Annotated in this window: 101 protein-coding genes, 1 tRNA gene, 1 other RNA gene and 2 pseudogenes (1 of these 105 running past the window's edge); 52 read left to right on the forward strand and 53 right to left on the reverse strand. The window is 64.7% G+C overall.

Annotated features, from left to right (window positions below; translation table 11 throughout):
• Nucleotides 1-13 precede the first annotated feature (13 nt).
• Nucleotides 14-733, reverse strand: coding sequence for a CoA transferase subunit A (locus AC3IT0_RS02775; RefSeq protein WP_489322287.1), 720 nt, complete (start codon nt 731-733; stop codon nt 14-16).
• A gap of 198 nt (nt 734-931) precedes the next feature.
• Between AC3IT0_RS02775 and AC3IT0_RS02780 the strand changes: the two genes are divergently transcribed.
• Nucleotides 932-1,702, forward strand: coding sequence for an IclR family transcriptional regulator (locus tag AC3IT0_RS02780; protein ID WP_489322288.1), 771 nt, complete (start codon nt 932-934; stop codon nt 1,700-1,702).
• 164 nt (nt 1,703-1,866) lie between these two features.
• On the opposite strand, the gene nadE is transcribed toward AC3IT0_RS02780, so the two are convergent.
• Together nadE and AC3IT0_RS02790 are read right to left on the reverse strand one after the other, a co-directional pair.
• Nucleotides 1,867-2,688: an NAD(+) synthase gene (gene nadE, locus AC3IT0_RS02785; protein WP_489322289.1), complete on the reverse strand. Its 822-nt coding sequence runs from the start codon at nt 2,686-2,688 to the stop codon at nt 1,867-1,869.
• 140 nt (nt 2,689-2,828) lie between these two features.
• Nucleotides 2,829-3,845 carry a LacI family DNA-binding transcriptional regulator gene (locus AC3IT0_RS02790; RefSeq protein ID WP_489323894.1) on the reverse strand — a complete coding sequence of 339 codons (1,017 nt, stop codon included), beginning with the start codon at nt 3,843-3,845 and terminating at the stop codon, nt 2,829-2,831.
• A 222-nt stretch (nt 3,846-4,067) separates the two neighbouring features.
• On the opposite strand from AC3IT0_RS02790, the gene AC3IT0_RS02795 reads away from it, so the two are divergent.
• The 18 genes from AC3IT0_RS02795 to AC3IT0_RS02880 all read left to right on the forward strand — a co-directional run bounded on the left by AC3IT0_RS02795 (nt 4,068) and on the right by AC3IT0_RS02880 (nt 26,113).
• On the forward strand, nt 4,068-4,928 hold the full coding sequence (locus tag AC3IT0_RS02795) for a sugar phosphate isomerase/epimerase family protein (protein ID WP_489322290.1): 861 nt from the start codon (nt 4,068-4,070) through the stop codon (nt 4,926-4,928).
• Nucleotides 4,925-5,938, forward strand: coding sequence for a Gfo/Idh/MocA family protein (locus tag AC3IT0_RS02800; RefSeq protein WP_489322291.1), 1,014 nt, complete (start codon nt 4,925-4,927; stop codon nt 5,936-5,938). Before AC3IT0_RS02795 ends, AC3IT0_RS02800 begins: the two co-directional genes overlap by 4 nt.
• A gap of 193 nt (nt 5,939-6,131) precedes the next feature.
• Nucleotides 6,132-7,655, forward strand: coding sequence for an ABC transporter substrate-binding protein (locus tag AC3IT0_RS02805; RefSeq protein ID WP_489322292.1), 1,524 nt, complete (start codon nt 6,132-6,134; stop codon nt 7,653-7,655).
• 99 nt (nt 7,656-7,754) lie between these two features.
• Nucleotides 7,755-8,696 (forward strand): ABC transporter permease, encoded by a 942-nt coding sequence (locus AC3IT0_RS02810; protein WP_489322293.1) that lies wholly within the window; start codon nt 7,755-7,757, stop codon nt 8,694-8,696.
• The gene (locus AC3IT0_RS02815) at nt 8,693-9,193 is read left to right on the forward strand and encodes an ABC transporter permease (protein WP_489322294.1); all 501 of its coding nucleotides are present in this window, start codon (nt 8,693-8,695) and stop codon (nt 9,191-9,193) included. The genes AC3IT0_RS02810 and AC3IT0_RS02815 overlap by 4 nt, the downstream gene beginning before the upstream one ends.
• Nucleotides 9,190-10,548 carry a dipeptide/oligopeptide/nickel ABC transporter permease/ATP-binding protein gene (locus tag AC3IT0_RS02820; RefSeq protein WP_489322295.1) on the forward strand — a complete coding sequence of 453 codons (1,359 nt, stop codon included), beginning with the start codon at nt 9,190-9,192 and terminating at the stop codon, nt 10,546-10,548. The genes AC3IT0_RS02815 and AC3IT0_RS02820 overlap by 4 nt, the downstream gene beginning before the upstream one ends.
• Nucleotides 10,545-11,450, forward strand: a complete 906-nt coding sequence (locus AC3IT0_RS02825) for an ATP-binding cassette domain-containing protein (protein ID WP_489322296.1) — start codon at nt 10,545-10,547, stop codon at nt 11,448-11,450. The genes AC3IT0_RS02820 and AC3IT0_RS02825 overlap by 4 nt, the downstream gene beginning before the upstream one ends.
• Before the next feature lie 47 nt (nt 11,451-11,497).
• Complete coding sequence (locus tag AC3IT0_RS02830) at nt 11,498-12,358, forward strand: sugar phosphate isomerase/epimerase family protein (protein ID WP_489322297.1); 861 nt, start codon at nt 11,498-11,500, stop codon at nt 12,356-12,358.
• Between the two features lie 85 nt (nt 12,359-12,443).
• Entirely contained in the window at nt 12,444-13,610 is a 1,167-nt protein-coding gene (locus AC3IT0_RS02835; protein ID WP_489322298.1) for a Gfo/Idh/MocA family protein, read from the forward strand.
• A gap of 92 nt (nt 13,611-13,702) precedes the next feature.
• Complete coding sequence (locus AC3IT0_RS02840; protein WP_489322299.1) at nt 13,703-14,767, forward strand: LacI family DNA-binding transcriptional regulator; 1,065 nt, start codon at nt 13,703-13,705, stop codon at nt 14,765-14,767.
• Nucleotides 14,768-14,847: 80 nt separating this feature from the next.
• Nucleotides 14,848-16,254: a glucuronate isomerase gene (uxaC, locus tag AC3IT0_RS02845; RefSeq protein WP_489322300.1), complete on the forward strand. Its 1,407-nt coding sequence runs from the start codon at nt 14,848-14,850 to the stop codon at nt 16,252-16,254.
• Entirely contained in the window at nt 16,251-17,675 is a 1,425-nt protein-coding gene (locus AC3IT0_RS02850; RefSeq protein ID WP_489322301.1) for a mannitol dehydrogenase family protein, read from the forward strand. Before uxaC ends, AC3IT0_RS02850 begins: the two co-directional genes overlap by 4 nt.
• A gap of 263 nt (nt 17,676-17,938) precedes the next feature.
• A complete protein-coding gene (gene uidB / locus AC3IT0_RS02855) occupies nt 17,939-19,357 on the forward strand; it encodes a glucuronide transporter (protein ID WP_489322302.1) in 1,419 nt (472 codons plus the stop codon).
• Between the two features lie 46 nt (nt 19,358-19,403).
• Nucleotides 19,404-20,633, forward strand: coding sequence for a D-mannonate dehydratase ManD (gene manD / locus AC3IT0_RS02860; protein ID WP_108600586.1), 1,230 nt, complete (start codon nt 19,404-19,406; stop codon nt 20,631-20,633).
• 56 nt (nt 20,634-20,689) lie between these two features.
• Nucleotides 20,690-22,960: a gluconokinase, GntK/IdnK-type gene (locus AC3IT0_RS02865; protein WP_489323895.1), complete on the forward strand. Its 2,271-nt coding sequence runs from the start codon at nt 20,690-20,692 to the stop codon at nt 22,958-22,960.
• 132 nt (nt 22,961-23,092) lie between these two features.
• Nucleotides 23,093-24,421: an FAD-dependent oxidoreductase gene (locus tag AC3IT0_RS02870; RefSeq protein ID WP_489322303.1), complete on the forward strand. Its 1,329-nt coding sequence runs from the start codon at nt 23,093-23,095 to the stop codon at nt 24,419-24,421.
• Nucleotides 24,418-25,002, forward strand: a complete 585-nt coding sequence (gene pyrE, locus AC3IT0_RS02875) for an orotate phosphoribosyltransferase (protein WP_489322304.1) — start codon at nt 24,418-24,420, stop codon at nt 25,000-25,002. Before AC3IT0_RS02870 ends, pyrE begins: the two co-directional genes overlap by 4 nt.
• Nucleotides 25,003-25,072: 70 nt before the next feature.
• Nucleotides 25,073-26,113, forward strand: coding sequence for an alpha/beta fold hydrolase (locus tag AC3IT0_RS02880; RefSeq protein ID WP_489322305.1), 1,041 nt, complete (start codon nt 25,073-25,075; stop codon nt 26,111-26,113).
• On the opposite strand, the gene AC3IT0_RS02885 is transcribed toward AC3IT0_RS02880, so the two are convergent.
• Nucleotides 26,110-26,940 (reverse strand): HAD-IIA family hydrolase, encoded by an 831-nt coding sequence (locus AC3IT0_RS02885; RefSeq protein WP_489322306.1) that lies wholly within the window; start codon nt 26,938-26,940, stop codon nt 26,110-26,112. The two genes, AC3IT0_RS02880 and AC3IT0_RS02885, sit on opposite strands and share 4 nt — an antisense overlap.
• Nucleotides 26,941-26,992: 52 nt before the next feature.
• Here AC3IT0_RS02885 and AC3IT0_RS02890 point away from each other — a divergent pair, with 52 nt between their 5' ends.
• The 4 genes from AC3IT0_RS02890 to AC3IT0_RS02905 all read left to right on the forward strand — a co-directional run bounded on the left by AC3IT0_RS02890 (nt 26,993) and on the right by AC3IT0_RS02905 (nt 30,719).
• The gene (locus AC3IT0_RS02890) at nt 26,993-27,685 is read left to right on the forward strand and encodes a TrmH family RNA methyltransferase (protein ID WP_489322307.1); all 693 of its coding nucleotides are present in this window, start codon (nt 26,993-26,995) and stop codon (nt 27,683-27,685) included.
• 127 nt (nt 27,686-27,812) lie between these two features.
• Nucleotides 27,813-29,069: a lipase family protein gene (locus tag AC3IT0_RS02895; protein WP_489322308.1), complete on the forward strand. Its 1,257-nt coding sequence runs from the start codon at nt 27,813-27,815 to the stop codon at nt 29,067-29,069.
• A 208-nt stretch (nt 29,070-29,277) separates the two neighbouring features.
• Entirely contained in the window at nt 29,278-30,297 is a 1,020-nt protein-coding gene (gene fbaA, locus AC3IT0_RS02900; RefSeq protein WP_489322309.1) for a class II fructose-bisphosphate aldolase, read from the forward strand.
• A 2-nt stretch (nt 30,298-30,299) separates the two neighbouring features.
• Complete coding sequence (locus AC3IT0_RS02905; protein WP_489322310.1) at nt 30,300-30,719, forward strand: DUF3151 domain-containing protein; 420 nt, start codon at nt 30,300-30,302, stop codon at nt 30,717-30,719.
• 125 nt (nt 30,720-30,844) lie between these two features.
• Here the strand turns inward: AC3IT0_RS02905 and AC3IT0_RS02910 are convergent, their stop codons facing one another.
• The gene (locus AC3IT0_RS02910; RefSeq protein WP_489322311.1) at nt 30,845-31,474 is read right to left on the reverse strand and encodes a uracil-DNA glycosylase family protein; all 630 of its coding nucleotides are present in this window, start codon (nt 31,472-31,474) and stop codon (nt 30,845-30,847) included.
• A gap of 308 nt (nt 31,475-31,782) precedes the next feature.
• Here AC3IT0_RS02910 and AC3IT0_RS02915 point away from each other — a divergent pair, with 308 nt between their 5' ends.
• From AC3IT0_RS02915 to AC3IT0_RS02930, 4 genes are all read left to right on the forward strand, one after another.
• On the forward strand, nt 31,783-32,847 hold the full coding sequence (locus tag AC3IT0_RS02915; RefSeq protein ID WP_489322312.1) for a M14 family zinc carboxypeptidase: 1,065 nt from the start codon (nt 31,783-31,785) through the stop codon (nt 32,845-32,847).
• A gap of 243 nt (nt 32,848-33,090) precedes the next feature.
• A complete protein-coding gene (locus AC3IT0_RS02920) occupies nt 33,091-34,380 on the forward strand; it encodes an adenylosuccinate synthase (RefSeq protein WP_058932815.1) in 1,290 nt (429 codons plus the stop codon).
• Nucleotides 34,381-35,054: 674 nt separating this feature from the next.
• Nucleotides 35,055-35,606 carry an RNA polymerase sigma factor gene (locus tag AC3IT0_RS02925; protein WP_489322313.1) on the forward strand — a complete coding sequence of 184 codons (552 nt, stop codon included), beginning with the start codon at nt 35,055-35,057 and terminating at the stop codon, nt 35,604-35,606.
• The gene (locus AC3IT0_RS02930) at nt 35,603-36,433 is read left to right on the forward strand and encodes a hypothetical protein (protein WP_489322314.1); all 831 of its coding nucleotides are present in this window, start codon (nt 35,603-35,605) and stop codon (nt 36,431-36,433) included. The genes AC3IT0_RS02925 and AC3IT0_RS02930 overlap by 4 nt, the downstream gene beginning before the upstream one ends.
• A gap of 47 nt (nt 36,434-36,480) precedes the next feature.
• Here AC3IT0_RS02930 and AC3IT0_RS02935 read toward each other — a convergent pair whose 3' ends face one another.
• The 4 genes from AC3IT0_RS02935 to acs are packed head-to-tail and all read right to left on the reverse strand — an operon-like array spanning nt 36,481 to nt 41,772.
• On the reverse strand, nt 36,481-36,975 hold the full coding sequence (locus AC3IT0_RS02935; protein WP_489322315.1) for a CoA-binding protein: 495 nt from the start codon (nt 36,973-36,975) through the stop codon (nt 36,481-36,483).
• The gene (locus tag AC3IT0_RS02940) at nt 36,972-38,312 is read right to left on the reverse strand and encodes an O-acetylhomoserine aminocarboxypropyltransferase/cysteine synthase family protein (RefSeq protein WP_489322316.1); all 1,341 of its coding nucleotides are present in this window, start codon (nt 38,310-38,312) and stop codon (nt 36,972-36,974) included. The genes AC3IT0_RS02935 and AC3IT0_RS02940 overlap by 4 nt, the downstream gene beginning before the upstream one ends.
• Nucleotides 38,312-39,547 (reverse strand): dimethylsulfone monooxygenase SfnG, encoded by a 1,236-nt coding sequence (gene sfnG / locus AC3IT0_RS02945; protein WP_489322317.1) that lies wholly within the window; start codon nt 39,545-39,547, stop codon nt 38,312-38,314. The genes AC3IT0_RS02940 and sfnG overlap by 1 nt, the downstream gene beginning before the upstream one ends.
• Nucleotides 39,544-41,772 carry an acetate--CoA ligase gene (acs, locus tag AC3IT0_RS02950; RefSeq protein WP_489322318.1) on the reverse strand — a complete coding sequence of 743 codons (2,229 nt, stop codon included), beginning with the start codon at nt 41,770-41,772 and terminating at the stop codon, nt 39,544-39,546. The genes sfnG and acs overlap by 4 nt, the downstream gene beginning before the upstream one ends.
• Before the next feature lie 272 nt (nt 41,773-42,044).
• On the opposite strand from acs, the gene AC3IT0_RS02955 reads away from it, so the two are divergent.
• The gene (locus tag AC3IT0_RS02955; protein WP_489322319.1) at nt 42,045-42,470 is read left to right on the forward strand and encodes a CoA-binding protein; all 426 of its coding nucleotides are present in this window, start codon (nt 42,045-42,047) and stop codon (nt 42,468-42,470) included.
• 36 nt (nt 42,471-42,506) lie between these two features.
• Here the strand turns inward: AC3IT0_RS02955 and AC3IT0_RS02960 are convergent, their stop codons facing one another.
• A complete protein-coding gene (locus AC3IT0_RS02960; RefSeq protein ID WP_489322320.1) occupies nt 42,507-43,535 on the reverse strand; it encodes an isopenicillin N synthase family dioxygenase in 1,029 nt (342 codons plus the stop codon).
• 45 nt (nt 43,536-43,580) lie between these two features.
• Between AC3IT0_RS02960 and AC3IT0_RS02965 the strand changes: the two genes are divergently transcribed.
• The 4 genes from AC3IT0_RS02965 (at nt 43,581) to AC3IT0_RS02980 (ending at nt 46,018) form a co-directional block, all read left to right on the forward strand.
• Nucleotides 43,581-44,000 (forward strand): MmcQ/YjbR family DNA-binding protein, encoded by a 420-nt coding sequence (locus tag AC3IT0_RS02965; protein ID WP_489322321.1) that lies wholly within the window; start codon nt 43,581-43,583, stop codon nt 43,998-44,000.
• Nucleotides 43,993-44,535: a DUF1990 domain-containing protein gene (locus AC3IT0_RS02970; protein WP_489322322.1), complete on the forward strand. Its 543-nt coding sequence runs from the start codon at nt 43,993-43,995 to the stop codon at nt 44,533-44,535. Before AC3IT0_RS02965 ends, AC3IT0_RS02970 begins: the two co-directional genes overlap by 8 nt.
• 79 nt (nt 44,536-44,614) lie before the next feature.
• The gene (locus AC3IT0_RS02975) at nt 44,615-44,908 is read left to right on the forward strand and encodes a DUF503 domain-containing protein (protein WP_489322323.1); all 294 of its coding nucleotides are present in this window, start codon (nt 44,615-44,617) and stop codon (nt 44,906-44,908) included.
• Between the two features lie 168 nt (nt 44,909-45,076).
• Nucleotides 45,077-46,018 (forward strand): type IV toxin-antitoxin system AbiEi family antitoxin, encoded by a 942-nt coding sequence (locus tag AC3IT0_RS02980; RefSeq protein ID WP_489322324.1) that lies wholly within the window; start codon nt 45,077-45,079, stop codon nt 46,016-46,018.
• A 70-nt stretch (nt 46,019-46,088) separates the two neighbouring features.
• Here the strand turns inward: AC3IT0_RS02980 and purL are convergent, their stop codons facing one another.
• From purL to purS, 3 genes are read right to left on the reverse strand one after another with little or no spacing between them, the layout of a single operon-like run.
• Nucleotides 46,089-48,422 carry a phosphoribosylformylglycinamidine synthase subunit PurL gene (gene purL, locus AC3IT0_RS02985; RefSeq protein ID WP_489322325.1) on the reverse strand — a complete coding sequence of 778 codons (2,334 nt, stop codon included), beginning with the start codon at nt 48,420-48,422 and terminating at the stop codon, nt 46,089-46,091.
• Nucleotides 48,419-49,192 (reverse strand): phosphoribosylformylglycinamidine synthase subunit PurQ, encoded by a 774-nt coding sequence (gene purQ / locus AC3IT0_RS02990; RefSeq protein ID WP_058930174.1) that lies wholly within the window; start codon nt 49,190-49,192, stop codon nt 48,419-48,421. Before purQ ends, purL begins: the two co-directional genes overlap by 4 nt.
• Nucleotide 49,193: 1 nt before the next feature.
• Nucleotides 49,194-49,445, reverse strand: a complete 252-nt coding sequence (gene purS / locus AC3IT0_RS02995; RefSeq protein ID WP_056631212.1) for a phosphoribosylformylglycinamidine synthase subunit PurS — start codon at nt 49,443-49,445, stop codon at nt 49,194-49,196.
• 261 nt (nt 49,446-49,706) lie between these two features.
• Here purS and AC3IT0_RS03000 point away from each other — a divergent pair, with 261 nt between their 5' ends.
• The 3 genes from AC3IT0_RS03000 to AC3IT0_RS03010 all read left to right on the forward strand — a co-directional run bounded on the left by AC3IT0_RS03000 (nt 49,707) and on the right by AC3IT0_RS03010 (nt 56,597).
• Nucleotides 49,707-49,892: a hypothetical protein gene (locus tag AC3IT0_RS03000; protein ID WP_489322326.1), complete on the forward strand. Its 186-nt coding sequence runs from the start codon at nt 49,707-49,709 to the stop codon at nt 49,890-49,892.
• Nucleotides 49,893-50,166: 274 nt separating this feature from the next.
• Nucleotides 50,167-53,133: an exo-alpha-sialidase gene (locus AC3IT0_RS03005; RefSeq protein ID WP_489323896.1), complete on the forward strand. Its 2,967-nt coding sequence runs from the start codon at nt 50,167-50,169 to the stop codon at nt 53,131-53,133.
• A gap of 308 nt (nt 53,134-53,441) precedes the next feature.
• On the forward strand, nt 53,442-56,597 hold the full coding sequence (locus AC3IT0_RS03010; protein ID WP_489323897.1) for a S8 family serine peptidase: 3,156 nt from the start codon (nt 53,442-53,444) through the stop codon (nt 56,595-56,597).
• An 84-nt stretch (nt 56,598-56,681) separates the two neighbouring features.
• On the opposite strand, the gene AC3IT0_RS03015 is transcribed toward AC3IT0_RS03010, so the two are convergent.
• From AC3IT0_RS03015 to AC3IT0_RS03030, 4 genes are read right to left on the reverse strand one after another with little or no spacing between them, the layout of a single operon-like run.
• Nucleotides 56,682-57,035, reverse strand: a complete 354-nt coding sequence (locus AC3IT0_RS03015; protein ID WP_489322327.1) for a serine protease inhibitor — start codon at nt 57,033-57,035, stop codon at nt 56,682-56,684.
• Entirely contained in the window at nt 57,032-57,973 is a 942-nt protein-coding gene (locus AC3IT0_RS03020; protein ID WP_489322328.1) for a 3-methyladenine DNA glycosylase, read from the reverse strand. The genes AC3IT0_RS03015 and AC3IT0_RS03020 overlap by 4 nt, the downstream gene beginning before the upstream one ends.
• On the reverse strand, nt 57,951-58,523 hold the full coding sequence (locus AC3IT0_RS03025) for an SSI family serine proteinase inhibitor (protein ID WP_489322329.1): 573 nt from the start codon (nt 58,521-58,523) through the stop codon (nt 57,951-57,953). The genes AC3IT0_RS03020 and AC3IT0_RS03025 overlap by 23 nt, the downstream gene beginning before the upstream one ends.
• Nucleotides 58,524-58,578: 55 nt before the next feature.
• Nucleotides 58,579-59,061 carry a MarR family winged helix-turn-helix transcriptional regulator gene (locus AC3IT0_RS03030; protein ID WP_489322330.1) on the reverse strand — a complete coding sequence of 161 codons (483 nt, stop codon included), beginning with the start codon at nt 59,059-59,061 and terminating at the stop codon, nt 58,579-58,581.
• Between the two features lie 83 nt (nt 59,062-59,144).
• On the opposite strand from AC3IT0_RS03030, the gene AC3IT0_RS03035 reads away from it, so the two are divergent.
• Together AC3IT0_RS03035 and AC3IT0_RS03040 are read left to right on the forward strand one after the other, a co-directional pair.
• Nucleotides 59,145-59,387, forward strand: a complete 243-nt coding sequence (locus tag AC3IT0_RS03035) for a hypothetical protein (protein ID WP_489322331.1) — start codon at nt 59,145-59,147, stop codon at nt 59,385-59,387.
• 132 nt (nt 59,388-59,519) lie between these two features.
• Complete coding sequence (locus AC3IT0_RS03040) at nt 59,520-59,735, forward strand: hypothetical protein (RefSeq protein ID WP_489322332.1); 216 nt, start codon at nt 59,520-59,522, stop codon at nt 59,733-59,735.
• Between the two features lie 90 nt (nt 59,736-59,825).
• Here AC3IT0_RS03040 and AC3IT0_RS03045 read toward each other — a convergent pair whose 3' ends face one another.
• Nucleotides 59,826-61,184: an aspartate kinase gene (locus AC3IT0_RS03045; RefSeq protein ID WP_489322333.1), complete on the reverse strand. Its 1,359-nt coding sequence runs from the start codon at nt 61,182-61,184 to the stop codon at nt 59,826-59,828.
• 214 nt (nt 61,185-61,398) lie between these two features.
• Here AC3IT0_RS03045 and AC3IT0_RS03050 point away from each other — a divergent pair, with 214 nt between their 5' ends.
• The gene (locus AC3IT0_RS03050) at nt 61,399-62,370 is read left to right on the forward strand and encodes an ABC transporter ATP-binding protein (protein ID WP_489322334.1); all 972 of its coding nucleotides are present in this window, start codon (nt 61,399-61,401) and stop codon (nt 62,368-62,370) included.
• Entirely contained in the window at nt 62,367-63,518 is a 1,152-nt protein-coding gene (locus tag AC3IT0_RS03055; RefSeq protein ID WP_489322335.1) for an ABC transporter permease, read from the forward strand. Before AC3IT0_RS03050 ends, AC3IT0_RS03055 begins: the two co-directional genes overlap by 4 nt.
• Before the next feature lie 108 nt (nt 63,519-63,626).
• Here the strand turns inward: AC3IT0_RS03055 and recR are convergent, their stop codons facing one another.
• The 4 genes and pseudogenes from recR to AC3IT0_RS03075 all read right to left on the reverse strand — a co-directional run bounded on the left by recR (nt 63,627) and on the right by AC3IT0_RS03075 (nt 67,983).
• Entirely contained in the window at nt 63,627-64,226 is a 600-nt protein-coding gene (gene recR, locus AC3IT0_RS03060) for a recombination mediator RecR (protein WP_489322336.1), read from the reverse strand.
• A 63-nt stretch (nt 64,227-64,289) separates the two neighbouring features.
• Complete coding sequence (locus AC3IT0_RS03065) at nt 64,290-67,568, reverse strand: DNA polymerase III subunit gamma and tau (RefSeq protein WP_489322337.1); 3,279 nt, start codon at nt 67,566-67,568, stop codon at nt 64,290-64,292.
• 50 nt (nt 67,569-67,618) lie between these two features.
• Nucleotides 67,619-67,715, reverse strand: an RNA gene (ffs, locus tag AC3IT0_RS03070) — signal recognition particle sRNA small type.
• Nucleotides 67,716-67,779: 64 nt separating this feature from the next.
• A pseudogene (locus AC3IT0_RS03075) lies at nt 67,780-67,983 on the reverse strand (Txe/YoeB family addiction module toxin).
• 164 nt (nt 67,984-68,147) lie between these two features.
• Between AC3IT0_RS03075 and AC3IT0_RS03080 the strand changes: the two are divergent.
• Both AC3IT0_RS03080 and AC3IT0_RS03085 read left to right on the forward strand, forming a co-directional pair.
• Nucleotides 68,148-68,468: a type ISP restriction/modification enzyme gene (locus tag AC3IT0_RS03080; protein ID WP_489322338.1), complete on the forward strand. Its 321-nt coding sequence runs from the start codon at nt 68,148-68,150 to the stop codon at nt 68,466-68,468.
• Nucleotides 68,465-68,623: a type ISP restriction/modification enzyme gene (locus AC3IT0_RS03085; protein WP_489323704.1), complete on the forward strand. Its 159-nt coding sequence runs from the start codon at nt 68,465-68,467 to the stop codon at nt 68,621-68,623. The genes AC3IT0_RS03080 and AC3IT0_RS03085 overlap by 4 nt, the downstream gene beginning before the upstream one ends.
• Before the next feature lie 87 nt (nt 68,624-68,710).
• On the opposite strand, the gene AC3IT0_RS03090 is transcribed toward AC3IT0_RS03085, so the two are convergent.
• Both AC3IT0_RS03090 and AC3IT0_RS03095 read right to left on the reverse strand, forming a co-directional pair.
• Nucleotides 68,711-69,037 carry a hypothetical protein gene (locus AC3IT0_RS03090; protein WP_489322339.1) on the reverse strand — a complete coding sequence of 109 codons (327 nt, stop codon included), beginning with the start codon at nt 69,035-69,037 and terminating at the stop codon, nt 68,711-68,713.
• A gap of 86 nt (nt 69,038-69,123) precedes the next feature.
• A complete protein-coding gene (locus tag AC3IT0_RS03095; protein ID WP_489322340.1) occupies nt 69,124-70,662 on the reverse strand; it encodes a M28 family peptidase in 1,539 nt (512 codons plus the stop codon).
• A 459-nt stretch (nt 70,663-71,121) separates the two neighbouring features.
• On the opposite strand from AC3IT0_RS03095, the gene AC3IT0_RS03100 reads away from it, so the two are divergent.
• Nucleotides 71,122-71,209, forward strand: a tRNA-Ser gene (locus AC3IT0_RS03100).
• A 61-nt stretch (nt 71,210-71,270) separates the two neighbouring features.
• Here the strand turns inward: AC3IT0_RS03100 and AC3IT0_RS03105 are convergent.
• Nucleotides 71,271-72,191, reverse strand: a complete 921-nt coding sequence (locus tag AC3IT0_RS03105; RefSeq protein WP_489322341.1) for an oxygenase MpaB family protein — start codon at nt 72,189-72,191, stop codon at nt 71,271-71,273.
• A gap of 166 nt (nt 72,192-72,357) precedes the next feature.
• Here AC3IT0_RS03105 and AC3IT0_RS03110 point away from each other — a divergent pair, with 166 nt between their 5' ends.
• From AC3IT0_RS03110 to AC3IT0_RS03120, 3 genes are all read left to right on the forward strand, one after another.
• Nucleotides 72,358-73,728 (forward strand): M23 family metallopeptidase, encoded by a 1,371-nt coding sequence (locus AC3IT0_RS03110; RefSeq protein ID WP_489322342.1) that lies wholly within the window; start codon nt 72,358-72,360, stop codon nt 73,726-73,728.
• Nucleotides 73,729-73,809: 81 nt separating this feature from the next.
• Complete coding sequence (locus tag AC3IT0_RS03115; RefSeq protein WP_489322343.1) at nt 73,810-74,337, forward strand: glutathione peroxidase; 528 nt, start codon at nt 73,810-73,812, stop codon at nt 74,335-74,337.
• A gap of 123 nt (nt 74,338-74,460) precedes the next feature.
• Nucleotides 74,461-75,393: a phosphodiesterase gene (locus tag AC3IT0_RS03120; protein ID WP_489322344.1), complete on the forward strand. Its 933-nt coding sequence runs from the start codon at nt 74,461-74,463 to the stop codon at nt 75,391-75,393.
• 2 nt (nt 75,394-75,395) lie between these two features.
• On the opposite strand, the gene AC3IT0_RS03125 is transcribed toward AC3IT0_RS03120, so the two are convergent.
• Together AC3IT0_RS03125 and AC3IT0_RS03130 are read right to left on the reverse strand one after the other, a co-directional pair.
• Complete coding sequence (locus tag AC3IT0_RS03125; RefSeq protein WP_489323705.1) at nt 75,396-76,811, reverse strand: stealth family protein; 1,416 nt, start codon at nt 76,809-76,811, stop codon at nt 75,396-75,398.
• Between the two features lie 280 nt (nt 76,812-77,091).
• Nucleotides 77,092-78,021 (reverse strand): Cof-type HAD-IIB family hydrolase, encoded by a 930-nt coding sequence (locus AC3IT0_RS03130; RefSeq protein ID WP_489322345.1) that lies wholly within the window; start codon nt 78,019-78,021, stop codon nt 77,092-77,094.
• Nucleotides 78,022-78,161: 140 nt separating this feature from the next.
• On the opposite strand from AC3IT0_RS03130, the gene AC3IT0_RS03135 reads away from it, so the two are divergent.
• Both AC3IT0_RS03135 and AC3IT0_RS03140 read left to right on the forward strand, forming a co-directional pair.
• Nucleotides 78,162-78,461 carry a type II toxin-antitoxin system VapB family antitoxin gene (locus AC3IT0_RS03135; protein WP_058930154.1) on the forward strand — a complete coding sequence of 100 codons (300 nt, stop codon included), beginning with the start codon at nt 78,162-78,164 and terminating at the stop codon, nt 78,459-78,461.
• Nucleotides 78,454-79,125: a LytR C-terminal domain-containing protein gene (locus tag AC3IT0_RS03140; RefSeq protein ID WP_489322346.1), complete on the forward strand. Its 672-nt coding sequence runs from the start codon at nt 78,454-78,456 to the stop codon at nt 79,123-79,125. The genes AC3IT0_RS03135 and AC3IT0_RS03140 overlap by 8 nt, the downstream gene beginning before the upstream one ends.
• A gap of 11 nt (nt 79,126-79,136) precedes the next feature.
• Here the strand turns inward: AC3IT0_RS03140 and AC3IT0_RS03145 are convergent, their stop codons facing one another.
• From AC3IT0_RS03145 to AC3IT0_RS03195, 11 genes are all read right to left on the reverse strand, one after another.
• Nucleotides 79,137-79,766, reverse strand: a complete 630-nt coding sequence (locus tag AC3IT0_RS03145; RefSeq protein ID WP_489322347.1) for a TetR/AcrR family transcriptional regulator — start codon at nt 79,764-79,766, stop codon at nt 79,137-79,139.
• A 53-nt stretch (nt 79,767-79,819) separates the two neighbouring features.
• Nucleotides 79,820-80,527, reverse strand: a complete 708-nt coding sequence (locus AC3IT0_RS03150) for a DsbA family oxidoreductase (protein WP_489322348.1) — start codon at nt 80,525-80,527, stop codon at nt 79,820-79,822.
• Between the two features lie 156 nt (nt 80,528-80,683).
• Complete coding sequence (locus AC3IT0_RS03155) at nt 80,684-81,214, reverse strand: GNAT family N-acetyltransferase (protein WP_489322349.1); 531 nt, start codon at nt 81,212-81,214, stop codon at nt 80,684-80,686.
• 29 nt (nt 81,215-81,243) lie between these two features.
• Nucleotides 81,244-82,245, reverse strand: a complete 1,002-nt coding sequence (locus tag AC3IT0_RS03160; protein WP_489322350.1) for a sugar phosphate isomerase/epimerase family protein — start codon at nt 82,243-82,245, stop codon at nt 81,244-81,246.
• A gap of 45 nt (nt 82,246-82,290) precedes the next feature.
• The gene (locus tag AC3IT0_RS03165; protein ID WP_489322351.1) at nt 82,291-82,611 is read right to left on the reverse strand and encodes a putative quinol monooxygenase; all 321 of its coding nucleotides are present in this window, start codon (nt 82,609-82,611) and stop codon (nt 82,291-82,293) included.
• An 86-nt stretch (nt 82,612-82,697) separates the two neighbouring features.
• On the reverse strand, nt 82,698-83,870 hold the full coding sequence (locus AC3IT0_RS03170; RefSeq protein WP_489322352.1) for a levoglucosan dehydrogenase: 1,173 nt from the start codon (nt 83,868-83,870) through the stop codon (nt 82,698-82,700).
• 17 nt (nt 83,871-83,887) lie between these two features.
• On the reverse strand, nt 83,888-84,718 hold the full coding sequence (locus AC3IT0_RS03175) for a sugar phosphate isomerase/epimerase family protein (RefSeq protein WP_489322353.1): 831 nt from the start codon (nt 84,716-84,718) through the stop codon (nt 83,888-83,890).
• The gene (locus AC3IT0_RS03180; RefSeq protein ID WP_489322354.1) at nt 84,718-85,866 is read right to left on the reverse strand and encodes a Gfo/Idh/MocA family protein; all 1,149 of its coding nucleotides are present in this window, start codon (nt 85,864-85,866) and stop codon (nt 84,718-84,720) included. Before AC3IT0_RS03180 ends, AC3IT0_RS03175 begins: the two co-directional genes overlap by 1 nt.
• A gap of 7 nt (nt 85,867-85,873) precedes the next feature.
• Nucleotides 85,874-86,863 carry an ABC transporter permease gene (locus AC3IT0_RS03185; RefSeq protein ID WP_489322355.1) on the reverse strand — a complete coding sequence of 330 codons (990 nt, stop codon included), beginning with the start codon at nt 86,861-86,863 and terminating at the stop codon, nt 85,874-85,876.
• A gap of 2 nt (nt 86,864-86,865) precedes the next feature.
• Nucleotides 86,866-88,374 carry a sugar ABC transporter ATP-binding protein gene (locus AC3IT0_RS03190; protein WP_489322356.1) on the reverse strand — a complete coding sequence of 503 codons (1,509 nt, stop codon included), beginning with the start codon at nt 88,372-88,374 and terminating at the stop codon, nt 86,866-86,868.
• A 53-nt stretch (nt 88,375-88,427) separates the two neighbouring features.
• Nucleotides 88,428-89,582 (reverse strand): substrate-binding domain-containing protein, encoded by a 1,155-nt coding sequence (locus AC3IT0_RS03195; RefSeq protein WP_489322357.1) that lies wholly within the window; start codon nt 89,580-89,582, stop codon nt 88,428-88,430.
• A 139-nt stretch (nt 89,583-89,721) separates the two neighbouring features.
• Between AC3IT0_RS03195 and AC3IT0_RS03200 the strand changes: the two genes are divergently transcribed.
• On the forward strand, nt 89,722-91,017 hold the full coding sequence (locus tag AC3IT0_RS03200; RefSeq protein WP_489322358.1) for an ROK family protein: 1,296 nt from the start codon (nt 89,722-89,724) through the stop codon (nt 91,015-91,017).
• A 698-nt stretch (nt 91,018-91,715) separates the two neighbouring features.
• Nucleotides 91,716-92,714, forward strand: a complete 999-nt coding sequence (locus tag AC3IT0_RS03205) for a LacI family DNA-binding transcriptional regulator (protein WP_489323706.1) — start codon at nt 91,716-91,718, stop codon at nt 92,712-92,714.
• On the opposite strand, the gene AC3IT0_RS03210 is transcribed toward AC3IT0_RS03205, so the two are convergent.
• From AC3IT0_RS03210 to AC3IT0_RS03250, 9 genes are all read right to left on the reverse strand, one after another.
• Nucleotides 92,711-93,544, reverse strand: coding sequence for an aldo/keto reductase (locus AC3IT0_RS03210; protein ID WP_489322359.1), 834 nt, complete (start codon nt 93,542-93,544; stop codon nt 92,711-92,713). The two genes, AC3IT0_RS03205 and AC3IT0_RS03210, sit on opposite strands and share 4 nt — an antisense overlap.
• 23 nt (nt 93,545-93,567) lie before the next feature.
• Complete coding sequence (locus tag AC3IT0_RS03215) at nt 93,568-94,509, reverse strand: aldo/keto reductase (RefSeq protein ID WP_489322360.1); 942 nt, start codon at nt 94,507-94,509, stop codon at nt 93,568-93,570.
• 10 nt (nt 94,510-94,519) lie between these two features.
• On the reverse strand, nt 94,520-95,551 hold the full coding sequence (locus AC3IT0_RS03220) for a LacI family DNA-binding transcriptional regulator (RefSeq protein WP_489323707.1): 1,032 nt from the start codon (nt 95,549-95,551) through the stop codon (nt 94,520-94,522).
• A 59-nt stretch (nt 95,552-95,610) separates the two neighbouring features.
• Complete coding sequence (locus tag AC3IT0_RS03225) at nt 95,611-96,687, reverse strand: ABC transporter permease (RefSeq protein WP_489322361.1); 1,077 nt, start codon at nt 96,685-96,687, stop codon at nt 95,611-95,613.
• Nucleotides 96,688-96,754: 67 nt separating this feature from the next.
• Nucleotides 96,755-98,290, reverse strand: coding sequence for a sugar ABC transporter ATP-binding protein (locus AC3IT0_RS03230; RefSeq protein ID WP_489322362.1), 1,536 nt, complete (start codon nt 98,288-98,290; stop codon nt 96,755-96,757).
• The gene (locus AC3IT0_RS03235) at nt 98,277-100,046 is read right to left on the reverse strand and encodes a GMC family oxidoreductase (RefSeq protein WP_489322363.1); all 1,770 of its coding nucleotides are present in this window, start codon (nt 100,044-100,046) and stop codon (nt 98,277-98,279) included. The genes AC3IT0_RS03230 and AC3IT0_RS03235 overlap by 14 nt, the downstream gene beginning before the upstream one ends.
• 4 nt (nt 100,047-100,050) lie before the next feature.
• Entirely contained in the window at nt 100,051-100,743 is a 693-nt protein-coding gene (locus AC3IT0_RS03240; RefSeq protein ID WP_489322364.1) for a gluconate 2-dehydrogenase subunit 3 family protein, read from the reverse strand.
• 40 nt (nt 100,744-100,783) lie between these two features.
• The gene (locus AC3IT0_RS03245) at nt 100,784-101,866 is read right to left on the reverse strand and encodes a sugar ABC transporter substrate-binding protein (RefSeq protein WP_489322365.1); all 1,083 of its coding nucleotides are present in this window, start codon (nt 101,864-101,866) and stop codon (nt 100,784-100,786) included.
• 183 nt (nt 101,867-102,049) lie between these two features.
• Entirely contained in the window at nt 102,050-103,135 is a 1,086-nt protein-coding gene (locus tag AC3IT0_RS03250) for a nitrilase-related carbon-nitrogen hydrolase (protein WP_489322366.1), read from the reverse strand.
• 435 nt (nt 103,136-103,570) lie between these two features.
• Between AC3IT0_RS03250 and AC3IT0_RS03255 the strand changes: the two are divergent.
• Nucleotides 103,571-104,095: pseudogene (locus AC3IT0_RS03255) on the forward strand (ribulokinase); the annotation flags it as partial.
• 90 nt (nt 104,096-104,185) lie between these two features.
• On the opposite strand, the gene AC3IT0_RS03260 reads toward AC3IT0_RS03255, so the two are convergent.
• The 4 genes from AC3IT0_RS03260 to AC3IT0_RS03275 are packed head-to-tail and all read right to left on the reverse strand — an operon-like array spanning nt 104,186 to nt 108,237.
• On the reverse strand, nt 104,186-105,187 hold the full coding sequence (locus AC3IT0_RS03260) for a sugar phosphate isomerase/epimerase family protein (RefSeq protein WP_489322367.1): 1,002 nt from the start codon (nt 105,185-105,187) through the stop codon (nt 104,186-104,188).
• A gap of 1 nt (nt 105,188) precedes the next feature.
• Nucleotides 105,189-106,358, reverse strand: a complete 1,170-nt coding sequence (locus AC3IT0_RS03265; protein WP_489322368.1) for a Gfo/Idh/MocA family protein — start codon at nt 106,356-106,358, stop codon at nt 105,189-105,191.
• Between the two features lie 8 nt (nt 106,359-106,366).
• Nucleotides 106,367-107,488: a Gfo/Idh/MocA family protein gene (locus AC3IT0_RS03270; protein WP_489322369.1), complete on the reverse strand. Its 1,122-nt coding sequence runs from the start codon at nt 107,486-107,488 to the stop codon at nt 106,367-106,369.
• Complete coding sequence (locus tag AC3IT0_RS03275) at nt 107,485-108,237, reverse strand: sugar phosphate isomerase/epimerase family protein (RefSeq protein ID WP_489322370.1); 753 nt, start codon at nt 108,235-108,237, stop codon at nt 107,485-107,487. Before AC3IT0_RS03275 ends, AC3IT0_RS03270 begins: the two co-directional genes overlap by 4 nt.
• A 182-nt stretch (nt 108,238-108,419) precedes the next feature.
• Between AC3IT0_RS03275 and AC3IT0_RS03280 the strand changes: the two genes are divergently transcribed.
• A complete protein-coding gene (locus AC3IT0_RS03280) occupies nt 108,420-109,631 on the forward strand; it encodes an ROK family transcriptional regulator (RefSeq protein ID WP_489322371.1) in 1,212 nt (403 codons plus the stop codon).
• A gap of 32 nt (nt 109,632-109,663) precedes the next feature.
• On the opposite strand, the gene AC3IT0_RS03285 is transcribed toward AC3IT0_RS03280, so the two are convergent.
• On the reverse strand, nt 109,664-110,626 hold the full coding sequence (locus AC3IT0_RS03285) for a D-2-hydroxyacid dehydrogenase family protein (RefSeq protein WP_489322372.1): 963 nt from the start codon (nt 110,624-110,626) through the stop codon (nt 109,664-109,666).
• Nucleotides 110,627-110,797: 171 nt separating this feature from the next.
• Between AC3IT0_RS03285 and AC3IT0_RS03290 the strand changes: the two genes are divergently transcribed.
• Nucleotides 110,798-111,994, forward strand: coding sequence for an MFS transporter (locus AC3IT0_RS03290; protein WP_489322373.1), 1,197 nt, complete (start codon nt 110,798-110,800; stop codon nt 111,992-111,994).
• Between the two features lie 257 nt (nt 111,995-112,251).
• Here the strand turns inward: AC3IT0_RS03290 and aceB are convergent, their stop codons facing one another.
• Nucleotides 112,252-113,744: the 3' portion of a malate synthase A gene (gene aceB, locus AC3IT0_RS03295; RefSeq protein WP_489322374.1), read on the reverse strand. It continues 160 nt past the right edge of the window; the window shows 1,493 of its 1,653 coding nt (coding positions 161-1,653); its start codon lies off the right edge, out of view; its stop codon occupies nt 112,252-112,254.

The raw sequence follows: 113,744 nt of genomic DNA on the forward strand, positions 1-113,744 counted from the left end.
AGCCGGGGGATGTTCAGGCGGGGACTGTTGCCGCTTCCCGGGAGCGGACGGTGCGCTGTTCGATGTCCTTCACCCGGCCGCTCGCCTGGACCAGGTGCTGGACGTACACGCCCGGGGTGACGATGTGGTTCGGATCCAGTGTGCCCGGCGCCACGATGACTTCGGCTTCGGCAATGGTCACCACGCCGGCGGCGGCCACCACGGGGTTGAAGTTCCGGGCGGTGTAGCGGTAGATCAGGTTCCCGTCCGTGTCCGCGGTGTGCGCATGGACCAGTGCGACGTCGGCGCGGATGGCGCGCTCCTGGACGTACGTTTCGCCGTCGAACTCTGCCAGGGGCTTGCCTTCGGCGACCAGGGTTCCCACGCCGGTCTTGGTGTAGAAGGCGGGGATGCCGGCGCCGCCGGCGCGGAGGCGCTCGGCCAGGGTGCCCTGCGGCGTGAACTCCACCTCAAGCAGGCCGGCGAGGTACTGCTCGGCGAAGAGCTTGTTTTCGCCGACATAGGAGGCGACGACCTTGCGGACCTGGCCGGCTTCGATAAGCACGCCCAGGCCTTTCCCGTCCACGCCCATATTGTTGGACACCACGGTCAGGTCGCGCACACCGGAATCACGAACGGCCTCGATGAGGTCCGCCGGGATGCCGCTCAGCCCGAATCCGCCGACGGCGAGCGTCATGCCGTCCTGTAGCACTTCCGCCAGGGTAGCGGCGGCGTTGGATTTCAGTTTGGACATTCCATCTCCTCGTCATCGAGCGGGCAGAGCCATTCGGGGTATCCACTTTGTGGACATTGGGCCTGAAGAAGGAGCCTAAGGCGCTCGCGGAAGCTGGTCAACGGCGCAATCGTGCCAGCACCGCAGATATTTCACAGCATGGACGCTAGGCTTGCTTGTGTCCACATTGTGGAGGATTTCTTGAAAGTGGTGAGCCGAATGACAAATCCAGTCCAAGGGGCGCAGGTAGTGGGCCGTGTGGCGTCACTGCTCCGGCTGGTCGGCCGGAAGCCGGAGGGCAGCTCCATTACCGGGCTGGTCCGCGAGTCCGGGCTGACCCGGCCCACCGTCCACCGGCTGCTCACCTCCCTTGCCGCCGAGGGCCTCCTGGACCACGACTCACGCAGCGGAAACTGGATCCTGGGCCCGGAGATCTTCCTGCTGGGATCAGTGGCGGCGGCCCGCTTCCCGTTTGAGGACCTGGCTCGGCCGAGCCTCCGCCGGCTCGCGGAGGAGACCGGCGAGAGCGCCTTCTATTCCATCCGCAGGGGCAAGGAGACGGTCTGTGTGCTGCGGGAAGAAGGCAGCTTCCCGGTTCGCTCCTTCGTGCTGCACGAGGGAGTCCGCTTTCCGCTGGGCGTGGCCTCGGCCGGGACCGCCATCATGGCGTTCCTCCCGGAGGAGGAACAGGACGCCATGCTGTCCGGCTGGGACCAGCACGCGGGCAGATTTGCAGCAGGCCACGGCCTTGACGTGGTCCGCCGGAACCTGGAACGGACCCGGCTGCATGGCTTTGCCGTGAACCCCGGCCTGGTGCTCGAGGGCAGCTGGGGAATGGGGGCGGCCGTGTTCGACCAGCTGGGCCGGCCGGTGGGCGCGCTCTCACTCACCGGCATCGAACCCCGGTTCCGCCCGGAACGGCAGGAGTTCCTCGGCAAACTGCTGATGGAGGAAGCCCACCGGATCACCAACAAACTGGGCAGCCGCTGATTCCTTGGCTGGCGCCGCTGAGTTTCCCCTGTGCCTCGACTGGACGCGGCCGTCGTGGGGCACTTTGACGCGGACACGCCGGGATCTCGGGCCGGAATGGGCCAATTCGGTTTCAAAGTGCCCCGGTTCGGGCAATGGCTCGACCCGGCGTTCTTGGGTGCAGCTTATTTCCACCACGTGTCGAAGATGGTCACCGGCACCGTGCGCTTGTGCCGCGTGCGGAGGTACTTCTGCTCGATCAGCTCGGCGGCCGCTTCGGGGATCTCCCGGCCTTCAAGGTAGTCGTCGATCTGGTCGTACGTGACTCCCAGTTCGTCTTCGTCGGTGCGGCCGGGCTTGTCGTCCAGCAGATCGGCGGTGGGCACTTTTTCCCAGACCCGCGCAGGGGCGCCCAGTTCGGCGAGCAGTTCGCGGTTCTGGCGCTTGTTCAGGCCAAACAGCGGCAGGATGTCCGCGCCGCCGTCGCCGAATTTAGTGAAGAACCCGGTGACGGACTCTGCGCCGTGGTCGGTGCCGATCACCAGAAAGTTGTGCTCCCCGGCCAACGCGTACTGCGCGATCATCCGCGTGCGGGCCTTGGTGTTGCCCTTGTGGAAATCGGAGATCCCGTTGCCCACGGTCTTCTCGAATTCGTCCTCAAAGCCATCCACGGCGGCGGAGATGTTGAAAATCCATTCCGTCTTGGCCTGGATGAAGTCCAGGGCGGCCTGGGCGTCGTCTTCGTCGTGCTGGACGCCGTACGGAAGCCGGACCGCGACGAAGTTGGCCTCCACTCCTTCGGCCTCAAGTTCCTCCACGGCCAATTGGGCCAGCCGGCCGGCGAGGGAGGAATCCAGCCCGCCTGAGATGCCCAGTACAAAGCCCTTGGTGTGGGTTGCCCGGAGGTAAGCCTTCAGGAATTCCACCCGCTTGCGCACCTCCCCGGCGGGGTCGATCCGGGGCTGCACGCCCATTTCTTCGATGATGGTGGCCTGGAGTTCGCGCATGTGATCCAGCCTAGTCAGCGCAGTCGACAACGCTCAACTGTGTCCTCCCGGACCACTCACGATCTGCGCGAACGGACACTTGGGCACCCCAGCGCGAACGGACACTTCAGCACCCCAGCGCGATCGGACAGGCCCAGAAGCTACATCGTTCCCGGTGCCGCTCCCGTTGAACCGCGGACGGTGAGGTGCGTGGGCATCAGGGAACGGCTGCGGCTGCCACCGCCGGCCAGCGGGTTGAGCTGGGCCAGGAGCATGGACACGGCCACCCGGCCGGCCTGTTCGATCGGGGAGGCCATGGTGGTCAGCGGGGGATTGCAGAAGTCCGCGCCGAAGATGTCGTCGCAGCCCACCACGCTCATGTCCTCGGGGACCCGGATGCCGCGTTCGCGCAGCCGCTGGAGCATGCCGATGGCGATGAGGTCATTAAACGCAATGCACGCGGTGACGCCGGAGTGGACTGCCGCGTCTGCCGCGGCGGCACCTGATTGGGTTTTGGGGGCGAACGGGCCCAGCCTGCGGACCTCTACGCCACGGTCCTCGGCGGCGGCCGCCAGGGCTGTCCAGCGAAGAGTGCTGGACTGGGATGTGAGGGGGCCGGCCATGTAGGCGATGCGGGTGTGGCCAAGGGAAATCAGGTGGTCCAGTGCCTGGCTGGTGGCGGATGGTGTGTCAATGACGACGGCAGGTACGCCCGGTACGTCGCGGTTGATGGTGACCATGGGGATCTTGGCGGCCGCTGCCAGCAATGCCTCGTCGCTGAGCCTGGACGCGGTGACGATGATGCCGTCAGCGCTCTTGCGCAGCTGCTCCATGGTGGAGGCCTCCACCTCGTCGGACTCTTCCGTATCCACCAGCAGCTGGGTGTAGCCGGCCGCCTTGAGCTGCAGCTGGGTGCCCCGGATGAGGTCAAAATAGAACGGGTTGGTGATGTCAGGCACCAGAACACCAACCGCGCCGGTGCGGCCGGAGCTCAGGGCCTTCGCCTGGCTGTTCGGTGTGTAATTCAGCTCCGCCGCCGCCGCTTCGATCCGCGCACGGGTCCGGATGTTGACCCGGTCCGGAGTGGAAAGTGCGCGGGACACGGTGGACGCGGCCACGCCACAGATCGCGGCGATGTCGTGGATGGTGGCAGGACGGTCTGTTCCGGCTGCTTGCATCGCCATGGCGCGCTCCTCACTGAACGGGATGACAGGGGGCTTGTGACGGTTTTCACAGCCCTGTAGCTCCTAGATTGCCATAGCCTGCAATCATTTGGCAATCGGTTGTCATTGACGGGGGACGTGTCTAGACTAAAGCCAGCACTTTTTGTGAATTGAGTCACCCGCGCGCCGGAGCGGCACCTAGGCTGTCCCGTCGCGGGCACACCTAAGGAGATTCCCGTGACCGAAGCACCAACCCAATCAGCAAGCACCGTCTGGACGCTCTCAGGATTCGGCGACGAGGTGGATACGGACCCCGCCGTCCAGGCCGCTGTCCTGCTGGCACTGGGCGCGAGCTACATCGAAGTCCGAAGCGCCTGGGGCGTTAACGTCTCCGAACTGACGCCCAAGCAGGTAACCGAACTCAAGGAACTCCTGGACGCCAAGGGCCTGAAGGTCTCCGCCGTCGCGAGCCCCATCGGCAAGGTGGACATCAGCCTGCCGGTAGAGCACGAGGTGGAGCGCCTCCGCCAGATCATCTCCGTGGCCAAGGGCCTGGATACCAAGTACATCCGGATCTTCTCCTTCTTCCGGAGCGAAGACCAGACGCCGGAAGAAATCCGCGACGACGTCATCACCCGCATGCGGGCACTGGCCGCTGAAGCCGAAAGCGCCGGCGTCGTACTTTTGCACGAGAACGAAAAGGACATTTACGGCGATACGCCGCAGCGCGTCCTGGACATCATGGAGTCCGTCGACTCGCCGGCACTGCGGGTCGCCTGGGACAACGCCAACTTCGTCCAGGTGGGCGTCCGACCCTACACCGAGGGCTACGCCATGCTGCGCCCCTACCTCGAATACCTCCAGGTCAAGGACGCCATCATGGCCACCGGTGAAGTTGTGCCTTCCGGCCAGGGCGACGGCGAACTGGACGCCACCATTGCCGCCCTGAAGGCGGACGGTTATGCAGGTTTCGCTTCCCTTGAACCGCACCTGGCCAGCCACCACGAACTGGGCGGCTTCTCCGGGCCGGTTGCGTTCGGCACGGCCGCACGCGCGTTCGCCACGCTCGCTGCCAAGAACGGAGTCGAGCTTTCGTGACCGCCCTCAAGGCCGCGGTGATCGGCTGCGGTGACGTTTCCGCGGTCCACTTCGAGGCGATCGCAAAGCTCGACGGCGCCCGGCTGGCAGGGGTCTGTGACGCAGATCCCGGGCGCCTCGCGGCCGCCGTGGCCGCCTATGGCGTCCCGGGATTCCCTGATCATCTCAGCCTGATCGAGGCCGTGGGACCGGATGTTGTGCACGTTACGACCCCGCATGACATGCACGCCTCGATCGCGGCGGACTGCCTTGAGCGTGGCGTGAACGTCATTGTGGAAAAGCCTCTCGCGCACACGCTCGAGGAAGGCCGCCGGCTGGTGGAGGTTGCCAAGGCAAGCACCGCCAAGATCGCCGTCTGCTTCCAGAACCGCTACAACGCCACCTCTCAGGCCATGCACGCACTGCTCTCCTCCGGGGAACTGGGTGCGGTGGTAGGGGCTTCGGCCACGGTGCTGTGGCAACGCAATGCCGACTATTACCGCAGCAGGCCGTGGCGCGGCACGTGGGCGGGCGGCGGCGGCGGGCTCATGATGAACCAGGCCATCCACACCGTTGACCTGCTGCAGTGGCTGGTGGGCGACGTCGTTTCGTTGTCCGGCAACGCCGCCACTAGGTTCCTCGGCGACACCATTGAGGTGGAGGATACTGCCGAATTCGTGGCGGAGCACGCCAGTGGTGTCCGCAGCGCCTTTTATGCCACCCTGGCCAACGCCGTCAACGCTCCCGTCACCTTGGACATCGTCACGGAGAAAGCCACGCTCAGCCTTCGCGGGGACTTGACCGTCACCTACGCGGACGGCCACGTGGACGTGGTGCCCGAGCGTGTGGTGGGGTCCGGCGGACGAGCCTACTGGGGTGTCTCGCACGAGCTGCTCATCAGTGACTTCTATGCCCGGCTCGGCGACGAGGGTCCGTTCTGGATTGATCCTGAAGAGGCGGAAAAATCACTGAAGATCGTCAAGGAGATTTACCGCCAGAGCTATCCGAACGCGGTGGCACGAGTCTCCTAGCCAGCGTGTGGCAACCGGTTGAAAGCCCTTAGAACGTTTCATTCACGGCCATTTTCGCCAAGATTGCAACAATTTTGACAATCGGTTGCCAAAGCTGGCAATTATGCGTACTCTGAATCTCGAACGCCGGTGTGGCCCACGCCACACCAGTCGGATTCACCCCACTCACGTTCCACAGATTCAGGAGCCAACAATGAAGTTAGGTCCCAAGGCGGCAGCAGCCGCCATTACTGTCAGTGCAGCACTGGCACTGACAGCCTGCGGCGGCGGCGCCACCACGGGCCCGGCAGCAGCCAAAACAACGTCCCTGACGTTGGGCGCCGTTCAGGAAATCCGCTCCTGGGATCCGGCGCAGGCCCACGTTGGCCACGTCCTCCAGCCGTACCAGGTCGCGTACGACTCCCTGCTCCTGCGGGAACCGGACGGCAAGCTCAGCCCCATGCTGGCCACAGAGTGGAAGTACAACACGGAAAACACCAAGCTCACCGTTGACCTCCGCACCGATGTGACCTTCAGCGATGGCGCCAAGTTCGATGCTGAAGCGGCCAAAGCAAACCTGGACCACTTCAAGAAGGCCAACGGCCCGCAGATGGCCCAGCTGACCGCCGTGTCCGACGTCGCAGTTGTGGACGCCGACACCATCGAACTGAATCTGACCGCCGCGGATCCGTCCCTGGAGTTCTACCTCAGCCAGGCTGCCGGACTGATGGGCAGCCCCAAGGCGCTGGGCACCGAAGCCATCAAGACGGAGCCCGTAGGCAGTGGCCCGTATGTTATGGACAAGGCGGCCACCGTTAAGGATTCGCAGTCTGTGTTCACCGCCCGCAAGGACTACTGGAACAAGGATCTCCAGAAGTTCGAGAAGGTCACCTTCAAGACCCTTACTGACCTGACCGCACGCACTAACGCCCTCGTCTCGGGACAGGTTGACGCCACCCTGCTGGATCCAAAGACGGGCAAGCAGGCTGAAGGCGCCAAGATGCAGCTGGTCGCCACCGAGGTGGACTGGCAGGGCCTCCTGCTGCTGGACCGCGACGGCACCAAGAACCCCGCGCTGGGGAACGTCAAGGTCCGCCAGGCCATCAACTACGCCTTTGACCGCAAGACCATCGTGGACCAGGTCCTGATGGGCCAGGGCACCCCCACGTCCCAGCCGTTTGGCAAGGCCAGCGGGGCCTGGACCGAAGAGCTGGAGAACTACTACAGCTACGATCCGGCCAAGGCCAAGGCGCTGCTGAAGGAAGCCGGCTACGAAAGCGGCGTCACCCTCGAGGTCCCAGCCGTTCCGGGCTTCGAAACCCAGCTCGCGGTCATCAAGCAGCAGCTGGCGGACATCGGGATCACACTGAATGTCGGCTCGGCGCTCACCAATACCTACACCACGGATATCGCAGCGCAGAAGTTCAGCAGCATCTTCTTCTCCCTGTTCCAGGGTGAGCCGTGGGTTGCCACCAACCAGATCATCTCCACCAAGGCGCTGTACAACCCGTTCAAGAACACCTCACCTGAGTTGCAGGCCAAGATTGATGCAGTCCAGACGGCCGGCAAGGATGCAGGCAAAGCGGCCCAGGAAGTCAACAAGTATGTAGTGGAGCAGGCGTGGTTTGCACCGATGTACCGCGTGAACCAGATGTACTACCACAACGCCAAGATCACCGTGGAACCGCAGGTCCAGCAGGCCGTTCCGTCGATCTACAACTACTCGCCGGCTAAGTAGCCACAGCGACGTAGCCTCCCGGTTCCGGCATCCCACTCCCGCAAGGGGCGGGATGCCGGAACAAGGCAGCCAACCAATGCCAGTTCAACGGAGCCAGCAATGATCACTTTTATCCTCAAACGCCTCGGCAGCGGAGTCGTAGTCCTGTTCGCCGTCTCGATCCTCGTTTTTTCCCTGCTCTATGTGTCGAGCGGCAGCATTGCACGGAACATCCTGGGTGACCAGGCCACCCCCGAGCAGTTGGCCATGAAGGAAGCCGAGCTGGGGCTCGACCAGCCCATCATCACGCGCTACTTCAGCTGGCTCACGGGAGCCCTGCAGGGGGACCTGGGGTCATCCTGGTTCACGTCTGAACCCGTAGCGAACGCGCTCGCTACCCGCATCCCGGTCACCATGACCATGGTGGTGGTGGCCATGATCCTCATCTCCATCATCGCCACCCTCATCGGCGTCGCCGCAGCAGTGAAGCGCGGCTGGGTGGACCGTGTGGTCCAGGTCGGTGCCATCATCGGCGACTCAGTCCCCGGGTTTGTCATCGGCATCATCCTGGTGACCATCCTGGCCATCCAGATGGGCCTGTTCCCCGCCACCAGCACCATCTCACCCGGTGTCGGAGCAGACGCCTGGGTACTGTCCCTGGCCCTTCCGGTAGTCGCCCTGCTGATCAACGGCGTCACGGGCGGTGCGCAGCAGATCCGCAGCGCCGTGATCAAACAGCTCGAACGCGACTACGTCCGCACCCTCCGCAGCCGTGGCATCGGAGAGCGTGAAGTCCTGTTCAAGCACGTCCTGCGCAGCGCCGCTCCGGCCGGCCTGACAGTGCTCAGCCTCCAGCTGATCGGCATGCTCGGTGGCGTGGTCATCATCGAACAGATCTTTGCCCTTCCCGGTATGGGACCCCTGGCAGTCGCGGCGACAAGCCAGAGCGACCAGCCCGTGGTCATGGGCGTTGTTATGTACACCGTCGCCGTTGTTATTGTGGTCAACCTCATTGTTGACCTGCTCAACGGCTGGCTCAACCCGAAGGTGCGTGCCTCGTGACCGAGTCCGTCGAAACCTCAGCCCTGACACCGGCCCCCGGCACGTCAGGCCAGACCGGTACCGTCGTCCGGTCAACAGTCCTCAAGCGACTGTTCAAGAATCCGCTCGGCATCATTGCCATCGTCATCCTCCTGGGCATGGCCATCATGGCGCTCTTCGCCGATGCCCTGGCCCCGTTCGATGAGAACTTCGCCAACATTGCCAAGACCCTCGCCGCCCCGGACGCAGTCAACATCCTGGGCACGGACAGCTCGGGACGCGATGTCTGGAGCCGGCTGCTCTTTGGTGCCCAGCTGACCCTGACCTCGGCGCTCCTCTGTGCCGCCGTGGCCATCGCGATCGGCCTGCCCGCCGGCCTGGTGGCCGGTTACTACGCCGGTAGGTTCGAGGCGGTCTCCAACTGGGTCGTCAGCATCCTCATGAGCCTTCCCGGCTTGATTGTCCTGTTGACCATCCGCGCCGCGCTGCCTTTGGGCCGTCGGTCTGGATTGCCATGATCGCCTTCGGCGTCCTGATCAGCCCGTCCTACTTCCGCCTGACCCGGTCAGCCGTACAGTCGGTCCGCAACGAGCTCTACGTCGATGCCGCACGGGTCTCCGGGCTCTCCGACATGCGGATCATCACCCGCCATATTTTCTCCGTGGTGCGCGCCCCCATTATCATCCAGACGGCCGCGATCGCCGGCGTTGCCATCGCCATCCAGTCCGGGCTCGAGTTCCTGGGCCTGGGTGATCCCGCCAAGGCCACCTGGGGCGTAATGCTCAGCGAGGGGTTCAAGAACGTCTACCTCACGCCGAGCCTGCTGTTCTGGCCGGCGTTCGCGATGGCTCTGACCATCGGCGCGCTCGTCCTGCTCGGCAATGCCATCCGCGACGCCCTGGAAGACGGCGAGAAGATCAAGCACCGCCGGCAGAAAGCGCACCAGGCCGAAGATGCTGCCGCAGCCAGCGCCGCCAAGTCAGCGCGCAAGACCATCGCCGCCGTCGAGGCCGGAACCGAACACCACCTGGCGAAGGTGACCAATCTCGGCGTCGGGTACCCCCAGGCAGACGGATCCATCAAGAAGGTAGTGGACGACGTTTCCTTCCACGTTGACCGCGGCGAAATCCTAGGCATCGTGGGCGAATCCGGTTCGGGCAAGTCCCAGACTGCATTCTCGATCCTGGGACTGCTGCCGGATACTGCACGCATCGTGGGCGGTGCCATCCAGTTCGATGGCAACTACACGGTGGCTCCCGGCGAAGACAAGGTCAGCCAGGAACGGCTCTCCAAGCTGCGCGGCAAGCGGATTTCCTACATCCCGCAGGAACCCATGAGCAACCTGGATCCGGCCTTCACCATCGGCTACCAGCTGGTCACGCCCATGGTGCGGGTTTTGGGGATCTCCAAGGCGGAAGCCACCGCGCGGGCCATGAAGCTGCTTGCCGACGTCGGCATTGTCAGCCCGGAACGGACCTTCAAGGCCTACCCCCACGAGGTATCCGGTGGCATGGCCCAACGTGTGCTCATCGCCGGGGCCATCAGCTGCGAACCGGACCTCATCATTGCCGATGAGCCCACCACGGCACTGGACGTCACTGTGCAGGCCGATGTGCTGGACCTCATCCGCGACCTCCAGCGCCGGCTCGGGGTCGGCGTCATCCTGGTGACCCACAACTTCGGTGTTGTGGCTGACCTTTGCGACCGTGTGGTGGTCATGCAGAACGGCCGGCTCGTGGAGGAAGGCCCCGTGCGGGACATCCTGCGCGAACCGAAGGAACGCTACACCCAGACCCTGCTGGCTTCGATGCTGGAAGGCAAAGAACCGATGTCCATGCTGGTGCCATCGAGTGCTAAGGAGAACGTACTGTGACCCAAACTGCAGCCTCAGGCGCCGCGGTATCAGCCCCGGCACGCGAAGAACTACTTCGGGTAGACAACCTGGTGGTGGACTACGCCGGCAAGGGTTTCCGCGCCAAGAAATTCCGCGCACTGACGGACATCAACATCAGCATCGGCCAGGGCGAGACCCTGGGCCTGGTGGGCGAATCAGGGTCGGGCAAGACCACCCTGGGCAGGTCTGTGCTGGGTCTCGCGCCGGTCAGCGGCGGCAAGATCACCTTTGAAGGCCAGGACATCAGTCAGGCTACCCGCAAGGAGCGTCGCGTCCTCAGCCGAGACATGCAGGTGGTCTTCCAGGATCCGTACACTTCCCTGAACCCGGCGCTGGAGATCGGCGACATCCTGGCTGAACCGCTGGGCGTGCAGGGCATGGAATCCACCGCCGCGAAAAAGCGTGTGAAGGAGCTCCTGGACCAGGTTGGCCTCCCGTCGGACGCCATCCACCGCCTCCCGCGGGAGTTCAGTGGTGGCCAGCGCCAGCGCGTGGCCATTGCCCGTGCACTGGCACTCTCACCCAAGCTCATCGTCTGCGATGAGCCCGTCAGCGCATTGGACCTGTCCACCCAGGCCCGGGTCCTCGATCTCTTCCTGCAGATCCAGAAGGACACTGGCGTCTCCTACCTGTTTGTTTCCCACGACCTTGACGTGGTCCGTCACATCAGCCACCGTGTAGCCGTGATGTACCGTGGGGAAATCGTGGAGCAGGGGCCGGCAGAGATCGTCACGCGCAACCCCGAGCACCCCTACACGCAGCGGTTGCTGCTCGCTTCACCCGTGCCGGATCCGGACCGCCAGGAGAAGCGCCGTGCCGACCGTCACCGTCTGCTCGAAGAACAGCGACAGCAGAACGAGCAAGCCGCTGCCCTTGCCTAGGGCTCATGCCCGAACCAACTCAACAGCAACAACTATGGAGGAATAACGTGGCCAAAATTGGCGTACAGGCAATGATGCTGAAGGACAGCTTCACCGAAATCGGGGCGTTCGAAACGCTGCGTAAGGTCAGCGACATCGGCTACAACGCCGTCGAGATCTCCCAGATCCCGATGACGCCGGAAAACGTCGCCGAGCTGAACCGGTCCCGCAGCGAGCTGGGCATGGACATCGCGGCCCTTTCCGTGGCGATGGAGACCCCCAAGGGCCGGCCCGGCGATTCCCTGGCGGAGCACTTTGACAAGATCGTGGATGACGCAAAGAGCCTGGACTCGAAGTTGCTGCGGATCGGTATGCTGCCGTTCGGGGCAATGACGTCCATTGGCGCCGTCATCGACTTCGCCAAGCAGGCCAACGAATACGCCGAGCGGCTGCAGGAGCAGGGCCTGGGCCTGTACTACCACAACCACCACATCGAGTTCGCGAAGTTCGACGGCAAGTACATGCTGGACATCATCGCCGAGAACTCCCCGGCCATGGGCATGGAAATCGATGTGCACTGGGTACAGCGCGGCGGACTGGACCCGGTCCGCACGCTGGAAAAGTACGCCGGCCGCACCGCCATGGTGCACCTGAAGGACTACCGGATCGGCCAAATGCCGGAGTCGGCCATGGGGCTGCTGGATTCCGGGGACTTCATGGGCTTCATGCAGGAGTTCAAGAACGTCGTCCAGTTCGCCGAAGTGGGCGAAGGCAACCTGGACTTCGCCTCCATCATTCCGGCCGCGCAGGCTGCCGGCGCCGAGTACCTGCTGGTGGAGCAGGACGAACTCTACGGCCGTACGGTTTGGGAAGCGCTGCAGACCTCCTACGACAACCTGGTGGCGCTTGGCCAGTCCGAGCTCTTCTAACCGGACCGATTCTGGTTTCGACAAGCTCAACCACCGGTATAACACGGTTTCGACAAGCTCAACCAACGAAGAAGGATAAATAACTGTGAGCAAGAAAGTACGTCTCGGCATCATCGGCCTGGGCCAGCAGGGCGGCGCCTACGCCAAGTTCATCACGGAGGGCATGGTCCCCAACATGGTGATCGGCGCCATCTGCGACACCGATCCGGCCAAGAAGGAACTTGCCGCGGCCACGTACCCGGACGCTCCCTTCTATGACGACTACATCGCCATGCTGGAAAGCGGCGACGTTGACGCCGTCGTGACCTGCGTCCCGCACTTCCTGCACCCCGAAATGGGCATCGAGACGCTCAAGCGCAACATCCACGCCCTTGTGGAGAAGCCGGCTGGCGTCTACACCAAGCAGGTCAAGGAACTGAACGAGTTCGCTGCCAGCAAGCCGGAACTCTCCTTCGGCATTATGTTCAACCAGCGAAACAACCCGCTGTACAAGAAGCTCAAAGAGATCGTGGACAACGGCGAAATCGGTGCGATCCGCCGCAGCAACTGGATCATCACCAACTGGTGGCGTCCCCAGGGCTACTACAACTCCAGCGAATGGCGCGCGACGTGGGGCGGCGAAGGCGGTGGCGTCCTGGTCAACCAGGCGCCGCACCAGCTGGACCTGTGGCAGTGGATCTGTGGCGTGCCGAAGTCCGTCTACTCCAAGGTTTCCTTCGGGTTCCGCCGCGACATCGCCGTCGAAGATGAAGTGACTGCGGTGGTTGATTACGGCGACGGCGTGACCGGTGTTTTTGTCACCGCCACGCACGATCTGACCGGTACCGACCGTTTCGAGATCCTGGGCGACCAGGGCAAGATCGTCGTTGAAGGCAGCAAGACCGCCACGGTGACGCGCCTGCACAAGCCTGAGCGCGAACTCAGCGACGGCATGGGCATGGACGATGTCCGGAAGCTCTTTATGGGCGAGCTGAACCCGGAGGAGTACTACACCACCGAGGTCATCGAGTTCGAGTCGGCCTGGGGTGCGCAGCACGCCGGTGTCCTGGCGAACTTTGCTGCCAACATCCTGGACGGCACGCCTCTGCTGGCTCCGGGCTCGGACGGCATCAACGGCGTCCGCCTGGCCAACGCCATCCACCTCTCCGCCTGGACCGGCAAGGAAGTTGGCCTGGACTTCGACGAGAACGAGTTCCTCGCCGAACTCAACAAGCGCATCGCCGAAGAAGGCAAGTTCGCCCAGCGCGCCTGACGACCCAACTAGGTCGCATTTGATGTCGTTTAGGGCTCCCATAACGACATTAAATGCGACCTACTTGGTGGGTTCATCGTTAGGATGGGGCAGTGACTGAACCCCAAACGCCGGACAAGCCAGCCCCATCAGCTGGGTCGGTCAAAAAGCATGGCCGCGACGGCAAATCCAACGCAACCATCTATGACATCGCCAAGATGGCCGGCGTCAACGCGTCCACCGTTTCCCGGGCCCTCAGCAAGCCGGGCAGGGTCAGCCCCAAAACACAGAAGCTCATCGAGGATGCGGCCGACCAGCTGAACTACCAGGTCAATCCGTTCGCGCGCGCCCTTCCCACGGGCAAGACCAACACGTTCGGCCTCATCGTCGCGGACATCACCAACCCCACCTTCTTTGACATCATCCGCGGCGCAGAAACCACCGCAACCAGCCGGGACTACACCCTTGTGCTCGCCGAGTCGGCGGAGTCCGCGGCAACCGAACTGACTGCCGCCCGTCGGCTGATGGCCACGGTGGACGGCCTTATTCTCGCCAGCCCGCGCATGGACGATGACAACATCCGCGCCCTGGCCCAGGACAAACCCGTGGTGGTCATCAACCGCGAAGTCGAAGGCGTGCCGTGCGTCGTCCCGGACGTCAACAAGGGAATCAGCGAGGCGGTCCGGAGCATGGCAGCCAACGGACACCAGCGGATCGCCTACGTAGCGGGGCCGCCGCAGTCCTGGATGTCCGAACGCCGCTGGGAGGGTGTGCAGGCAGCTTGCGACTGGTCCCGGCTCGAGGCAGTGCGGCTTGAGTCCAGCAAACCAACGGTCGACGGCGGCCGCCAGACTGCGCGCGATGTCCGCGCCAGCGGTGCCACCGCGGTGATGACGTACAACGACCTGCTGGCCATCGGGCTGATGCAGGAGCTCCAGGCCGCCGGCATGGTGGTGCCGGACGACATCAGCATCGTCGGCTTTGACGACATCTTCGGCGCGGATTTCACGACGCCGCCGCTCACCACCGTGCGTTCGCCGCTGGGGGAGTGCGGCGAGGCGGCCGCCACACGCCTGCTGGACCTTCTTCACGGGAGCGGGGAACAGGCCGGTACTTTGAGCGTGGAGACCGAGCTGGTGCTGCGCGGTTCCAGCGGTAGGATCCTGCCCGCGAAGTGAGCCCTGACGGGCTGATTCCAGCATTTGGCAATTTATGGCAACCGGTTGACAAAACGAGCAGCCAGGCAGATTATTGATCTATGTCACAGTCGATTGCTGCCAACCCAGACAGGCTCCTGCCCGCCGACCCAGGAACGCGCAGCATTGCGCGGGACCTCCTTGCGCGTGTACAGGACCTCCCCATTATTTCCCCGCATGGCCACGTTGACGCCGCCGTCATCGAGCACAACACGCCGTTCCCTGACCCGGCTGCTCTGCTTGTCAGCCCGGACCACTACGTCACGCGCCTGATCCACGCCAACGGCGCCCCCTTGGACAAGCTGCGCGCCGGCGGTCCCACCATGCCCGAGTCACGCGAGATCTGGCGCACGTTCGTTGATGCCTGGCCGCTCTTCGAAGGCACCGCCTCCGGCTACTGGCTGCGCAACCAGTTCGAAAGCGTCTTCAAGCTGGGCGCCGATCTGGGTGAGATGTCAGCCGACGCCAGCTATGACGCCATCGCCGCGAAGCTCGTGGAGCCGGGCTTCCGTCCCCGCCAGCTTTTCAAGGACTTCAACATCGAGGTCCTGGCCACCACGGACGATCCTCTGGACAACCTCGCCAGTCACAAGGCCATTGCCGAGGACGCCACCTTCAACGGCCGCGTCCTGCCGACCTTCCGCCCGGACCAGTACCTGAACATCGCGCACCCCACCTGGAGCGCCAATGTTGACCGCCTGCTTGAAGCTGCCGCTGACGGCGCACCGGGCTACGCGGGTTACATCACCGCACTGGAAAACCGCCGCCGCTACTTCGTGGAGCATGGCGCAGTCTCCGCAGACCACGGTGTGGCCACCCCGGCGACACTGAAGCTGGACCGCGCCGAAGCCGAGCGGATCTTCGAGCTCGCCCGCGCCGGCAAGGCCACAGCCGAGGACCGCAACACCTTCGAAGCCCACATGATGTACCAGATGGGCCGTATGTCGGTAGAGGACGGACTGGTCATGACCATCCACCCGGGTTCGTTCCGGAACCACCACACCCCCACGTTCGAGGCCTACGGAGCCGACACCGGCCACGACATCCCGGTCGCCACCAACTACACGGAGGCCATCCGGCCCCTGCTGCAGGACTTCGGCACGGCCAAGGACTTCCACCTGGTGCTGTTCACCCTGGACGAGACCGTGTTCTCCCGCGAACTGGCGCCGCTGGCCGGCTTCTACCCCTCCGTGTACCTGGGTGCGCCGTGGTGGTTCCTGGACGCCCCGGACGCCATGCTGCGCTTCCGCGCCGCCGTTACCGAAACGGCCGGGTTCTCCCGGTCCTCCGGTTTCATCGACGACACCAGGGCCTTCTGCTCCATCCCCGCCCGCCACGATGCGTCCCGCCGGATCGAAGCCTCCTTCCTGGCCCGCCTCGTTGCCGAGCACCGTGTCAGCGAAGACCGCGCCCACGAAATCATCGTGGACACCGTCGATTCCTCCCCGCGAAGGGTTTTCAAACTGTGAGCATCGAACAGAACGAAGCAACCGCTCAGGCTGCCGGGTCCCTTCCCCAGCTGGACCGGACCCTGCAGGCTGCCGCCAAGCCGCCGGTGCGGATCGTCCACCTCGGACTCGGCGCCTTCCACCGCTCGCACCAGGCCTGGTACACCAGCCAGGCAAGCGACGCCGCGGACTGGGGCATCGCGGGCTTCACCGGCCGCCGCCCGGACGCTGCCCTGGCTCTTGCCGAGCAGGACGGCCTGTTCACGCTCGTGGAGCGCGCTGACAGCGGCGACACGTTCGCCGTCGTCGGCAGCATCGTTGAAGCCGTGGACGGCGCGGACGTGCAGCGGCTCGCAGAGCTCGTTTCGGCTCCTGCCACCGCCATGGTCACGCTGACGGTCACCGAAGCGGCATACCGGCTCGGCGCCGACGGACAGCTGGACACTACAGCGTCCGACGTCGCCAGCGACCTTGCGCTGCTGGCTTCCGGCAGCGGAAACCCGTCGACGCCGCTGGGCCGGCTGGTTTTCGGCCTCGCCGCCCGCCGGGCAGCCGGAGCCGGACCGCTCGCCGTCGTCTGCTGCGACAACCTCGCCAACAACGGCACGGTGGCCCGCAACGCCGTGGCGGGACTGGCGCAGGCCTGGGACGCCGGGCTCGCTGTCTGGGTCGAGGAAAACGTCAGCTTTGTCAGCACGTCCGTGGACCGCATCACGCCGCGCACCACGGAGGCGGACATCGCCGCCGTCGAGGCCGCCTGCGGCTACCGCGACAACTCGCCCGTAGTGGCCGAGCCCTTCACCAACTGGGTACTCAGCGGCGACTTCCCGGCCGGCCGTCCACGCTGGGAAGATGCCGGTGCCGTCTTCGTTGACCACATCGAGCCCTACGAGAACCGCAAGCTGTGGCTCCTGAACGGCGCCCACTCTCTGCTGGCCTACGCCGGCCAGCTTCGCGGGCACACCACGGTGGCGCAGGCCCTGGCGGACCCGCAGTGCCTGAACGCCGTCGAAAGCTTCTGGGACGAAGCCGAGGCAAACCTGTCCGGCGACGAGGACCTGCAGATCCCGGCGTACCGCGCTGCCCTGCTGGCCCGCTTCAGCAATGCGCGCATTGCCCACCACCTGGCCCAGATCGCCATGGACGGCAGCACCAAGCTGCGCATGCGCGCCGTGCCTGTCCTCTTGGCCGAACGGGCCCAGGGCAGGTCGGGTGCTGCTGCGGCACTGATGATCGCGGCCTGGATTGATTTCAGCGCAACAGCGGAGACGTTCCACGATCCGCTGGCGGCTGAGGTGGCCACGGCCAACAAGTTCGAAGGCGCGGAACGCGTGCGTGCAGTCCTGGCGCTGGTGGATCCTGCCATCGCAGCGGACGACGCCATCGTGGAGCTGGTTTCCGGCCTGCTTGGAACGTTCACGGCGGATGCCAGCAACGGCTAATTGCCTGTTTGCTGTACGAACTGCCCGGTCCAGGATCCTGGACCGGGCAGTTCTGTTTCATGAAGTCTCAACAGAAATGGTTGGCAACCGCTTGCCATTTTATTGCCAAGTGACTAGCATTACAGGTAACGAGCAACACAAGGCGGTACGCCCGCCGGATGCCGGATTCAGCTGAATCCGGCATCGCCACGGATTCACCGCTTCCTAGCATTTCAATAGATTTCGCTGGCCAACACGGCGGCAAGGGTAAAGGAGCCCAATTCATGAAAAAGCTAAACAAGCTCAGTATCGTCGGTTATGGGGCCGGTGACGCAGCTAACAATCTTGCATTCACCACCGCAACCATGTTCCTGCTGGTTTACTACACGGACGTTGCCGGCATCTCCGCCGCGGCTGCCGGAACCCTGCTGCTGGTCGTCAGGCTGTTTGACGCCTTCGCCGACGTTTTCGCCGGGCGCATGGTGGACCGCACGTACAGTAAGCGCTTCGGCAAGTTCCGTCCCTTCATCATGTTCGGCTCCATCCCGCTCCTGCTCCTGAGTGTGGCAACGTTCTCCGTGCCGCAACTGGGCGAGTCCGGAACCCTGCTTTACGCCTACGTCACCTACGCCGCCCTTGGGCTGGCCTACAGCCTGGTCAACATCCCCTATGGCTCGCTGGCCGGCGCCATGACGCAGGATCCGGGAGAGCGTGCCAAGCTGGGATCGGCCCGCATGATTGGCGGCCTGCTGGTGGGCTCGGCCCTCGGCATCTTCGTGGCACCGCTCATCAAGCCTGGCGCTGACCTGCAGTCAACCTTCACCACCATTACGCTGGTGTTCGTCGTGATTGGCGCGGGCCTCTACTTCTTCACCGTCCTCACCGCCAAGGAACGAGTCCACCGTGCCGTGCCGAACGTCTCGGTCAAGCAGAGCATCGAAACCCTCAAGGGCAACAAGCCGCTCCTGATGCTGTGCATCAGCTCCTTCTTCTTCCTCTCCGGCTACCTGGCACTGACCTCCGTGCAGCTCTACTACCTGCGCGACGTCCTCGGCCGGCTGGACCTCTACCCCGTGCTGTCGATCATTCAGCTCGTCCTGACCTTCGTCCTGGCTGCGATTATGCCCAAGCTGGTCCGCGGCATTGGCAAGAAGAACATCTACATCTACTCTTCCCTGATCACTGTCGTCGGCGGCGTGGTTATCTTTTTCACCCCGGCCAGCCAGGTCATGATCGGTTTTAGCGGCCTCGTGCTCAGCCTCGTCGGTGTCCTGGCGATGAGCATCGTCGTGTGGGCCCTCGAAGCAGACACCGTGGAATACGGCGAGTGGAAGACCGGTGTCCGCACCGAGGGCATTACCTACGCACTGTTCTCCTTCACCCGGAAGTCCGGCCAGGCTGTGGGTGGCGCCCTTGCCGCCTACGCCCTCGCCCTGGGCGGTTACAAGTCCGGCGGAGTCGCCCAGACCGCGGACGCAGTGTTCGGCATCCAGATTGCCGCCGGTGCACTCCCCGCCGTACTGACTATCCTTGCGGTATTGGTAATGACCAAGTACTCGCTGACCGATGCCAAGCACGCGGAAATCCTCAAGGAAATCCAGGAACGCCGGACCAAGACGGTGGGAGCCGTCGAGGACGCAGACGCCAGCACTACCGCTGACGCCGGCACCCCGGTTGGCGCCGGCAAAACTGCCGGCAACTAACTTCCAGCACCACCAACTGACCAGAAGTTCCCCGAAAGGATCTGCCGTGAAAATCATTGCCGCTGAAGTCTTCGTGACCAGCCCGTCACGTAACTTCGTGACCCTGCGCATCACTACGGACGACGGAGTCACCGGCATCGGTGACGCCACGCTGAACGGCCGCGAACTGGCCGTTGCCGCTTACCTCAAAGAGCACGTGGCCCAGCTGCTGATCGGCAAGGATCCGCACAAGATCGAGGACACCTGGCAGTTCCTGTACCGCAGCTCCTACTGGCGCCGCGGGCCGGTCACCATGGCCGCGATCGCCGCCGTCGACATGGCCCTGTGGGACATCAAGGGCAAGATGGCCAACATGCCGGTCTACCAGCTCCTGGGCGGTGCTTCACGCAACGGCCTGCGCGCCTACGGCCACGCTTCCGGCGCTGACATCGAGTCGCTGTTCGATTCCGTCCGTGAGCACCTGGAACTCGGCTACAAGTCAGTTCGCATCCAGACAGCCGTCCCCGGCATCAAGGCCGTCTACGGCGTCGCTGCCCAGGCCCAGGCCTCGGGCGAGCGCTACGACTACGAGCCCGCCGGCCGCGGCGCCTTCCCCGTGGAGGAAGACTGGGACACCCGCGCTTACCTGCGCCACCTGCCCACCGTCTTCGAAGCCGTGCGCAACGAATTCGGTCCCGAACTGCCGCTGCTGCACGACGGACACCACCGCATGACCCCTATCCAGGCCGCCAAGCTCGGCAAGGCCCTGGAACCGTACGACCTCTTCTGGCTCGAAGACTGCACCCCGGCCGAAAACCAGGAGGCCCTGCGCCTGGTCCGCCAGCACACCACCACCCCGCTGGCCATCGGTGAAATCTTCAACACCGTGTACGACTACCAGACCATCATCAAGGAACAGCTGATCGACTACGTGCGCGCAGCTTCCACCCACTTCGGCGGCATCTCCCCGCTGAAGAAGGTCATGGACTTCGCCGCCCAGTACCAGATCAAGTCCGGCTTCCACGGCCCCACGGACATCTCCCCGGTGGGCTTCGCCGCCCAGCTGCACGTGGGCCTGGCCATCCACAACTACGGCATCCAGGAGTACATGCAGCATTCCGACAAGACCAACGAGGTTTTCGAGCAGTCCATGACCTTCGTGGACGGCTACCTGCACCCGGGCGACAAGCCCGGCATCGGCGTCGAGTTCAACGAGGAAGCCGCAGCCGCGTACCCGTACCAGCAGGCTTACCTGCCGTACAACCGCCTGGTAGACGGAACGGTCCACGACTGGTGACCGCCACTACCTCACCCTCCACAGCAGGAGGCTCAACCGGACCCCGCATCATTGTCATGGGCGTCTCCGGCTGCGGCAAGACCACCATCGGTGACCTCGTAGCCCGCGAGCTGGATATTCCGTTCCTCGACGCTGACTCCCTCCACCCCGTGGCGAACGTCGCCAAGATGGCAGCCGGCATCCCCTTGACCGACGAGGACCGCTGGCCGTGGCTCGCCACGGTGGGCTCGAAACTGGCAGCAGCCGGAACGGGTGGCCTGGTCCTGGCCTGCTCGGCACTTCGCCGCCGCTACCGCGACGCCATCCGCGCTCAGGCGCCGGACACGGTGTTCCTGCACCTGCACGGCAGCAAGGAAGTCCTGGGGTCGCGTCTGGAAGGCCGCTCCGGGCACTTCATGCCGGCAACGCTGCTGGAATCGCAGCTCGCCACCCTCGAACCGCTCGACGCCGATGAGGCCGGCGTTGTGGTGGACATCGCCGGGGCGGTGGACCAGGTTGTAGCCGACGCGTTGGCGGGCATCGCAGCTGCGGTGAGCGGCGCTGCCGGAAGCTCCGCCTCCGGTGCCGCTGGCACCACAGGGCGCCAGTTCGACGTCGACCTCCAGGCCGCGCCGTTCAACCTCGATGACGCAGCGATCACCTGGGTGAACTCCACCCTGGAGTCGATGACGCTTGAGGAAAAGATCGGGCAGCTGTTCATCAACCACAACAACAGCTACGAGCCTGAGTACCTCGATGGTGTGCTGGAGAACTTCCACGTGGGCGGCATGCGGTACCGGCCAGGCCCGTCCGCTGCCGTGCAGGAACACATCCGGCACGCGCAGTCGAAGTCCAAGGTGCCGCTGCTGATGGCGTCCAACCCGGAAATGGGTGGCGCCGGAAGCTGCGACGACGGCACGTTCGTGTCCACGCACCTGCAGGCAGGTTCGCACCCGGACAAGTCCATCGCACGCCGGATGGGGCAGGTTGCCGGCGTTGAAACCGCTGCCCTGGGCTGCAACTGGGCCTTCGCCCCGATCGTGGACATCCATTACAACTGGCGGAACACGGTTATCTCCACCCGCGCCTTCGGCAACACGCCGGACATCGTGGTGGAGCGGGCCAAGGAGTACTTCGACGGCATCAGTGAATCACCCACTGCCTGCGCCATGAAGCACTTCCCGGGCGACGGCATGGACGAGCGCGACCAGCACGTGGTCACGTCCTACAACACGCTCGGCTACGAGGAGTGGAACAAGACGTACGGCCACGTGTACCGCGAAATGATCGGGCACGGCGTGCAGTCGATCATGATCGGGCACATCGGCGCGCCGGAGCTTTCCCGGCACTTCCGCCCGGGCCTCGCGGACCAGGACATCCTGCCCGCGACCCTGGCCCCGGAACTGCTCCAGGACCTGCTGCGCGGCGAGCTCGGCTTCAACGGGCTCATCCTCACGGACGCCTCGCAGATGATCGGGCTCACCCAGGCCATGAAGCGCAAGGACCTGGTTCCTGCGACGATTGCCGCCGGCTGCGACATGTTCCTGTTCTTCCGCAACGCCGACGAGGACTTCCAGTACATGCTGGACGGCTACAAGTCCGGCGTTATCACCGAGCAGCGCCTGCATGACGCCCTGCGCCGCATCCTGGCCCTCAAGGCCTCGCTGGGGCTGCACCTGAAGCCGGCCGGCGAACTTGTTCCTCCGGTGGAGGCACTTGCTGTGATCGGCACCGAGGCGCACCGCGCCATCGCAGCGGAGATCGCGGACAAGACCGTCACCCTGGTCAAGGACACCGCGCACAACCTGCCCATCCGGCCGGAAACGCACAAGCGGATCCGTCTGTACGGCATCTCCGGCGGATCGGACTTCACCATGGCCGATCCGCTGGGCTACCTGGATGTGGTGGCGGAGGAACTGGAGCGGGCAGGCTTCGAAGTGCACGTCTTCAAGACCGCTGCGCAGCGCAAGGCCGCGGGGGAAGAAGGCGTGAACTTCATGTCGGTCATCTCGGAGGAAGCCACTGGCGACTACGCGGACAAGTATGACGCCGCGTTTGTTTTCGCCAACGTCAAGGGCTTTGCCCAGGAAGCGGCCATCCGGATCAAGTGGTCCACCCCGATGGGCGCGGAAATCCCGTGGTACGTCACCGAGGTCCCCACGGTGTTTGTGTCGCTGAACCAGCCCAACCACCTCATTGACGTGCCGATGGTCAAGACCGCCATCCACGCCCATGCCGGAACGGTGGAGGCCATCCGGGCCACCATTGAGAAGATCATGGGCAAGTCCGAGTTCCACGGGACGTTCAACGAGAACGTGTTCTGCGATTCCTTCGACACCCGGCTCTAGTCCGACGGTCTAGCAAGTGGCCTGGTGACATCCGAAGCCGGGTGTCACCAGGCCATTGCTGTGTCACCGGACCGTTTGCGCGTCCCCAACCAGGCGGGTGCGGCCAGTCACCGTGCGGCGTAGCGTTAGTGCATGGAGCGAACGGGGTGCGCTGTTGTTGGCGGCGGGCCGGCGGGCATGATGCTGGGGCTGCTGCTGGCCCGGGCAGGCGTGCAGGTCACGGTCCTCGAAAAGCACGGCGACTTCCTGCGGGATTTCCGCGGCGACACCGTGCACGCCTCCACCATCAGGCTGATCGACGAACTGGGGCTCGGCGGCAAGTTCCGGAACCTTCCGCAGAGCCGGCTGAACAACGTTGCCATCCCCGTTCCGGGCGCCGGCCTGGTCACGCTCGGCGACTTCGCATCCCTGAAGCCCCCGTACAACTACATCGCCATGATGCCGCAGTGGGACTTCCTGAACTTCCTGGCCACCGAGGCCGCGCGCGAACCCACCTTCACGCTCCTGATGGAGCATGAAGCAACGTCGTTAATGTTCGACGGCGGCCGCGTCACCGGTGTCCGCTACCGGACCCGCGCGGGCTCTGGGGCGCCGGGCATTGGGGCGCCTGCCCCGGGGGCGGGACCGGCCCGGCCCGGCACTGACTGGGAGCTTTACGCGGATCTCGTGGTTGCCACCGACGGAAGGCATTCCGTGCTGCGCCGGGCAGCTGGCCTGCAGCCGAAACAGTACCCCGTTCCCTTCGACACCTGGTGGTTCAAACTTCCGCGGCATCCTTCGGAGAGAGGGGCGGTGGCAGGCATTGTTCCGGCGTTCAGGGACCGCGAGGCGATGATTGCCCTGTTCCGCGACGACTACTACCAGATGGGGTACCTCGGCCCCAAGGGGGAGGACGCGCGGATCCGTGCCGAGGGGGTGGGGCGGTTCAGGGAACGGGTGGCCGGACTGCGTCCTGACCTCGCGGACCGCGTTGACTCGATCCATTCGCTTGAGGACCTGCACTGGCTGGATGTGCGGCTGGACCGGCTGCGGCGCTGGTACGTGGACGGGCTGTTGTGCATCGGCGACGCCGCCCACGCCATGTCCCCGGCCGGAGGAGTGGGTATCAACCTTGCCGTCCAGGATGCCGTCGCGGCAGCAGCCAGACTGGCGCCGGGCCTGCTCCGGGGCCGGGTGCCGGTCAAGGATCTGGCTGCTGTCCAGCGGCGGCGCCGGATGCCCACCGTTGTGCTGCAGGCCGTCCAGCGTGTCATGCACCGGGCCGTGTTCGTTCCCTTGTTCGCGGGGAAGCGGACCGGAGTTCCCCCGCTCATCCTCTTTGTGGTCCGTCATGCGCCGGTGGCGCGGCGGTTCCTGCCCCGGTTGATCGCCTTCGGGCCCAGGCCGGAACATGCGCCAGCGTTCGCACGGCGCCCGGAGCGGCCGTCATCAACGGCAGAACCACTAAACTTGAACCCATGACTTCTCCCAGTGACCTTGCAGCCGACCCCGCTGCCGCCCGTGCCCGCCTGCTGGAACTGATCAAGGAACTTGCCGTGGTCCGCGGCAAGGTGATCCTCTCCAGCGGTGCCGAGGCCGACTACTACATCGACCTGCGCCGCATCACGCTGCACCACGAAGCCTCCAAACTGGTGGGCCAGGTCATGCTGGCACTGACGGACGACGCCGGGATCAACTTTGAGTGCGCCGGTGGCCTGACCATGGGTGCTGACCCCGTGGGCACCGCTGTGATGCACGCCGCGGTGGACGCCGGCCGCACCGTGGACGCGTTTGTGGTCCGCAAGGCCCAGAAGTCCTACGGCATGGGCCGCCAGGTTGAGGGTCCGTCGGTTGATGGCCGCAAGGTCCTGGTGCTGGAAGATACGTCCACCACCGGCGGCTCCGCCCTCACCGCCGTAGAGGGTGTCCGGAAGGCCGGCGGCAACGTGGTGGCCGTGGCCGTCATCGTGGACCGGGACACCGGTGCCAAGGAAAAAATCGAAGCCGAGACCGGCGTGCCCTATCTGTTCGCCTTCGGCAAGGACGAACTCGGCCTCTCCTAGCGGGTTCGCGCCAGGGGTTAGCCACGGCAGGGGTTGCCGCGACGCCTTCCGCTGTGGCTACGGTAGAGGTGTGCCGTACAGGGGGGAAGCAGATCCGCAGGAACAGCCTGGTGCCCAGCAAGCCCGGCTGCTGGCCAATGCCGCCGCGCTCAAGCGATTTTCGCGCCGCGGGTTCCTGGCCGGTACGGGCGCCTCGGCCCTGCTGGCAGCGGACATGCTGGTTACCCGCCGCGTCCAGGCGGAGCGGCGGGTCAACAGGATCCTGCCGGTTGCGGACGACTTCGCCGACGCCTACTACCCGAACGCCAGCTGGTTCCTCTTCCCCGGCTACAAGACCAGCTGGGAAGAGGCGCTCTGGATACTGAACGCGATGCGTGGTTCGCTGAACAAGCGGGGCCAGCTGGCCGCCGTCGGCTATTCCAACCAAGGGCTGGACATCGATGCGGTGGTGATCGCCGTCATCGAACACGTCCGGGCGAAAAAGCTCACCAAGCTCTTCTTCTACGGCCACAGCTTCGGCGGCATGGTCGCCACGCAGGTGGCCGCGCGGCTCAGGGAATTCCACGGCGTGGAGGTTGACTTCATCCTGCTGGACTCCAGCCCCTACAGCCGGAGCGACGTGCTGGACGAGAGCTGGTTCGACGGCGTGGTGTTCCTCTACGAGAGCGGCTTCCGGGTCCCGTCCGTGGTCCGCGGCAGCTACGAACTGGGGGAGCGCGTCATCCACAAGGACGAGCGGACCTGGCGGCAGATCCTGGACCAGACCCTGGAGCAGCTGTCCCCGATCGCCCCGTCCAGTGTGCTCATCCAGTCCGAGTCGGCCTACATCTACCACTTCGACGGGAACCGGTATGTGGACAAGCTCGGCGGCACGCGGATGGCGTACATCGGCAACCCGAAAGACCGCACGGTCCGTTACCAGACGGCCAAGGACGCGTGGTCGGCGGCGTTCCATCCCCACATGGTCTCCATGGACCTGCAAACGGACGGTGCCCTGCCGGCGCACGCGAGCCCGGGCTGGAATCCGCTCATTTACAGGCCCATCGTGGAGCGGCTGATGGACGACTTTTTCCCGCTGCCCCGCGGCGGCTCGAAGGTGACCGTGTTTTAGATCTGGTTCTTCAGGTCGGCCACGGAGTTCAGCACTTGGTTGGGCCGGAACGGGAAGGCAGCAATGTCCTCGCGCTGCGTAATGCCGCTGAGGACCAGGACCGTGTGCAGGCCTGCCTCCATGCCGGCGATGATGTCGGTGTCCATCCGGTCCCCGATCATGGCCGTGGTCTCGGAATGCGCATCGATCTGGTTCATGGCGGACCGGAACATCATGGGATTCGGCTTGCCCACAATGTACGGTTCCCGGCCGGTGGCCTTCGTGATGAGCGCCGCGATGGCGCCAGTTGCGGGCATGGGACCGTCCTTGGACGGGCCGGTGGCGTCCGGGTTGGTGGCAATGAAGCGGGCTCCGGCCAGGATGAGGCGGATTGCCATGGTGATGGCCTCGAAGGAGTACGTACGCGTCTCGCCGAGCACCACATAGTCCGGGTCCTGGTCGGTGAGGATGAAGCCCGCCTCGTGCAGCGCCGTCGTCAGCCCTGCCTCGCCGATGGTGTAGGCGCGGTTCCCGGAGCCGGAACCCCGCACCTGGTCCTTGAGGAAGTGGGCGGTGGCCAGTGCCGACGTCCAGATGTTTTCCTCGGGGATCTCCAGCCCGGAGGCACGCAGCCGGGCGGCCAGGTCGCGGGGCGTGAAGATCGAGTTGTTCGTCAGCACCAGGAACCGCTTGGACGTGTCCACCCAGCGCTGGATCAGTTCGGCGGCACCTGGGACGGCATGGTTTTCGTGGACGAGCACGCCGTCCATGTCTGTCAGCCAGCATTCGATCTCCTGGCCGCTGCGGTAAACCGCCGGTGAACCCTGTACCTGGTCTGCTTCTGCCACGTTAACCTCCGCCGGTGATGAATGCTCCAGTGGTCCAGTCTAGTGTTGAGGGGTGAAACAAACGCCCGGAAACCCAGCCGAACCTCATCCGATTCCAGCGGAGGAGCCAGCGCCCGAGGAGGCGCCGGAGCCCAAGGCGGAGGTCGGCGTCGGGCCCTGGGAGGGTTCGTGGCCGGAAGGTGACCACTGGGATCCGGACCTGCTCGCCGACGGCGACCGGCGGAACGTCGTGGACCAGTACCGGTACTGGAAGCACGACGCGATCGTGGCGGACCTCGATTCCAAGCGGCACAACTTCCATATCGCCATCGAAAACTGGCAGCACGACCTCAACATAGGCACCGTGGTGCGCACCGCCAACGCGTTCCTCGCCAAGGAAGTCCACATCATCGGCCGACGCCGGTGGAACAGGCGCGGGGCCATGGTCACCGACCGCTACCAGCACGTCCGCCACCACCCCACCGTGGAGGATTTTGTAGCGTGGGCGCAGGGGGAGGGGCTCGCGATCATCGGCATCGACATTTTCCCGGATTCCGTGCCGCTGGAAACGTTTGAGCTGCCGCGCGATTGTGTCCTGGTCTTCGGCCAGGAAGGGCCCGGGCTGACGCCGGAGGTCCACGAGGCGGCCCTCGCCACCCTGTCCATCGAGCAGTTCGGCTCCACCCGCTCCATCAACGCCGCCTCCGCCGCCGCGATCGCCATGCACGCCTGGATCCGCCGGCACGTTTTTAGCCAGCGCGTCTGACCCCCGCCGATAATCCGAGATGCAACTATCGGTAATCTTCGCGAATCCCTAGGTCCACAAGTTACCCGCCAGTAGCATGTGGCTTGGATCACGCTCATTGGCGAGTGTGGCACTGACTGGAGGTTCAATGAAGCATCCTTCTGTACGCGTCTGTTCGGCCGTCGCCCTGGCGGCGGTTCTTACGTTCGGTGGCGGCGCGGTGGCCTACGCCGCGCCGGCGCCGGCCATGAATCCGGCAACGACCGCCAACCCGCTCGACTTCTACACCATCCCCGCCTCGCTCCCGGCCAACAACGGCGATCTGGTCCGGTCGGAGCCGTCGGTCTTCTACGTCGATCCACTCAAGAGCATCCGCGCCAAGGCCTCGGCGCAGCGCATCATGTACCGCTCCGTGAACAGCTCCGGGGCGGCTATCGCCGTGACGGGGACCGTCCTGGTACCGACGGCCGCCTGGGCCGGTTCCGGGCCTCGTCCGCTGGTCAGCTACGCCGCCGGGACCCAGGGGCAGGGCGACCAGTGTGCGCCATCCCGGGCCATGGCCGCCGGCGAGGAATACGAAGGAGTCTTCATCGCCGGGCTGCTGGCGCGGGGCTACTCCGTGGCGGTGACCGACTATGAGGGCCTCGGCACGGCCGGCAGCCACACATACATGGCACGCGAATCGCAGGCGCATGCCGTGCTCGACGGCGTCCGGGCGGCCCAGCGGTTGGGGAACCCTCAGATCGTCCCCGGCGGCCCGGTGGCGCTGGCCGGTTACTCGCAGGGTGGCGGCGCCTCCGCTGCCGCCGTCGAGCTCGCAACCCAGTACGCCCCGGAGCTGAACCTCAAAGGCGCCTACGCGGGGGCCGTCCCGGCCGACCTCCCGGCAGTCGGGAGAAACCTCGACGGCGGCCTGTACACCGGGTTCCTGCTGTACGCGTTGACGGGCGTGAGCGCCGCCGGCGGGCTGGACCTGAGCCCGTACCTCAACACTGCCGGGCGGGCGAAGCTGGCGGCGACAGACAACGAATGCACGCTGCAGTCGATTGCCTCAAGCGGCTTCCTGAACACTGCGCAGCTCACGGTGTCCGGGCAGAAGCTGAGCTCCCTGCTGGACCTCCCCGAGGTCAAGCCGGTCCTCGCCGAGCAGAAAATCGGCAACGGTCGGGCACCACAGGTCCCCGTGCTGCTCTCGCACAGCGTCCTCGATGACGTCATCCCCTACGACCAGGGCCGGCAGTTGGCCAAGCGCTGGTGCGCCGCCGGATCGTCGGTGTATTTGGATGTCACGGCCGTGGCCACCCACATTGGCGGCTACGCGGCCGCCATCCCGCAGGCGTTCATCTTCCTGGAGCGCCGCTTCGCGGACCGGTCCTCAGTGAGCAACTGCTGGTTGTACGGCTAGACCCCCTGCGCGAGATGGCACTTCGCGGCAGTGCCAGCGCGGCATTGCCGCGAAGTGCCAGCCCGGTGCCGCGTGTGAGCGCAACTGTTACCGGCCTGCGTGACCCGAAACACTGCCCATGCACAGAAATGGCTAGGATGGTGGCTAGCCGTAAGAGGTCTACTCCAGGGTCACAACCCACAGACGAAAACTCAGCATAGGAGTCACCATGCCCATTGCAACCCCAGAGATCTACTCCGAGATGATCGACCGTGCCAAGGCCGGAGGCTTTGCCTTCCCCGCGGTCAACGTGACCTCGTCACAGACTCTGAACGCAGCCATCCGCGGTTTCGCCGAGGCTGAGTCCGATGGCATCATCCAGGTTTCCACCGGTGGCGCAGCGTACTGGTCCGGCGCGTCGGTCAAGGACATGGTTGCCGGTTCGCTCGGCTTCGCCGCGTTTGCCCGTGAAGTGGCCAAGAACTACAACGTCAACATCGCCCTGCACACGGACCACTGCCCCAAGGACAAGCTGGACGGCTTTGTCCTGCCGCTGCTGGCAGCTTCCGAGGCAGAGGTCAAGGCCGGCCGGAACCCGATCTTCAACTCGCACATGTGGGACGGCTCGCACGAGACCCTTGAGGACAATCTGCGTATCGCCCGTGAGCTGCTGGAGCGTTCGGCCGCGGCGAAGATGATCCTCGAGGTTGAAATCGGCACTGTTGGTGGCGAGGAAGACGGCGTTGAGAACGAAATCAACGAGAAGCTCTACACCACTACCGAAGACGCCCTCGCCACCATCGAGGCCCTCGGCACCGGCGAGAACGGCCGCTACATGACGGCACTGACCTTCGGCAACGTCCACGGCGTGTACAAGCCCGGCGGGGTGAAGCTGCGCCCGGAGCTGCTCAAGCAGATCCAGGCCGAGGTGGGTGCCAAGATCGGCAAGGAGAACCCGTTCGACCTCGTGTTCCACGGCGGTTCGGGCTCCTCCGACCAGGAGATCGCGGACGCTGTCTCCTATGGCGTCATCAAGATGAACGTCGACACCGACACGCAGTACGCGTTCACCCGTCCGGTGGCCGGGCACATGCTCGCCAACTACGACGGCGTGCTGAAGATCGACGGCGAAATGGGCAACAAGAAGACCTACGACCCCCGCGTCTGGGGTGCCTCGGCCGAGGCCGGCATGGCTGCACGCATCGTCGAGGCCGCCCGCCAGCTCGGCTCCCTCGGCAAGACGTTCTAGCCATGTCCGACGAGTTCCGCAGGAACCTGATGGGCCCGGAGCCAACGCTCCTGCCTGCCGAGACCGAGGTCTACGAGCAGCTTGACGCCGGCGCCGAAGCCCTGGACCTGGTGGAGAAGCACCCCACATCGTCACTGTTGTGGGCTGTCCTGGCGGAGGAGGCGTGGGCCGAGGGCCGCACCATCGATTCCTACGCCTACTCGCGCGTGGGCTACCACCGCGGGCTGGATTCGCTGCGCCGCAACGGCTGGCGCGGTGTGGGCCCCATCCCGTGGGAGCACGAACCCAACCGCGGCTTCCTGCGGGCGCTCTACTCGCTGGGCCGCGCGTCCGCGGCCATCGGCGAAGCCGAGGAACCGGAGCGCATCGAGAAGTTCCTCAACGACTCGGACCCGGCAGCCAAGGCAGCCATCGAGGGCTGACAGACAAGAACGACGGCGGGCGGTCACCTTTTCAGGAAAGGTAACCGCCCGCCGTCGTACTTTTCCGTTGGTTGAGCTCGTCGAAACCTGGATTTCGACAAGCTCAACCACCGGCAATCCGTTGGCTAGGCCTTCGCGAGCCCCGTGCGGGCCATGGCGTCGGTGTAGACGACGCGCATTTCCTCGAGGTACTGTTCCTGCCGCGCGGGCGTCCCGGCGAAAGCGCGGCCGCTGAGGGAGCGGACCTTGTAGGTCTTCAGTCCGCGGCGCCAAAGCAGCGGAACTTCGGTCTTCAGCAGCAGGTTGGCCAGGCGGTTGGCTTCGGTGCCGTGTGCCACGATCACCGAGGCGCGGGGGACCACGGCGAGGAACTTCAGCAGCGGCTTGAGGCCGGCGGAAATCTGGTCCGGCGTGAACTTGCCGTTGACCTCACCGGGGGTGTGCCAGGGGTGCACGTTCCACGGCATCACGAACTCGGGGCGCAGGCCCAGCTTCCACTGGATGCCGAGCATGCGGGTGGCGGCGTCTTCGTCGCCGGCGGTGATGAAGCCGGACGGGTCAGCCTCGCCGATGTTCGAGTAGAGGCTGATGATGCGGCACTCGTCTACGTCGTGCATGGGGTCAACGTAGGGGACTTGGGTGTGGGGCTTGACGCTCTGCAGGGAATCGCACAGCTCGTTGACGGCGGCAACGTTGGGCTCGTAACGGCGGTTCAGGAGCTGTTCACGGAGGGATTCTGGGGCCAGGGCTGTCATATGGTGCAATGTCTCCTGCGGGGCTCGGCGATGCTGCCAATCCGAAAAATGGGCGCGTGATGGGCGCACCGATTCCGGCGTGGTTTGAAATGTGGTGTGGACCGATTCCTGGTCGATCTATATCAGTTTAGCAAGCCCCGCGAAATGCGGACCGCGTCCGGTGGGATTGCGTGACGAAAGGCATAGGCCGACAACCTTGTCAAGTGGATTGACAGCTTTCGTTTAGCTTGGTTGGCTTCTGTGACAGCCGCAGTCGAGGACGTTGCGGCTGGTCGCACCCTACATGCACTCGAAAGAGGTAACGTACCGTGAACAAAACCCTGGCAACCTTAAGGACCGTGGCTGTATCCGGAGCCCTGGTTCTGGCGGCAATCGCCGCGCCGGCACCGTTGGCCCATGCAGTGGGCGAAGGCCCCAACTATGACGGCAATGGCCAGATAACCACCTCCAAACTGGCAACCTATGACGAGCTGGCCTCCTTCCTGAAAGACCAGGACGCCCGCCAGCCAGCCATGGATTTGGAGGTGATCGGCCAGACTGTCAAAGGCCGGGACATCCACCTGGTGAAGTACATTTCGGACCTGGCCAAGCCCACCATCCTGTACCTGACCCAGCAGCACGGCAATGAGCAGCTGACCACCGAGGGTGCCATGGCATTTGTGAAACACCTGGGGACCGGGAAATCGGGGGACATCCTGGACGGAGTGAACATCCTCATCGTTCCCATGCTCAACGCCGACGGCGCGATGGGAGATGTGAACTTCCCGCTGGATGACTACCTGGCCAAGGGCGACCGCCACATGACGCGATACAACGCCGAAGAGGTGGACCTGAACCGCGACCATGTGGCCAAGATCCAGCCCGAAACCCAGGCGCTCCACAACAACGTCATGCGCAAGTACACCATCGACTACATGATCGACCTGCACCACCAGGGCACCCGGAGTGAACGCGACGGAAAACTGGTCTCCGGGTCCATCCTCTACCCCACTACGGCCAACGCCGATCCGGCTGTGGTGGAAAAGTCCAAGCAGTTGGGCGCCGTGGTCTTCAACAACGTTGACTCCACAGGCTGGGGCCACTTGGGCAAGTATGTGGGCGGCAGCGCCGAGACCATCAGCCGCAACGGCATCGCAGTGGAGTACGGGATCGCCACCCTGCTCTTCGAAATGCGTGGCATGTCTGATCACTATCTGGACGGCTACGCCCTCGGGCTCCGCAGCAACGGTTACCTGATCCAGCAGACGGTGACCACGCTGACCACCACTGCGGCGGCCATCGCAGATGGTTCGATTGCCGACGCCGACACCTCCTTCTGGGACAGCCTGGACACCCAGGCGTCCCGGCCGGGTGAGGAAGCTGACGACGAGTAGTACTTCGCGGGAAGTCTGCCCGTGGTCCTTTGCTGCGCGCGAAGGCCACGGGCACCCCATTGAGTGGACAAAGTCTGTGATCGGCTAAACTTGGGTGGTAAGAGCCCCGGACTCTTGCGTGGCTGGCCGCCGTAGCGGTCCGGCCAGGCTATGGCCTTCGGGGCATTCTCATGAACGGCGCTACACGGGTCTGCCATCTCGGTGGACGGACCTGTGCGGCCCGAACGAATGGGGGAGGATCCCATGCCAGCAATCGTGATCGTAGGAGCCCAGTGGGGCGACGAAGGAAAAGGCAAGGCCACCGATCTTCTCGGCGGCCGCGTTGACTACGTCGTAAAGCCCAACGGCGGCAACAATGCCGGGCACACCGTCGTCGTAGGCGGTGAGAAGTATGAGCTCAAGCTCCTTCCGGCCGGCATTCTGAGCCCCAACGCGATTCCGATCATCGGCAACGGCTGTGTGGTGAACCTTGAGGCCCTGTTCCAGGAGATCGAAGGCCTGCAGGCCCGTGGCGCGGACACGTCCAAGCTGCGCATCTCCGCCAACGCGCACCTCGTGGCGCCGTACCACCAGGTCCTGGACAAAGTCACCGAGCGTTTCCTCGGCAGCCGCGCCATCGGCACCACCGGCCGCGGCATCGGCCCGGCCTACATGGACAAGGTGGCCCGCCTGGGTATCCGTGTCCAGGACGTCTTTGACGAGTCCATCCTCCGCCAGAAGGTGGAAGGATCCCTGCGCCAGAAGAACGAACTCCTGGTCAAGGTCTACAACCGCCGCGACATTGTGGTGGACGAGATCGTGGACTACTTCCTGGCCTTCGCCGAGCGCCTGCGCCCGCTGGTCATCGACAGCACGCTGGTCCTCAACAACGCCCTGGACGAGGGCAAGGTTGTGCTCATGGAAGGCGGCCAGGCCACGTTCCTGGACGTGGACCACGGCACCTACCCGTTTGTGACCTCCTCCAACCCCACGGCCGGCGGCGCGTCCGTTGGCTCGGGTATCGGCCCCACCCGGATCTCCCGCTCCATCGGCATCATCAAGGCCTACACCACCCGTGTTGGCGCCGGACCGTTCCCCACCGAACTGTTCGACGAGATGGGCATGTACCTGCAGAAGACCGGTGGCGAGTTCGGCGTCAACACTGGCCGGCCGCGCCGCTGCGGCTGGTACGACGCCGTCCTGGCCCGCCACGCTTCCCGCGTGAACGGCTTCACGGACTACTTCGTCACCAAGCTGGACGTCCTCACCGGCATCGAGCAGATCCCGGTCTGCGTTGCCTACGACGTCGACGGTGTGCGGCACGACGAAATGCCCATGACCCAGACCGAGTTCCACCACGCAGTGCCCATCTTTGAGTACTTCGAAGGCTGGACCGAGGACATCACCGGTGCCCGCACCCTGGAGGACCTCCCCGAGAACGCCCGCAACTACGTGCTGGCCCTCGAAAAGCTCTCCGGCACGCGTTTCTCCGCAATCGGCGTCGGCCCGGACCGCGACCAGACCATCGTGGTCCACGATCTGATCAACGACTAACAGCCTGTAACGCACGACGACGGCGGGTCACCCTGGTGGGCTGCAGGCGCGGACGGCAAGATTGAGGCACACGCTGAACTGATCAACAGATCGTTCCACCAGACACGCGGGAGAGGGACGCAGCGATGCGTCCGCGCATTCCTGGTGGCAAAGACGCCTCCAGGCAGGACCCCGCCGACCGGAAGGATTTTCGTCATGGCCGGAAAGTTTGAAGTATTTCTGGATACGGATTCACGGCTCAGGTTCCGCCTGATGGCGCCGGAACAGGGCTGGTCACCGATCTCTCGGCGCCTCCAAGGTTGCACAGCCGGCCCCTGTGGCAGTCTCCGTCCAACTCCAGCCGAACTGCAGTGACCAGAGCGTTCCGGCCACCAGGGCGCACACTTTTGTTGTCGCCAAAAAACCGCGCCTGAGGGTGTCAGCACCGAGCTGGACGTAGGCAGCCCGGGCCGGTGTTCCGGCCCTGAAAAGTTTTTTGTCCGACAGCGTAACCCCAGCGGCGCCTGGAACGATTACCCCTATGAAGCGCCGGTCTGGAACTTGTCCCCCATCATGTTCCAGCCCGGCTCTTTTGTTACCGGAGGGTAAAGTTAGCTGGCGAGGGCATTCCGCGGATGACATGCGGGCCCTAAGCTGAGCAAAGTCCAGTCCCCTCCACCGAAGGCCCTGTGTCCGTGACAGATGCACTGACAGACGACGTTCTGCATGCGCGCGCCCGCGATCCGGAGCTCTTCAGCATCGTGTACCGAACCTACGCGTCACAGGTCCTGGGCTACCTCACAGCCCGCGGGGTAGAAGATCCGGAGGCAGTTATGCAGGAAGTCTTCCTCGCCGTCCTGCCCAGGCTGCAGACTGTTACCGGCGGCGTCGCCGGGCTGCGCACGTTTGTCTTCTCCGTGGCGCACGCCAGGATGGTGGACGACCACCGGAGGCAGCAACGTACCCCCATTAAACTCCCGTTCGAACCGGAGCTGGACGGACGCGAGGAGTCCTCGGCCGAGGATGAGGCACTGCGGCGGATCTCCCCGCAGGAGGTCGCGGATCTCCTGGACGAGCTGCCGGATGAGCAGCGGGAAGTGCTGTCGTTACGCCTCGTCGCGGGGCTGACAGTGGAACAGGCGGCCGCCGTTATGGGAAAGAGTGCAGGCGCCGTTAAACAGCTGCAGCGCCGTGCCCTGATCCGGCTGCGCGAGCAGTCCGCAGTGAAGGAGTACGTGGCGCCATGACGTCCAATGCCAGCTCCCTGATCCGGACCGTTGATGAAATGCTCCTCGACGCCGGTGGAACCGATGCCGCCGGCCTCCGCGAAACCCTGCTCGGGCTGGGCGCCCTTGGCTCCCTGCCGGTCCCCGAACCCGGACCTGAACTGGCTGCACTCCTGTCAGGGCAAACCCACAAGTTCGGCCACACCCACCAGCTCGCCCGGCACCGACTGCTCCGCAAACACCGGACCACAGTTGTGGGCCTTGCCGTCATCGCCGGGATGGGGTTGGGGGTTACAGGTGTGGCCGCCACCGGGTCAGCCCCGAACGCGCAAGCCAGCAGCTCCGTTCAGCAACTGTTGCAGGAATGGGCTCCCGGCTGGTCCATCACCGGGACTCCGGCCGCCAGCGGGAGCGCCGCCGATCCGGGGGAGGCGCAGTTGCCCGCGGAGCCGGCAGCCCCTGCCGACGCAGCGCCGGAACAGCCCCAAAATGCTGAACCGGAAACTGCCACGCCTGGCTACGGTCCGGAAAATCAGGGCGCGGGTACCGGCCCGGCCGGCCGCGGAAACGGCGGGTTGCCCGGGACGTCGACCGGCAAGACAAAGGCGGACGACGGCGGCACGCCGGGGAACGCTGCCACCCAGGAAATCAACGTTCCTGCCAAGGGCGCCACCGACGCCGCTGCCAAGCTCGACAAAGCCGGAAAGCTGGTTGCCGGTACCCTGGCCGAATTTGCCGCGGCGGGGGAGTCGCTGACGTCAGCTATCGTGCCTCCGGCCCTGAGAGAAAAAACCGGGGCCGGCAGTGCCGACCCCGGTTCAATCTGGCTGAAGAAGTTCAACCGGTAGTCAGGTTTTCCGTCAGGAACAGCCTGTCCGTTGGTAACTGCTTCCAGTCAGGAAAGCAGCTGCCGCTTGGAGGAAATCACTCCGGTGTCGAAGCCGGCCAGGTGCAGTCCGCCGTGGAACCGGGCGTGCTCGATCTTCACGCAGCGGTCCATCACCACGTTGAGCCCGGCCGCTTCCGCGTCCGAGGCCACGTCCTCGTGCCAGGAGCCGAGCTGCAGCCAGAGGGTTTTGGCGCCGGCCGTGATGGCTTCGTCCAGGACGCCCGGGAGGTCGTCGTGCTTGCGGAACACATCCACGATGTCCGGGCTCTCGGGAAGGTCGGCCAATGACGCGTAGGTGGGTTCACCAAGAATCTCCTTGACCACTGGGTTCACGAAGTACACCTTGTACCGCGCGGACGACTGCAGGTACGTCGCCACAAAATAGCTCGCCCGGGACGGCTTGTCCGAGGCGCCCACGATCGCAATCGAGGTGGCTGCGCGCAGCAGGTTCAGGCGCTCCGGAGCGGAAGGTCCGGTCCAGGTACGTTCGCCGGTGCTCATACGTTCGCTCCGATCGTGCAGGAATCCACGGTCTCGACAAGCTCGACCACCGGTGCCGACGCCGCGTCCAGGGCCTGGTCCAGGTCCCACAGGATGTCGTCGATGTCTTCCAGGCCCACAGAAATGCGGACCAGGTCCTCGGGAACACCCGCGGACTCCAGCTGGGCCGGGTTTAGCTGCTGGTGCGTGGTTGAGCCCGGGTGGATCACCAGCGTGCGGGAATCGCCCACGTTGGCAAGGTGCGAGGCCAGCTGCAGGGATTCGATGAACTTCTGCCCGGCAGTGCGGCCGCCCTTCACGCCGAAGGAGAACACGGAGCCCGGGCCCAGCGGCAGGTACTTCTTCGCGCGCTCAAAGTGCGGGTGCGAGGGAAGCCCGGAGAAGTTGACGTAGGCCACGCGGGGATCGGCCTCGAGCCATTCGGCCACGGCCTGGGCGTTTTTCAGGTGTTCGTCCAGGCGCTGCGGAAGGGTTTCCACGCCCTGCAGCAGCTGGAAGGCCGAGAGCGGCGAAAGCGCCGGGCCGATGTCGCGCAACTGCTCGCAGCGCAGCTTGGTGAGGAAGCCGTACTCGCCGAAGTTGCCCCACCAGGAGACATTTCCGTAGGACGCCACCGGCTCGGTCATGGTGGGGAACTTGCCGTTGCCCCAATCAAACCGGCCGCTCTCCACAATCACGCCGCCCAGGGTGGTGCCGTGCCCGCCGAGGAACTTGGTGGCGGAGTGGATCACGATGTCGGCGCCGTGTTCGATCGGGCGCACCAGGTACGGCGTGCTCAAGGTGGCGTCGACCACGAGGGGGACGCCGGCGTCGTGCGCTACCTTCGCCAGGGCCGCCAGGTCCTGGACTTCCGACGACGGGTTGGCCACCACCTCGACGAAGATCGCCTTGGTGTTCTCCTGGACCGCCGCGGCATAGTCCGCGGGGTCGGTGCCGGGAACGAACGTGGTGTCAACGCCAAAGCGGCGGAGGGTCACATCCAGCTGCGTGACGGTGCCGCCATACAGCTGGGAGGCCGCCACGATGTGGTCGCCGGACTGGGTCAGCGCGGCGAACGTGATGAACTCCGCGGCCATGCCCGACGACGTCGCCACCGCGCCGATGCCGCCTTCCAGCGAGGCGATGCGCTCCTCGAACGCTGCCACGGTGGGGTTGCCGATGCGGGAGTAGATGTTGCCGTACTTCTGCAGCGCAAAGAGGTTGGCGGCGTCCTGCGTGTCCTTGAACACGAAGGACGTGGTCTGGTAGATGGGCACCGCGCGGGCGCCGTGCTCGGCGTCGGGCGTGCCGCCGGCGTGCAGGGCGCGGGTGCGGAATCCGAATGTGCGGTCAGCCATCAGACAGCCGCCAGTTCGGTGGTTGCGCCCAGCCCGCTGGTTGAGCCAAGCCCGGTGGTTGAGCCTGTCGAAACCCCGGTCAGGTCGAGTTCGGTACCGTTCTTCCGCGCGAGGTCGGCCTCCAGCTCGCGGACGATCGGCAGGATGTCCTGGCCGAACGCGGCGACTTCCTCCTGGAAGTGCAGGTAGCCGGTGAGGAACAGGTTCACGCCGATCTTCTTGTACTCGACGATCCGCTCGGCGATCTGCTCCGGGGTGCCGATCAGCTGGGTCTTGAAGCCGTCGTTGTACTGGACCAGGTCCTCGAAGCTGGAATCGGCCCACATGCCCTTGCCGTCCTTGGTGGACGCGCCGGCTTCCTGCACGGCGTCGCGGAAGCCCTGGACGGCGGGCTTGTGTGCCTTCGCCACGATTTCGCGGAGTGTGTCGCGGGCTTCCTTTTCGGAGCCGCGGGCGATGACGAAGCCGTTGAGGCCAAACCGCGGTGCAGCAAGGGCGCCGCCGGTGCCGCGGCCGGTCTCACCCGAAGCGGCAACCACACCGGAGATGTTCTCCTTGAAGCCCTCCAGGTCCTTGCCATTGGAGAAGTACCAGTCGGCCACGCGGCCGGCGGTGGCCTGCGCCGCCGTCGAGTTTCCGCCGAAGAAGACTTCGGGGTGCGCACGGCCGGGGACGTCCACGGGGGCCGGGTTCAGGGTGAAGTCGGTGATGTTGTAGTACTTGCCGGCCTGGCTGTATTCCTGCTCGGTCCACAATCCGCGCAGCACCTTGATGAATTCCTCGGTGCGGACGTAGCGTTCATCGTGCTCCAGCCAGTCGAGGCCGAAGTTGGTGAACTCGTTCTTGAGCCAGCCGGAGACGATGTTGACCGCGGCGCGGCCGTTGGAGATGTGGTCCGCGGTGATGATGTATTTGGCCAGCACGCCGGGGTGCCACATGCCCGGGTGGACGGCGGCGATGACCTTCAGGCGCTCGGTGGCGGCGAGCAGGGCCAGGCTGAAGGACGTGGCCTCGTGCTGCTTGTCGGCTCCATAGGAGGCGGCGTACCGGGTCTGCGTCAGGGCGTATTCGAAGCCGGAGTTCTCGGCGATCTGCGCGAGCTTCTTGTTGTACTCGAAGTCCCAGCCGGTGCGCTGTTCGATGGTGGAGACCACCAGGCCGCCGGAAACGTTCGGCACCCAGTACGCGAACTTGAGCGGCTCCGAGAGACGGGCAACGTTGCTAATGTCGGTCATGAGTTTTCCTTTACTAGGGTCCGCTCGCGCAGGACGTCCTGGATGCCGGCGATCGCCGGTTCGTTTTGGAGGGAGGTGGTATCGCCCAGGGCGGTCCCCTCGAATAATTGGGTGAGCAGCCGGCGCATGATCTTGCCGCTGCGGGTCTTCGGTACGTCAGGAACGACGACGACGTCGCGCGGCTTCGCGATGGGGCCGATCGCCTTCGCGACGTGTGCTTTGAGCTCCTCCTGGATTTCGGCAGGCTCAATCACCGGACCGGTGGTTGAGCCTGTCGAAACCTTCAAGACAACAAACGCAACGACGGCGTGCCCCGTCTTGGGATCGGCGACCGGACAGACACCGGCCTCCACCACGTCCGGGTGGGACACCAGCGCCGACTCGATCTCGATGGTGGACAGCAGGTGGCCGGAAACGTTCAGGGTGTCGTCCACGCGGCCCAGGATCCAGATGTCGCCGTCGGCGTCGTACTTGGCGCCGTCGCCGGCCAGGAACCAGCCCTGCTCCACGTACTGGCTCCAGTAGGAGTCGTAGTAGCGCTGTGGGTTGCCCCAGACGGTGCGCGCAATCGCGGGCCCGGGGGTGTCCACCACAATGAATCCCTGGACGCCCGGCGGCACTGTATTGCCGGCGTCGTCCACGATCCTGGTACTGACGCCCGGCAGGGGGCGGGCCGCGCAGCCTGGCTTGAACTCGGTGTCGGTGGGGGCGGGGGAGAGGATGGTGGCGCCGGTTTCGGACTGCCACCACGTGTCCACCACAGGTGCCGTGCCGGCGCCGACGTTCTGGCGCAGCCAGCGCCAGGCCTCGGGGTTGACGGCTTCGCCCACGGTGCCGAGCATCCGGATGGAGGAGAGGTCGTACGTGTCCGGCACGCCGTCCGGGAACCAGCCCATGAGGGAGCGGACCAGCGTGGGCGCGGTGTAGTACTGCGTGACGCCGTAGCGTTCGATGATTTCGAAGTGGCGGCCTGGGTGCGGGGTGTTGGGCGTGCCTTCGAAGATCACCTGGGTGACGCCGTTGGAGAGCGGGCCGTAGATCTCGTAGGTGTGCGCCGTGACCCAGGCGAGGTCCGCCGTGCACCAGTGCACGTCCTGGTCCCGGAGTGCCGGATCCGGGTTGCTGAAGAGGTGTTCGAAGCTCCAGGACGCCTGGGTCAGGTATCCGCCGGAGGTGTGGACCAGGCCCTTCGGCTTACCCGTGGTCCCGGAGGTGTACATGATGAACAGCGGCGTTTCGGCGTCGAACGCCTCCGGTTCGTGGACTTCCGCGGCGTTCCCGACGGCGTTATGCCACCACACGTCGCGGCCTTCAGTCATGTTCACCGTGTGAAGGTCCTCGGCGGGCGTGGTGCGGTTGACGACCAGCACGTGCTCGATCGCGTTGTCGCCCGCGACGGCAGCGTCCGCGTTGTCCTTGACGGGCACGGCCACGCCGCGGCGGAACTGGCCGTCCGTGGTCACCAGGAGCTTGGCCCCCGTGTCCTCGACGCGGAACTTCAGGGCGTCAGCGGAGAAGCCACCGAAAACGAGCGAGTGGATGGCGCCGATCCGGGCCACGGCGAGGGTGATGATGACGGTTTCGGGGATGACCGGCAGGTAGATGACCACGCGGTCGCCCTTGGTGATGCCCAGGGCCAGCAGGGCGTTGGCCGCCTTGGAGACTTCGCGCTGCAGCTCCGCGTACGTGATGGTGCGGCGGTCGCCGGGCTCGCCTTCGAAGTGGAGGGCCACTTTTTCGCCCCGGCCGGCTTCCACGTGGCGGTCCACGCAGTTGTAGGCGACGTTGAGCTTGCCGCCCTCAAACCAGGTGATCTCCGGGCCTTTTCCGGCTGCGGCGTCGGCCGGGACGCGGCGATGGGCCGTGTGCCACGGCTTGCCGCCGGAGTTTCCTGCGCGCTGTGCCCAGTCCAGGCGGAGGGCCTGCTGCTCCCAAAATGCCACATTGTCCGGCTGGGTTTCTTCGTTCTGAGTTTCGTTCCCGGTGGTGGTGGTGCTGCTGTGGCGCGCCGGCCCTCCCGACGGTGCGCCGTGCACGGCGACGTCCTTGGGCTCGGTCGAGGACCATCCCGATGAGCCGCTGGAAGGGCCGGGCGCGTCACGCAGCCCTGCTTCGACCGCCGTCGCGTTCGAAGTGGAATGAAGGGAGTCCGTTGCAGCAGCCGCTGCGGCGCTGGCGGGACTCAGGGTGGACAAAGGCGTGGCAGAGGATACTTCTGATGTCATAGGTGCGCTCCATCGATCCTGGCAGTAGCACCCACCGCTTTTCGCCGAGGATGGTCGCCTCAACGGGTACAGCGTTGGTCAGGGATGCTGCGGCTTCATCGATCCAGGTCTCTCGGCCGCTCGGGATGGTCATTACCACTACAGCTGAACCGCACGCTCTGCGCCAAATCGGGGTCCGCGGAACGTAATATTCGTTCACGCCGGCATTGATTCCCGCCGCTCAGTCAATTATTCGACAAGGGACCGCTTCGGGAACGATGTACGCTTGCATCATGGGCCACGTCAACGATCCTGCCGTTATTGAGCGCCTGATGCGAAACAAAGGGCGGTGGGCCATCGTGGGCCTGACCACCAATGAGTGGCGCGCAGCCTACGACACCTCGCTGTTTATCCGCGACAGGCTCGGGATGGAGATCATCCCCGTCAACCTGCCGGGCGATGCCGTCCACGGCGAAACCGGGTACCGCACCCTCGGTGAGATTCCCCCGGAAAAGCAACCCCTCGACGTCGTCGACTGCTTTGTGAATTCGCAGAAGGTCGGGGCGGTGGTGGACCAGGCAATTGCCGTGGGAGCCAAGGCTGTGTGGTTGCAGCTGGGCGTTATCGACGAAGCGGCCGTGGCCCGTGCCAAGGCCGCCGGCCTGGACGTGGTGATGGACGTCTGCCCCGCGCAGCAGGCGTGGAAGTACAACCTCTGACTTTCCCTGGGCCCGATGCCCGCAGTGCCCAGCGCCTCAGCGCGGCATCAGCTCCGGGTAGTGGCGTTCGGTCACATCGGGATGGGCGCGCATGCGGCCCTTGAGCATGTTCAGGCCAAAGGACGCGAGCATCGGGTTGGACGGATCGTCGGAGATGCCACGCGCCTGGGCTTTGAGCTCCGGAGGCAGGGGGACGGGGTCGATCACGGCATCGAGTCGCGGCGACCAGAAGAACGGGACGGAGTAGCGGTCCACGCCAGGTGGCGGCGCCTGAACCCGGTGGATCGTGGCGGCGAGAAAACCTTCCGTGGCCACCTCCAGCATTTCGCCCAGGTTCACCACGAGTGCCCCGGGGACAGGCTCAACCGGCGCCCATTCACTGGTCCCAGGCGGCAGTACTTCCAGTCCGCCCACCTCGTCCTGGAGGAGCAGGGTGACAAAGCCGTAGTCGGCGTGGGAGCCCACCCCCTGGTTGCCGGCCGCCTTCACCACGCCACCGACGTAATGCACCAGCTTGCCCATCCAGGCCGGTTCGTTGCCGAAGGGCTCGTCGAAGTGGTCCTCCGGCAGGCCCAGCGAAACCGAGATTCCACGCAGCAGCTCCATGCCCACACCGGACATCAGGTCGGCCCAGGCCATCGCTGCCGGCTTGAGCTCAGGTAATGCGTCGTCGGGCCACATGTTGTGCCCCTGGAGGAGCCAATACGGCTGATCGGCCGGATAGTTGTGCACGGGTTCGCGTTCCGGGGAGTAGTCGATCTGCTCGCGGGCGTCGGCCCGGCCCTGCGTGATTTCGGTGCCCATCCGCGTGTAGCCGCGGAAGTGCGGCGAAATCCTGTTGTCCAGCTTCATCCGCTCCTCGAGGGGCAGGTCGAAGAAGCGTTTGATGAGGGCCAGCAGCTCCTCGGCCTGGCCGGGGGCGGCGCCGTAACCAGTGATTTGGAAAAAGCCCACGTTGTGGGCGGCGTCCCTCAGCTGGTCGATGAATTCCGGGCTGAAGGAGCCGTACGGCTGGCGTGCGGCGCTCATGTCCAGGACGGGGATGGTGGCCTGATCGGGTGACATCTTCGCAGACTAGCACCGCCGGGAAGGGCTTTGTAGGCTCGGTCCATGGACGCAGCCCAACTCAAGGCAATATGCCTGTCATTTCCCGGTGCCTTCGAGGATTTTCCCTTCGGCCCGGAGACCTCCGTGTTCAAGGTCAGGGCGGCCGTTTCCGGAGGAACCAGAAACGAAGCGAAGATGTTCGCCTTGTCCGCCATGGACTCCGCGGACTGGTCCGTGAGCCTGAAATGTGAGCCGGCCCTGGCTGAACAGCTGCGGGCCGCAAATCCGGAAATCACGGGCGCTTGGCACATGAACAAGACGCACTGGAACGGTGTGCGGCTGGACGGAAACCTGCCCGATGCCATGGTCAGGGACATGGTGGAGGACTCCTACGACCTGGTGGTGGCCTCCCTGACCCGCAAGCAACAGGAACAGTTGGGGTGGGCGCGGCTGACCGGATCCCGGGAGAGCTCCGTTGACTGAAAAGCGACTGGTCGGCGGCCGGCTCGATTACCCGGGTGTCGGCGCCACCGAGAATGGGCGCCCGCCGGCGGGGTACCCATGCCTGGTGTCGCAGGCCTACCTTGGCGACGGGTTGGCGTTGTACCGCCGGGTGGCGCAGGGAATCCTGACCTGGGAGCTGCAGCGGCGGTCGGGGCTGCGCGTCCGGGCCGAGTCCGACGTCGTCCGCCCGGGAACGCGCGTGGTGAGCGGCTTCGGCGTCGGGCCTTTCCGCATCGACGCCCCGTGTGAAGTGGTGTGGGTCCGGCGGCCGGTGCCGGGCGACGGCCCGCAGTCTGCGGGTTTCGGCTACGGAACACTGCCCGGACATCCGGCGCGCGGCGAAGAGGCGTTTGAGGTGGAGCTCGACGACACAGGGCGGGTGTTCTTGAAGATCACTGCCTTCAGCACGCCTGCCAACTGGTTCTACCGTGCAGGTGGCCTGGTGACCCGGGCGGCGCAGAGGCATGTCACTTCGCGATACCTTGAAGGAGCACGTCAGCTCGCCGCAGGATAGAACCCCCCATCGAGTGCTCCGTAACGGCCCTTTTGACCCCTCAAAACGGCGGTTACGGAGCAATCGATACGATTACTGCATGTGGATCGGCTGGATTGAATTCGACATCCTCCTGGGCGACGTCCAGAGCCTGAAGGAGAAACGCTCCCTCATCAGGCCGCTGCTGGCCGAACTCAAGCGCCGCTTCGATGTGTCCGTCGCGGAGGTGGGGGACCATGAACAGTACCGGCGCTCGCAAGTGGGGGCCGGCCTGGTAGCAGCAGACCGGGCGCACCTCGTGGACGTGCTAACCGCCGTCGAACGCTTTGTGGCCGCCCGGCCCGAGTTTGAGCTCCTCAGCTCAAGGCAGCGGGAGCTCCGCAGCGAGGACTGACCCATCGATTGCTCCGTAGGCGCCCTTTTGAGTACCCAAAACGGCGCTGGGCCCACGCCGGCAGGGTTCCCCGGCCGAGCTTGCGAGGCGAGGGTGCCGGTGGGGAGCAATCGATGAAGGCTGTGGATAACTTCTGCAGGGCACGCCGTATTCTGCTCTGATGAATCCATGAAGACCCCGCGCCCGCTGCCCGAGGAACTACAGGACCGCCCGTTCACAGTTGTCGAGGCGGTGCGCGCCGGAGTGTCGCACAAGCGTCTGCGACACCGGGCACTGCATCGGCTCGGCAAGGGGATCCGGTCGGAAAGCCCGACGGCGGAGCTCCCCTTGAGTGACAGGGTCCGGCCCTTCATCGAGGTCAATGAGCGATGCGCCGCGTCGCACCTCACCGCGGCGGAGATGCTCGTGCTGCCGCGACGTCAGCAGAAGGGGACTCCAGAGATGTTTCATCTCATCAGGCCTGAGGGCTCGGCACACCTGAACCGGCCGCACGTCATTGTGCACCGGATGAAGCTTTACAGCGACGAGGTCACCACAGTTGACGGAATTCCCGTGACCACTCCGGAGCGAACGTGGCTGGACATGGCGGAAATGCTCTCGGTGGACGAGCTTGTGGCCATGGGGGACAGCTGTGTCCGCGTGCCGAGGGCGGCGTTTGAGGACAGGGACATGCCGCTTTGCAGCCTGGCTGATCTCCAGCGAATGATCGACAGGCACAAGGGAAAGCGCGGGCTGCGCAGGGCCAAGGAAGCCATCAAACTCATCCGGGTGGGATCTGATTCGCCGCAGGAGACGATCCTACGGCTGGCCATGGTGAGGGCCGGGTTGCCGGAACCGGAGTTGAACGTGCCGATCATCGGCGACGACGGCTCACGCCATCACGAGCCGGACCTGTCCTATCGCAAGTACCGGATCGGGATCGAATACGAAGGTGAACAGCACGGTGAGGACGGGCAGATCGTCCGGGACATCACACGTTCTGAGAGGTACGGGGCGCTGGGGTGGACTGAAGTCAGGATTTCCAAGCGGCACATGCTCAATGACGCCAAGCCTGCGGTCGCCAAGGTTCGCTTGGCCCTGGTCCAGGCGGGGTGGCGCATGGGCCGTTAAGCATCGATTGCTCCGTAACCGCCCTTCTGAGGGTTCAAAAGGGCGGTTACGGAGCAATCGATGAAGGGGATTAGCCGAAGTACTTCGGCAGGGTTGCCTCATGGGCTTCGCGGAGGGCGTCCAGCGACATGGTGTCCACGCCGTTGATCTCCAGGTTGCCGCTGGCTGCGTCCACCACGCCGATGCGCGTGTGGGCAAAGCCGCGGGCCGTGCACATGTCCTTGAACCGGACTTCCTCGGAGCGGGGCACGCCAACAACCGCGCGGCCCTGGGTCTCGGAGAACAGCGCCGTGAACAGGTCCACGCCGTCGCGGTCCAGGACGTCCTGCAGGGCGATCCGGGCGCCTACGCCGTAGCGCAGCGCGGACTCCACCAGGGCAGCCGCGAGGCCGCCTTCGGAGAGGTCGTGCGCGGAGTCCACCATGCCGTCGCGGGACGCGTTGATCAGGATTTCACCCAGCTCGCGTTCAGCAGCCAAGTCCACGGCCGGCGGCAGTCCGCCGAGGTGGCCACGCATGTTGGCCCACTCGGAACCGTCCAGTTCAGCCGCCGTCGTACCCAGCAGGTAGATGGCCTGGCCGTCCTCACGCCAGCCCGACGGCGTGCGGCGGGCGACGTCGTCGAGCTTGCCCAGCACTGCCACCACGGGGGAGGGGTGGATGGGTGTGGTGCCGGTCTGGTTGTACAGCGAGACGTTGCCGCCGGTGACCGGGATGCCCAGCACCATGCAGGCGTCGGACAGGCCGCGGATGGCCTCCGCGAGCTGCCACATCACGTCCGGGTCCTCAGGGGAGCCGAAGTTCAGGCAGTCACTGACGGCCATCGGCACGGCGCCGGAGGTGGCCACGTTGCGGTAGGCCTCGGCCAGCGCCAGCTGTGCGCCGTGGTACGGGTCAAGGTAGGTGTAACGGCCGTTGGCGTCGGTGGCCAGGGCAACGCCCAGGCCGGTTTCCTCGTCCACGCGGACCACGCCGGCGTCATCCGGGAACGCCAGGGCAGTGTTGCCGCCCACGTACCGGTCGTACTGGTTGGTGATCCAGTCCTTGCTGCACATGTTCGGTGAGGCCACGAGCTCGGTGACGGCGGCAGCCAGTTCCGCGGGGGCGGAGGGGCGGCCGGCGTCCTGCACGGATCCGGTGAAGGAATCGGCCTGCACGGAATCCTGCCATGAGGGGCGGGCATACGGGCGGTCATAAACCGGGCCGTCGTGGGCCACGGTGCGCGGGTCGACGTCCACGATGACTACGCCGTCCCAGGTGATGATCAGGCGGCCGGTGTCGGTGACCTCGCCGAGCCAGGAGTACTCCACGGCCCACTTGTCCATCACAGCTTCGAAGGCGGCGATGTTCTCCGGGGTGACCACGGCCATCATGCGTTCCTGCGACTCGGACATCAGGATTTCGCCCGGGGTCAGGGTGGGGTCGCGCAGCAGGACGGAGGTCAGTTCAACTTCCATGCCGCCGTCACCGTTGGAGGCGAGCTCGGACGTAGCGCAGGAGATACCTGCCGCACCGAGGTCCTGGATACCTTCAACCAGCGAGCCCTTGAACAGCTCGAGGCAGCACTCGATGAGCACCTTCTCGGCGAAGGGGTCGCCCACCTGGACGGCGGGCCGCTTGGACGGCTTGGTGTCGTCGAAGGACTCCGAGGCCAGCACCGAGGCGCCGCCGATGCCGTCGCCGCCGGTGCGTGCACCGAACAGGACCACCTTGTTGCCCTTGCCGGACGCGTTGGCGAGGCGGATATCCTCGTGGCGCATCACGCCAACTGCCAGCGCGTTAACCAGCGGGTTGCCCTGGTACACGGCGTCGAACACCATTTCGCCGCCGATGTTCGGCAGGCCGAGGGAGTTGCCGTAGCCGCCGATGCCGGCAACGGCACCGTGCATAACGCGGGCGGTGTCCGGGTGGTCGATGGCGCCGAAGCGCAGCGGGTCCATCACGGCCACCGGGCGGGCGCCCATGGAGATGATGTCGCGGACAATGCCGCCGATGCCGGTGGCGGCACCCTGATAGGGCTCCACGAACGACGGCGAGTTGTGGGACTCGATCTTGAACGTCACGGCCCAGCCGTCGCCCAGGTTGGTGACACCGGCGTTTTCGCCGATGCCCACCAGCATGTCCTTCTTCATCTCGTCGGTCACCTTGTCGCCGAACTGGCGCAGGTGGTTCTTCGAGGACTTGTAGGAGCAGTGCTCGCTCCACATCACGGAGTACATGGCCAGCTCGGCGCCGGTGGGGCGGCGGCCCAGGACCTTGACTACCTCGTCGAACTCGTTCTGCTTCAGGCCCAGTTCGGCCCACGGCAGTTCGGTGTCCGGAGTCTTGGCAGCGTTCTCGACGGTGTCGATGTTGAACTTCTTGGCGGTTTCGACAGGCTCGACCACGGAATTGATCTCGGTCATTTGTTGCCTCCCACAATCTTGTTCAGTACGGAGGTGAAGAAGCCGAGGCCGTCGGTATCGGACCCGCCGATTCCGTCCAGGGACTCGGGGCCGAAGCCAACCTCCACGGCGTGCTCCGGGTGCGGCATAAGGCCCACCACGTTGCCGGCGGCGTTGGAGATGCCGGCGATGTCCCGGCGTGAGCCGTTGGGGTTGAAGCCCACGTAGCGGAACACCACGCGGCCCTCGGCTTCGAGCGCGTCCAGAACCTTTTCGTCGGCGATGTACTGGCCGTCCTGGTTCTTCAGCGGCACGGTGATTTCCTGGCCCGCCTCGTAGTCCAGAGTCCAGGCGGTGTTGCTGTTTTCAACCCGCAGGACCTGGTCGCGGCACATGAATTTCAGGTGGTCGTTCTTGATCATGGAGCCGGGCAGCAGGTGCGACTCGGTCAGGATCTGGAAGCCGTTGCAGATGCCCAGCACAGGCAGCTTGGCGTCGGAGTTCGCGGCGTCGATGATCTTGGACATCAGCGGCGCGAAGCGGGCAATGGCGCCGGCGCGGAGGTAGTCGCCGTAGGAGAAACCGCCGGGAATCACGACGGCGTCCACGTCACCCAGGGTGGTGTCGGCGTGCCAGAGCGGCACTGCGGTGCCGCCGGCGAGCCGGACTGCACGGGCGGCGTCGCGATCGTCAAGGGTGCCGGGGAAGGTGACAACGCCGATCCGGGCCCCCGCGAGCCGGGGCTCGGCGGCGACGGCGATTGCCTCGCCGATCAAGGGAAGTTCAGTCATCTCAGGCCTCGACGACCTCGACGTTGACGACGTCTTCGATCACGGGGTTGGACAGCAGGGTCTCAGCGGCTTCGCGGGCCTGGGCCAGGATTGCGTCGGTCACCTCGCCGTCAACCGTCAGTTCAAAGCGCTTGCCCTGGCGGACAGAGCTAAAGCTGGTGAAGCCCAGACGGGGGAGTGCACCCACGATGGCCTTCCCCTGCGGGTCCAGAATCTCGGGCTTGGGCATGACGTCAACAACGATCCGGGGCATCCGGCAACTCCTGTGCGTGAGCATTGGGTAAGGGCGCAGCGGAGTCACGCCGTCTTACGCCGTTCCGGGACGTTGGGGACATTCTTTTTCGAACAGTGTGGACGGGCGCTCCGCGAGCTTGCTAGGCCATTCTACCGGGCGGAGCGCCGCACCCTGTATTCGGTGGGATCGGCCACAGTCATCCCGGCGGGGCGGGCTTCCAGGCGGTGAAGAACGACGGCGGCTATGGCCTCGCGGAGCCGGCGTCACTAGGATTGCGGCATGGCTGAAAAATCGAAATCCGTGCTGTTGCCGATCATGGCCGTGGCCGTTTTTGCCGGGCTCGGCCGGATGGTGGTGCAGAAGATCAAGGCGGACCGGGCTGCCCGGGAAACGCGTGTGGCCGGCCCCGTGGACGAAAAGACCCGGCAGTGGATCAGCGACGTGGTCCGGACGCCCAGGCAGTAGGCGCCACTCCTACCCAAGCCTCGAGTTTTCACACGGGCGTCCCTGAACGGGGCGCCCGTTTTTGTGCACTGTTCCAGTAGCCCCAGTTCAGTGCCCCGCTCAGGCTGCTCCCCAGCAACTTCCAGAAACTCCTAGCCATGTGAGGTTCTACACACTAGGGTCGTAGGACGTCGTATGTGGCAGGTGGTACCCCCTTGGGTGTCGAGACCGCCCGTACGGCCGAATTCTCCCGATCCGCCGCCCCGCGGCGCCTTGAAAGGATATGGATTTGCGAATTTCTACTAAGCGGAACAGGCACCGAAGTCTTGGCCGGACCGCAGGGACCGGGCTGGTAGCGCTGGCGCTGCTGGCCGGATCCGGGATCGCCGCGCAGGCGGCACCGATCCCCTCGAACAACCCCACTGCCCCTCCCGGCTCATTTGCGGAGTCGAACATCGGCGCCGACCGCACTGCGGCGAACTTCTTCTACCGGATCCCTGCCCTGACGTATCTGGGCAACAACGTGGTGCTCGCCTCGTGGGACGGCCGTCCCGGCAGCGCCGCCGATGCACCGAACGCCAACTCGATCGTCCAGCGCCGCAGCACCGACGGCGGCCAGACCTGGGGTCCCGTGCAGGTCATCGCCGCAGGCCACGTGGGCGACGCCACCGGCCCCAAGTACGGCTACAGCGACCCCTCCTACATCTACGACGCCGAGGCCGGCAAGGTCTTCAACCTCTTTGTGTACTCCAAGGACCAGGGCTTCTTCGGCAGCCAGTTCGGCAACGACGACGCCGACCGCACCGTCATCTCCTCCGCCGTCATTGAGTCCTCCGACGGCGGAATCACCTGGAGCCAGCCGAGGCTCATCACCGATGTCACCAAGCCGGGCACCAGCAAGACCAGCCCCGTGGCAGGCGATATCCGCTCCAACTTCGCGTCCTCCGGCGAAGGCATCCAGCTCAAGTACGGCCAGTACAAGGGCCGCCTGGTCCAGCAGTACGCCGGCGATGTCCGCCAAGCCGACGGCACCAACAAGATCCAGGCCTACAGCGTCTACTCGGACGATCACGGAGCCACCTGGCACAAGGGCGCCAACGTGGGCGACCGCATGGACGAGAACAAGACCGTGGAACTTTCCGACGGCCGCCTGCTGCTGAACTCGCGCGACAACGCCAACCAGGGCTACCGCAAGGTGGCAGTCTCCACCGACGGCGGCGCCACGTACGGCCCGGTCACCCAGGACACCGAACTGCCGGACCCGGCCAACAACGGTTCCATCGCCCGGATGTTCCCGGCCGCGGCACAGGGCTCGGCGGACGCCAAGAAGCTCATCTTCACCAACTCCAACTCCAAGACCGGCCGCGAGAACGTCTCCGCCCGCATTTCCTGCGACGACGGCGCCACCTGGCCGGGTGTGCGCACCATCCGCCCCGGTTTCTCCGCCTACTCCACCGTGTCCCGGCTGGAAGACGGCAAGTTCGGTGTCCTGTACGAGGGCAACTACACGGACAACATCCAGTTCGCGAAGTTCGACGACGCGTGGCTGAATTACGCCTGCGCCCCGCTGTCCGTGCCGGCCGTCACCACGGCCCCAGGTGCCACCTCGCAGGTGGCAGTCACCGTCACCAACCAGGAAGCCACCACGCTCTCCGGTGCCAACGCCACCGTCTACACCCCGGCCGGCTGGACCGCCACCACGGTGCCCGTACCCGACGTCGCGCCCGGCGCCTCGGCCACCGTCAACGTCGCCCTGACCGCCCCGGCGAACGCCAGCGGTCCGCAGAACCTCAACGCGGCATTCACGACGGCGGATGGCCGGGTTTCCCAGTTCACCTTCACCGCCACCGTCCCGGTAGCCCCGCAGGTGGGGCTCACCATCACCGGAACGGCCCCGTCCCGCGACGTCGTCGCGAGCCCCTACCGGGCGGGCGACGTCCTGAGCTACACGTTCAACGTCAAGAGCACCGCCAACGTCACGGCGAATTCCGTCCCGGTTTCCGGCAACTTTGAAACCGGTTTCCTCCCACCTGCTCCGGGGGCCCCCAGCGTCCCCAACTGCCGGTTCAGCAACCTGGCCGCCGGTGCCAACTACAACTGCACCACGGCCAAGCACACGCTGACGGCCGAGGACATCGCCCGCGGCTACTTCGTCCCGGAGGCGAGCTTCACCGTCACGGCCAGCTCGACGCCGTCGCTCACCAAGACTGTGCCGTTCACCGGAGCTGCCGTGGCACTGCGTGACGGCCTTGTCGCCGCCACGATCACGGGCGCCCGCGGGGACGCCGGGCGCGATCTCGCCACCCAGCCTTACGCTGCGGGCGACCCGTTCCCGTACACCTTCAGCGTGAGCAACACGAGCCCGCTCGTAGAAAAAGTGGTCCCCACCGCAGGCAACTTCAGCCCCTTCGTCCCAGATGGCCCGGGCAACTGCCGCTACAGCGTGCTGCCGGCGGGCCAGGGCTACACCTGCGCCACGCCGCGTCACACCGTGACCGCTGCCGAGGCGGAGCAGGGCTACTTCGTTCCGAAGACCACCTGGGAAGTCAGCTCCGCAGGCCAGACCAGCAAGTCTTACACGATCGACGGCGGCGAAGTGGACCTGAAGGTCCGCGACGCCAAGCTGGAAGGTACCGTTTCCGCTGAGTGGACCGACGCCGACGGCGACCGTTTCGCCAGCGAAGGCGACACCGTCACTTACACCCACACGGTGGGCAACGCCGGCAACGTCTCCCTGACCGGGCTCAGTGCCCCGGACGCTTCGATCAGCCAGGACGCCCTGGCCGTGGGCGGGACCGTGATGTCAACGCGCGAGCACGTCCTGACCGCAGCCGACATCGCGGCAGGCCGCCTCGACGCTGTCTCGTTTGAGGCAACTGCCACCAACGGCGCCAAGCGGGTCGCGGCTACGGTGACTGGCGGCGCCGTCGTGCTGGATCTCCAGCCGGCGCAGCCGGAGACGGTCCCCGTCCTCGCCGTCCAGGACCTCGAGGAGCAGACGGCTCCGTTCGACCTGGGCACGCAGGACAAGTACCGCAACGGCCAGAAGGTGACCCTGAAAGGTCTCGACTACGGCCAGTGGTACTACGTCTACCTGAACAAGCAGAGCTACCGAATCGGCTGGATTTTCCCCACCACCGACAACACGGTTGAGTTCATCCTGCCCTCCGACGTGCAGAACGGCCGCGACGACGTGGTGGTGCTGGACAAGGACGGAAGCCAGGTCTCCTTCGACCGTCTGCAGGTGACGCCCAAGGGCTGAGCCGGGGTGGCTTCCTAGCACCAAAAGAAGACCTCCGCGTGGAGCTGGACGTGCCCCAAAGTCCGGCCCACGTGGGGGTCTTCTTTTGTGCCTTCCCGCCCCCGCCTTGTAGCTGCATGATTGACCTATACGCCTGATGTGTCGTATGTCATATTCAGCTCTCAGTCTGTACTGTTTGTAACGGCTGGTCACGGTATTACAAAACCTGTAATACCGTGTGCCGTTCCCAGCTGCTCCAGACCGGCAACGTGGCCGGCCGTTCCTCGTGAAAGGTGTAGTCGCTCGTGAAATCAATTGGAAAAAGCCCCATTCGGGGCGGGGGACTCCGGAAGGCGACGGCATTGGCCGTGGGCTTGCCTTTGCTCCTCTCTTCGATAGCGATGAGCCCCGCTACCGCGGCGCCCGCTGAGGCAAACACGGCAGTGGCCTCAAAGAGGATCAACCCCGGCGACTACCCCGCCGGCCGCTACATTGTGGTCCTTGCCGAGAAGCCGGCGGCCACCTACGACGGCGGGTCGCCCGGACTCGCAGCGACGAAGCCCCAGAACGGCCGCAAGCTTGACGCCGACCGGCCCGAAGTCCAGCAGTACCAGGCGCACCTTGAGGGCAGGCAGAACGCTGTGGCCGGTTCCGAAAGCGTCCGGATCAAGCGCCAGTACACGGCTGCCATCAACGGGTTCTCGGCCGATCTGACCGCTGACCAGGCCGTAAGGCTCGCCAAGGACCCGGCCGTCCTGGTGGTGGCACCTGATACGGAAAACGCGCCGGATTACTCCACCACGGACTTCCTCGGGCTCAGCGGTGAAAACGGCCTTTGGAAGACTGCCTTCGGCGGGCAGGAGAATGCCGGCAAAGGCGTCGTAGTGGGAGTCATCGACTCCGGCTACACACCCTCCAACCCATTCTTCGCCGGGGAGGACGTGCAACCCCTCAGCGGCCAGGCCCAGGTGGGTGCCCCGTACCGCACCGCGGACGGCAACATCGCCATGCTCAAGTCCGACGGCGACACCTTCGTCGGTGAGTGCCAGAAGGGCCAGGGAACCGGGGCCGCGTTTGACGGCAGCGCCTGCAACTCCAAAGTCCTGAGTGCCCGCTACTTCGCTGACGACTTCATGGCGTACGTGCCGCCGGGGAACCGCGCTCCCGAAGAGCTCATTTCGCCTGTGGATGTGGGAAGCCACGGGACGCACACTGCAAGCACCGCCGCGGGCAATGCGAACGTCCGGGCCAGCCTTGGTGCAACTGACATGGGCATCACCGGCGGCGTGGCGCCGGCGGCAAAGATCTCCGTCTACAAGGTGTGCTGGGAGGACGACAACCCCGCCACGGGCGGGTGCTACAGCTCCGCCTCCGTGGCCGCGATCAATCAGGCAATCCTGGACGGCGTGGATGTGCTGAACTACTCGATATCCGGCAGCACCTCAACCACCACGGACCCGGTTTCGCTGGCCTTCCTCTCCGCGGCCTCTGCCGGAATCTTTGTTGCCGCCTCCGCCGGAAACTCGGGGCCTGCGGCAAGCACCGTGAACCACGGCGCTCCGTGGCTGACCACGGTTGCCGCGAGCTCCTTCTCCACGGAATTGCAGGGAACCGTCGAATTTGAGGACGGCAGCAAGTACCGCGGCGCCAGTCTCATGGCCGCTCCCGTTCCTGCGAGCAACGTTGTGCTGGCGGGAAGTGCCGCAGCCGCCGGCGCAGCAAACCCGGAACTGTGCGCACCCAATGTGCTGGATCCCGCCAAGGTGACGGGGAAGATTGTTGTCTGCGACCGCGGAGTGGTGGACCGCGTAGCCAAGAGCGCCGAGGTGCAGCGTGCCGGCGGCATCGGCATGATCCTGGTCAACCTGACCACCTCCTCCGAGGACCTTGACCGCCACGCAGTCCCCACGGTGCACGTGAACCCGCCGGCCACGCAGCAGATCAAGGACAAGATCATCGCCAACCCCGGGATCAAGGTCTCCCTGGTGAACACGGACACTACCGGTCTTCCGGCCGCGCCGCAGCCGCAGATCGCCGGCTTCTCCTCCCGGGGCCCGCTGCTGGCCACCGGCTCAGACCTGCTCAAGCCTGACGTGGCGGCGCCGGGCGTTGCGGTGCTGGCAGGGGTGTCGCCCATCGGTTCCGGCGGCGACCAGTTCGGCATGATGTCCGGGACATCGATGGCTGCGCCGCATGTGGCCGGATTTGCCGCCCTGATTCTGGCCAAGAACCCCATATGGTCTCCGGCCACCATCAAGTCGGCCATGATGACTACGGCGGCTAGTATCAAGAACGCAGACGGCACCCGGAACGGTGACGTGTTCGCAACCGGCGCTGGCCAGGTGGACGTTGCACGGGTTCTCGATCCCGGCCTTGTCTTCGACAGTTCCGCGGACGACTACCTGAAGTTCATTCAGGGGACGGGCCTGGACCTGGGCATCCCGGATCTCGGAACCACCGCACCGCGGGACATGAATGTTGCCTCGTTCGCGCTGGGGGCACTCACCGGGAAGACTGAGGTCACCCGGACCGTCACCGCGCTGACTCCCGGCGTTTACCGGGCCAAGGCCAGCGTTCCCGGCATCAAGGTGACTGTCACGCCGTCGATCCTTAGCTTCAATGCAGCCGGCGAGAAGCGCACCTTCAAGGTCAAGTTCGAGAACACCAGTGCTGCTTTGGGGCAGTTTGCCATGGGTAACCTCGTCTGGCAGGGTGCCGGCAAGAACGTGGCATCGCCGGTGGCCGTCCGCCCGCAGTCGGTGGTGGCGCCGGCGAACCTGGCCTTCACCTCGGAAGGCGGCCAGGGGCAGGGCGACATTCCGGTGGTTTCCGGCACCAACGCGCCTGTGAAGATTACCTTGGACGGCCTGTCCAAGGCTGACTCCTCGGCCATCGAACTGGTTCCCGGACCGCTGGCCCTGGAAACGGACGCGTCTAACTTCGCCAAGGAGGTCACGGTTCCGGCAGGATCGCCGTTGGCCAAGTTCTCCGTCTATTCGTCGGACGAGGCCGCCGATTTTGACCTGGTGGTTTTCAACCCGGCGGGACAGGCTCTGCTGTCCCAGACAGCCTCTGCCAGTGAGTCGATTTCAGTTCCGAACCCGGCGCCGGGCGTGTACACGATTTTTGTGAACCTCTACGCCAGCCCGAATGGGCAGCCCACCAAAGCGTCCGTGGACGCCGCGGTGCTGGGAGCCAACGTGGGAAATGCCACGGTGACCCCCAACCCGCTGCGGCTCGGGAACGGCCAGTCGGGCATTGTGAAGCTCCAGTGGAAGGATCTCGCTGAGGGCTCCTACATCGGCCGGGTGACATTCGCCGGTTCGAGTGTGCCCACCTTCGTCTCCGTGGTTGTCACACCAGGCAGTGCTGTGGTGGTCCCTGCTGATGAAACGGCCGATGGCCCTGCCCAGGACAGGGTCAAAAAGGACAAGAAGAAGCAGGAGGTCCCGGAGTTCTCCGGAAACCGCAACATGGATGTTTAGTTCTCCAGAAAACAGCCAGGGAACGCCGCCGGACCGCTTGGGTCCGGCGGCGTTTCCGTCGGATGCGGAGGCTGCCGCCGACGGTCAGGTTTCGCCGCGGGAACCCGTTGTCCCGCCGAGCAGGGGAGCCATGGCACGCCAGCGGGCGATTTCGCAGCCATCGGTTCGCCGGAAAGTCACGCTGACGGGACGGCCGTTGATGGAGCCGGTCACAACGGCCACCTGCGGCCCGCCGTATTGCTGTGTGCAGAGTTTCGGGGGACCCGGCTTGGGAAAGAAGATGTCCTCGCCGAAACGTTCCATGGCCGACAAGGCTCCTGCGGGGTCAGGCAAGGTACAACCGTCAGCAGGGCGGCCATCGCGGACTATCAGCCGGAATTCATACTCGGGGGCGTCAGGGTTTTCCGTGACCCGGATGGTCAACTCCAGGTCCTTCATGCCGTCGCCGCCGTCCCCGCCGTTCGAACCGGTGCCAAGGCCTGCGCCAGGCGCCCGCGGAGTGCAGCGGCCTCCGCTGCGAAGGCCCGCTGGTGTTCCACGTAGGCAGCCTTGCCTTCAGGGGTTTCGATGGGGATGGGCGGGTAACCCCATTCCGCGAGGTCGTAGGGGGAGGCCTGCATGTCCATGGCCCGGATCCGCCAGGACAGTTCAAAGCAATCCATGACCAGTTCGCTGGGAAGCGCGGGCAGCAGTTTGTACGCCCACTTGTAGAGATCCATGTTGGCGTGCAGGCAGCCCGGCTGTTCCATGTGCCGCTGGTTTTCGCGGCTGGGTGCCAGTTCGTTCAGCGTAATCGCGTCCGGGGTGTAGAAGCGGAAGGCGTCGAAGTGTGAGCACCGGATCCGGTTGTCCTCAACCACTTTGTCCGTCCCGGCAGAACCCAGCCTCAGCTGCAGGTACTCATGGCGCAGGTCGAATTTGTCCTGGCGGTAGACCATGGCCCATTCGTGCAGCCCGAAGCAGCCGAACTGCGCGGGGCGGGCAGCGGTGCCGCGGAGAATGATGTCGGCGAAGGCCACAGCCTCGTGCCGGTCGGCCAGGAACCGGGCGCGGTCAAAAGTCACGGCGGTGGTTCCCGGCGGCAGCCCCAGGGAGGCGAGTTCGCCGTCGTCGAGCGTTTTATAGTGCTTCCAGCCCCTGCGGGCGGACGCCGCTTCAGCGGTCAGTACGACGCCGGCTCCCGGGTGCCAGCGCAGCAGCTGGCCAGGCTTCTGGGTGTAGTAGGTGAAAAGAAAATCCTCCACCGGATGCTTCCGACCCGCCGAGCGGCGGGTGAGGTAGGGATCAGAGTAACGGCGGACGCGGTGGGCGTGCGCTTCTTCGCGGGCACGCCAGGCATCGGCCGTCAGCAGGCTAAACTGCTCCACCGCTGGCACCCAGGACGTCCTGGGCCGCGTCCCAGGCACCGATTTCGCAGCCGTTGGTGCGCGCGAACGCGGCATCCACGGGAGTGTCGTCCACAATCCCGGTGACCGTGGCGGTCTGCGGGCCGCCGTATTGTTCGGTGCAGGCCACGTCTTTGCTCCTGGGAGCGGGGCTGAGGAGCGCGGCGTTGTTCTTGAGGGCAGCGCACGCGGCCTCCGGCCGGGGGTGCTTACTCTCAGCGGTGGGGAGGCCATCACGGCATACCAGCGTGTAGTTCACCGCCGCCTCAGTGGGAGAAGGCTTGACCATGATGGCGAGTTCGGCGTTGCCGGCGCCGGGGCCTGCCGTCGGTGCCGGCGGTGCGGAAGGGGACGGTGCAGGGACTGTGGTCTCGGTGTCCGGAGCGGGGGAGCTGGTGGCGCCCTGGGTGCCCTGGCTGGTGGGGGAGCTGGCTGTGGGGCTGGCGGATGAAGTCCCGTTCCCGTCAGGCGTGCCCGTACAGGCGGCGAGCCCGGCAATGGCGAGAACCGCCAGCAATGGCCGTACTGATCGCAAACGCATGGACCCTCCTAGGTTGCTGCCATTTTACGCCTTGCCGGGTTACTCGCCGACGGGTTTATTCCCCGACGGGGTGCCCGTTCGTGCCGGCGGTGGCGGCGATGAGCCCCATCATGGATTTGTGCAGTTCGCCAATCTGCTCGCGGGTCAGCCCCAGGCGTTCCATCATGGTGCCCGGGACGGCCAGGGCCTGCTGGCGCAGCGCGGTACCGGCGGGGGTCAGGCCGACGGCAAGGGTGCGTTCGTTTCCGTCCACCCGCTGGCGGGTGACAAAGCCGGCCTCCTCCAGCCGCCGCAGAAGCGGTGAGATGGTGGCCGGGGCCTGCGCCAGGGCTTCACTGATGCTGCGCAGGGTGCGGGGTGCTGATTCCCACAGGCACAGCATCACGAGATATTGCGGGTGGGTGAGTCCGAGCTTTTCGAGGACGGGCTTGTAGGCGCCCACTACGCTCCTGGATGCCACGGTGAGGGCAAAACAGAGCTGCTGCTCCAAGAGGAGGTCGTCGTCCTGCTGCCGTGCAGCGCCGGCCTGTACCGTCATCACATTCTCCTCCAATAGTTAGTGCACTAATTGTTAGCGTACACTGGTGGGAGTAATTGGGTTCTATCGAAGGGTTCACTTTCATGGGCAAAGGCAAGTCAGTTGACAAGGGCAACGCATCCCAGCGGTTTATGCGGGCAACAGGCAAGCTCAGGGCAATTTTCGGCCCGGCCAACCGCAGTTCCCTGGTGCATGACATGACCGAAGAGAACCGGGCACTCCTGGTTCAGCGCGAGCGGGAAACGCAGCAATGGGAAACAGTCACCCGCCCGGACGGCAGCACCTATGTTGTGCCCAGGAACCCGGGCGACCAGTCCCTCCGCTGAGCTTCTCCCGGCCTCCCCATGAGGCCGAACCTCATCAGGCCCTTTTGTGGGCTGCGGGCGTAAAATAAGGGCACTGACTCCAAAAGGAGATAGCGGCTCTTTCGCCCGCAACGCGGGAAGGGGGTGGAAACAATGGGACATGCGCTCACCGGTTTTATGCAAGCGACTGACAGGCTCCGTTTTGTCTTCGGGCCGGCAACGCGCCTGGACACGGATACGCCCGTGGTCCACAAGCATGATGATTTTGAGCAGGCCTCTGACGAGGACCTTTCCCACTTCGTAGTGGAAACCGATTCCGAAGGTCATCACTACGCCGTGCGCCGCGAAGAACTGGACAAGCAGGGCTGAGCTGCCCGCTTTGACCCAAAAAAGAAAATGCTCTGGCGGCCGGCAGAACCGGCCTCCAGAACATCCTTTTGTGGTGCAGCGGGCTGCGGGCTAGCGCCCCGTGCCGCCGTAGACGGTTGCCTCGTCCTCGCTGTCCAGGTCGAAGGCCTTGTGGATTGCACGGACGGCGTCGTCGAGGAGATCCGCGTGTGTCACCACGGAGATCCGGATTTCCGAGGTGGAGATCATGTTGATGTTGATCCCGGCGTCGGACAGCGCCTTGAAGAACGTCGCGGAGACGCCCGGGTGTGACCGCATGCCGGCCCCGACCAGGGACAGTTTGCCGATCTGTTCGTTGTATTCGATGTTCTCGAAGCCGATGTCCGGCTGCGCGGCTTTGAGCGCTGCCAGGGCGTCCGCGCCTTCGACGATGGGGAGCGTGAAGGAAATGTCCGTCCGGCCCGTGCCGTGCGTGGAAACGTTCTGCACGATCATGTCGATGTTCGAGTGGGCGTCGGCAATGACCTGGAAGATCGCGGCCGCCTTGCCGGGGATGTCCGGTACACCCACCACGGTGACCTTGGCTTCGGAACGGTCGTGTGCAACGCCGGAGATGATTGGCTGCTCCAAGGCAACTCCCTCTTGAGTGGTGGTCTTGTCTTCGGCGCTGGGGATGACCCAGGTGCCTTCGTTCTGGCTGAATGAGGACCGGACATGCAACGGCACACCGAATCGGCGCGCATATTCAACGCAGCGCAGGTGCAGGATCTTGGCGCCGGACGCTGCGAGTTCCAGCATTTCCTCGCTGGAGATGGTGTCGATCTTCCGGGCGGACGCCACCACGCGGGGGTCAGCGGTGTAGATGCCGTCAACGTCTGTGTAGATCTCGCAGACATCGGCGTCGAGGGCGGCCGCCAGGGCGACGGCTGTGGTGTCCGAGCCGCCGCGGCCCAGCGTGGTGATCTCGTTGGTGCTGCGGCTCATGCCCTGGAAGCCGGCCACGATCGCGATGTGCCCCTTGTCCAGGGCGGTACGGATGCGGTGCGGATCGACGTCGATGATGCGCGCCTTGCCGTGGATGCCGTCGGTGATCATGCCGGCCTGGGAGCCGGTGAAGGACTGCGCTGAGGCGCCGAACTTGTTGATGGCCATGGCCAGCAGGGCCATGGAGATGCGCTCACCGGCGGAGAGGAGCATGTCCATCTCGCGGGCAGGGGCGGAATCGGTCACCTGGGCGGCCAGGTCCAGCAGTTCGTCGGTGGTGTCTCCCATGGCCGAAACCACCACTACAACTTCGTTGCCTGCGCGCTGCGCGTCGACCACGCGCTTTGCGACGCGCTTGACGCCATCGGCATCCGACACGGAGGAACCGCCGAACTTCTGCACGATCAGCTGTTTGGTCACGGCAGTGGCTTCGGGCAGCTCCTGTGGCTGCGTTGCTGTGTGCACTTCGGAAGTGGGCGTACTCATGCGCGTACCTTCACTGGATCAATCGGAGTTCTGGAGGTCAGCCACAGCCTTGCGGCTGGACGGCATGACGTGTCAGCCCAGTTTATCGCCGCCTGCGGCCGGACGTGGAATTGTGTCCAAATCTCAGCCTTCCGGCGGATACTGCGCCCGTCGGCTCAGGCGTAGGCTCATAAGTCAGTATGCATGAACGGCTTGGGGGACAGGTGCTCGGGAAATGACAGAAAACTGGGACAAAATAGGCATTCCGGCCCAGCCGGAAAGCCCTGAGCAGTATGCCATCAGCGCCACCGCGGTGAGCCGCAGCTTCGGGCAGGTGCACGCCGTCGAGCACATGGATTTCCATGCTCCGGCGGGAAAAGTCACCGCCCTGATCGGCCCCAATGGCGCCGGTAAGACTACCCTGTTGCTCATGCTGGCTTCGCTGCTGGCGCCGGATTCCGGCACTGTCGCGGTGGAGGGGCTGGACCCCAAGCACCACCGCGCGGAAGTGCGCAAAAGGATTGGCTGGATGCCGGACACCCTGGGCGTGTGGGAGTCCCTGACCGCCCGTGAGATCCTCACCCAGATAGCCCGTTTCTACCAGCTGCCCAAGGCCGGAATCCCGCAGCGCGTCAGCGGGATGCTGGACCGGGTCCGCCTGAGCGACCTGGCGGACCAGCCGGCCCGTGTCCTGTCCCGGGGGCAGCAGCAGCGCCTCAGCCTGGCCCGCGCCCTGATCCACGATCCGTCCGTGCTGCTGCTCGATGAGCCGGCGTCCGGCCTGGACCCGGGATCGCGGGTGGAGCTGCGGGTGATGCTACGGCAGCTTGCGGCGGAGGGGAAGTCCATCGTGGTCTCCTCCCACGTGCTCAGCGAGCTGGACGAAATTGCCGACGCCGCGGTATTCGTCAACCGAGGGAAGACGGTCCGGCACCAGACCACGGACGAGGCCGCCGCCTCCGGCAGGCGCTACGCCATCTCGGCAACCGATGGTGCCGCGCTCGCCGCCAAACTCACGGAACTGGGCCTGGCGTTCCGGGTTGAGGACGGCCGCCGGCCGGGCGTCAGCCTGGTGTTGCTGAACGACGACGACGCCGCCCGCCTCCTGCGCGACCTGGTGCTGGCCGGCGTCGGGGTCAGCTCCTTTGCCCCCGCCTCGGGTGCCCTGGAAGAGACGTACATGAACCTTGAGGGGGAGCGGCGATGAGCCGGCTGGCAGATACAACGCAGCGCCCGCCGGCCTCCGGCCTTGCTGCCGGCTACCTTGCCGGCATCCGGGATGTGGTGGTCCTGGAACTCAAGCAGCGGCTCCGGTCCCGGGGCTGGTACATCATGCTGGCGATCTGGTTCATCCTGACCGGCCTGGTGACGTGGCTGACGTGGGCCAGCTGGAACGCCCAGCGCGAAGCCCAGCGCACCTATTCAAACGTCATGCCGCCCGACACAGGGCCGGGATCCATGATCTTCGAAGTGGTCCTGGCCTTTGTACTCCTCTTCGCGTTGCTGGTGGCGCCCGCGCTTTCTGCCAACGCCGTCAACGGCGACCGCGCCGGCGGCACGCTGGCCATCCTTCAGGTGACCCTGCTGCGGCCCGGACAGATCCTGTGGGGCAAGTTCTTCGCCGCGTGGGCCGCCGCCCTGGCATTCCTGGTTGCCAGCACGCCATTCCTGGTCATCGGAGTCGCCCTCGGCGGCATGACGCCCGGCCATGTCATCGTGGCCCTGTTGATGCTGGCCGTTGAGGTGGGTGTGGTGTGTGCCATCGGCGTCGGAATTTCCGCGCTGGCAGGGCGCCCGCTGTTCTCGATCGTGGTCACCTACCTTGCAGTGGCCGGGCTCGTTTTCGGTTCCCTGATTGCCTTTGGCCTGGGCACCGGGCTCTCGCAGGGCACCATCATGGCCAACCAGGCGCAGTACCGCAACTACGCACCCTACGAACCGATGCAGGAACAGCCGATGCCGCAGGAACCGGAGTACACCTGCTCCGGTCCGCTGCGCGCCCAGCCGGTTGTGCGCACCGAACGGGTGGCGTGGATGCTGGCCATGAACCCCTACGTGGTGGTGGCAGATGCCATTCCCTACACGGTCCGCGTCAACACTGGCTTCGGCATGTCATCACCGGTGGGGGCCATCGAATCCATCAGCCAGGGTGCACGGTACGCCATGGCAGGGCCCGAGGGTACCTACCCCTGCGCCAACGGCGAGGCCAAGCCGCAGTACCTGGCACAGTCCACTCCCTTGTGGCCGCTGGGGCTCGGCCTGCAGCTGCTGCTCGCCGGGCTGCTGATGTGGTTGGGTTGGCGCTCGTTGCGCACCCCGGCGCACAGGCTGGCCCGGGGGACGCGAATCGCCTAAAGCCGGTGTGGCCCGACGACGGCTCAGCCTCGCCGCCTGAACCGGGCAAGGCCTGAACCGGGCAAGGCCAGGACGGGGCGCCCGCTAGCCTGAGCCCCGTCAGTCAGATCAGGTCAGGGCGTTGCGGCGGCCTTCGAATGCGCGGCCGAGCGTGACCTCGTCGGCGTACTCAAGGTCACCGCCCACGGGGAGGCCGGAGGCCAGCCTGGTCACCGCGATGCCGATTGTCTTCAGCATTCGGGCCAGGTACGTGGCTGTTGCTTCGCCTTCGAGGTTGGGGTCGGTGGCGATAATGACTTCCTGGATGGCGCCGTCGTTCAGCCGTGTCAGGAGTTCCCGGATCCGCAGCTGTTCGGGCCCGACGCCGGCAATGGGGTTGATGGCTCCGCCCAGCACGTGATAGCGGCCGCGGAAGGACCGGGTGCGCTCCACCGCGAGGACGTCCTTGGACTCCTCCACCACACAAATGACTGACGGGTCCCGGCGGGGATCGCGGCAGATGTTGCACAATTCCTGCTCGGTGACGTTGCCGCAGACGGTGCAGAACTTCACGCGTTCCTTCACCATGGTGATGGCGTCCACGAGTCGCTTCATGTCCTGGGGGTCAGCTTCGAGGATGTGGAAGGCAAGCCGCTGGGCGGATTTGGGACCGACACCGGGTAGCCGTCCGAGCTCGTCGATCAGCTCCTGGACTGCACCTTCGTACACGTTTTCCTCTTTTGGTTTGGCTTGGATGGTGACTGGGGTTGCCGGAGCATATGCGGCAGGTGCCTAGAACCTTGAAGCGATGGGGCTTCCGTCCGGGGATCGCTCCTCGATCAGCTTTCCGCCCAGAATACGCTCGACGGCGGCGCGTCCAAAGACGCCGGATTCCTCGATGGTTTCATCGTCCGCGCTTGGAATGTCCTGGACATAGGTGGCGGCGGCAGCCCTGGCCGGAGCCTTTGCACGCCCGGCTTCGGCCTCAGGGCTGTTGGACAGACGCTGGTAAAGACTCTGCCGGGCGGCAGCAGCCGACTCGGAGGTTGCCGGGGCCGGCTGCAGGGGTGCGGTAGCCGGAGCGGCGGATGCCATCGCGTACTCGCGGACCTCGACCGGCTCGGGAACCACCGCTTCCCCCGGCGGGACTGCCGGTACTGCCGGGGCTTGGCCAGCAGGTGCCTGGCTCACTGCTGCCTGGCCGACTGGGGCGCCGCTCTGTGGCACCGCAGTTTCTATTGCGTGGCGTTCTGGCGCGTGGCTTTCTGGTGCGGCTGGATGATGTGCGGCGACGTCTGAGGTTCCGGCGGCAGCCACGGGAGGCAAGCCCCAACTGGCGTCGGCTTCGGACTGGCTGACGGCAGACGACGCCTGGGGGACCTGGGCAGTAGCCGGCTCGTAGCTGGGCGCGGGAGCCGTCTCTTTGGCCTCTTCCGGGACGGACGTGTTCAGGCTTTTGCCAACATTGGGCTCGGTGCCAACCACCCATACACCCGGCGCCTGCTCCACGGCCCGGCCCCAAGGATCCAGTGCCGTGTCGGGCTGTGACGGAGCAGCCGCCGATGCACCGGGAGAGGATCTGGCCGATGGGGAGGCTACTGCTGCGGCAGCCTTTGGAGCACTTCGAGCGGGCCGATTGGCACGTGCGGCCACCGAAGGCTCAGGCTGTGCCGGTGACAGGCGTGGCATAGAGGAAGCCGAAGGATCCCAGTCCACGGGGGGTTCCTCGTCCAGCGGCGGAGCATCTTCGTCGCGCGGTGGACCCCAATCGTCATCGGAGTAGGCGTACGAACCGGCAGTGGCATCCGGCTCAGCTGGTCCCGACTGACGCGGGGCGGCTGATACCTGGGTGGTTGCTGCCTGGGCGGCCGGTACTTGGGTGGCTGCCACATGGGCGGACTCAGTATCTGCCGGTGCGCTGACGGCGCCTGTGTGCTGGACAGCCTCTGCAGGGGCTGCTGCGCCTGCAGAAGCCGAAGCAGTGGGAGCGGCAGGCGGGGCGGCTGGTGCAGGGGCACGTGTCGCGGGGGCAGGCGGAGGTGCAGGCACGGTGGCATGGACGGCAGGGGTGGAAACGGCGCTGGCAGGGGCCAGGCCCCACGCGACGTCGGCTGAACTGGGCGGATCTTCCGGGCTAGCGGGCGCTTTTGGGTTTGGCTCAGCGCTCGCTGCCCTGTTGGCGCCACCGGCAACCGCGGTGATCTGGCAGTCGATGCCCACCGTTTTGTGGATCGCTTGCCGCAGGTTCTCAGCGTGGTCAGCCCGGCCAAAGGCGCCGGCCAACCCGGTGGTGCTGAACGACAGCGTCAGGACCTGGCCGTCAAAGGCACCTACCTGGGCGTTCGGCTCAACCAGCGCCCACGTGCTGCGCTTGATCTTGGAGAGCGTCTGCAGAACTTCCGGCCAGGCACGGCGCAAGACTTCGACGTCGCCTGTGCCGGCTGCGCCAGTGCTTGCCGGGCCGGGTGCAGCCGGAGCATGTGCGGCGGCAGGAGCCGTGACAGCGTCGGTGCTTGCCGGCGAGGTGGTCGAGGGAACTGCGCGGGCGGTGTCTGGCCCGGTCTCCCGGGTGGGCTGACTGGTTGTCGGCGGCGTTGAAACGGGCCGCCTGCCAGTGGGCTCGTCAACCGGCCAGTCGTTGGTGCTGACCCTGGGCGGTGTCAGCGATGTCCTGGCTTCTTCGGCTCCGACGACCTGTGGCCGGGCCGACTCAGGACCGGCAGCGGCCGGCGCTGAAGGATGCTGCGCAGCAACCGGCGCCGCAGCAACTTGCGGTGCCGCGGCTGGAACCGAAGCAACCGGAAGTGCCGCAGCGGGCGTGTCAGAAACGGCTGGCGCAGAAGCTGCTTGCACGGAAACCGCAGCGCCCGCCGGAACGGGAGCGCCGACGTCGTTCCCGGCGTAGTTCAGGCGGCGCTCCACACGGTCGATCCGGGCAGCGATGCCGCGTTCGGACTGCTCCGAACTGGGAAGCAGGATGCGGGCGCAGAGAAGCTCGAGGTGCAGGCGGGGAGACGTGGCGCCGGTCATCTCGGTCAGTGCCGTGTTGGTGACATCAGCGGCGCGCGAGAGTTCGGAAGCCCCGAGGTTGTGCGCCTGGTTCTGGAGCCGGGCGATCTGGTCCGCAGGCATGCCGCGGAGGATTACCTGGGCGCTTTCGGGCATGGCCTGGACGATGATGAGGTCGCGGAAGCGTTCCAGCAGGTCCTCGACGAAGCGGCGGGGATCGTGGCCTGTCTGCACCACGCGGTCCACGGCCCGGAAAACTGTGGCGGCATCGGAGGCGGCCACAGCTTCCACTACGTCGTCCAGCAGCGATGCGTGGGTGTAGCCGAGGAGGGCGACGGCCAGCTCGTAGTCGAGGCCGTTGGGTCCGGCACCGGCCATCAGCTGGTCCAGCACTGACAGGGAATCGCGGACGGAGCCGCCGCCGGCACGGACCACAAGGGACAGAACGCCGGGAGCCACCGGAACGTTTTCCTGATTGCAGAGGAGCTCCAGGTACGCCATCAGCGGCTCCGGCGGGACAAGCCGGAAAGGGTAGTGGTGCGTGCGGGAGCGGATGGTGCCGATGACTTTGTCCGGCTCCGTGGTGGCGAAGATGAACTTGATGTGCTCCGGCGGCTCTTCCACGATCTTCAGCAGGGCGTTGAAGCCGGCGGAGGTGACCATGTGGGCTTCGTCGATGATGAAGATCTTGTAGCGGTCGCGGACGGGCGCGTAGGTGGCCCGCTCACGCAGGTCGCGGGCGTCGTCAACGCCACCGTGGCTGGCGGCGTCGATCTCGATGACGTCCAGGGAGCCGGAGCCGCCGCGGGCGAGTTCAATGCAGCTGGGGCACGTACCGCAGGGGGTGTCCGTAGGGCCTTGGGCGCAGTTGAGGCAGCGGGCCAGGATCCGGGCGGAGGTGGTTTTTCCGCAGCCGCGCGGGCCGGAAAAGAGGTAGGCGTGGTTGACGCGGTTCTTCCGCAGCGCCGTCATCAGCGGCTCGGTAACGTGTTCCTGCCCGATGACGTCCGCGTACGAATCGGGGCGGTATCTACGGTAAAGGGCGGTGGTAGTAACAGTCACGAGAAAACCCTACCAATCCGGGCTGACAGTCTGCGGCCCTGTGGGGGAATAGTAAAGACCCCCCATGCACCCGCCAGAGCCCGTTTACCCTTGCTACCTTCCGGTCCTGGGGGAGTTCAACAGGATGACGCCACATGAGGGGCCGCAGACAAGTTTACCCGAAGATTCAGGAAGGTCTGGACGACCAGTTTCGTGGCCCGTCAGAGTCCGATTAGTTGCCGTAGCGATACCGGCAGGCTGCGATCAGGATTTCGACGCCGGAGCCACCTTCCGCGTAACGGTAGACGAGGCGGTGCTCGTCAGTGATGCGGCGTGACTAATAGCCATGGAAGCCGTGCTTGAGTGGCTCGGGTTTTCCGATGCCTTCGTTGCCGTTCCGGGCGATGTCTTGAATCAGGGCGTTGATCCGCATCATTGTCCTGCGGTTCTGGGCCTGCCACCACAGGTAGTCTTCCCGCGCGCTTTCGTCCCACGAGACGATGACCACGTCTTCCTTGCCGGGGCGCGTGATGATCACTTCTTCGCGGCTGGAGCCGCGGCACAAAGCAGGATTTCGATCCAGGCAAGATCATCCCATCCATGTATCGGCCGTTCTGCAGGCAGAGCGCATACTTCGACGGGGTGCTGAACCACAGGACCTATCAACTGCCGAAGCTATTCCCCTCGCCCACACAGCAGAACCTCGCCATTGTCATGCCGCAGGGTGGCTCAGCGGCAGCGTTTTCAGTCCTGATGAACGACACTGTTCCGGCATTGACACCAAACGGCGGCAACCAAGCCTTCAGCCTCTACACCTACGAGCCCGTCTCAAGCGAAGCGCGGGGTGATCTTTCGGGGAGGCCGATCCCGCCGTCGTCGACGGTTATGTTCGCAAGGACAACATTACTGACGCGACGCTGACTGCCTACCGCGGTTTCTATGAGGACCCCGCCATCAGCAAGGAAGACATCTTCCATTACGTCTACGGCCTGCTCCACAGCCCCACGTACAAGGAGCAGTACAAGGCCGACTTGATGAAGATGCTGCCGCGCATCCCGAAGGTCAAGGACTTCTGACGTTTCGCGGCCCTGGCCCGCTTGAGCGGTGCGGGCCTGCACCGCTCAAGCGGGCCAGGGCCGCTGGTGCAAAGGCCCGGACACCCGCTACCGTCGCCAGCCGTCCACCGGCCAGCTCATGAACGCCGGCTCCTCGTAAGGGTGGGCTGCCCGCAGAGCCCGCACCACGGCGTCGAGCATGTCCTCCTCAACCACGCACTCGATGCGGGTTTCGGGCACCACCTCCCCGGTCCCCACAGCCCCGATGAACGGCTCGGCGCCGGGCAGGGCAGTGAAACGCCCCGTGCCGGGAGAAGTGAAGGAACAGTGCGAATAATTCCCGATCCGGCCTGCACCGGCGTCGCCGATGGCACGCAGAACCGCATCGGCATGCGTCTGCGGAACGTACACCACGAGGGCATTCAGCTGGGTCATGGCAACATCCTGCCAGCGAATGGGCGCCGACGGCGGATCGCTTCTTCCCGCGCGGGGGTGGAAAGAAGCGATCCGCGCCTTACCTATCAGCGGACTGCGTGACTGCCCTTGAACTCCAGCTGCGTGGTGCCGGTGCCCAAGCCCTTCGATGTGCCGTTCACTGCAGAGGTGGTTTCCGCGAACGTCAGCGTTGCGTGGGCGATGGCGTCCGCCATCTCCTCCAGGACCGTTTCGTCGAGATTGTCGATGTCGTCGCACGCCTGGTGGTAGCAGGGGTCATAGGCGATGCCGGCCCTGCCACCGTAGATGGCCGCCTGCGTTGCCGTCTTGATCTCCTCGGCGCCCGTGAACAGACCGCCCGCTGGGATGCCATTTTCGATGAAACCGAAGTAGTCCGAGCGGCCGTCAAACTCAGTGGGTTCCGTGGCCAGGCCCTGTGAGGCGAAGTAGTCCAGGAAGACCTTTTCGATCAGTGCAGAACCGTTGGGGCCAGCGGTGCCCAACTCCTTGCCGTCGCCGTCGTAAACGAAACGGACCGGGTTGGGCGAGGCAACCATGTCGAAGTTGAGGTTGAGCGCGTGGTTCTTGAAGTCGGTCTTGCTCAGCTGCGAGATGTAGAAGTCGGAGCCAACCAGGCCGTCTTCCTCACCGCTCCACCAGGCGAAGCGGACGCGGTTCTGCGGCGATTCTCCGGGCTCTGCAAGCTGCAGGGCCGTCTCAAGAATGGCTGCGGAGCCGGAGCCGTTATCGTTGATGCCCGGGCCTTCGGCCACCGAGTCGAGGTGAGCGCCCACCACGACAGTCCGGTCGGCGCGTCCGGCGGTTTCTGCCAGGACATTGAAGGTCTGGATCGGCACCACGGTACCGGCAACCATGACGCGGGCTGTAGCGCCCGGAAGCCCTGCGAGTTCCTCGCCGACGGCGAAACTCGCGCCAACGGTCGGAATGGTCACGGCGGGGTTGCCCGGCGCCGGCGCACCGATGGTGCCCTGGACTACGCCCACGCGGTCAGCGCTGTTGCCCTGGTTGAAAATGATCACGCCGGCGGCCCCGGCTGCCTCGGCATTGACCGCCTTGGCGTTGAAGGTACACGTGCCCCGCTGGATCAGGGCGATGTGCCCGGCTGGGAAGCCGGCGAAATCGGCGGCCTCGCAGCCGCTCGTGGACGCACGGTCGCCCACCAGATTGATGTCCACCGGGGTCACGGTGGCACTGACGTCACCGAAACCTGAATAGGACATGGCCGAGAAATCGTCCGTCGTGTACGTGCGGGGGGTGGGCGTCAACCTCTCGAAGGCCTCGCCGTCCAGGAAGAACTTGAAGTAGTCGAAGTACTGGCGCTGGGTCTCGAAACCTGCGGCGTCTAGCTGTTCCTCGATGTACTCCGCCGAAGCGACGTGGCCTGGCGTGCCGGCAGCGCGGGTGCCGTCGTTGGCATCGGCGATGGCTTGCAGCGCCTCAAGGTGGTCGATGATGGCTTCAGCGGAGACGGCATCGCGGATTGATCGCGTGTCGGTCCCGTTGTCTGCCTTGGCCGGCGGCGTCATTGCAGCGGCGAGGATGGCAAAAGTTGCCACGCCTGCGGCGAGGGCGGAGGGTCTGTGTCCTGCTTGCAGCTTGTGCATTTTGTGCATCTCCCTGGTGCCAGACCCGGCCTCTGGGTAGCCGGGTACGGTAGCGCTGAATGTACTCTCCGGTAGTCACCTCGTGAAGGGTTGCCTGGTAAGGGTCCTGCCCAGGGCCGTCCGCCTGGGCGGCGGTGCCGGCGGGAGGCGTGGCTGGCCGGCCCGCCGTCGGGCGATTTGTCTCGTCGTCGCATTGCTTATCCGGCAGGCAAGGCCGATCATGGGTATGTACACCGATTGGGGCAATCTCAAGGTTGTGAGCTGCGGGGCCTGGCTGGAGGGCCGGACCCGGCAGCTCAACGGCGTATCGGAGGAATGGGCGCATTGGGGGCGTCCATTTTTACGTTAACGGGCCAGCTGGAGCCCGGATTGCCGCGTGCGGTAACAGTCCGCCGGCCCAATTGGGCGATGCCGGAATGTTCAGGTAGTCTAGTATCTGCTTTTGATTCGAAAGCAGCTGGAGAATTCGCCTAGCGGCCTATGGCGCACGCCTGGAACGCGTGTTGGGTTAACGCCCTCGGGGGTTCAAATCCCCCATTCTCCGCCAAATTAATCCCGGTCCTGACCTCGTCAGGGCCGGGATTTTTGCATCCCGGCCTGACCCCGCGTCAGCAGTCGAATTCGTAGCCGAGGCGGTGGAGGCGCTCCCGGGCCGCCTGTTCGCTCGGTCCAGGCCCGCGTCCGAGGGCAAGATGCACGACGCCGAGAGTCACCTTCGTTGCCAGCCTCACGGGGAGCGGGAATGGCCCCAGCCGGGGGACCTGGAGGCCCAGCATCCGGCGGTACTTCGGCTCCAAGCTATAGACGGCGCCGGCGAAGATGATCCGGTAGCCAGGGCGCAGCAGCGGATGCAGTGGCGGGTTGCGGATGAACTCGACGGTCTCGGCAACCCTGCTGTCCGCCACGAGCTCACCGTTGTTATACCAGCGGTCCAGTTGCTCCCGCATTTCGGCCTCGCTCAGGGGCGGATCCTCGACGCCCATAAGCCGTCCAGCTTGGGCCCACTCGCGTACGTAGGCGTCCGGGCCGCCGGGGATCCCGGCTCCCCAGATTTTGTGGGCCGAGAGGAAGGCGTCCACGAACGCGATGTGGACCCAGCGGGCGAGTTCCGGATCATTGGCCGAGTAGCTCCGCTCGCCGCCGTGCCCGTCACCATAGCTCCCCTGAACAGGCTCGTGCAGGCGACGGACCCGGGCGGAAGCCTCGTCGGCGGCTGCCTGTGGACCATAGGTGACGGTGAAGATCCAGCGGATGGTCCGGGCCAGCCGGCTGAGCGGATCCGTGCGGAAGTCGGAGTGCTCGTGGATCCCCGCCAGCGCTCCCGGATGCAGGGCCTGCATCAGGAGCGCGCGGACCCCGGCCACAATGGTGGTCATGGAGCCGTGCACCGCCCAGACGGCCGAGCCGGGCAGGTGATAGCCGGCGTCGTCCCCTTCGGCCAGCCGCGGAACCCAAGCGGGCGGGCCGTCAGTGGTGCCGGTGAAAACCCGTTTGATTTCGCCCTGCCATTCCCTGAGGAACTTTCGCATGTCACCATTCTCGCCCAGAGCCCGGCGGGCATGGTTCTGACGGCGGATCCACAAAATGTCCGCAGCCGTACCGGCTCGGGGGTTCACAGGCCCGGGCCTTTGTGGTCCCATGAGATGGAAAGTCCGTCTGGATCCGGGGTCTGGCGGGCCAACCCGGGAGTAACGAGTGGGCAAGCATTGGGGATCCGGCCGGGACAAGGAGCCCGCGGGCGGCTGCGCCATAGCCGTGCGCGCGCTGGCCGCCAGCACAGTTGTTGCCGGGTCGCTATTCGTCGTCGGATTCCCCGGACCGCTCCCCGTTGAACACCATCCGGCAGCGTCGCCGGTCGGCACCGGACATGTTGGAACGCCCGTGCTCGGTGCTTTCCTGACGGACAGCCGCGCCTTGGTTCCGTTCAACCGCACCCTGGTCAGGACCATCGCCAAGGGCGGGAGCGCTCCGCTCAATGTGGCCGCTGCCGGGCTCACCCGCCCCCCGGAGGGTTCTCTCATGGCGCCTCTAGAGTTCCTCGCGTCAAGCTCCCCATTCGGGTACAGGGTCAGTCCGATCACCGGTGCGGGCGGCGATTTCCACCTGGGACAGGACTTCGCTGCAGGCTGCGGCACCAGGGTCTATTCGGCCGACTCCGGCGTGGTCCGGGCCGCCGGTTGGCACCCGTGGGGCGGCGGAAACCGCGTGGAAATAGACCACGGCAACGGCCTGATCACCACGTACAACCACTTGGAAGCTGTCGCGGTCCGGACGGGGGACTCCGTGCAGGTGGGCCAGGTCATTGCCCGGGTGGGCACCACGGGATGGTCCACGGGCTGCCACCTGCATTTCGAAACCATCCTCCACGGCAAGCACACCAGCCCGCTGAACTGGACGCTCCTCCGTATTCGCCAGTTGGACGAGCTCGAGGACATAGCAATGGGCAGCTATGACGCCAAGCCCGCGGGCGCCGGCGCGCAACGCTGGGCCATCCCTGTCGCCGAGGACAACAGCCACACGGTCCTTGGCGGCGAAGAGGAACTGTCCAAGGCGCCCGATCCGGTCGAAACGCCGCCAACGACAGAACCGCAGGACGAGGCACCTACGGAAGGGCCGTCGTCGGACGCTACCCCGACTGAATCGGGGACGCCGGACCCCACTGCGACAGAATCGGGGACGGAAACAGCGACGAAAACACCCACCTCGACGGCGTCACCCTCCCCGACGTCTTCCTCGCGCTGGCCAACGCGTCCGCCGCGGGGCACCCCAAGCGCCACGCCGACGACGACGTCTCCCAGCCCCACGGGCACCTCACCCACCCCCACGGGCACCTCCCCTGCACCGACGACGAGCGCGTCTCCGACGCCCACTGCCTCTAGGACCAGGCTGTTCCGGCCTAGCTCGCGCACAACGCCGACGCCGGCGCCAGCGGTGGAGCCAACAGTCACAACGAGTGCCGCGTCCCCAGCGGAAACGGTGTCGCCCTCGCCTTCGTCTACTACGACAGCTACAACCACCGCCACGCCCACAGGCACCGCAACATTGTCCGAGTCGGCGGGCCCCTGACAGAGAACTCCCAGACTGCACCCGTACCCTTGATGGTTGGCCACGAATCACCTGCATGACCAACCTTTCAAGGACGGCGCTGTGACAGACCTGTACACCATTCCGCTCACCCTCAACGACGGCACCGAAACCGACTTCGGCCGGTTCAAGGGCAACGTGGTGCTGGTGGTGAACGTGGCGTCAAAGTGCGGTTTCACTCCCCAGTACGCGGGCCTGGAGACGCTCTACGAGAAGTTCCGCGACCGCGGCTTCGACGTGCTCGGAGTTCCGTGCAACCAATTCGCCGGCCAGGAGCCGGGCAACGACAGCGAGATCGCCGAGTTCTGCGAGCGGACTTTCGGTGTCACTTTCCCGCTGACGGCCAAGGCCAATGTGCGTGGCAAGGACCAGCATCCGCTCTATGCCGAGCTGACGAGGTTCAAAACCAGTGTGCTGCCCGGCCTGGTGAAATGGAACTTTGAGAAGTTCCTGGTCAACCGCGAGGGCGACGTGGTGGCACGCTTCGCGCCCAGCGTCGAACCGGACTCCGCCGAAGTCATCGATGCCATTGAAATGGCACTGGCCGAATTTGACGTACCGGCCGCTATCACGGAACTTTCCGGAGCGTAATTCTTTTAGTTTTTTCCAACTTCTGACCAACGATTTACCCACAGTTTGCCAATTGTCTGATTGGATAATAGTTACTGAAGGGTAGAAGGGAAACGCCGTTTCCCACCGACCACAGAGGCAGCAATGAAGCACATCGAGGCCGAACACCCCCGGCCACGCCACTTCCTTCTCCACCTGAGCGACCCCCACCTGTTGGGAGGTCCGGATCCCCTTTACGGCGCAGTCGACAGCGAAGCCAAGCTCATTCAGCTTTTCGAAGAGGTCAGGGCTTCCGGCGCCAGGCCCGAGGCCGTGATCTTCACGGGTGACCTCGCCGACCAAGGCGACCCTGAAGCCTACGCAAAGCTACGGGCAATCGTTGATCCCGCCTGCGCGGACATGGGCGCCCAGGTCATCTGGGCCATGGGCAACCACGACAACCGCGCCAACTTCCGGACCGGGCTGCTGGGCGAGCCGGCCAGCGACGCGCCCGTGGACCGAAGCTACTTCATCAACGGCCTGCGCATCATCACCATGGACACCTCCGTCCCGGGTTACCACCACGGCGAGCTGAGCCCGGCACAGCTGGGGTGGCTCACCCGCCAGCTGGATACCCCGGCTCCCGACGGCACCATCCTGGCGCTCCACCACCCGCCGGTCCCGTCGGTCCTTGACCTGTCCGTGCTCGTGGAACTGCGCGATCAGGCAAGCCTGGCCTCCGTGGTGCGCAACTCCGACGTCCGGACCATTCTTGCCGGGCATCTGCACTACTCGACCACCGCCACCTTTGCGGGGATTCCTGTCTCCGTCGCCTCTGCCACGTGCTACACCCAGGACCTCAACGTCGCCGTAGGCGGCACCCGCGGCCGGGACGGCGGGCAGGCCTTCAACCTGGTGCACGTCTACGAGCACACCATTGTCCACTCCGTGGTTCCGCTGGGCAGCGCGGTCACCGTGGGTGAACATGTCACCTCGGAAATGACTACCGAGCGACTGGCCGCGGCGGGCATCACCATCCCGGACACGGCGAAAGCAGGGGGCGTGAGGAAGGTATCCCTTCCGTACTACGCCATCTAGCGTCAGAGCTCCCAGGGCGCCTTGATGGGGTAGTACTTCTCCAGGAAATCGGTCACGATCTCGGCGCGCTCGTCCGCGGGGACTTCGGGGAAGCTGCCGTCGTTCAGGCAGAAGAAGTCCATGTTCCGCTTGGCCAGCAGCTTGGGCAGGTAGTTCAGCCCGGCCCGCATGGTGGTGTCCACGTAGCGCACCTTGGCCGCGGTCTGCGTGACGGCTCGGCCGGTGAGCAGGGCGTAGTAGTGGTAGAACGAATTGGTGACCGAGATGTTGTCCGCGCCGCGGAACCTGCTCGCCGCCGTCTTCTGGAACTCCTCCGGGAACTCACGCTCCATCCTGGCCACAACGCTGCGCCGCAGCGGGGCGGCGGTGTGCTCCAGGTGCCGCGTGGTGATCCGCCCGAAGCGGTTCCAGAGTAGCTTGCGGTTAACCCGGGCGGCGTTCTCGAAGCCGCTGCGCTCGGCGTCGTTGTCGCCCAGCCCGATCCGGGTCTCGGCCTCGATGAACTTGGTGACGCCACCGGGAGTGAAGAACATGTCCGGGCCCACAGAGCGGCCGAAGAACATGTCGTCATTCGAGTAGAGAAAGTGCTCGGAGAGGCCCTCGATGTTGTGGAGCTGGCATTCCACTGCCTGCGAGTTGTGCGTGGGCAGCACTGAGGGATCGGCGAAAAATTCCTCGCTGCGGACAATGGTTACCGACGGGTGCTCCGCGAGCCACGCCGGGGCGGGAGAGTCCGTGGCGATAAAGATGCGGCGGATCCAGGGCGCGAACATGTACACCGAGCGCAGGGCGTATTTGAGTTCGTTGATCTGCCGGAAGCGGGCGTCACTGTCGTCGCCTTCGCCGAGAACCACACCCTGCTGCTGGGCACGGCGGGCCGCGATGTATTCGGGCGAGCTGCCGTCCACCCACGAAAACACCAGGTCGATGTCGAAGCTGATGTCGCTGGCATGGTCGGCGAACATGTTCTCGATGGTGGGCCAGGTGTGACCGTACCGTTCAACCGTCCCGCGGACAGCGTCCTGGTACTGCATGGTGCGGCGGGTCAGGGAGTTTTCGATCGGGAGGATCAGCTGATCGCCCTCGAAGCTCCAGAGCTCAATCTGAACGCCGGCGGAGGAGCCGAACTCGAAACCGCCGTCGGGCTCAACTCGGGGACGGTACAGGCGGAAGATGCGGGCCTGGCGGTTGGGGGAGAGATCCCCGTCGGCCACCAGCACGGAGGACTTCTTTTTCGCGTCCACGGTCATGGAGTAGACGGGCTCGTTGCGGCAGGCCGCCACCAAGGCTGCACGCAGCTTCTTGCGGTCCTTCCAGTCCAGGGCGATGACCGGACGGTCGTTGTTGCCCCGGACCAACAGGTAGTCCAGGCCCTCGCCCGCGAGGACGCCCCGCAGGAACAGCAGGTCCTCAACCATGGCCTGGTAAGGCGTCCGGTTGTGGTTGATCAGGGCATACCTGCCCTTGTGCCGGACGACGTCAGGCCGGTGCTTGAGCCGCGCCTCAGCCGCCGGAGATGTCACCTCCGCATGCGTGCGCGGTTCTACGGACGCCTGGCCGCCGTAGTAGATCTCGTCCTGGACAGGTGCTTCTGTAATGGTTGTCTCCGTCGCGGCTAAATGGTAAGCGTTCTTATTTGAATAATAGCGCGACCCCCAAAATGGCAGGCCTCAAACGGGCGCCCCGGCCGGGGACGGCTCAGCCGACCATGGCCTCCCGCCAGCTGCGCAGGAAGGCTTCGCCGGCGTCGTCGTGAATGACATCTTCCCCAAGACCCAGATCGGTGGCGGTCAGCACGTCATAGGGCTTGACCGGAACGCCGTCCGCCGGGCGGACATCAACGTGCTTCACGGGATGGTCGTTGTGGTGCAGCCAGTCCGCCATGGCGTAGTCCGTGCGGGAATCCCCTACGGTACGCCACGCCTGCGGCGTGATGCCCTGTGCCGCCAGCAACTCCACGGCGCGGCTGGCGCCGAGGTCCTTGCCCAGCCGAACGGACTCAATGTCGGTGGAAATGATGGTGGGATCGACGCGGTAGTCCACCTCGTCGTCGGAATTCGGTGCGTGGTGCTCCAGGCGGACCGCGCCCATACCGTGGCGGCCCATCAGACCCATGGCGTCGGAATCGAAAAGCTTCTGTTCGGCCAGGTAATCGGCGGAGGGCACCGCGATGTGCTGCTCAACGGACACCATGGCGCGTTTCGTCTCGTCAAAAAACATGTGCCTGGAGTAGTCCTCGGCCACGAGCCTGCGGACGTCATCACCGTAGGCCTTGGGCACGGCAAGTTCGTGATCAACGTGGATGGGGCCGGGCCCGGCGGCGGTGTAGCTGAACCACACGGCGCCCTTCTCGCAGATGGCGTGGATGATGGTCCCGGCGGGAATGCCGGCGGCGATCATCGGCTCCATGACCTGCTCCCGGATGAAGGCATCGGAGCGGCCGGTATTGAAAACGACCGGAATTCCGGCGGTGGCCAGCGCCACCAGATCGGCAATGATGCCGGGTTTCACGTCACGCGTCACGGGGCTGGCCACGGGTCCGTCAACGTCGAGGAGGAGGGCAAGTGGCGGGGTGGACGGCAGGCGGACGCCGGGCGTGGTGCTGGCAGGGAATTCGGGTGCGGTCATACCTCCATTGTGTCAGCCAGGGCCCTTCGATCCTGCCCCGGGCGCTGCAATGTCCGCGGCATGTGACAGTTTGGCTACAACCTTGCGGTGCTGCGGGCCGGACACTTCTCTTGCGCCGCCAAGCTGCCTAGGGTGGCATGGTGATCTTCAAAGCTGTGGGCGAGGGACGCCCCTATCCCGACCATGGTTTCAACACGCCCAAACAGTGGGCGTCGCTGCCGCCGCGCCCTGTCCGCCTGGACGAACTGGTGACCACGAAGCGGACGCTGGACCTCGAAGCACTCCTGGCCGAAGACTCCACCTTTTTTGGTGACCTCTTCCCCCACGTGGTGCAGTACCAGGGAACCCTGTATTTGGAGGACGGGCTGCACCGCGCCGTCCGGACAGCGCTGCACCAGCGGACCGCCATCCACGCCCGCGTGCTGGTCATAGATGGCTAGGAAACCCAAGGACGCCAGCGTCCTGCACGGCCACCACGTTGTCACCGGCCCCGAACTGCGTGCCACATTTGAGGCCGCCGGCGACCCCGACAATCCCGTGCGCGTGCGCCGCCGCGTGGTGCACGGAGTGGTTTTGGTTCTGCTGCTGGGCCTCATTGCCGGCGCCATCATCATTGCCCTGGCCATCAGGAACGGGCAGTTGAACCTTCCGACGACGGCGGGCAGCGACGAGCCCCGGACCACCTGTCCCGGGGCCACCTTTGACTACACCCCCAACGACAAGATCAACCTCAACGTGTTTAACTCGACCAGCCGCCCCGGGCTGGCCCGCGCTGTGGCGGACGAGTTGCTGGTCCGGAAGTTTGTGGTGGGGGCCGTAGCCAACACGGAGGCTGGCTTCCGTGGCGTGGCCGCGGTGGTTTCCGGGGCTGCCGGGCAGTCTGCGGCGTTCAGCGTCCAACGGAACCTGCCCGGCTCCGACTACTTCCAGGACGGCCGGACGGACGCCAGCGTTGACGTGATTCTTTCCAGCGATTTCAAGGAACTCGCCGCCGCGGACCAGGTAGACCAGACTCCCGGGACGCTCAGCTGCCCGCGCGAAAGCCGGCGGATCGCTGACGACGCCAAGTGGCCGGTTATTCCGACGGCCGGCGCCAAACCCTAGGCCCCCACACGCTAGCTGACGCGCAGGGGTGCCCCGTCGTCGTCGAACCTTGCTCCGGCGCCCAGCTGGATGAACCGCACGGTCCGGGCGATCCGGGCCTCAAGTTCGGCGGGCTCGTTGCTGCCGCGGGCGGCGCTGGAGGAGAGCGTGCCGTGAATGAGCTGCGCCTGCTGGCCAATGTCCGCCTGCGGCAGGTACCCCTGCGCCATGCCGTCCCGGAGGATGCCCTGCAGCAGGACGCTGAGTTCACCCACGTGGTCGGCCAGTTTCGCAAAGGACGACGGCGACAGCACCGCCGCCATCGCCGGTCCGGGCGGGAGGTGGCGGCGGCTGAGGTCCTCCACCTGGGTGCGCACGTACAGCGCCAGCCGTTCGACGGGGTTCTCGAGCGCGCTCAGTGACTCCCGGAGTTCGGCGAGGAAACGCTCGGTCTCATCCAGGGCGTACGAGATCAGCAGTTCTTCGATGTCCGCGTAATAGTTATAGACCGCCGTCCGCCCCACCCCGGCATGCCGGGCGACGTCCGTCATGGTCAATCCGGGCAGTCCGTGCGTGAACAGGAGTTCCCCGAACGCTGTCAGGACCCGGCGTTGAGTCTCGGCGCGTTGTGCGGCATTGTTGGCCGCCGAAATCCTGGGCATGCGGACACTTTACCGCGATGTGTCAGTAAACCCGGACTTTTCAGCGGGCCGCGTCAGACCGCGCAGCCGTCCGGGCCGCAGGCCTCGCCGTCGTTGCCGTCCGCGGCGTTAACCAGAACCAGCGGGTTGGTCTCCTGCCACGCCTGGTTGAGCGCCGCGGTGAACGTTTCGGCCGGCTGGGCACCGGAGAGCCCGAACTTCCGGTCGATCACGAAGAACGGGACGCCGCTGATGCCCAGGGCGCGGGCTTCCTCGAAATCGAAGCGGACGTCGTCGGCGTATTTGTCCGTGGTGAAGAGCTCGGCGACGTCGTCAGTGTTGAGGCCCAGGTCGTGGCCCAGCGCGGTGAGGTAGTCGGCGCTGCCGATGTCCTTGCCGTGCTCGAAGTGATCGCTCAGCAGGCGTTCCTTTGCGGCATCCTGCTGTCCGTGCTGGGCCGCGAGGTGGATCAGGCGGTGGGCAGTGAAGCTGTTGGCCACCACCACTTGGTCGAACCGGTAGTCCAGGCCCTCGCCCTTTGCCTGCTGGGTGACGTGGTCAAACATCTGCGAGACCTGTTCCGGGGCCATGCCCTTGCGCGTGCTCAGGTAGTCCAGTTCGGTGCCGTCGTAATGCTCGGGGAGGGTGGGGTCCAGCTGGTAGCTGCGCCACTTCACCTCCACGGCGTCGCGGTGCGGGAACTCGGCCAGGGCGGCCTCGAAGCGGCGCTTGCCGATATAGCACCACGGACACGCGACGTCTGACCAGATCTCAATCTTCATGCTTGCCACAACTGTGCGCGTCACACGCCCATTCCCCGGCGGGGTGTCAGATTGGTCACCATGAAGCGCGAACGCACACTTGCGGCCCTCAGCCGCGGGGCCGCAAGTGTCCCTTCGCGCTGGGTGTGGGCGGTGGGTGTGTCGCGTTGGGTGGGGTCAGACGGCTCGCTCGAGGACGAAGTCGTGCTCCACGGTGGTTCCCAGCCGGAAGGACTTGCTGCCCACCTTGCGGAAACCGGACTTCTCGTAGAACCGGATGGCCCGCGCGTTCTGGCTGTTCACGCCCAGCCACACCCCGGCCGCGCCCGCTTCTGCGGCAGCCTGGAGGCTGGCGAGCATCAGTTCGGCGGCAGCGCCCAGGCCGTGGTGTTCGGGGTGGACGTAGCATTTGCTGAGCTCCATGGACGGCAGGACTTTCAGCGCCGCCGCCACATCCGGATCCTCTGCCGGCCGGTTGACGAGCAGGCTGTAGCCGCGGAGCGCGCCGTCGGCGTCGATGACCAGGATGGCGACCTCAGGATCCGCCAGGTACTCCCGGAAGTGCCGCTCGCTGAGCGTGTTGGCCAGGTGCGTGGCAATGTCCTCCGGTGACGACGACGGCGGGCAGGCCAGCGGGAAGGTGACGGCCGCCAGTTCGGCGAGCGGGCCGGCGTCGTCCGCTGTTGCTTTCCGGATGGTGTGGGTCATGCAGGGATTCTACGTGCGCTTCCTCCGGGTCAGGGCTTGGTGCTGAAGGCGGCGTCGAAGCTGGTCTGGGAGGCGGGGAAGTCGAACTTCTTCAGCGCTGCCAGGGCTTCGGGGGCGCCGTGGAGGCGGTCCATGCCGGCGTCTTCCCATTCGACCGAGATGGGCCCGTCGTAGCCGATCGCTGTCAGGGCCCGGAAGGAGGATTCCCAGGGGACGTCGCCGCGGCCTGCGGAGACGAAGTCCCAGCCGCGGCGCGGGTCGCCCCAGGGCAGGTGCGAGCCCATGACGGTGTTCCGGCCGGTGGGGCGGAGCTTCGTGTCCTTGCAGTCCACGTGGTAGATCCGGTCCTTGAAGTCCCAGATGAAGGAGACGGGGTCGATGCCCTGCCACATGAAGTGCGAGGGGTCCCAGTTCAGGCCGAATGCTTCGCGGTGGCCGATCGCTTCGAGGGTGCGGACGGTGGTCCAGTAGTCGTAGGCGATTTCGGAGGGGTGGACCTCGTGGGCGAAGCGGACGCCGCATTCGTCGAAGACGTCCAGGATGGGGTTCCAGCGGTCGGCGAAGTCCTGGTAGCCGGCCTCGATCACGGCGGCGGGGACGGGCGGGAACATGGCCACGTATTGCCAGATGGAGGAGCCGGTGAATCCGACGACGGTGTCCACACCGAGTGCCTTGGCCAGCCGGGCGGTGTGTTTCATTTCCTCGGCGGCGCGTTGGCGGACGCCTTCGGGGTCGCCGTCGCCCCAGACCTTCGCGCCCACGATCGCTTCGTGGCGGAAGTCGATGGGGTCATCGCACACGGCCTGGCCCTTGAGGTGGTTGGAGATGGCCCAGACCTTCAGGTTGTACTTCGCCAGTACGGCGAGTTTGGACTCGACGTACCCGGGTTCGTCCCAGCGCCAGGCGTCCAGGTGGTCCCCGGACACGGCGATTTCCAGGCCGTCGTAGCCCCAGCCGGAGGCCAGGCGTGCGACTTCCTCGAACGGGAGGTCGGCCCACTGGCCGGTGAACAGGGTATAGGGGCGGGGCATGTCAGGCTCCTTCGATGACGGGGGGTGTGAATGTTCTGCGTCGAATTAGGCGATGGGACGAAACCTGTGAACGTTCAAAGGTTCAGCCATATGCTCCGCCGCGGATGCCAGGAAGTCGACAACGTGTTGTTTCTCGTTGTGGAGGACCAGCGCATCGGCATCCGTCCACTTCTCGTACAGCAGGAAGGTGTTGCGGTCCTGTTCGTCACTAATGACTGTGTACTCGATACAGCCGTCATCGCGGCGGCTGGCGGTCTGCAGGACGGCCAGCAGTTGCTCCAGTTCGTCGGCGTGACCGGGTTTTGCCTTGAAGACGGGGATGACATAGGTGGCCGTATCGTTGGCCGGTGCTGGTGTATTGGTCATTCAGAAGCTCTTTCGTTCTCCTTGGTGTGTAGGATGCAGGTGCGGCGCCGCCTGCTCTGGGACGCCGCACCTGCATCTCGTGGGGGTTACGCCTCGATGCTGGGCACTTTCACCCAGTTGCCGGACTCCGCGGATTCGATGATGGCATCGTCGATCAAGGCAGTCTGGTAGCCGTCGGCAAAGTTCGGGCTGACGCTTCCGCCTTCAGCGATTGCCTTGAAGAAATCGTAGGCTTCAATGATCTTGGTTTCACCGTAGCCAATGCCCAGGGCCGGGATGGGCCAGAGCCCTTCTCCGTACGGGTGCGCAGGGCCGGTGTAGACAGTCCGGAACCCCCGGCGGTCACCGGGGTCGCTGGCGAAGCAAACCTGGAGTTCATCGCGACGTTCGTAGTTGAACACGATGCTACCTTCGGTGCCGTGGATCTCGAAGGTCAGGAAGTTGTTGCGGCCATAGGCATTGCGGGTCGCTTCGATGGATCCGATGGCACCGTTGGCAAACTTGACCATGGTGAGCACTTCGTCATCCACATCCACAGCCCCGCGGGGACCTTCCCCACCGGAGACGTTACCCAGGCTGTCCGCGCTGCCGGACTGCAACGGCCGCTCCGGAATCCAGGTGGACATTACCGAATTGACGGATGTGAATTCGCCGACGAGGTAGCGGGCCATGTCGATTACGTGGGTTCCAATATCGCCCAATGCGCCCGAACCTGCGATGGACTTCTGAAAGCGCCAGGAGAGCGGGGAATTCGCGTCGGCGCTCCAGTCCTGCAGGTAGGTGCCGCGGAAGCTGATAACCCGGCCGATGGCACCCTCGTCAATGTACTTTTTGGCCAGGGCGACTGCCGGTGTGCGGCGGTAGTTGAACGCAACCATGTGCACGATGTCAGTGTTCTTCACCGCGTCATACATGGCCTTGGATTCCTCACCCGTCCGCGCCAGCGGCTTCTCGCAGATGATGTGCTTCCCCGCCTGGGCGGCTGCGATGGCGATTTCGGCGTGAAGGTGGTTTGGCGTCGCGATGTCGACGACGTGGATATCGGGATCATCGATAATCCTGCGCCAGTCTGAGGTGGAGTTTTCAAAACCAAAGCGGCTGGCGGCCTGGGCTGCGAGATCATCAGTGGCTTCCGCAATAATTTTGCGGACCGGCATGGCAGGGGCGGGCCAGAAGAACATGGGCATGGCAGCGTAGGCGAGCGAGTGGGCCTTGCCCATGAAGCCGCCGCCGATGAGGCCGACGTTAAGTTTCTGCATGGCGTGTTCCTTTTCGTTTAGAGGCCGGTGTCGGCGAGGATTTTGTCGAGGTATTTCTTGCTGATTTCGGCGGCGGTCTTGGGATCGCCGTCGTACGAATCGAGTTCCACCATCAGCCAGCTGTCGTAACCGCTTTCCTTCACCGCACGGATGATGTCAGGGAAATCCAGATCGCCTTCGCCGAGGGGGAGGAACTCAAACGGATCCTGACGGAAATCCTTGAGGTGCACGTGGCGGATACGGTCCGGGTATTTCCGGATTGCTGCCGCCGGATCGCAGCCGCCGGCAGCAAGGTGGGCGGTGTCGGGGCAGAATCCGATGCGCGTTCTGGTCATGAGGCGGTCGAGTTCGTCCGGACTCTCCACGATGGTGCTGAGGTGAGGGTGGTAGCTCGCAGTAAGGCCGAAGCTCTCAGCGATTTCAGTGACCCGGTCCAGGCCCTTGGCGAGCAGGGTGTAGTCTTCGTCGCTGGTGCCCGCGGCGCGACGTGCGCCGCCCCCGACGACGAGTCGCTCGGCGCCGAAAGTGGCTGCCAGCTCCGCGGCGTGATTGATGCGGTGCAGTTCCTCGGGGAGGATGTCGGCGAAGATGAAGTTGGCGCCGGAGTATACGGAGACGAGTTTGAGACCTGAATCGCTGAGCAGTTCCTGCAGGTCCTGCGGACGGTCTTCGTAGTCCACGAGGTTGCCGTCGAACATCTCTGTTCCTTCATAGCCGACCGCGGCAATGTCCCGCACGGCATCCTCCATGGAGCCGTTGGACCGGTAGTAAAGGTCTTTGACACTGGTGACCCCTGCCGGGTGGCCGGTGACGCCACCCCAGGTGATTGAGTGGTATCCAAGCTGCATTATCTTTGCCTTTCGGGTGTTAGTTCGTCAGAGATGCTGGAGCCTGCCTGCAGGCCTGGCACATCGACCCAGGTGTTAGTGGCTGTGGAATCCACGACTGCCTGGGTGATCAGTGCCGCGCGAAGTCCGTCGCGGAAGGTTGGAAGCCCGTCGACACTCTCGCCACGGGCAGCGGCGTAGACGTCGGCCACGAAAGCATTGAAGCTGTCCTGGTAGCCGTGCGGGTGGCCGGCCGGGAGCCTGGCATACCGCTGCGATTCCGGGTAGGAAAGCGTGTCGGGGCCGCTCGGTACGCGGGTGCTGCCGCGGACGCTTCCCACCCAGAGAGTTTCCGGCTCTTCCTGGTTGAAGCTCAAGGACGCCTCGGTACCGTCGAACGAGAACCAGAGCCGGTTCTTTCTCCCCGGCGTGACCTGGCTGACGACCAGGGACCCCGTGGCGCCCTTATCGGTTTCAAACAGCAGCGCCGCACCGTCCTCCGTTCCGACGTTTAGCATTCCGCTTTCGCTGGCGCGTTGCGGAAACGCTTTGGACGTTTTGGCCACTAGACGAGTGATTTGGTGCCCGGTAACGAATTCCATCAGGTCGCACCAGTGCACCCCAATGTCGCCGAATGCCCTGGACGCTCCGCCGGAGCCAGAGTCCACTCGCCAGTTGGTGGCGGAGCTGCTCGCTAGCCAGTCCTGCAGGTAGGAACCGTGCAGGAGCCACAGTTCGCCGGCCTCACCGCGGGTCAGCCGCGCCTTGGCTTCGCGGATTGTCGGGTAGAAACGGTAGATAAAAGGTACTGCCGCTACAGATCCGGTGCCCTCCGCCAGGGTGCTGAGCTGTTCGGCGTCCTCAACCGTTGTGGCCAAGGGTTTTTCACACACGACGTGCTTGCCTGCTTCAAGCGCCAGCCTGGCCAGGTAGGCATGGCTGGCGTTCGGGGTGCAGATGTGGACGACGTCGACATCGTTACTGCGGATCAGCGCTTCCGGGGATTCGGCGGCTTTTGCGGCATGGAGCCGTCCCGCTGCCGCGCGTGAACTCTCCGGCGTGCGTCCGGCGATTTCGCTCAGGACGCCGCCGGCGGCGCGCACCGCATGTGCGTGGACTTCCCCCATGAACCCGGTGCCGATGATTCCCGCCCTCATTTGCCCGGTCATGCGGTGCTCATTTCTTTCGGGCCAAGGCAACGGCCAGGATGATAATCGCACCGCGGACAACCTGCTGCTGGCTGCTGTCCAGTCCCGCGAGGATCAGGCCATTGTTGATCAATCCGATCAGGAGGGCGCCGAAGAGTGTGCCGACCACCGAACCGGCACCGCCGAAGAGGCTGGTTCCGCCCAGGATCACTGCGGCGATGGCTGAGAGTTCGTCGCCGCTGCCCCACTGGAAGCGTCCGGACTGGAGCCGACCGGCGTAGAGCATGCCGGCAACACTGGCGACCATGCCGGAGATGAGAAGGACCTGGAACTTAATGCGCTTGGTGTTGATGCCCGTGAAGTCAGCCGCGGTACGGTTGCCGCCGGTGGCAAGGACCTGGCGGCCGAACTTGGTCCGGGAAAGTACCACTGCGCCGATCGCCACAAAGATGGCGCTCCACACAATAAGTCCGGGAACGGGACCGAAATTACCGGAGCCGAACAGCATGTTGAACGTGTCGTTGAGAATGGGCTGCGGCGCCGAAGCCGTGATCCATTGGGCCACGCCGACTGCGATGCCGAGCATGCCCAGCGTTACCAGGAAGGAAGGGATACCCAGCAGGCTGACAAGGGCGCCGTTGATCGATCCGACGACCAGACCGACGGCGAGACCTGCCAGGATGCCCGGGACGATTCCCCATTGGGCCAACGCCATGGCCGTGCAGACGCTCGAGAGTCCGGCGACCGAGCCCACGCTCAGGTCAATTTCGGCGCACGCGATGACGTACGTCATGCCGACGGCGATGACAGTAATGGTTGCTGTCTGGCGGAAGATGTTCAGCAAATTGTTGGGCGACAGGAAGCCTTGGTCGCGCAACAGCACCGCGAAGAAGATGAACACGACGACGAAGCCGATGTAAATGACGTAGCGGCGCCAATCGAGCTCGCCAAGGGTGCGCTTCAGGTTGAAGGGCGTTTTCTCCTCAGAAGCCTTCGCTGAGATGGTTGGGTTGTTCATGATCAGACTCCCTGAACTGCGAGTTGTAGTGATTCTTCGTCTTCGATTTCGCTGCGCTTCAAATCCCGAGTGACGGAGCCATCCCTGAGGACCAGGACCCTGTCGCTGACGGCGAGCAGTTCCGGGTATTCGGAGGAAATGACGATGACGGCCTTGCCTGCGTTGGCCAGATCGCGAATCATGTCGAGGATTTCGCTCTTCGTGCCGATGTCGACGCCCGCTGTCGGTTCGTCCAGGATCAGGACGTCGGGATCCGTGCCGAGCCACTTGGCCAACACGACCTTCTGCTGGTTTCCGCCGGACAGCAGCCGTACGGGCTTGTTGGGGTGAGCAACCTTCACTGCGAATTTCTTGATGAGCGAGTTTGAAAGATTCCTTCCTTCTCCCGCGTCCAGCAAAGGTCCGCGCCGGATCTGGTCGAGCAGCGGCAGCAGCAGGTTTTCCCGAACGGAGTGGTCCAAGACCAGCCCCTGCGCGCGCCGGTCCTCGGGAATGAGAGCCAGGCCGGCCTCGATGGCCTTGCGCGGGTTTGAGATCGAGATTTTCTGACCGCGGAGCAGGATCTCCCCGCTTTCAAGGGGATCAATGCCGAACAGCACCCTGGCGAGCTCCGTCCGGCCGCTTCCCATCAGTCCAGCCAGCCCAAGGATCTCGCCGGCGTGAAGTGTGAAGGAGACGTTGCGGACGCGCTTGCCCGACGTAAGGTCCCGGGCCTCGAGGATGGGGGATGCCGTCTCCGAGTCGTGATCACGTTCCTTGTAACTCATCTGACCCTCGATCTTCTTGCCCACGATGCCTTCCACGATCTGTTCCGGCGTGACATTGGACAATGGTTCCGTGAGGAGGCGTTGTCCGTCACGCAGGATCGTGATGCGGTCGGCAATACGGTAGACCTCGTCCATGCGGTGGGAGATGTAGATGATGGATATGCCGCGCTTCTTGAGCCGATCCACGAGATCGAAGAGCGCCTCCGTCTCGTGCCGGGCCAGGCTGGCGGTCGGCTCGTCCATGATCAGCACCTTGGCATCTTGTGCGAGGGCCTTCGCGATTTCCGTTAGCTGCCAATAGGCCGTGCCAAGACGCGAAACATGGGCGCGCGGGTCGACCTCGACTTCCATTTCCTTGAAGACTTCGCGGGCCTTCCGGACAGCTGCCCGGTCATCGATCAGACCGCTACGTCCTTGCGGTTCTGCCGCGAGGAAGATGTTCTGCGCTACGGTCAGGCTCGGGACCAGGCTGAATTCCTGGAACACCATGCCGATTCCGGCGGCCTTAGCATCCTGAATGGTTTTGATGTCGACTTGCTGTCCTCCGACGAGGATGGTTCCCTCATCAGCGTGGTAGACACCCTGAAGAATTTTCATCAGCGTGGACTTGCCGGCGCCGTTTCCGCCGGCAAGAGCGTGCACTTCCCCTGCGCGGACTTCGAAGTCCACGTCGTTGAGGACATTGACTCCGTTGAATCCTTTTGAGATCGACCGCATTTCAACGGCGAGGGCTCCTGTGTTCATGGTGAGATCGCTTTCACTGGGTGGGGCAAGGCCGAAACCCTGCCCCACGCCTGCTATTTCTTGAAGGAGTCCTGAATGTCCTTGGGGGCGTCCTCGTGGTAAACCTGCTTCCAGGCTTCGAGGACGTTGTTGTGGTCCACGGGTACAGCGCTCAGCGCCACATAGGCCGGCGTGGTCTTGCCGAGCAGGGCCATCGCTGCGAGCCGGGCTTCTGTTACGCCCTGGTCGAACGGCAGCTGTGCGCCGAGGCCGATAACGAGCTCGTTCTTGGCGAGTGCGATGGCAACGTTTTTGCCCAGGTCTTCCGTGGCGATTTTCAGGTCAGGACGGCCGGCCGCACGGGCTGCCGCCATGACGCCTTCGGCCGGGACATCCCAGACGGCCCAAATGCCGGAGAGGTCGGCGTACTTGCTGAGCATGGCGTTTGCGGCGCCCTGTGCGTCACCGGCGAAGTCGGGACCGGCGATGCCCTTCTCTTCGACGATCTGGATGTCCGGGTAGTCCTTGGTGATGGTCTCCTTGAACCCCTGGTAGCGCTGCTTGGTGACAAAGAAGTCGGCTTCGTGGAAGATCAGGCCGATCTTGCCCTTGCCGCCAAGAGCCTTCGCCATCAGGTGGGCGGAGACCACGCCGTTGCCGAAGTTGTCGGCCGATACTACAGAGACGTAGTCCGTACCGGCGGTGAGTCCCTTAGGAACGTTGTCCATGAAGACAAGCTTCGCTCCGGCCGCTGCGGCCTTCTTGTAGGCGGAAGCCGTAGCCACAGGATCGGTGGGGATGGAAATAATGACGTCGGGGTTCTGGGTCATGATCGTCTCAAGATCGGAAACCTGCTTGTCCGGCTTGAAGTTCGCATCCGTAGTGGCAATGAGGTTGATCCCAAGACGCGAGAATTCACTCTTAAGGCCCGCGATCTGGGCATTAGCCCAGTCATTGCCGCCATAGTGCATAACGATTGCAGCCTTGGCTCCAAGGGCCTTGACCTTCGCGATATCTTCCTCGCTCAGATCTGCGACCGAGGCCGGAGACGCCTCCTCGCCGTTCGGGCCTTTGCTGAGAACCTGGCCTTTGATCTTGGCCAGTGCGGCATCGGCCTTTTCCGAGACGCCCGCATCCTGCGTTGTGGTGGTGGTTCCGGAAGAGCTGCAGCCGGTCGCAGTCAGAACGAGTGCGGTGGCGAGAGCAACAAGCGGGAGCTTGTATTTCATGACTATTCTCCAATGAATATGAGGCTGGGTACCGCCTTGGACCATCAGCCGGGGCCGTCAGTGTCACCTCGTCGTGTGACTGGCACAACACAAAGTTATGCACGTGTTGTGCATAAGTCAACCCTTTGGGGGATAATGGTTGAAGGTCATCAGCAAAAGGAGCTACGGAGTGACGACGAAGAACTCAAATGTGGCGCTCGTTGGGGAACAAATCGGTTCCTTGGTCGCAGTGCTGAATGCAGTGCGGTCTGGGCAGGCTCTGACGAGGCCGGAGGTCGTCAGAGTTACTGGACTGGGCCGGAATGTCGTCTCTCAAAGAGTGGAGTACCTCCTTGACTCAGGACTCTTGGAGGAAGGACCTACCGGACCTTCACAGGGTGGCCGGGCCCCGAGGCAGCTCGCTTTCAAAGCCACCGCCGGACAGGTGCTCGTTGCGGAACTTGGTGCAACCAGCCTGGGCGTGGCACTGACGGATCTGGACGGGCGAATCGTTTCGGCCGTTGAGGAGCCTAGCGACATCAATAACGGGCCTGAAGTGATTCTCAAGCGCGTGGCACAGCTCTTTGACGAGCTGTTGGAACGCCACGATGGGAGTCCCCGGCTGTGGGGTATCGGTATCGGACTGCCCGGCCCGGTGGAGTTCGCGACAGGAAAGCCGGTAGTGCCGCCTATCATGCCCGGTTGGGACGGCTACGACGTCAGGGCGTTCTTCCAAGGCAACTTCTCGGCCCCTGTATGGGCGGATAACGAGGTAAATCTCATGGCTTTGGGTGAATTTCGGGACGGCCTAGGGCAGGACCACTCTGAGATTGTGTACGTCAAGGTGGGGACAGGCATTGGCGCAGGTCTCATATCCCAAGGCCGGTTGCACCGTGGCGCACTTGGAAGCGCCGGCGACATCGGCCACATCCGGTTGGGTCCGGACTCCGTGGCTTGCCGCTGCGGAAAGCGCGGCTGTTTGGAAGCCGTGGCCGGGGGCGCCGCAATTGCCCGCCAGGGAGAAGCCCTTGGGAAATCCGGAAAGAGCCGGCTGCTTGCAACAACGATTGCGGACCACGGCTCCGTCAACGCTCGCGATGTCGCGGACGCGGCTCGCCGGGGCGACGCCGACGCGACCGATCTATTGCTCTATTCGGCCAGGGAGGTTGGCGAGGCCATCTCCCTGCTGGTCAACATTTTCAACCCGTCACTGGTCCTCGTAGGCGGGGGAGTCGCTGACTCCGGAGACCTCTATCTTGCAGAAGTCAGGAAGACGGTCTTGGGAAGCTCGCTTCCGCTGGCTACGCGGAACCTGAGCATCATGCCGTCGCCGACCGGGGACCAGGCGGGCCTCCGCGGAGCTGCATTCATGGTTATCGACCAACTACTGTCAGGACACCTGCTCGAGCGCTGGATCCAAGGCGGAACCCCTTCCGGCCGCACTGACCTCACGTGAAGGCCTTTGTCGCTAGAACGAGTCACTCCTACGGACTCTTCGAATCTCGAAGGCGGCGGACGAAAGGGAACCCATTGAGTCCAGCGGATTACACGTGTCGGCTCACTTCCGAGACGCCACCGAGATCCTGCTTATCAATCGGCGACGCCGGACATAGTCAACGTCAAAGTGGAAGGCGTGGTCTCTTTCTCGTCGGGATGTGCCGGGGCTCTCGGCGGGCACGGGCTTCCGGGTTCCGGACACAGCCAGAAAGGCGGAAGCGGTGGTTCCAGAGGGGTTGCCAGGCATTCTCTGATGGGCGGGTCCTGCTGTAGTTGAAGTACGCGAGACACCGCGGTGCCCGCTGCTTGACGAGGGCGCCTATGAGCCCCCCATCCGCTTCGCCGTAAGCAGCAGTACCCCGGAAGAGGCCTCGAAAGTCGGCGGACGCGTCTACTACCCCACGAGCTGGAAATCGGCCGCTCAGCTGCCGACGTTCAGATGCGCCCCCAGCCCGGAGAAGGCAGTCCTGCCACAGGTCGTACCCGAAGCAAGGATCTTCGATTGAGAGCGTCGGCAGACCTTTCCGCGGGCTGTGAGACGAACGCTGAGACTGGGCCACTACTACCACTCGCGTGCTTGCGGTCGAGCCACTGGATTGCAGTTAGCCTTGATAAATGGCCTCATATGAAAGAGAAACTGCCCCGCGGAGCGCGAGAATGATCGATGTGGCGAGGCTCGCCGGCGTGTCCCAGCAGACCGTCTCGAGGGTCTTGAACGGGAGCACGAATGTTGGGCCGGAGGTCCGCCAGAGTGTGGAGGACGCCGTTCGGAAGTTGAGGTATCGCCGTAACACCGCTGCCCGTGCATTGGTGACGAGCAGGAGCATGACCTTGGGGGTCATTTCCTTCGGTCTGGATTATTACGGCCCTTCACTGGCGCTTTTGGGTATTGAGGAATCCGCACGAAAGGCGGGTTACACCATCACCCTTGTCACTGTTTCGGATACTCAGTTGAACAGTATGAGTGCAGCCATGAACCACCTCATCGTCAACGGGGTTGATGGCGTCATAGTTTTCGCGCCGATCAAAGGCGTCCAGGGCTTAATAGCGGCTCTCTCGGATGGCGTACCTGTGGTGAGTTTCGAGCCAGCTGCGGAACACACTATTTCAAGCGTAGCCCTCGATGAAGAGCTCGGTGCGCGACTTGTAACCCGGCACCTGCTTGAACTGGGCCACGAGACGGTGTGGCAGGTGTGTGGTGATCAGGCCTGGGTCGGCACGGACGCTCGAATCCGTGGGTGGCAGTCCGAGCTGGCCGCAGCGAAAAGGGTGGCGCCACAGCCGATTTTGGGAGACTGGACTTCCGCGTCGGGCTATGCCGCTGGACTGGAGATCGTCAAGAATCCGGATATCACTGCCGTCTTCGTGGCGAACGACCACATGGCAATGGGAGTTCTGAGCGCTTTACGGGAAGAGGGCGTCAGCTGTCCCGCTGAAGTCAGCATCGCGGGCTTCGATGATGTTCCCGATAGCCGTTACTACCAGCCAGCACTGACGACTGTCCGGATGGACTTCCGTGAAGTTGGCCGCAATTGTGTGGAGCGAATTCTGAGCCTCATCGGCGGGGCCGAATCGTCTGAGCTGGCAAAGATTCAGCCTGAACTCGTCGTGCGTGACAGTACGGCCCCGCCGCCCCGGAACGGTCGTCGATCCTAGCCGAAAAGGTCAGGGTTGTCGCCCGTCCGCGCCCCGGTTTCAAGGTTCCTTATGGTTCTGTGATCGTCCTCGTCGAGTGTGAAGTCGAAGACGTTAAGGTTTTCCTTCATCCTCTCCGGAGTTACGGATTTGGGGATAACCACATTTCCGAGTTCAACGTGCCATCGGATCACGATCTGGGCGACACTTCTGGAATGTTTCTGCGCAATCTTGATCAGGTCCGCGTTTTCGAAAACCCGCCCACGGCCAAGGGGCGACCACGCCTGGGTGAGGATACCCTGCTGGGCATTAAACTCGCGGACGGCCTCATTCTGAAAACCCGGATGAAGTTCGATCTGGTTAACTACGGGGCGGATCTCAGTGTCCGCAAAGAGGCGCTCCAAGTGGTGTGGCTGGAAGTTGGAGACGCCGATCGATTTAGCCCGGCCATTTCTGAGGATTCTCTCCAGAGCCCGCCACGTGTCAACGTACCGGTCCTTGGCGGGCAGCGGCCAGTGGATGAGGTAGAGGTCGACGTACTCCAGCCCCAGAGAACTGAGGCTGCGGTCGAAGGCCGCCAACGCCTCGTCATAGCCATGGTCGTCGCCCCAGACTTTGGTGGTGACATGGACCTCCTCTCGGGGGATGCCGGAGCGCCGGAGACCTTCTCCGACTCCCGCTTCGTTCAAATAGAACGCGGCGGTGTCGATGCTTCTGTACCCGGCCGCCAGGGCACTGACTACCGCATCGGCAGCCTCGTTGTCGTCCGGGCCGTAGATGCCGAGTCCGATCTGGGGTATCGGTAACCCGTCGTTCTGTACGAGGACCGGGGGGTGGAGTGTGGTTGGCATGGTTTGTCCTTTGCAGCTCCGGTCTAGTTTTCGAAGCCGTCGCGGCCCACTGCGGCCAGCGGCTCCAGCTGGGCCCAGACGCTCTCGGGGATTTCCCATTCTGCGAGCCGGACGGTTTGGGCGATGCGTTCGGGCGCGGACATTCCGACAATCGTGGATGCGATGCGTGGTTCTCGGAGTGAAAATTGGAGTGCGGCGGCGGCCAGAGGAATGTCGTGGGGGGCGAGGATCTGCTGCATCTGGCGGACTCGTTCCTTGGTGGCTTCGCTTGCCGGCGCGTAGCAATAGTTGGGGTGCTCGTCCGGGCCTTTGACGAGCATCCCGCCGCCGTAGGGGGCGCCGTTGACGAAGGCGATTCCGCGGCGGTCGGCGTCGTCGATCAGGGGCAGTGCGGACTGGTCCACGAGCGTGTAGCGGTTGTGGCTGATCACTGCTTCGAATTCGTCGGTGGCCAGGTACTTCAGCATGAGATCGATGGGGCCGCCTGCGACGCCGAGGTGCCGGATGACTCCCTCGTCGCGAAGTTTGACCAGGGCCTGAAGCGGCCCGCCGGGTGCGATGCCTTCTTCGAAGCTGATTTTTTCGGGATCGTGCAGGTATACGAGTTCGAGCCGGTCCAGTCCCAGCCGTTCCAGGCTCTCCTTTACGGAGGCCCGGACCCTCTCTTCGGAGAAGTCGGTGGTGCCCGGGAGCGGGTCCATTTTGGTGGCGAGCAGGTACCCGTCGGGGAGGCCGCCCGCTCTGTCGGTGGCCATTCCGATCCTGCGTTCACTTTCTCCGCCGCCATACTCGTTGGAGGTGTCGATGAAGTTGAACGGTCCACGGAAGACCTCGAGCAAGGTCGCTATCGCCTGGTCGGTGCTCACTTCGTAACCGTATTGGGCCGGGAAGCTGCCCAGGGGGCTGGTGCCCACACAGACTGGTGAGACGGTAAGGCCTGTCTTGCCAAAGGGTCGGTTTTTCATTTTTCGTTCCTCACGTGGTTGTTGATATTGCTCTTAGGAGAGACGCTGATGCTGCATCTTCCATTTGTGGGGGTGCCGTGCTGGACCTGTGAATGAGTTTGGGCTGCAGTCGTGGAACGGGATCCAGCGCTAAACCTTTCATCAGGTCCAGGATCCGCCCGACGCACAGCCTTCCCACCTCGCTAAAGTTCAGGCGGATGGTGGTCAGGCCGGGGACGTAGTACCTTGACTCGGGAACATCATCGAATCCGACGATGCTGATGTCTTCGGGAACACGCACGCCTTCCTCTTTCAGGGCACTGAGAACGCCCAGAGCCATCTGGTCGTTGGCCACAAAGACGGCGGTGATGTCCGGGTTCGCCGCGATCTTCCTACCCGCCAGGCAGCCGGATTCGGCGCTCCAGTCGGCTTTAAAGTCCACGTTGGCGACGCGGCCGGCAGAGGACAGCTCCGCCCGCCAGCCGCGAATGCGGGCCTCGGCACCCAGCCAGCCTTCCGGACCACTGACATGCCAAACAGTCTCGTGACCGAGATCCAGTAGATGACGTGTCGCTAAGCGCGCCCCGAGTACCTCGTCCACTGCCACGTTGGCTATACCCTCGTCCGCGCCCGGTGCAAACACCACGAGCGGCACAGAGGTGGACAGTGCGCTCAGTGCTGTCAATGCGCTCTGGACGGGTGCCAAGACAATGATCCCGTCAACAGAATCCGCGACGAGATGGTCCAGACCCCGGCTGATGTCCTCGACCCCGGCCTCCTCGAGGGTGACGAGGCTGGTGGCGTAACCGGCCTTGCGTGCCTCATCGGCGATGCCGAACAGTGCCACGGACGGCCCATACTGGGTCAGACCAAAGCTTATGACCCCCAGATTCATGGTCCGGTTGGTGGCCAGGGCACGCGCCGCGGTGTTGCGCCGGTACTGAAGCTGCCGGATGGCGTCTTCCACGCGCTCACGGATTTCGGGGCGCACGTTCCTGTCACCATTGACCAGCCGGGATACCGTCTGCTGGGAGACGCCGGCCAGCCGGGCGACGTCGATCATTCTCGAGTTGCGGGGCGGCGTGGGTGAGACCTCACTGGACATGGTGGCTGTTCGTTCTCTTAGGCCGGCACTTTAGTCTGGTGGCGCCCAAACGCCCTGCTTAGGAAGGCCGAGATGCGTTGCACTCCTCCTGCGCTGGAGAGGAACACGGCGAGCACCACAACGGCGCCCTTGATAACCAGCTGCGGTTCCGAGGAGATGCCCACCAGGTTCATGATGTTGATGATCGTCGCCAGGATGAAGACACCTATCACGGCGCTGATCGGGTCTCCCTTGCCGCCCATCAGTGAAGCGCCGCCTACGACGACCGCTGCGATAGCGTCCAGCTCGTAGCCGGTTCCGATGAGAGAACTTCCCTGCAGCAGCTGGGCAGCTGCGATAAGACCGGCGAGGCCAGCCAACAGCCCGGAAACGGTGTAGGTGATAAGGAGGTCCCGGTGCACGGGCAGACCGGATAGCCGGGCCGCCTCGGGATTGCCGCCGATGGCGTACAGTCGGCGCCCCATGGTGGTGAATTTGGTGACGAAGGCTGCAATGAGCGTGACAAGGATGAAGATGAGAACCGGATTGCGGAGCCCCAGGGTCACGCCGCTGGAAAAGGCGGAGATGAACGAAGTGTCCGAAATCTGGATCAGGCTGGTGGACTGGATGATGTAGCTGAATCCCTTAACTATGCTGAGCATCGCCAGCGTGGCAATAAACGGCGGGATCCTGAGCCACACAACCATCAGCCCGTTGATGAAGCCGGCCAGTGCGCAGACGCCCAGGGTTATTGCGACCGACAATCCCGCGGACATGCCCGTTTGAAGTGTGAGGGCAGAGACCACGGTGGACATGGCCAGGATGGATCCTACGGACAGATCAATCCCGCCTGTCAGGATTACAAAGAACTGACCCACGGCGAGGATCGCGATGATGGCCGAGAAGGCAATCACGTTATTGGCGTTCCGGACCGACATAAAATCCGGCGACACTGCCGCTCCGATGATGATGATTGCGAGCAGGACCAGGATCAGATAGCTCTTGGGAAGCAGGCGTCTGGCCGTTTCCATGACTGGACGGGGAGCTGCGTTGCTCCGTCCGCCGTTGGCGGGCAGGGGTTCAGTCTGCTTTTCAATGGTGCTGGGATTTCCCAATGTATTCTCCGTGGGTTCGAGGAACTTGATGGTTCGGTAGGTGGTGAGGCGATGTGTACTGGGTCGCTCAGGCGAACCGTTCCAGGAGGACCTGCCCGTGGGGGTCGATTTCGTCGTGGTCAAATTCGGCAACCACCTTTCCTCTGGCCATGACCAGAACCCTGTCGCACATCATAGCTTCGGAAATTTCCGAGCTGGCGATAATGACGGTTCCCCCGGACCTCGCGAAGTCGCGGAGAAGTTCGTACATGTCTTCCTTGGCACCCACGTCCACCCCACGGGTCGGCTCGTCGCAGATCAGCAGCTTTGCTGATCTCACAAGCCACCTGGCGAGGATGGCCTTCTGTTGGGTGCCGCCGCTTAGCGTCTTCATGGGCTGGCCGATGCTGGAGATCTTCATGCCAAGCTGGTCAGCCAGGCCCTGGGCGGCCTTCGCTTCCTGGCGGCTGTTGATGACGGAGAAGCGGCTGAACATTGGCAGGCTTGCGAGGGTGATGTTTCCGCCCACGCTCATGTCTGGGATGAATCCTTCCGCCTTGCGGTCCTGCGGCAGCAGCCCGATGCTGTGGCGGATAGCGTCACGGGGCGTACGGAACTCCACCTTTTTGCCCTCGAAGACAATGGAACCGCGGGTTTTTTCTCGGGCGCCGGCAAGAAGACTCGCCAGCTCGGAATGTCCACTGCCGATCAGCCCGGAGATCCCGAGCACCTCACCCTTGTGCAGGTCGAACGTCACCTCCGAGATCCTGGTGTCCCGGTGCAGGTCCTTGACGGACATCAGGATCTGATCACTGGGCCCGGCGCCGAGACGCGGGCTGCGTTCGCCGCTCAGGGCGGCTTCGGCCAACGAGCCGGAGAGGTCCTGACCCACCATGGCGGTGACAACGTCACTGGGTTTGCTGTCCGCGGTGGTGTACTCCACGGCCTTGCGTCCATCCCGAAGGACGGAAACGGAATCGCACAGCGAATAAATTTCATCCATGCGGTGCGAAATGTATATCAGCGTGACGCCTTCATCCGCCAGCCCCCGCAGCACTTCGAAGAGCCGGGCCACGTCCGGAAGCGGAAGGGTGGAGGTTGGCTCGTCCAGGAGGAGGATGCGGACATCTTTGTGCAAAGCCTTCGCCAATTCCACGGCCTGCTGCTCCGCGACTGAAAAGCTTGAGACGGGGCGCCGCACGTCCAGGTCGAACCCGATCCGGGCAAGGGCGGCCTCCGCCTGGCTTTTCATCGCCGCCCAGTCCACCACGGGGCCCTTCATCGGTAGGGCCCCGAGGAAGATGTTCTCGGCAACGGAGAGGCTGGGCACCAGGCTCAGTTCCTGGTAGATCGTATGGATCCCGGCCTGCTGCGCGTCCTGGGGGGTACGGAAGCGGATTTGTTCGCCGCCGAGGAAAATGGATCCGCCGTCGGGCGTCTCCGCCCCGGACAGGATCTTCACCAGCGTGGACTTGCCGGCACCGTTCTGCCCGGCGAGGGCGTGGATGCTTCCACGACCGACACTGAGGTCAACGCCCTTGAGGGCCTGCACGCCGGGGTAGGACTTGGTGATTCCCTCCAGCCGCAGCTCCACTTCGGCCGGCCCTGTCTCATCCATGGTCATGCCGCCCACCGGCCAAATCCAGCAGCGATTCCGTGGACGGAAGCACCCGCGACATCATCGGCTTGTCCAGCATCTGATCCACCGTCATGTAGGCAAGCGCCTGAATGGTCTGCGTCGGGTTGTAGCCGTGATAGCTGGGGAACTGGCCGCCGCCAATGACGAAGAGGTTGTTCACCTCGTGCGATCGTCCGAAGATGTCCACTACTGAGGTCGCGGGGTTCTCGCCCATCCGGTGGGTGCCCACCTCGTGCGTGGACAGGTGATAGTCGGGGTTGGAGGTTTCTTCCCACCACGTGGTGAGGTTCATCTCGGCGGCGATCTTCCGCTTTTGCTTGAGCAGGAATTCGACGGCGCGCTGGTCCATCTCGCTCCAGCCGTGGGTCATGCGTAGCGCCGGCTGGCCGTATTGGTCCTTGCGGTTCGGATCCAGGTCGACGTACGTCTCATGGGTGGGGATGTTTGCGGTCTGGGAGTACATGGCCCAGATGCGCGTGTAGTTGTCCTTCATCCAGTCGCGGAAGCCGGCTCCCCAGCGGGGTGCGTTTTCTGGCATGGCCTGGGCAATTTCCAACGGCTGGTAGTCGCCCGGCCAGCTGATGATCGGGGCGCCCCAGAAGACGCTTGGATCGTAGTCGTGAACCAGTTCGCCGCTGAAGTCCTCGATGGCGGTCGAGGCTACCAGGGGACCCATGAAAGGGTTGGACGACTCCGGCGTCAGGCCCATGAAGAAGCCGAAGGCGTGGGTCATCAGGTGTTTGCCGACCTGCCCGTTCTTGTTGATGCCCGATGCAAGCATCAGACGGGCGTTCTCCAGGGCGTAGCAGGCCAGGACCACGCGGTCCGCTTCGATGTCAACGGACCTGCCCTGGGGATCGTAGTAGGAAACGCCGGTGGCGCGGCTGCCGTCATTGGACATGTTGACTTTGTAGACACGGCAATAGTCCCGGACTTCGAGATTTCCGCTCTTGAGGCCGTCGGGCAGGGTGGCCACGTGGGTTGAGGTCTTGGCGTTGACGTGGCAGGCGTAGCCGTGGCAGAAACCGCAGTAGGTGCAGCCCGAGCGGTCTTTGAAGGGTTCGGAGGCGATGGCCGCTGCCGTACGGAACGGATGGAAGCCGAGCCGGCTGCAGGCCTCGGCAAAACGCTGGTCGGCCGGACCCTGGCGAAGCGGCGGCATGGGGTAGTCCCGGGCGCGGGGCGCTTCCCACGGGTTCTTGCTCAGGTGCTCCTCGCCGGCAATGTTGTTGCCGCGGCCGGAGATGCCCAGGTCCCATTCGACGCGGTCGTAGTAGGGTTCCAGGTCCTGGTAGCTGATCGGCCAGTCCTCGAGCGTGTTGTCCTCGGGGAGGAAGTCCTTGCCGAGCCTTTCTTCGATGGTGCTCTTCATCGTGAACTCTGTCTCGCGGAACCTCCAGCAGGCGCCGCCCCAGTGGATTGAGCCCCCGCCGGTCCCGAGCGAGGGGGGAAGGTGCAGTGGGTTGACTGTGCCCAGTGGTCCGTCGACCCAGGGCAGGAGCTTTGATGAGTCCTTGCTTCCCTCGCGCCATGTCATCGGGTCGCTGGTCATGTTCGGGATGATGGCACCGCGGGCGTAGTACCGGATTTCGTCGAACTTCATCTTGAAGTCCTCATCCGTGTAGGCGGGACCCTTGTCCAGGCAGACGACTTTCAGACCCTGTTGGGCCAGTTCGGAGGCTACGATCGCGCCGGATGCGCCTGCCCCGACTACTATGACATCGAATTTTTTCTGCACCACGGCGTCACTTCACCTCGTTTGAGTAGTACTGCTTGTTGTCTGTCATCTTGCTCAGGTCGCGACGCAGGTCGGAGAGGGTTTTGATGACGATGGTTGAAGCGTCGAATCCGGGCTTCATTTGTTCGGCCGTGTAGCCCCACTGGGCTCCCGGGAAGCCCACGAGCTTCCAGCCGACCGTGTCGCGGTTACCTCCGTAAATCGGGTCGCAAAAGTACCCCTCAACGGTGTGCTCCCGGATGACGGCGAACAGGCGGCGCAGGATCTCCCTGTCGGCCTGCGCCGATGAGTCCGCGAGGTGCCGGTGTCCGTCCTCGACGATGTCCTGATCAAGAGGTTCAGGCAGCTGCCCGGAGGCAGGCGGGGCAGAAGTCTCGATGACTTCCGGTCCAAGCAGGTCGCGGACGATTTCGTCCTGCTGGTCTGTCTCCAGCTCGTGGAACTGGGCGTGGAAGAGGTCGCTGCAGTACCGCTCCAGTTCCCGCAGTCCCAGGCGGTAAATGCGCTGCAGGTTGACGCTGAAGCCGGTCACTGACCGGTCGATGTAGTAGACGACGCCGGCTTCGGTGGCTCCGGCGTCGTCGCCGTTGGCGGGGATAATACGCTCCGCAATGGCTTCAACGGTCTTTGCTTGAAAGTCGGTGAAGTAGGTCAGGGCCATGGATTCGACGGGAGGAGACGTTGTTGGTTTTTGATTCATGATGCTTGTCTTTCGATGTGGCTCGTCGAGGGGACGTAGACTATTCGGCGGCGCGGACGTAGGTGTCCTGCGGCTTGTGATAGGTCTTGGCGTTATCGGGCGTGACGAGGCTTGTCTTGATGAATGTTGTCTGCCCCGGGCACTTGGATGAGTCCTTGTTGAACGCCGCCAAGGCCATTTTCACAGCCGTTGCGCCCTGGTCCCACGGCTGGTTGGAAGCGTCCGCCTGCAGCGGTCCCGTGGGGTCGTCGAGCATCTGCTTCACAGATGTCATGCCGCCGTCGTAGCTTCCTTCGATGACGTTGTCCCAGATGCCGGCTGACTTCAGGCCCTGTTCGATGCCGCCCTGCATGACGTCGCTCATGCTGAAAACGATTTTCAGGTCCGGGTTGGACGTCGCCACGTCCCGGATCGGAGCCAGCGCAGTGTCAGGCTTCCAGGAGCCGTACTTCAGGGGAAGCTCCACGGTCTTGATGCCGGGATATTTGTTGATGACCTCTTTGTAGCCCTGCATGAATCCGCTGTAGCGGAGCTCGCTGATGACGTCACCGGGGAATCCGCCGATGCCGACGAGCTTGAACTCGCCGGTCTCGCCGAATTTGGCCACGGCCTTCTGGGCAATGTCAGCCCCGGCCAGGGCGCCGGTGGCTTTCTGGTCTTCCGCGACGTAGCAGAACATGTTCGGGACGAGAGACGGATCGAGGTTCGAGTTAACGGTGATCAGGGGGATTCCTGCCGCCTTGAGTGCCTGCACCGAGGGGCCTACACCGATTGGATCGTTGGCGTTCATGATCACCACGTCCACGTTCTTCGTGATCAGCGTCTGGACATCGGCGTTCTGGCGGACGGTGTCGCCGTTGGCGTCCAGGAGCTCGATCTTTGCCCCCATCTTGTCCGCTTCGGCTTTGCCGCCGTCGACGAGGGTTTTCCACCAGTCGCTGCCGCTGATGCCCCGTTGGGACCAGCCGATGACGAGGCCTTTTCCTGTATTCTTTTCTGTGGCGTCTCCTGCCGGTGAGGCGCTTGCGCCGCAGCCCGACAGCGCGAGTGCAAGACCCGTCGCCGCCAGCATTCCTGTCAATTGAAGCCGGCGTTTCCCCGTCGGCGATGTTGAACTGCTCATTCCTACACTCCTTTTGTGTCACAGACGCGGTGCCGGATGGTGCCGGACCGTTCTCGCGAATTTGAGCAGGCCTTCCCAGGCCTTGCTGTTGCCGACAGAGCGATCGCCCAGGTCTCCTACGCTTGACCCGGGCGATCGTTTGCCGAAAGCCGCTACGGTAGTTATCGACCGAAAAGCAGGCCACTAGTCGATCGGGGTAAAGACTCCCCGCTGTTCGAGCAGTTTGATGTTGCTGGCCCGGAGTTCGCGTTCGCGGGCCAGCCAGCCTTCGGCGGGCGGCTCGTTGAGGTACTGGTTCTTCGGGTAGATCGGTTCGGCATAGATGGCGGCGTACTGTTCGGTGCGCAGATCCTTGAAGCCGTTGAAGACGCCGTTGGACTGGCGTGCCCTGCGCAGCGCGTCGATGTCGATGACGGTGCTGACGAAGGTGTCGCCGGGGGTGATGCCCGACTGCTCGACAATGATCTGGCCCTTGTGGTCTACAATCATGGACTTGCCCCCGAAGAGGTCGTTCAGGACACCGTCGGGACCGATTTCCGGGCCGAGGTTGGGGGCGACGACGATGGCGTTGTTGAACATGGCGTGGGCTTTGTTCTGCGTTTCCCACATGCCGTTCATCGTCTGCGGTTCGATCAGGGTGGCGCGGATCAGGATCTCCGCGCCGTTCATTGCCAGGCCGCGGGCGATTTCCGGGTAGGCACCTTCGTGGCAGATGATGTAGCCGATGTTGCCGATGTCGGCGGTCCTAGCCACGGGGTAGATGGCGTCCATGATCCGGCCGTCACCCTTCTTCTGGATCCATTCGTCCCACAGGTCATGCGGGTTGGTGGTGCCCAAGGTGCCGCCTTCAAAGCCGTCGCTGGTGGCCTTGGCACGCCGGTAAATCACCTCGCCCTGCGGGTTGATCATGAAGGCCACGTTGAAGTACCGGTCCGGGAAATCGTCGTCCGCGACGAGGTACAGCTCTCCGGCGATGTAGGTATCAAGTTCGCGAGCTGCCTTGCCCAGCTCGTCGGTTTCGGGGCCGGGGATGGTTCGGGCAAACTTCTTCTCTGCCTCGCGGTTCCCGGCAGTAAAGGCCATGTGCATACCTTGGATCGCCATCTCGGGGATAACCACCAGCTTGACGGGGGCGCCTTCGGTGGCTGCCACACCCACTGCCGTTTTCATGAAGCCGATGATGCGCTTCGTGTTCTCCAGCGCATCTTCGGGCTCCCGGATGGGCTTCTGGACGGGGGACAAAGCCACCACGGTGTAAGGCTGCGTCATTGGTCAACTCCTTCGTCGAATGCTCGAGTTCGTCCTCGGCTGAAAGCTATGTTAGCGCACACTTAGGGTCCGTCAATAGGGCTTTTGAACAAATTTAAAATGAGGTGGGAAGGGTATCCGGACTGGATACCCACCAGAAGTGGTACACCAATGAAGGAAGTTCCCGAGCAACAGAATCTCCGGGTTTTCACTGTGTTATAGCGGAATTTGGAGGCCTGGATCGTAATTGTGAGCGTGCATGGCCTACTGACGAAACCACTAGCCGAAACCTCAGCGTCTTGCGCAAACTTTAGCAAAATGGCTGCACACGCGGTTTGAGTGAGCGATCACTTGATCTTTCTCAATTGGGCCAATTCTGGTCTAATGGGGAGTCGGTTGTTAGCGCTCACGAACGATTCAGTCCGCGAAGCGGCGGGCTGATTATTGGAGGACTTTATGAACGTCACAGTGGTCGGCAGCGAGAGCTATGTGATCGGGGTGGATTACGGCACCCTGTCGGGCCGTGCCGTGGTGGTCCGGGTCCGCGACGGCAAGGAGCTCGGCAGCGGCGTGTTCGACTACCCGCACGCGGTGGTCACGGAGGCCCTTCCGGTTGACGTGGCGGGCGACGGCGTAACCCGACTTCCCGGGGAGTGGGCGCTTCAGGTGCCGAACGACTACCGGGACGTGCTCCGGCACGCTGTGCCGGCGGCGATCGCGGCTGCGGGGATTGACCCGTCCGCGGTGGTCGGGATCGCGACGGACTTTACGGCCTGCACCATGGTGCCGGTCAAGGCTGACGGCACGCCGCTGAACGAGCTGCCGGGCTTCGCGAACCGGCCGCACGCCTACGTTAAGCTCTGGCGCCACCATGCGGCGCAGGGCCAGGCGGACCGCATCAACGCGCTGGCCGCCGGGATGGGCGAGACATGGCTTCCGCGCTACGGCGGGCTGATCTCGTCGGAGTGGGAGTTCGCAAGGCACAGACTTGGGCAAGGGTCAGTTGTTCCCCGCTCCGGAAGAGCTGGAAAACTTCGCCGGCTGTGGCTTCCCTGCGGCGTCCCACAATTCTTAGTCCTTGGTGCTGAAGGCGGCGTCGAAGCTGGTCTGGGAGGCGGGGAAGTCGAACTTCTTCAGCGCTGCCAAGGCTTCGGGGGCGCCGTGGAGGCGGTCCATGCCGGCGTCTTCCCATTCGACCGAGATGGGCCCGGTGTAGCCGATCGCTGTGAGGGCCCGGAAGGAGGATTCCCAGGGGACGTCGCCGCGGCCTGCGGAGACGAAGTCCCAACCGCGGCGCGGGTCGCCCCAGGGCAGGTGGGAGCCCATCACGGTGTTCCGGCCGGTGGGGCGGAGCTTCGTGTCCTTGCAGTCCACGTGGTAGATCCGGTCTTTGAAGTCCCAGATGAACGAGACGGGGTCGATGCCCTGCCACATAAAGTGCGAGGGGTCCCAGTTCAGGCCGAACGCTTCACGGTGCCCGATCGCTTCGAGGGTCCGGACGGTGGTCCAGTAGTCGTAGGCGATCTCGGAGGGGTGGACTTCGTGGGCGAACCGGACGCCGCATTCGTCGAAGACGTCCAGGATGGGGTTCCAGCGGTCGGCGAAGTCCTGGTAGCCGGCCTCGATCACGGCGGCCGGGACCGGCGGGAACATGGCCACGTACTGCCAGATGGAGGAACCGGTGAACCCGACGACGGTGTCCACGCCGAGTGCCTTGGCGAGCCGGGCGGTGTGTTTCATTTCCTCGGCGGCGCGTTGGCGGACGCCTTCGGGGTCCCCGTCGCCCCAGACCTTCGCGCCGACGATTGCTTCGTGGCGGAAGTCGATGGGGTCATCGCACACAGCCTGGCCCTTGAGGTGGTTGGAGATGGCCCAGACCTTCAGGTTGTACTTCGCCAGCACGGCGAGTTTGGACTCGACATAGCCGGGTTCGTCCCAGCGCCAGGCGTCCAGGTGGTCCCCGGACACGGCGATTTCCAGGCCGTCGTAGCCCCAGCCGGAGGCCAGGCGTGCCACTTCCTCAAACGGGAGGTCGGCCCACTGGCCGGTGAACAGGGTGTAGGGGCGGGGCATGTCAGGCTCCTTCGGAAGCGGTGGTGCGGGCCAGCTGGATGGTGGAGCTCTTGGCTGCGGCGGACTCTTCGATGGCGCTCAGGATCCGTTGGACTTCCAGGCCGTCCTCGAACGACGGCGACGGCGGGGTCCCGCCCTGAATGGCAAGCAGGAAGTCGCGGATTTCGTGGGTGAAGGTGTGCTCCCAGCCGATGATGTGGCCCTGCGGCCACCAGGCTTCAAGGTACGGGTGCTCGGGTTCGTTGACCAGGATCCGGCGGAACCCCTGCTCGCGGACGGGTGCGGTGGCATCGAGGAAGTGGAGTTCGTTGAGGTTCTCCAGGTCGAACCGGATGGCGCCCTTGTCCCCATAGATCTCCAGCTCCAGGGAGTTCTTCTGGCCGGTAGCTACCCGCGAAACCTCAACTGAGGCGACTGCTCCGGAGGCGAGGGACAGCGTGGCCCAGGCGGCGTCGTCGACCGTTACGTCCTCCAGGCCGGCCGCCCCGGGGCGGCGCGTGGTGAAGGTGTGCAGGCGGCCCGAAACCTCGGTCACCGGGTCCCCGAGCAGGAACAGCACCTGGTCGATGGCATGGGAGGCGATATCCCCGAGCGCCCCGGAACCGGCGGTTTCCTTGTTCAGCCGCCAGGTCATGGGCGCCGTCTCGTCCGCCAGCCAGTCCTGCAGGTAAGCAGCGCGGACGTGGCGGACAGTTCCCACCCGGCCTTCCGCGATGAGTTCCCGCGCCAGGGCCAACGCGGGCACCCGCCGGTAATTGAAGCCGATCATCGACTGCACGCCTTTGGCCCGGGCTGCCTGGGTGGCCGCCGTCATGGCCTCGGCCTCGGCCAGGGTGTTGGCGAGTGGCTTCTCCACCAGGACATGCTTGCCCGCCGCGAGGGCAGCGGTGGCGATCTCGGCGTGCATCCAGCCCGGGGCGCAGATGTCCACGATGTCGATATCCTCGCGGTCCAGGACTGTGCGCCAGTCGGTCGCGGTCTCGGCCCAGCCGTACTTGGCAGCGGCGTCCTTCACCCCGGTGGGGTCCCGGCCCACCAGGACCTTCTGTTCAAAGGCCGGGACATCGAAGAAGCTGGCCACATTGCGCCAGGCGTTGGAATGGGCCTTGCCCATAAACGCGTAGCCGATCATGGCGACGCCGAGCGGGCGTTTCGCAGGTGAGGTCATCATCGTCCCTCCTAGAGCGTTGCGGTTTCCGGGGCCCAGTCCTCCGGCAGGGCCGGCGAGACTGGTGCGGAGCTTTCAACGTCAACAAACGTGCCGGTTTCCATGGACTCGGTGATTGAGACCATGCTGTCCAGGACGTGGTAGGCCAGGTTGCCGGTGGCGCGGTGGGGAACCCCTGCACGCAGCGAGCGGGCCATGTCCAGGACGCCCATGCCGCGGCCGCTGGCGGGCCCGGTTGCCGGGACCGTGGTCCAGTCCTCGTCCCCTGCGCGCCAGAGCCGGATGTCGCCGTCGAAATTATTGGGGTCCGGCAGGGAGAGGGTGGCCTCGGTGCCGGTGATTTCAACGAATCCCATGTGAACGCGCGGGGACTCAAAGGAGAAGACGCTGTGCGAGGATGCTCCGCTTTCGAACTGGGCCATGGCGCTCACGTGGGTGGGCACCTCGACGGTGAACTCCTCGCCGGCCTTGGGCCCGGAGCCGATGACGCGGATGTCCTTTGCCTTGGAGCCAACGGCGGCGACCTTGCGGACGGAGCCGAACGTCTGGACCAGCATGGTGAGGTAGTACGGGCCCATGTCGAAGAGCGGCCCGGCGCCGGTCTGGAACAGGAAAGCCGGGTTGGGGTGCCAGGATTCCGGACCGGGGGTCTGGAAGGTGGTCATGGCCGTCAGCGGGGTGCCGATGTCGCCGCGTTCGATCAGCCGGCGTGCCGTCTGCAGGCCGGCGCCGAGGAAAGTGTCGGGAGCGCAGCCGAGGCGGATGCCGGCGGCATCGGCGGTTTTGAGCAGGCCAAGCCCGGAGGCGCGGTCCAGGGAGAAGGGCTTCTCGGTCCAGACATGCTTGCCGGCATTGACGGCGGCGGTGGCTACCTCAACGTGCGCCGCGGGGATGGTCAGGTTCACGATGATTTCGACGTCGGGATGGTTTAGCGCCGCGTCCACGCCGCCCCACTCCGCGATGCCGTATTCCTTGGCCCTGGACTCGGCGGCCTCTTCAACGAGGTCAGCGATGACGAGGACTTTCAGGTCCGGGAACACGGTGAGGTTGTCCAGGTATTCCTTGGAAATGTTGCCGGCGCCGATAACGGCGACACCCACCGGACCACGGCGGGTCGATGCTGCGTGGCTCATGCACGTGCTCCGGCGGTGCCCTGTGCGGCGTTGAGGTAAGCGAGGCTCTCGGTGATGCCTTCGAAGATGTCTCCGGCGTAGTCATCAAATTCCACCACGCCCACCTCGAGGGACCTAGCGGCGGCAATGACGTCCAGCACGGCGACCTTGCCCTGGCCCGCCGGCTGCTGCGCCTTTGTGTCGGTGTTCAGCGGTCCGTCCTTGATGTGGATGAACTTCACCCGGTCGCCGAGCCGCTCCAGCACCGCCACGGGATCCTGGCCGCCCACGGCCACCCAGTAGGTGTCCACTTCGAGGACAACTTCAGGGTCGAGGAGGTCCGCGAAGTACTCCAGCGCGGTCCGTCCTTCGATGGTGGACTCCAGCTCCCACTGGTGGTTGTGGTAGCCCACGCGGATGCCGTATCCGGCGCCCTTCTTGGCTGCGGCGTTGAGGCCGGCAGCGATGGCCTGGATGTCCGCCGCGGACTGCCAGCGGTCAGCCGCGATGAACGGATCGATCACCGTGGTGATCCCCAGTTCCCTGGCCGCGGCGAAAATCTCATCCTGGTCCTGGCTCAGCAGTGGTGCGTGTCCGGACGGAGCCGTCAGGCCGTTCTCCCTCAATGCAGCCCCGAGCTCGTTGGCCGTGGCTACAAAGTTGTACGGCTCAACCTTCGTAAAGCCGATCTCCGCGACCTTGCGGATGGCGCCGGGAAGGTCCGCCTGGATCTGGTCCCGGAGGGTGTAGAGCTGGATCGAGTAGTTCATTGGGTCTCCTGATTGCAGACGAATCCACGTTGACTGGGTGCTGCGGTGCTGCGGTGCTGAGGGCGATGCCACTGCCACTAAAGCTAGAATGACTTTTGCCGACCGTCAAGCAAAAGTTGCATGAATGCCGATATTCTTTATTCAGCGTGACAGGCAGAAGTTCCATGTGTTATTCATGATCCATGAGCCTCAGCCCCGGAACAGAGCCCGCCGCCCCAGACCACGGCGTCAGCCTGGCGCGCGCCGGCGACCTCTTCCAGCTCCTGCGGGACGGGCGAGCGCGGACGCGTGCCGAGCTGGCACTGACCACCGGACTGGCGCGTTCCACCGTCGCCACCCGCATCGACGCCCTCATCGCATCCGGCCTGGTGGGCGCGGCAGGTGAGGCGAACTCCAGCGGCGGCAGGCCGCCGTCGCGCTTTGCCTTCAACCCGGCGGCACGCGCCGTTCTGGCCGTCGACGTCGGCGCCACCCACGTGATTGTTGCCGTCACCGATCTCAGCGGCCGGATCCTGGCGGAGCAGCGGCTCTCCCAGGACGTTGCCGACGGCCCCGAAGCTGTCCTTCACCGCGTGGTGGAAGAAGGCCGTTCCCTGCTCGGCAAGGCCGGCAGGAGTGCAAGCGACCTCTCCGGAGTGGGGATCGGACTCCCGGGCCCGGTGGAACACGCCACAGGAAAGCCCGTCAAGCCGCCCATCATGCCGGGGTGGGACGGGTTCGACGTCGTTACGTACGTTCAGCGCTCGCTGCCGGTACCCGTGCTGGTGGACAACGACGTGAACATCATGGCGTTGGGGGAGCGGTCGGCGCACTGGCCGGAGCACGGGAATTTCCTGTTCATCAAGGTTGCCACCGGCATCGGGTCCGGGATCATCAGCAGCGGCGAGCTGCAGCGCGGCGCCAACGGAACGGCAGGCGATCTGGGCCATGTACGCGTGCCGCGCGGCGATGATGTGCTGTGCCGCTGCGGGAACTACGGCTGCCTGGAGGCGCTGGCGTCCGGACCGGCTTTGGCGGCCGAACTGGAACGGCAAGGTGTGCCAGCGAGCAGGGGCAGCGACGTGCTGCGCCTGGTGGGCGAAGGCAACTTGCAAGCGATCCACGCCCTCCGCCAGGCGGGCCGGGATGTGGGCGACGTGCTGGCCACAGTGGTTAACCTGCTCAACCCGTCCGTCATTGTCATCGGCGGCAGCCTTGGCCAGGCCGGGGAACACCTGATGGCCGGTGTCCGCGAAGTGGTCTACCGGCGGTCCTTGCCGCTCGCAACCAGCCACCTGCGGATCGCTCTTTCTGTTGCCGGGGACCAGGCGGCGATTCTTGGTGCGAGCCAGATGGTCACGCAGTACGTGTTGTCGCCTGCAGCCATTGAGGCGACGCTCCAGGCGGCCGGCTAGGCGCCTTTTCGGCAGTCATGACCCGGCCGTGATCACCCTGCGGTGATCACCCGGACCGGCGCCCGCTCCAACCAGGCCTTGACGTCCTCGAACGCGCCCCCATAGAACTGCCGGTAGCTCTCCACCGTCACGTAGCCGAGGTGCGGGGACAGCACAGTGTTGGGGGCGCTCAGCAGCGGGTGGCCCGTGGGAAGCGGTTCCTGGTCAAAAACGTCCAGGGCCGCGCCCCGGATCCAGCCCTCGTTCAAGGCCCGCACCAGGGCATCCTGGTTCACCAGCGGACCCCGCGAGGTATTCACCAGGATCCCTTCCGGCCCCAGGAGCCGCAGTTCCTTCTCGCCCACGATGTCCTCGGAACGGGGAGACAGCCGCAGGTGGAGGGTGACGACGTCGGAATTCCCGAAGAGGTCCTCCTTGCTGACCCTCTGAACGCCGGCTTCGGTTGCGGCCTCAGCGGTGAGATTCTGGCTCCAGGCGAGCACCTCCATGCCGAAGGCCTGCCCGTACGCCGCGATCCGCCGCCCGATCCTGCCCAGGCCCACGATGCCCAGGGTCTTGCCGGACAGCTCCATCCCCACCGAGGTCTGCCACGTGCCGGCACGCAGCGAGTTCTCCTCGGCCGGGAGGTTGCGGGCGATCGCGAGCAGCAAGGCCCAGGTCAGCTCGGGAGCCGCGGTGGGTGACCCGGGCGTGCCGCAGACGGTGATGCCGAGGTCCGTTGCGGCGGCCACATCGATGGCGGCGTTGGCCATGCCGGTGGTCACCAGCAGCTTCAGCCCCGGGAGCCGTTCCAGCACGGTGCGGGGGAACGGGGTCCGCTCACGCATCGCGATGACGATCTGGTAGCCGGCGAGCGCCGCTGCCAGGGCGTCCTCGGACTGGAAGGGCTCGCGGAAGACGGACGTTGCGACGCCGGCCTGTTCCAGGGCGGACCAGTCGGCGAAGCCGTGCGCCACGTCCTGGTAGTCGTCGAGGATGGCAAGCCGTTGCTGCATGTGAAGTTCCTTCGTCCGAGTGTGCGACGCCTGGTAGCCCGCACGTTGGGGCCGGCCGGTGTGAGCTTCATCGTATGCCAGGGCGCCATGACGTTGCCTGTGGCGTCCGGGGCAATGCGCCGTGATAGCAATGGGAGTGATGAAATCTTATTTAGCCACCGCGGAATCCTCGTGAGCGGACAGTTCCTGGCCAAAATTCCGAAAGGCTGGATCCTCCTGGCCTGCATCGGATTGCTGGCGCTGAACCTGCGTGGGCCCTTCGTTGCCGTTGCCCCGGTGGTTGACCTGATGCAGGCCGACCTCGGATTTACCCCCGTGATGTTGGGTCTGCTGACGAGTATCCCGGTGCTGTGTTTCGCGCTCGCGGCGTCGCTGGCGTCACTGACCACCAGGAAACTCGGCGCCGAGTTCGCCGTTTCGCTGACTATCCTTGGCGTCCTGGCCGGCGTGATTGTTCGCTCGGCGGGCGGCCCGGGACCGGCGGTGGTGGGCACGGTGATGATCGGCCTGGCCATCACGGTGGGCAATATCGCTGTGCCGCTGATCATCCGCCGCGACTTCTCCCCGTTGCGCCAAGGGACCGCCATGGGCGTGTACACCGCAGCCCTGAACATCGGCTCGTTCCTGACATCGATGGTCACGGCGCCCCTGGCCGAGCTGGCCGGCTGGCGGGTGGCCCTGGCCTCCGTGGGCATCCTGGCCGTGATTGCCATCGTTTTCTGGACCCTCGCCGTGGGCGCCCGCACGGCGTTTGTGCCCTCCCGCACCGTGGTGGCCGGCGGGCAGGAACACCCGGCCGTCAAGGGTTCCGGCTGGATTACCGCCGGGCTCACCGCTGGCTTCGCCGGGCAGGCGTTTTCCTACTACGCGGTGACGGCGTGGCTGCCGAGCTACCTCAACGACGAGCTTGGCATGTCCGCCTCGGAGGCCGGGGCAGGCTCGTCCCTGTTCCAGATCTTCGCCATTGTTGGCGGCCTGGGAGTGCCATTCGCGGCCAAGTATTTCAGTACGACGACGACGGCGGTCACCGTGGGGTTGCTGTGGACGGCCGTGCCGGCTGGGCTGCTGCTGGCGCCGGAGCTGTGGTGGCTGTGGTCCACCAGCGGCGGCATCGCGCAGGGCGGCGGGATCACGCTGATCTTCATCGCCATCATCAAACTGGCCCGGGACCAGGCGTCCGCGGGCCGGATGTCCGCCACGGTCCAGGGACTGGGCTACTGCTTCGGCGCTGTGGCCCCGCCGCTGGTGGGCTTCGTGCGCGACGCGTCAGGTTCGTGGACCCCGGCGCTGCTGGTGATCCTGGGCTCCGTGCTGATGTTCTTCGTCTGCACAACCCTGGCCGTGCGGCTGGTGCCAAAGGGACGCTGACGCGTCCCGCCGTCGTCCGTTCTCCTCCTCCCCACCCGCACGCCACCCACTGATGGCGCGAACGGACACTTAAGCCCCCACGACAGCGCGAACGGACACTTGAGGCCCCAGAATCCGAAGATTCCAGGGCCTCAAGTGTCCGTTCGCGCTGTGTTGGTGGTGTTCCGTCGCCGGGCCGGCACCCCCGGATCTCGGGGTGCCTGTTGCGAAGGGCGTGCCTGCCCGGCGGACGGAAATCTATTCAGCTTGCTGCCGACTTAGGCTGCGGCGAGCTCTTCCGTGGTTGCCTTTTCGCGGGCCTCGGTGAGGTAGCGGGCGTAGGCGGGGAGGGTCAGGAAGGACGGGAAGTCCCGGCCGAGGGTGACTTCCTCGAAGATGTCGCGGGAGTCTTCGAAGCGGTCGCCGTCGAAGCGTTCCAGGCGTGCGAACTCTTCGTCGAGCAGTTCCTCGATCCACTGGTGCGTGATGATTTCGCCGCGGTCGGTGATGGCGGACGCGAACATCCACTGCCACAGCTGGGAGCGGGAGATTTCCGCGGTGGCGGCGTCCTCCATGAGGTTGTGGATGGCGACGGCGCCGTTCCCGCGCAGCCAGGACTCGATGTAGCGGATGCCCACCTCGATGTTGTTCCGGATGCCCTGCTCGGTGATGGTGCCTTCGGTGGCGGCCACGTTGATGAGGGCGCGGTCGTCCGGGATGACGTCCTCGCGGGTACGGTCCAGCTGGTTGGACCGCTCGCCGAGGGTGGCGTCGAACACTTCGCGGCAGACCGGCACGAGGTCCGGGTGGGCCACCCAGGAGCCGTCGAAACCGTCGTTGGCCTCGCGGGTCTTGTCGGCACGGACCTTCTCGAACGCGTTGGTGTTGGCGGCCTCGTCCTTGCGGTTGGGGACGGCGGCGGCCATACCGCCGATGGCCATGGCGCCGCGCTTGTGGCAGGCACGGACCAGCTGTTCGGTGTAGGCGCGCATGAACGGCTGGGTCATGGTCACCTGGGCGCGGTCCGGCAGGACGAACCGGGGGCCGCGGGTACGGAAGTTCTTGATCAGGGAGAAGATGTAGTCCCAGCGGCCGGCGTTCAGGCCTGCGGCGTGATCGCGCAGTTCGTAGAGGATCTCCTCCATTTCGAACGCGGCGGTGATGGTCTCGATCAGCACGGTGGCGCGGATGGTGCCCTGCGGGATGCCCAGCAGGTCCTGGGCCAGGATGAAGATGTCATTCCACAGCCGTGCCTCGAGGTGGTTCTCGATCTTGGGCAGGTAGAAGTACGGGCCTTTGCCCTGGGCCAGGAGGCGGCGGGCGTTGTGGAAGAAGAACAGGCCGAAGTCCACGATACCGCCGGCCACCGGGGCGCCGTCGATGATCATGTGCTTCTCTGGCAGGTGCCAGCCGCGGGGGCGGACCACGATGGTGGGCAGTTCCCCGGCGGGACGGAGCTTGTATTCCTTGCCCTCAGGGCTGGTGAAGTCGATCCGGCGTTCCAGTGCGTCGGTAAGGTTCAACTGGCCCTTGATGACGTTCCGCCACGTGGGGGTGGAGGAGTCCTCCATGTCCGCGAGCCATACCTTCGCGCCGGAGTTCAGGGCGTTGATGGTCATTTTCTTGTCCACCGGGCCGGTGATTTCCACCCGGCGGTCCTCCAGGCCCGGTGCCGGCGGAGCGACCCGCCACGACGGGTCGTTGCGGATGTCCTCGGTTTCGCGGAGGAACCTGGGGTCCTGGCCGCCGGCGATGTCTGCCCGCCGTGTCC

The sequence above is a fragment of the Pseudarthrobacter sp. KH_020_B genome (assembly GCF_057840185.1).

Coding starts and splice junctions, on each gene's coding strand:
- AC3IT0_RS02975 (WP_489322323.1), top strand. CDS start 44,615: ATGTGGATCGGCTGGATTGAATTCGACATCCTCCTGGGCGACGTCCAG.
- fbaA (WP_489322309.1), top strand. CDS start 29,278: ATGCCCATTGCAACCCCAGAGATCTACTCCGAGATGATCGACCGTGCC.
- AC3IT0_RS03045 (WP_489322333.1), bottom strand. CDS start 61,184: ATGAGTACGCCCACTTCCGAAGTGCACACAGCAACGCAGCCACAGGAG.
- AC3IT0_RS03195 (WP_489322357.1), bottom strand. CDS start 89,582: ATGAAATACAAGCTCCCGCTTGTTGCTCTCGCCACCGCACTCGTTCTG.
- acs (WP_489322318.1), bottom strand. CDS start 41,772: ATGACATCAGAAGTATCCTCTGCCACGCCTTTGTCCACCCTGAGTCCC.
- AC3IT0_RS02935 (WP_489322315.1), bottom strand. CDS start 36,975: ATGAGCACCGGCGAACGTACCTGGACCGGACCTTCCGCTCCGGAGCGC.
- AC3IT0_RS03105 (WP_489322341.1), bottom strand. CDS start 72,191: ATGCGAAAGTTCCTCAGGGAATGGCAGGGCGAAATCAAACGGGTTTTC.
- AC3IT0_RS02930 (WP_489322314.1), top strand. CDS start 35,603: ATGACGTCCAATGCCAGCTCCCTGATCCGGACCGTTGATGAAATGCTC.
- AC3IT0_RS03280 (WP_489322371.1), top strand. CDS start 108,420: ATGAGCCTCAGCCCCGGAACAGAGCCCGCCGCCCCAGACCACGGCGTC.
- AC3IT0_RS02920 (WP_058932815.1), top strand. CDS start 33,091: ATGCCAGCAATCGTGATCGTAGGAGCCCAGTGGGGCGACGAAGGAAAA.
- AC3IT0_RS03215 (WP_489322360.1), bottom strand. CDS start 94,509: ATGAAAAACCGACCCTTTGGCAAGACAGGCCTTACCGTCTCACCAGTC.
- AC3IT0_RS03155 (WP_489322349.1), bottom strand. CDS start 81,214: ATGACCCACACCATCCGGAAAGCAACAGCGGACGACGCCGGCCCGCTC.
- AC3IT0_RS03275 (WP_489322370.1), bottom strand. CDS start 108,237: ATGAACTACTCGATCCAGCTCTACACCCTCCGGGACCAGATCCAGGCG.
- AC3IT0_RS03125 (WP_489323705.1), bottom strand. CDS start 76,811: ATGGTTGAGGACCTGCTGTTCCTGCGGGGCGTCCTCGCGGGCGAGGGC.
- AC3IT0_RS03150 (WP_489322348.1), bottom strand. CDS start 80,527: ATGAAGATTGAGATCTGGTCAGACGTCGCGTGTCCGTGGTGCTATATC.
- AC3IT0_RS02865 (WP_489323895.1), top strand. CDS start 20,690: ATGGGCGTCTCCGGCTGCGGCAAGACCACCATCGGTGACCTCGTAGCC.
- AC3IT0_RS03240 (WP_489322364.1), bottom strand. CDS start 100,743: ATGAATCAAAAACCAACAACGTCTCCTCCCGTCGAATCCATGGCCCTG.
- AC3IT0_RS03040 (WP_489322332.1), top strand. CDS start 59,520: ATGGGACATGCGCTCACCGGTTTTATGCAAGCGACTGACAGGCTCCGT.
- AC3IT0_RS03180 (WP_489322354.1), bottom strand. CDS start 85,866: ATGACCGGGCAAATGAGGGCGGGAATCATCGGCACCGGGTTCATGGGG.
- AC3IT0_RS03140 (WP_489322346.1), top strand. CDS start 78,454: ATGGCTAGGAAACCCAAGGACGCCAGCGTCCTGCACGGCCACCACGTT.
- AC3IT0_RS03175 (WP_489322353.1), bottom strand. CDS start 84,718: ATGCAGCTTGGATACCACTCAATCACCTGGGGTGGCGTCACCGGCCAC.
- AC3IT0_RS03160 (WP_489322350.1), bottom strand. CDS start 82,245: ATGCCCCGCCCCTATACCCTGTTCACCGGCCAGTGGGCCGACCTCCCG.
- AC3IT0_RS02810 (WP_489322293.1), top strand. CDS start 7,755: ATGATCACTTTTATCCTCAAACGCCTCGGCAGCGGAGTCGTAGTCCTG.
- AC3IT0_RS03120 (WP_489322344.1), top strand. CDS start 74,461: ATGAAGCACATCGAGGCCGAACACCCCCGGCCACGCCACTTCCTTCTC.
- AC3IT0_RS02775 (WP_489322287.1), bottom strand. CDS start 733: ATGTCCAAACTGAAATCCAACGCCGCCGCTACCCTGGCGGAAGTGCTA.
- AC3IT0_RS03025 (WP_489322329.1), bottom strand. CDS start 58,523: ATGCGTTTGCGATCAGTACGGCCATTGCTGGCGGTTCTCGCCATTGCC.
- AC3IT0_RS03170 (WP_489322352.1), bottom strand. CDS start 83,870: ATGCAGAAACTTAACGTCGGCCTCATCGGCGGCGGCTTCATGGGCAAG.
- nadE (WP_489322289.1), bottom strand. CDS start 2,688: ATGCGCGAACTCCAGGCCACCATCATCGAAGAAATGGGCGTGCAGCCC.
- AC3IT0_RS03055 (WP_489322335.1), top strand. CDS start 62,367: ATGAGCCGGCTGGCAGATACAACGCAGCGCCCGCCGGCCTCCGGCCTT.
- AC3IT0_RS03265 (WP_489322368.1), bottom strand. CDS start 106,358: ATGATGACCTCACCTGCGAAACGCCCGCTCGGCGTCGCCATGATCGGC.
- AC3IT0_RS03285 (WP_489322372.1), bottom strand. CDS start 110,626: ATGCAGCAACGGCTTGCCATCCTCGACGACTACCAGGACGTGGCGCAC.
- AC3IT0_RS03145 (WP_489322347.1), bottom strand. CDS start 79,766: ATGCCCAGGATTTCGGCGGCCAACAATGCCGCACAACGCGCCGAGACT.
- AC3IT0_RS03205 (WP_489323706.1), top strand. CDS start 91,716: ATGATCGATGTGGCGAGGCTCGCCGGCGTGTCCCAGCAGACCGTCTCG.
- AC3IT0_RS02965 (WP_489322321.1), top strand. CDS start 43,581: ATGGACGCAGCCCAACTCAAGGCAATATGCCTGTCATTTCCCGGTGCC.
- AC3IT0_RS02940 (WP_489322316.1), bottom strand. CDS start 38,312: ATGGCTGACCGCACATTCGGATTCCGCACCCGCGCCCTGCACGCCGGC.
- AC3IT0_RS03210 (WP_489322359.1), bottom strand. CDS start 93,544: ATGCCAACCACACTCCACCCCCCGGTCCTCGTACAGAACGACGGGTTA.
- purS (WP_056631212.1), bottom strand. CDS start 49,445: ATGCCCCGGATCGTTGTTGACGTCATGCCCAAGCCCGAGATTCTGGAC.
- AC3IT0_RS02905 (WP_489322310.1), top strand. CDS start 30,300: ATGTCCGACGAGTTCCGCAGGAACCTGATGGGCCCGGAGCCAACGCTC.
- AC3IT0_RS03080 (WP_489322338.1), top strand. CDS start 68,148: ATGTATCGGCCGTTCTGCAGGCAGAGCGCATACTTCGACGGGGTGCTG.
- AC3IT0_RS03245 (WP_489322365.1), bottom strand. CDS start 101,866: ATGAGCAGTTCAACATCGCCGACGGGGAAACGCCGGCTTCAATTGACA.
- sfnG (WP_489322317.1), bottom strand. CDS start 39,547: ATGACCGACATTAGCAACGTTGCCCGTCTCTCGGAGCCGCTCAAGTTC.
- AC3IT0_RS02780 (WP_489322288.1), top strand. CDS start 932: ATGACAAATCCAGTCCAAGGGGCGCAGGTAGTGGGCCGTGTGGCGTCA.
- pyrE (WP_489322304.1), top strand. CDS start 24,418: ATGACTTCTCCCAGTGACCTTGCAGCCGACCCCGCTGCCGCCCGTGCC.
- AC3IT0_RS02955 (WP_489322319.1), top strand. CDS start 42,045: ATGGGCCACGTCAACGATCCTGCCGTTATTGAGCGCCTGATGCGAAAC.
- AC3IT0_RS03165 (WP_489322351.1), bottom strand. CDS start 82,611: ATGACCAATACACCAGCACCGGCCAACGATACGGCCACCTATGTCATC.
- AC3IT0_RS03015 (WP_489322327.1), bottom strand. CDS start 57,035: ATGAAGGACCTGGAGTTGACCATCCGGGTCACGGAAAACCCTGACGCC.
- AC3IT0_RS03185 (WP_489322355.1), bottom strand. CDS start 86,863: ATGAACAACCCAACCATCTCAGCGAAGGCTTCTGAGGAGAAAACGCCC.
- AC3IT0_RS03190 (WP_489322356.1), bottom strand. CDS start 88,374: ATGAACACAGGAGCCCTCGCCGTTGAAATGCGGTCGATCTCAAAAGGA.
- AC3IT0_RS03090 (WP_489322339.1), bottom strand. CDS start 69,037: ATGACCCAGCTGAATGCCCTCGTGGTGTACGTTCCGCAGACGCATGCC.
- AC3IT0_RS02820 (WP_489322295.1), top strand. CDS start 9,190: ATGATCGCCTTCGGCGTCCTGATCAGCCCGTCCTACTTCCGCCTGACC.
- purL (WP_489322325.1), bottom strand. CDS start 48,422: ATGACCGAGATCAATTCCGTGGTCGAGCCTGTCGAAACCGCCAAGAAG.
- AC3IT0_RS03130 (WP_489322345.1), bottom strand. CDS start 78,021: ATGACCGCACCCGAATTCCCTGCCAGCACCACGCCCGGCGTCCGCCTG.
- purQ (WP_058930174.1), bottom strand. CDS start 49,192: ATGACTGAACTTCCCTTGATCGGCGAGGCAATCGCCGTCGCCGCCGAG.
- AC3IT0_RS03000 (WP_489322326.1), top strand. CDS start 49,707: ATGGCTGAAAAATCGAAATCCGTGCTGTTGCCGATCATGGCCGTGGCC.
- AC3IT0_RS02960 (WP_489322320.1), bottom strand. CDS start 43,535: ATGTCACCCGATCAGGCCACCATCCCCGTCCTGGACATGAGCGCCGCA.
- AC3IT0_RS03030 (WP_489322330.1), bottom strand. CDS start 59,061: ATGACGGTACAGGCCGGCGCTGCACGGCAGCAGGACGACGACCTCCTC.
- uxaC (WP_489322300.1), top strand. CDS start 14,848: ATGTCACAGTCGATTGCTGCCAACCCAGACAGGCTCCTGCCCGCCGAC.
- AC3IT0_RS02790 (WP_489323894.1), bottom strand. CDS start 3,845: ATGCAAGCAGCCGGAACAGACCGTCCTGCCACCATCCACGACATCGCC.
- AC3IT0_RS03050 (WP_489322334.1), top strand. CDS start 61,399: ATGACAGAAAACTGGGACAAAATAGGCATTCCGGCCCAGCCGGAAAGC.
- AC3IT0_RS03270 (WP_489322369.1), bottom strand. CDS start 107,488: ATGAGCCACGCAGCATCGACCCGCCGTGGTCCGGTGGGTGTCGCCGTT.
- AC3IT0_RS02895 (WP_489322308.1), top strand. CDS start 27,813: ATGAAGCATCCTTCTGTACGCGTCTGTTCGGCCGTCGCCCTGGCGGCG.
- AC3IT0_RS02870 (WP_489322303.1), top strand. CDS start 23,093: ATGGAGCGAACGGGGTGCGCTGTTGTTGGCGGCGGGCCGGCGGGCATG.
- uidB (WP_489322302.1), top strand. CDS start 17,939: ATGAAAAAGCTAAACAAGCTCAGTATCGTCGGTTATGGGGCCGGTGAC.
- AC3IT0_RS03220 (WP_489323707.1), bottom strand. CDS start 95,551: ATGATCGACGTCGCCCGGCTGGCCGGCGTCTCCCAGCAGACGGTATCC.
- AC3IT0_RS03095 (WP_489322340.1), bottom strand. CDS start 70,662: ATGCACAAGCTGCAAGCAGGACACAGACCCTCCGCCCTCGCCGCAGGC.
- AC3IT0_RS02910 (WP_489322311.1), bottom strand. CDS start 31,474: ATGACAGCCCTGGCCCCAGAATCCCTCCGTGAACAGCTCCTGAACCGC.
- AC3IT0_RS02980 (WP_489322324.1), top strand. CDS start 45,077: ATGAAGACCCCGCGCCCGCTGCCCGAGGAACTACAGGACCGCCCGTTC.
- AC3IT0_RS03250 (WP_489322366.1), bottom strand. CDS start 103,135: ATGACGCAGCCTTACACCGTGGTGGCTTTGTCCCCCGTCCAGAAGCCC.
- AC3IT0_RS03260 (WP_489322367.1), bottom strand. CDS start 105,187: ATGCCCCGCCCCTACACCCTGTTCACCGGCCAGTGGGCCGACCTCCCG.
- AC3IT0_RS03035 (WP_489322331.1), top strand. CDS start 59,145: ATGGGCAAAGGCAAGTCAGTTGACAAGGGCAACGCATCCCAGCGGTTT.
- AC3IT0_RS02805 (WP_489322292.1), top strand. CDS start 6,132: ATGAAGTTAGGTCCCAAGGCGGCAGCAGCCGCCATTACTGTCAGTGCA.
- AC3IT0_RS03230 (WP_489322362.1), bottom strand. CDS start 98,290: ATGACCATGGATGAGACAGGGCCGGCCGAAGTGGAGCTGCGGCTGGAG.